This window comes from Sphingobium sp. FG125, assembly GCF_057809795.1.
In genome coordinates this window covers 169,206-266,071 of sequence record NZ_JBMDKQ010000004.1, presented here as the reverse complement: position 1 = coordinate 266,071, position 96,866 = coordinate 169,206, and the positions used below count along the sequence as shown (strand labels likewise).

Here is a 96,866-nt window from a genome sequence, read left to right as displayed (position 1 = left end):
CCGACGGAACGTCAGATCATCACTTTATGCTTGCAACGCGGGAGCCATCCACAGAAGACAGTCCGCATGTTGACAAGCTATCCTACCGATCAGATTTCCGCAAAGGTCGCTTGCGGACGCTCCCCCTACCCCTCTCCCTTGAGGGAGAGGGGTGCGCAGACTTGGCTGCTTGCAGCCTTAGTCGTAGCTGGATGAGGGTGTCACGGCCTCACGCGGACGCGCGCCGCTCGCGTCGATCCCCCTCATCCAACTCCGCCTAGACGACTGCGTCGCCAAGGCTTCATATCCTTCTCCCCCAAGGGGAGAAGGGCGTGTTGCTTCTCGCCGCCATCTTCCGCCCGGCGCACAAAAAAGGGGCCGACTGGGCGGCCCCTTTTGTCTCATCGGCTTTGCGTGCCCTTAGCGGGGCGGCTGGGCGCCTGCTGCGCCTTGCTGTTGCTGCATCATCTGCTGCATCTGCATGATTTCGGCACGCGACTTGAAGTCGTGGAGCGTGACGTCGAAGATCAGGATCGAACCGGCGGGGATTGGCCCTGCGGCCTGATCGCCATAACCAAGCTGCGGCGGAATCCAGAGGCGGTATTTGCCGCCCTTCTTCATCTTTTGCAGGCCTTCGGAGAAGCCGGGGACGACGCCGTCGATCGGCATCGGCGCCTGCGGATTTTCGTCGAACACGGTGCCGTCGAGCAGCGTGCCCTTATAACCCACCAGCGCCACGTCGGCGGCGGTTGGGCTGGGTCCGGTGCCTTCGGTCAGCACCTGATATTGCAGACCCGATGGCGTGGTGATCACGCCGTCAGCGCCGGCATTCTGCGCCATGAAGGTGGACGGCGAGGCTTCAATGCCCTGCTGCCCGGCCCAGGCGAGGCCACCAGCCGCCAGCGCAAGCGCGGCGACACCAATCCAGAGGCGCGTCAAAGACCCCCTGGCGATAGGACGAAGGGGAACGGCCGTTATGGACATGGCGAAGCTTCTCGCAATTATGAGCGGGCAGGCAGCAGGAAAGCGGGACGGCGCGGGCCGCCCCGGCGGCGCTTACTTCGCGCCGTCGCGCTCGGCGCGCTTGCGGTCCATCTTGCGGGCGCGGCGCACGGCAGCGGCCTTCTCACGGGCGCGCTTTTCCGAGGGCTTCTCGTAGTGACGACGCAGCTTCATTTCGCGATACACGCCTTCACGCTGCAGCTTCTTCTTGAGCGCGCGGAGGGCCTGGTCGACATTGTTGTCGCGAACGATGATCTGCATAAGTCCGTCAATCTCCAATCGAAAACGAGCGTTTTGCCGGGATTTTCCAATCCGTCCCGACAGCCCGTCGCAATAGCAAAGCCTGTGAGTCGTCGCAGGTCACCCTACGCCGTGTGGGGCGCGCCCTACCAGCAGAGTCGCGGCAGTTCAACCCCAAAGCCCGCGCTCTGGACTTACGTGCGCGGAAGGTGGATAATATTTGCCACTATATAAGAGAGGATCGCCCATGGCCAGCGCCGCAAAACGCCCCGACATATCCCCCGCCGAATGGGAGGCGCGCCAGCAACTGGCCGCCTGCTACCGCATATTCGACCATATGGGATGGTCCGAACTCATCTATAACCATATCACCGTGCGCGTGCCGGGCGAGGACAGCGCCTTCCTGATCAACCCGTTTGGCCTTGGTTATCATGAGGTGACCGCGTCCAACCTGGTCAAGATCGACATTGACGGCACGGTGCTGGACGGCAGCCCCTATCCGGTCAACCGGGCGGGCTTTGTCCAGCATAGCGTGTTCCACCGCCATTTGCCCGACGCCCATTGCATCATCCATACCCATACGACGGCGGGAGCGGCGGTGAGCGCCTGCGCCGAGGGACTGCGCCCGATCAGCTTCTACGCCGCCGCCTTTGCCGGACGGATCGCCTATCATGAGTTTGAGGGCGTCACGATTCGCGGCGAGGAAGGCGAGCGGTTGATCGCCAATCTGGGCGACAGGCGGGTGATGATGCTGCGCAACCACGGCACGCTGGTGATGGCACAGAGCCTGCCCGAAGCCTTTTTGAAACACTGGATGCTCCAGCGCGCCTGCGAGATTCAGGTGGCAGCAGGCGCGGCGGGGACGCCGGTGGAACTGAGCGCAGACGTGATCGCGGTGCATCAGCGCGATCTGGCCGGGGTGCAATTGCCAGTCGGGCCGGGCGTGCCGGATTTTCAGGCGATGGTGCGGCTGATCGACCGGGTGGACCGGAGCTGGCGGGATTAATCCCCTCCTCCATAGGCTTCAAGGCGGCGGGCAGCTATTCCCCTCATCGGCCAGCCGTCGCACCTCCTGCGCGGCGACCTGGGCCAGCCAGGCGCGGCGTTCGGCCTTGTCGGCATTTTCCTCTGCCAGTTTGCGCGCGGCCTGCGCCTCGTTGCGCTGCTGCACGGCCATGCGGGCATAGGTGAAGGCAGCGATCGACAGGCCGCTCAGCACGACGATGAGCAGGAAGGCGAAGGCACCCAGCGCCGCGGCGATGCGACGGCTGCGGCGCTGGTCGCGGCGATAGAGGCTGGCATAAGGGGTGCCGAGCAGCCCGGCGATCAGCTTGAGCTTGACGATATTGCGGTCATTCTTCTGGAGATCGGGCGCCAGCGGTTCGAGCGGCTGGTTGCGGTCCAGTTCGCCATTGGCGTCCAGGGCAAACAACAACGGCGCGGGAAAACAGTCGGTGGCGGGATCGCCAGGCTTGCCCGCCGCGATCAGCGCGAATACCGGGGCGTCCGGGTTGATCGTCTTGAAGCTGCGAATTTCCTTGTCGACCCAGACCGATCGGGCGGCGCTTGGTGAGCAGATGACGATCAGCGCGTCGGAGCGGGCGAGCGCGCCCTGCAATTTGGGGCCGAGTTCGGCGGCCCCGGCCAGTTCATCCTCATCGCGGAAAATCGGCCGCAACCGGGCGGGGATCGGGCCACGATCGCCCGGCGTGCCGACCAGCGCCTTGGGCACGCGATAATTTTCGATCGCGCGGTGGAGCCAGCGGGCGACCTTCATATCGGCATGGCTGTAGCTGATGAAGGCGGCATAGCGCCCCGCCCCCGCCCCACCGACCAGCGCGGTCAACTGTTTGGCGAGGTCCGCGCCACCGCTCAGCACTGGCTTTCCGACCATGGCGGCAGTATCCACGGGGATGGAGATGATCTTGCTGAAAGGGTTGGACATGAAGCGCAAAATCCTAATCGCAAGCGGGGCGATGATGCTGGCGGCGAGTGGGGCGATGGCGCAGGATGCAGCGCCTGTTGCCAAGGCACCCGCCGACCCCTTCGCGCAGGCGATCGCCGCGCGGCAGGTCGCCGACTTTGCCCGGCGCGAGGGCGATCCCCATGCGATGCTGACCGCTGCGCGGATGCTCAAGCAAGTGCCGATGACCGATGGCGCGACTCCGGCGGAGGGTGACGCGGCCTTTTCGCCCGATGCGCTGTTTGCCGAGGCCAAGGCGCTGGCGCGCGACGACCAGGCGTTGCTGTTGCAGATCCGGCTGGCCCAGTCGGCGGCGGGGCGCGGCGTAACCGCGTCGGCCTTTGGCAAGGGGCTGGTGCGGCGGGTGCAGGATGTCGGCGCGCGCAACGCTTATCGCTTCACTGTGACGGCCAAAGGTGGCGAGCCGCTGCGCATCGGCGCGATCGGCGACATTGGCACCAGCATGTATATCCGCCTGCTCGATGCGTCGGGCAAGCAATTGTGCCTGGACGATAATGCCGATTATGCGCCGGTCTGCGCGGTGACGCCGCGCGCGTCGGGACAATATCGCATCGACATCGGCAACAAGAGCGCGGCCAAGAGCCGGACGGTGATTTTGAGTAATTGAAATCGGCATCGCGTCAGTTGCCGGTATAGAGTTCGCCGATCGACAGGCTGGCCTGCCCCTGCGCCTTGGCCAACAGATCGCGGATCGGCGCGACCAGCCGGGCGGCGGCGCGCTGATTTTCGACCGTGCGCAACAGAACCCGGAAGGCTTCGGGCGGCTGGGGCGTCACCAGGGCTACGACATGGTCCGCGCCATAGGGGGCGATCACCTGACTTTCGAGGACGGGGAGCGACTGGCCGGGCGCAAGGCGACCATCGCCGTCCGATGGCGCGGCGGGGAAGAGGCGCTGGACGGTGCCGTCCGACGCTATGTTGAATACTGTCGCATATTGGGGTGCGGCTACTGACTGAGCGGTCCCCTGCTGCGCCAGCGCCAGCGTGACGGGCGCGCCGGACGGATAGCGCGCGCCATTGTCGAGTGGGCCGACCATCAGCCGGGTGCGCTGTTCCGACAGAAGCGGGCGCAGTGCCTCGATCGCGGCCCATTTGTCGATGACCCCGCGTAGTTGCGGCAGGGTTTTGACATTTTGCGCGACCATATCGCCGGTACGGCGGAGCATGGCGTGACGGACAGTGTCCCAGACGAAATCCGCGCCCTTGCCATCGGTCAGGATGCGCCAGGGATGGTCGCCGGTGACGCTGGCCCGCGCCTTCACATCCGCGACATAGAGGCCGGGCAGCGGCGGCGCGACAGGGGGCGCGGGGGGCGGCGGCACGGTGGCGAACAGCCCCTGCCCTTCGCGGCCCGGCGGGATGATGCTGCTGCTTTCCTGCCGCTGGCCGCTCAACATGCGGACCTGGACATTGAGATAGGTGCCCAGTTCGCCGATGGTCAGCTTGCCATCGCCATCCTGATCCGCCGCCATGCCCGTGCCATCGGCGCGCGGTGTGGTCAGCCCCTGTTCGAACGACCAGGTCAGAAAACCGCGCGTCGGCGCGCCCTCGACCGGCAAGGCATTTTCCCAGGCGACCTGATCGTCACGGGCTGCGCTGATATAGAAGAGGTTGGGCAGATCATCCCGCGTGGCGGTGAGCGCCGCGCCCTCGACCGAGGCCCCCTCTGCCGAAACCAAGGTGCTGGCGAAGCGCGGTGCAGGGCGCGACCCCAGTTCGACATTGCGCCCGCCCAGCGTCAGGCGCGGGGTCATTCCCATGGCGCGCGGATCGACCGAGCGGTGCAATGTGCCGGAATGGCAGGTGTCGGCCATCATCAGCACCTGCACCCCGCGCGGGACATAAAGGGCAAGCCAGGTGTAAAAATCCTTGTCGACGATGAAACGTTCGGCGTCCCTGCTGTCGGGATCGAAGCCGGGCAGCGGCAGGAACTGATCGGTATCGCCGTCGCGCGTCCCCTTGACGCTGGCTTCGGCCAGCGCGCCATGACCGGTATAGTAAAGGAAGATCCAGTCACCCGGTTTGGAACGAAGGCCCAAAGCATGGAGTGCGGTTTCGACTGTAGTGCGACTGACGCCGTCATTACGCAACACTGTGACATCGCTGGCACCCTGGCCGCGAATCACTGTTTCCATGGCCTGGAGGTCATTTTCGGGACCGGCCAGATCCATGATGAGCGAGGAGCGGAACTGCCAGGCACCGACCAGCAGGGCGCGGGTTTCGGCTTTGGCGATCGAAGGAGATGCCAATATTGTGACAAAAGCCGCTAATACTGTTGCCCAGAGTCCACGAAGCCCCTTCGCCACTTGGAATCTCCCGCGCTTTTTTGTTGCCTGTTCAGTTATAACCCCATAATCTCATAATGGTTGGGGGAGCAATAACTATATCATGACTCAGGGTGGAACGATGATAATAGTCAGAAGCTTCTTAGCCATTGCTTCTGCGGGACTTTCGCTGAGCGTGGCGTCCGTTGCGCTGGCGCAGGCCAGCACCCCCGCAACCCCACCGCAGGATCAGCAGGGCCATGCGACCGACGGCGCGGCTGCACGGGGCGTGCGCATCATCGCCCCCGAAGCGCCACCCGCAAACGTTGTTGCGAATGGGCAACAAACCGCTCCAGCCACCAAGCCTCATGCGACCAATGCGATCGCGCCGGTGAAGCTGCGTCCGGCCGATCCCGTCGGGACGCGGCCAGCCCCCGCACCCGCAGTGCTGAAAGCCTGCGACCGGCCGGTGTCCAAGCCCACGCTCCGCTTTGCCGATCCCGCCCGGTTCGACCGCGCGCTTAAAGGTGCGTTGCGGCGGGGCAAGACCGTCGTGGTCGATCTTGATGCGCCCTATCCGGTCGCCAATGAAGCGCCCGCGCCGCTGGGCGCCTGGCTGAACGAGGTTGAGAAGAGCGGCGGCATGGTCACGGTCAGCCCCTATTGCCAGAAGGGGCGCGGTCTTGGCGGCTTCCTAGCCAAGCTGTTCGGCGGCGGCCCTGCCGAACCATATAAGGCCGCGCGCGCCTATGATGCAGTGCTGCATGTCGATGCGGTCGACCAGATCGTCACTCAAGTGGAATTCGCGCCGCGCAAGGCGATGAAATGATCGCGCGCGCTGCTTTGTCTCTAGCGCCCCTGTTCCGCGCCATGGCAGCGCTCGGCCTGCTGGTCGCGCTGCTGGCTGGCGGCGGGGCGGCACAGGCCGCGGACGAACCCCGGCTGGCGCTGGTGATCGTCAATGGCGCCTACCAGTCGTTCGACAGGCTGGCAGCCACCTATGCCGATGGTGACAAGATCACCACCGCGCTCAACGCCACCGGCTTTGTCGATGCTAGCGGCGAGGGGCCGGTGCAGGTGCGCCGCGACCTGTCGCGCGACGCGATGCTGGCCGCGATTGCCGATTTTCGTGCCAAGCTGACCGCTGCCGGACCCAAGGCGTTCGGGATGCTCTATTTTTCCGGCCATGGCGCGGCGCTGGGCAGCTATGGCGACGTCATGCTGCTGCCGGTCGATGCCGGGCGCGACGTGACTGCAGAGACGGCAACGCTGACCCGCGCGGCGCTGACCCGCAACCTGCTGGGTTCGGGCGCAAAAACCATGCTGATCGTGCTGGACATGTGCCGCAACGTGCTGGCCGCGCCGCCGCCATCGCTGGCGCAGATGATCGCCGACCAGACCGGAGTGGAAACCAGCGCAGTGGGCGAGTTGGCCGGGAGCAAGGGGCTGCGCCGCATGGTGCGCGCGCCCGCCGCCGCGATCCGGCCCGATCAGGGCTATCTGGTCGCCTTTTCCACCAGCGCCGACCAGTTCGCCTTTGACGATGGCATTTTTTCCAAGGTGCTGGCCGAAGAAATCCGCCGCCCCCAGCAGAATATCGCCGATGCCTTAAAGCGCGTGTCGGATCGGGTCGCGCTGTCATCAGGCAAGAATTTCCAGAAGCCGACCTTCGACTATGGCCTGCAAGGTGCCCCGCCCTGCTTCATTTCCTGCGACCGGGCGGCGAACGACCGTTTCTATGATTGCGCCAACTGCCCGTGGATGCGCGCCATCCCCGCCGGCACCACGCCGTTCGGGTCGCCCCCATCGGAGCCGGGACGCGGCAGTGACGAGCCGGTGCAGGCCAATGTGCGGATCGAACGGCCCTTTGCGATCGGCGTCTATGAAGTGACGATCGCGGAATGGAATGGCTGCGTGCGGGACAATGCCTGCACGAAGCTGGGCAATTGGGCGAAGGAAAATCCCAACCCGCTGATCCCCGCGACCGACATTAGTTATGAGGATGCGCAGGCGTTTCTGGCCTGGCTGACGGTCAAGTCCGGGCGCACCTATCGCCTGCCGACCGAGGCGGAGTGGGAATATGCCAGCCGGGGCGGTACGCCGAGCGCCTTTCCGTGGGGCGATGACATCAGCCCAAGCCAGGCCAATTATGACCATACCGCCCGCTATCGCGGATCGGATACCGCGCCCTATCGTGGCTATCCCGAAAGCGTGAACGGTTACCCCGCCAACGCCTTTGGTCTTAACCAGATGCAAGGCAATGTGTGGGAATGGACGTCGGGCTGCACCGACCAGTCCTGCCGGACGCGGGTGATCCGTGGGGGATCGTTCGAGAGCGCACCCGATGCGCTGCGATCGGCCAATCGCTTCACCGTTGCGCCATCCAAGCGACGGCAGGATGCGGGGCTGCGTGTCGTACGTGATCTGGACCCGGACGAGATAGTCGGCGCGTCCTGACAATTTTTAATGAGGGGAGGAACCGGACAGGGAAGCCGGTTCCGCAACAGGGGTGAGATGATGAGGAAATATCTGGCGACGGCGGCACTGATGGCGGTTGTGCCGGGGACGGCGCAGGCTTCGGCCTATCTGGCGACGGTGGGCAGTCCTAACAGTCTGCAACATGGCGCGGTGACCACGGCGCTGAACCTTAATGACCTGGACTATGACGATGACCCGGATACGCCCGGTTTCGACATGGAGGGGGATGCCGATACGATCGGCGGCGCGATCAGCTATTGGGGGTCCGCAGGGGTCGAGGGTCAGCGCTACGAACTGCGCTATCAAAAGGCGCTGCGTCCGTTCGAGGGCAGCCGCGCCCGCGTGCTGATCGACCCGGTGCTGAATGTCCTGCACGTCAACAATGGCGCGACCGCGACGATGGGGACGCTGTCCACCGGGATCGAGATACCGGTCCAGCCCAACTGGCTGATCACCCCGCGCATCGCCTATGGCGTGACCGACGCGGGCGCCTTTTTCGGATCGACCAGCAGCGACCTGATCACCGTGTCGGCCAGCAGCCGCTACAAGATCGCACAGGTCGGGCGCGGCGACCTGACGATCGGCAATATGATCGGCTGGTCCACCACCACCAATTGGGGGCTGGGCCGTGACCCGGCCTTCTATCTGAAGGAAAATGTGTTCACCTTCCGCAATGGCGTGGCCTATCAGCTGCCGTTCAAGGGGCGGATGTTCGGCGGGCGGCAGGGATCGCTGCGCGCCAGCTACACCTGGACCAAGCTGACCGACGATCCGCAATCCTATGAAAATGTCCATGAAGCGGCGCTGAGCATCGGTGTCCGTACCCGCGAGGCGGAACAGAAGAGCAAGGCGGAGCAACTGCGCATCGGCCTGATCTACACCCATGGCACGAGCAGCTTTTCGCATGATTTCGACTATGACGCGGTGACGCTGACCATCGGCTATCGCTTCTAAAAGCGGCACATCCAAGGGGAGGAACGGGCGATGACGCATGGGGCCAGAAGCTGGGGTGTTGCGGCATTGCTGGCGCTGTCGGGGGTCGGCCTTTCGGCGTTATCGGCGCAGGAGGCGGACGATCCGCTATTCATGACCGGCGCGCAGCCCGTTTCTCCCGAAGATTATGCGAAACTGCCCAAGCAGGGGCGGTTTCGGGCCTATCTGCCCAAGCGGGTGGACCTGTCCAACGCCTATCCGCCGCCCGGATCGCAGGGACCACAGCCCAATTGCGTCGCCTGGGCCACCACCTATGCCGCGCGCACTTTCCTGAATTTCCGCGACAAGGCGGTGCAGCCCGCCACCCCCGCCGACCAGATGAGTCCGGCCTATGTCTATAACCGGCTGCGCCCGGCCGGATCGCCGTGCAGCGGAACGATCAGCATCGTCCAGGCGCTGACCTTGCTCAAAAATGAGGGGACGGTCAGCCTGGCCGACTTCCCAGACGATATGACCAAATGTGCGATCCCCGCGCCCGAAGCGCTGAAAGCCAAGGCGGGCCATTATCGCCTGCTCGACTGGCGCGCGGTCGACCGCGAGGTGAAGGACGACTGGCGCACGCCGATCATATTGGATGACGTCAAGGGCGCACTGGCACGCGGCGCGCCGGTGATCTTCGCCATGCCGGTGCCTGCCGATTTCAAGGCGCATCGGGGCAATGGCATCTATGCCCGTGCCGACAAGCCGGACAAGGCCAGCTATCACGCCATGGCGATCGTGGGCTATGATGAAGAGCGGCAGGCGCTGCGCATCATGAACAGTTGGGGTCCGATCTGGGGCGACAAGGGCTATGCCTGGATCGACTATGCGACCTTCCGGCTGCTGACCGGGGAAGCCTATTCGCTCGAAGCGCCGGTGACCCCGGCAGCGCCCGGTACGCTGCCGTCTGCGCCCAAGAGCGCGGCGCAGATGGTGAGTGAACAGGCCGCCGCCATGCCGTGCGGCGCCGTCAGCGTGAAGGGCGGCGCGGTATCGGGCTTTTCCGGCGACCTGAACGCGATCGCCGCCTTGCGCGAAGCCGCGTTGAAGGCGGACCCAAGGACCAAGTTCGAGGTGCGTCATTTGCCCTGGCCGCAATGCGAGGCGGCGCTGACGCTCGCTGCACCACTGTCGCGCGCGGGGACGCGGATCGCGGCGCTGACCGAGGCGGGCGCGCCTCGCGAGGGCGATCCGGTGACGATGAAGGAAAATGAGATTTTCGGCGTCAGCGCGACCACCATAGCGGCGCGGCCTTACCTAAGCATCATTTATCTACAGGCCGATGGCAGCGCCGTGGAACTGCATCGCGGCCATCCCGAACCCGATCGCAAGGGCGTGCGGCAGGTGATGATCGGCCTGTCCAAGACCGCGCAACGCTATGCCGTCGCCCCGCCCTTCGGCCCGGAACTGATCGTCGCGCTGGCGTCCGACAAGCCGCTGTTTGGCGATGATGAGGTGGTCAATGGCACCGAACGGCAGTTTCTGACGCGGCTGCGCGCCAAGCTGGTCAGCCATCCCGGTGACGGCGTGTCCGCCGCCTTCGTCCGCCTGCACACCAGCAACTGACACTCGCAGTGACCGGGGCGATGCGCGGGGGCAAGCAGGGCAAGGGACTAAGGCTACCGCCGGTCGCGCCAATCGTGCGGTTCGGGGCGATGGGGGTCGCCTTTCTGCTTGGCACATGGGGCTTTAGCCAAGCCTATGGGCAGGCCGGAATCGCCTCCACCCTGGCGCAGGATGCGTTCCGGTCGCTGCGGCTGATCGTCGGCAATTTCCCGCAGGCGCTGGAGGCGCGCGATTTGCCCGTCGCGCTGCATATCGCGCGCTGGGCGCTGCCGCTGCTGACCTTCTGGTCCACCGTCGCGCTGGCGTGGGAGCAGTTGCGCAATCCCTGGCGGCTGGCGATGATCCGGGCGCGCGGCGACCATCTCGTGATTACAGGCGACGCCGATAGCGGGCTGGCGGCACAGGCGGCGTCCGGCGCACTGGATGAGGGGCGGCGGGTGCTGTTGTGGCCCGACGATCCACGCACTGTTTGGGTCGCAGACGCGATCGAGGCCGGGGCGGCGGAGGTCGAGCAGGCGGAAACAGACTGTAGCGTGCAGGCACTGGCGCTGGACAAGGCGCGGGCGGTGCTGCTGCTGAGCCGGGAGGCGCGGACCAATATCGCGCTGGCCTCTGCCGTTCTGGGGCAAGCGGCGCGGGTGCGTGCCGCTGGCGATCCGCTGGACGTCATATTGCGCGTGGATGATCTCGACCTGCGGCGCAGCGTCGAGCAGCGTTTCGAGCAAGGCGACCGCAAGACCGCGCGGGTGCGGCTGGCGGCGCTGCCCGACATTGCGGCACGGCAACTGGCGCTGGCCCGGCCGATCGACGGTTTTGCCCGTGCGGGACAGGCTGGGCGCGGGGTGCTGGTGATCGGCTTTACCCCGCTGGTCGAACGCTATGTGCTGCGGACGCTGGCGGGCGGCCATTATCGCGACGGGGGCAAGCCGTCCTTCTTCATCCATCTGGCCGATGCGGCGATGGCTGAGGCTGGTTTCCGCGCGCGCAATCCGGGGGCGGACAGCCTGTCGCCTGTGCGCTTTGTCGAGGCGCGGCCTGACCCGGCGGGGATCGGGGCGCTGATTGACCTGCATGTCGCGGCGCAGGGTGAGCCGGTTGCGATCCTGATCGATGCGGGCGGGGATGACCGGGCGCTGGCGATCGCGCTGGCGGTCGATGCGCGCTATCGCGCCGCCGCGCTGGTCGCGCCCCCCATCCATGTGCGGATGGATGGCGGGCATGACGCCCGGCTGGGTGCTGGGATTTTGCCGTTCGGGGCGCTGGCCGATCTGGCCGATCCCGACATGCTGTTGCAGGACCGGCATGACGCGCTGGCCCGGTCGATCCATGATTTCTATCTGGAAGGCCGCTTTGCCGAAGGGGAGCGGATCGGCGTAAGGGCGTCGATGCAGGAATGGGAAAATCTGCCCGAAAGCTTCCGCGACGATAACCGGCTGGTCGCCGACTGCTATCAGTTGAAACTGCGCGACATTGGCGCGCGGCTGGTGGAGGGCAGCGGACCGTCGCTGCTGCTGACGCCCGATGAGCTGGAGGAGTTGTCGCGCGCCGAGCATGATCGCTGGATGGCGGCCAAGCTGGTGCAGGGCTGGACATTCGGGCCGGTGCGCGACGACGCCAAGCGGCTGCATCCCGACATCATTCCCTATGATGATTTGAGCGAGGCGATCAAGGATCTGGACCGGGAGCAGGTGCGGATCATGGCGCGGTTGCTGGGCGCGTCAGGACGAAGGGCATTGCGGGTGCTGCGCATGGCGATCCTGCCGGGTGGCGAGGCCGCGCCGCCCGATCCGGGCGCGCTGCTGGCGGCGCTGGATGTGCATTATCCCGACCGGGTACCGCTGTTTGCGGGCGATCTGGCCGATGGCTGGTCACGGGCGATGATGGGCGCGCTGTATGAGCGGGGGCGGCTGATCCAGTTGAGGCTGACCAGCCATGTCCAGGCGATCATCGACAGGCTGCATGGCAGCGACGCAAGGATGGCGGCGGAACTGGTGCGCGCGGCGGACAGCATTTACGCCACGGCCGATCCGGCGGTCCTGTCGGATGCGCAACTGGTCCTCACGCCGGGTCCGATGGAGGATAATCGCGCCGTGCAACTGGGCAGCGATGGCGCGATTGTCCGGGCGCCATGGGCGCGCTGAGGGGCAGTCGCAAAATCCTTGCCGCGCTGGGGGCCGGGCTGTGGCTGATCGGGCGCGCGGCGCGTGGCATGGCGCGGCGGCTGGTGGCGGGCGACCGGCTGGCGCAGCGGCAACTGGCCGATGGCCTGCCGCTGCATGTGTGGCGACCCTTGCGCACGCTGCTGCCGCTCGCCGCGCTGGCGGGGATGATCGCCGGGATTGGCGCGGCGCGGCTGCTGGCCTTGTATAACGCGCAGATTCCGGTGCAGGCGACATTGGCGCAGACGTTGCTGCGCGACATCGTGCCGTTGCTGGTCGGGCTGTTCGCGTCGGGCAGCGTGTCGGTGGCGCTATCCTCGCGGCTGGGGGCGATGTCGCTCAATCGGGAGATTGACGCGCTGGAGGCGCTGGGGCGCGATCCGGTTGGCCATGCGCTCGGCCCGGCCTTGGTCGCAGTGCTGCTGTCGGTGCCGATCCATATGATGCTGGCCGGGCTGGCTGCGCTGGTCGGTTGCGCCCTGCCGCTGGCGATCATGGCCAATATCGACTGGGCGCAATGGGCGGGCTTTGCCTTTTCCCACGACGCGGCGGGCGCGATGCTGACCGGCATGGGCAAGGTGCTGGTCTATGCACTGATCGCCTTTGGCGTGGGCGGCGCGGTGGGGGCCAAGCCGGTGCGATCGCCCGCCGACATTGGCCGCCGCGCGACCACCGCCTTTACCGCCGGGCTGCTGGGGATTTTTGCCGCGGCGGCGGTGTGGACAGCCTTGGCATGAGCGAGTTGCTGGCCTTTGCGGGCGTCAGTCTGGTGTTGGGCGGCGTGCGGTTGCTGGACCGGATCGACCTGACCATCGCGGCGGGCGAGCGGGTCGCCATCGTAGGCGAGAGCGGATCGGGCAAGGGCTGGCTGTTGCGGTTGGGCGTAGGGCTGGCGGAGCCGGGCAGCGGCACGGTGCGGCTGATGGGGGTTGCCCTGGACGATGCCGATACGGACCAGCGCCGCCTGTTGCGCGCGCGGTGCGGGCTGGCGATGCAGGGCGGGTCGTTGCTGGGCGACCTGAGCGTCGAGGAGAATATGCGGCTGGCGCTGGGCCGCGTCGGCGGGCGTGACGCGCGGGCGGCGCGGCGGATCGACCGGCTGTTGCTGGAATATGGGCTGGAGCAGGCAGCCAGCATCCGCGCCGACATGCTGTCCATCGGTGAGCGGCGACGGGCGGAACTGGCGCGCGCCTTCATGCGTGATCCTGACCTGCTGATTCTGGACGAGCCGTTCGAGGGTGCCTATGCGCGCGGCGCGGCACTGGAGGAGCAAGTGCGGCGGCGGATCGTGCCGCATGGCCGGGCGCTGCTGCTGCTGACGCAGGATGCGGCGCTGGCGGGGCGATTGTGCGAGCGAGTGTGTCGGCTGGAGGCTGGGCGGTTGGTATGACCAACCTCCGTTCGGGCTGAGCGAAGTCGAAGCCCTCCACTGAGCACAGCGAAGTGCCTTCGACTTCGCTCAGGCAAGCCCTTCGACAAGCTCAGGGCGAACGGAGGTAATGAACGTCAACAAGGCGCAGTGCTAACCTTGCCCGACACCGCATCCTCAACAAAGGCCGCGACCGCCTGTTCGATCGCGCCCTGAAACGCCACCGCACGGGTGGTGCCTGCTGCCGAGGCGATCGGCTGGGTGGCGCAATAGCGACCGGTCCACACCGCCTTGCCCTGCGCCACCTGGGTCACGTCGAAGGCGACCACCGCCTGGGCCGCTCCGGCACCGGTCACTTCCTCGAACCGGTCGAGCGTCGCCACAACCCGGCGGTCGGCGGCGAGCGACAGGTCCGGCCCGGTGACAGCGGCAAAGCGGGTGCGTAGCCCGGCGACCAGCGCGCGGGCGAGCATGGTGGCCGGGGGTTCTTCCCAGAACAGCGTCGCGGCCTGGCGGATTTCGCCGGGCGTGGCGGCGTCGACATAGGCGTAGCGCAGTCCGCCGCTCAACCCCCGCGCCTGCACGGGGGCGACCGCCAGCGTCGGCGCAGGCTGGACCGGGCCGGGGGTAAAGCGAGGCGAAACACGCATGGTGACCGGGGCATCGCCCCCTTTCAGCGCGGCACAGCCGGGAAGCGTAAGGAGCAGGAGGATCGAGGCAAAGCGCGTCATTTCTGTCCTCCCGGCGGTGGCGGATCGGCATAGCGCTGGCCCCGGATCGCGAAGGTCGGATCGCCCGCCAGCCTCTCGCTCAAATTGCCAAGGCTGGCGCTGGTGCGTTCCAGATTGGCGCTGGTGGCGATCAGCGAGGCGGAGGCACCTTCGAGGATCATCCGCGCTTCGCTGGCGCTGCCCTTCCCTTCGGCGAGCAGCCCGGCGATGCTGGTCTGGTTCTGCGCGACCATCGCCTGGGTTTCGCGCAATATGCCGTTGAGCGCCGCGATGTCGATCTCCGACGCGCGGCCGGTCGCCTTGCGGACGTGGGAGAGGGTCAGCGCAATATCGCCCTGTCCCGGCGTGAAGCTGCGGTCGAGCTGGGTGCTGAGCGAGTTCAGGGCGGCGAGGGTTTCGGTGGCGTTGCGGGCGACCTGCGCCATGTCGACTGCACTGCCCGATCCGTCGCCCTGCAACATGGTCGCCAGCCGTTGCGCCATGGCGTTGGCAGTGCGGGCGACGGCGGCGGCTTCGCCAATCGCGACCGAGGCGGTCTCGAACAGGTCGGCGGGGCGGCGGCATCCAGCAATGGCGTCGGACGTCGCTGGACCAGCGATGCTGTCGCAGCCATAAGCGCGGCGGGCGGTAGCGCATTGGGCGGTGGCGGTTTCCAGCGCGACCAGTTCGATGCGCGGGGCGGTCAGCGGATTGGCGGCGGCGACGGTGGCGAAGGCGCAGGGCGATGGCCGCCAGTCCTTTGCCACGCCCATATGGACCGCGAAGGTGCGGCTGGCCCCGTCCAGCTCGACCGAGCGGACCTGGCCGATGGGCGCGCCGCGAAAATAGACCTGAACGCCCGGCGAAACGCCTTCGACATCGTCGAGCGTAGTGGCGATGATCCGCTGGCGGAAGAAGGGATCGGGGACCAGCGCCAGTATCGCGACCAGCGCCACGGCGAGGATCGCGGCCCCGACGCCCCATCTGATCTGCGTTGTCGCGTCCGGCGTCATCGGCCCCTCCCCTGCCGGTCACAACAGACCCGCAGGGGTGTCTTGTCAAGCGGGATCAGACACGCCGAAGCCGCCGCCACCGGGGGTTTCGATAATGAAAATATCGCCTGCCTGCATATGGGCGGTGGCGGTGGGGCCAAGCGGTTCGACGTTGCCGTCAGCCCGTTCGATCGCGTTGCGGCCGGGGCTGCCCGGCGCGCCGCCAGCCACGCCGAAGGGCGGGACGATGCGGCGGTTGGAGAGGATGCCGGCGGTCATATCCTCCAGAAAACGGATGCGGCGCAGCGCACCGTCGCCGCCCTTGTGAAAGCCCGGCCCGCCGGAGCCGGGGCGGATCGCAAATTCTTCCAGCAGTACCGGGAAACGGGTTTCGAGGATTTCGGGATCGGTCAGGCGGCTGTTGGTCATGTGGGTCTGCACCACCGGCGCGCCGTCGAAGTCCGGGCCAGCGCCGGAGCCGCCCGCGATCGTCTCATAATATTGGTGGCGGGCATTGCCAAAGGTCAGATTGTTCATCGTCCCCTGCGCCCCGGCCATCACGCCCAAAGCGCCGAACAGCGCGTCGGTGACGACCTGGCTGGTTTCGACATTGCCCGCGACCACGGCGGCAGGGTGGCGGGGACGGAGCATCGAGCCTTTAGGAACGATGATGGTGATCGGCTTCAAACAGCCGTCGTTCATCGGCACCGCCTCGTCGATCAGGGTGCGTATGACGTAAAGGACGGCGGCGCGGACGACCGAGACGGGGGCGTTGAAATTGCCGGGAAGCTGGGCCGACGATCCGGTGAAATCGACGGTGGCGGAACAGGTCGCGTGATCAACCCGGACAGCGACCTGAACAATCGCACCATTATCCATCGCATAGGTGAATTGGCCGTCGGACAGGCGGGTGATGAGGCGGCGGACGGCAGCTTCGGCCTGATCCTCGACATGGGCCATATAGGCGGCGACGGTGGCCGGGCCATAATCGTTGCTTATCCGTAACAGTTCCTGACTGCCGCGCGCGCAGGCGGCGATCTGGGCAGTGAGGTCGGCGACATTCTGGTCGATATTGCGTGCAGGCCATCGTCCCGACGCCAGCAGCGCGCGGATATCGGCTTCGCGGAACGTGCCGCGATCGACCAGCAGCATATTGTCGAGGATGACGCCTTCTTCCTCGACGCTCATGCTGCCCGGCGGCATCGAGCCGGGGGTGATGCCGCCAATATCGGCATGATGGCCGCGCGCCGCGACATAATAGGCAGGCGCGGCGTCTTTATGGACAAACACCGGCATGACGACGGTGACGTCGGGCAGATGGGTGCCGCCATCATAGGGGGCGTTGAGGACGTAGACGTCACCCGACTGCATCCCGCGCCCGTCAATCGGCTGCCCGTCTGCTCCGGTGCCGCGCCGCGCCATGATCGTGCGGATGCTGTCGCCCATGCTGCCCAGATGGACCGGCATATGCGGAGCATTGGCGACAAGATTGCCCGTCGCATCGAACAGCGCGCAGGAAAAATCGAGCCGTTCGCGGATATTGACCGAGGAGGCGCTGTTCTGGAGCGCGGCCCCCATTTCCTCGGCAATTGCCATGAAGAGGCCACCCATGACTTCGAGCCGGACGGGATCGACGGCGCTGGCGTCCCCCGTCTGCGGCGCTGGACGGGGGGTGTGGCGGGTGAGGATCAGATTGCCGATCGCGTCGATCCGGGCGCGCCAGCCCGGTTCCACGGCGGTGGTGGAGACCGGGTCGATGATCAGCGCCGGGCCGTCGATGACGCTGGCGGCGGCCAGACCCGCCCGGTCGTGGACCGGGGCGGTTTCGCCTGCATAGTCGATATGAGCCAGCGGTGGCGCAGGTTGCGCGGCGATGGTGACGATGGCGCTCATCGCTTCGCTGGTGTCGGCAATCGCCTCGACCCGCGCCATGTCGATGAGGATGCGGCCCTGTCCGACAAAACCGAAGCGGGCGCTATGCTGGGTCAGGAAATCGGCGCGCATGGCGTCGATGTCTGCCAGCGGCACGTCGAACAGGCTGTCGGTGCCGTCATAGCGCAGCCGCAGCAGGGTTTCGATCCGGTCGGCCTGCGGCAAATCGGCGCGCGCGTCGGCAGCAAGGGCCGCCAGCGCCTGATCGAGTTGCGCCATATTCTGCGCGTCGAGGGGCAGCGCCAGCGTCCGCTCCCGCACTGCGCGGCGATCAGCCAGGCCCATGCCATAGGCGGATAATACCCCACCTAAAGGATGGATCATTACCCGGTCCATGCCGAGCGCATCAGCGACCAGGCAGGCATGTTGCCCCCCTGCCCCGCCAAAGCTGGCCAGCGTATAGCGCGTCACGTCATGGCCGCGCGCGACCGATATGCGCTTGATCGCGTTGGCCATGCTGGCGACGGCGACGGCGATGAAGCCCTGCGCGGCGTCGCGCGGGGTCAGGATGCGGCCGGTTTCCGCCTGCACCTGCGCGCAGATGGCGGCGATGCGGGTTTGCGCCGCGGCGGGATCGAGCGGCTGGTCGCCATGCGGGCCGAACAGGCTGGGGAAATGATCGGGCTGGATCTTGCCGAGCAGCAGGTTGCAGTCGGTGATGGTGAGCGGCCCGCCGCGCCGGTAGCAGGCCGGTCCCGGCACTGCGCCCGCCGATTCCGGGCCAACGCGGAAACGGCCATCGACGAAGCTACAGATGGAGCCGCCGCCCGCAGCAATGGTGTGGATGCGCATCATCGGCGCGCGCAGGCGGACTCCCGCCACCCGTGCCTCATTGTCGCGCTCATAGCTCCCCGCATAATGCGACACATCGGTCGAAGTGCCGCCCATGTCGAAGCCGATCACTTCGCGGAAACCGGCCTGTTCTGCGGTGCGGGCCAGGCCGACAATGCCGCCCGCCGGGCCGGACAGTATCGCATCCTTGCCCCGGAACAGGCTGCCGTCGATCAGGCCGCCGCTCGACTGCATGAACAGCATGTCGGCCTGATCGCCCAGCGCTTCGCGCAGGCCATCGACATAGGCGCGCAGCACCGGGGAGAGATAGGCGTCGGCCAAAGTCGTGTCGCCACGCCCGATCAGCTTGATCAGCGGCGCGACATCATGGCTGGTCGAAATCTGGGTGAAACCGATATCGGCGGCGATCGCGGCGATCGCCTGTTCATGCGCCGGATAACGATAGCCGTGCATCAGCACGATAGCGATCGCGCGCAAGCCGCTGTCATAGGCCGATTGCAGTGCGGCGCGGGCCGCCTCCTGGTCCAGTGGCGTGAGCACCGTTCCGTCGGCCATCACCCGCTCGTCCATTTCCGCTACTTGGGCATAGAGCGGGTCGGGCAGAATGATATGCCGGGCGAACAGGTCCGGCCGGTCCTGATAGCCGATGCGCAGCGCGTCGCGGAAGCCGCGCGTGATCGCAAGCAGGGTCGGCTCGCCCTTGCGCTCCAGCAGGGCATTGGTCGCGATGGTCGTGCCGATCCGCAACGAACAGGGCGGGATAACGCCCTCCCCCGCCCCGGTCAGCCGCCGTACCGCCTCCACCGCGGCATCAACATAGCGTTCCGGGTCGCTCGACAGTAATTTGGCGGTGTGCAGTCGCCCATCCGGGTCGCGCGCGACCACATCGGTAAAGGTGCCGCCGCGATCGATCCAGAATTGCCAGTCCATGCGCGGGTGATGGCGGGCCGGGCGCGCAATGGCAAGTGCGCGCCCGGCCCCTCTATTGATCAAGATTGTGGACAGGGCGGGATTTAGAACATATCAGGAACAATATGGTCGCCCTTTCCACCCGTCAAAAGCTCGAAATCCTGGCCGATGCGGCCAAATATGATGCGTCCTGCGCCTCGTCCGGCACCAACAAACGCGATTCGCGCGGGGGCAAGGGGATCGGATCGACCGAGGGGATGGGGATTTGCCATGCCTATGCGCCGGACGGGCGCTGCATATCGCTGCTCAAGATATTGCTGACCAACAGCTGCATTTTCGACTGCCATTATTGCATCAACCGCCGGTCGAGCGATGTGCGGCGCGCGCGCTTCACGGTGCACGAGGTCGTCGATCTGACGCTCAGCTTCTACCGCCGCAATTATATCGAGGGACTGTTCCTCTCGTCGGGCATCATCGCTTCGTCCGACTATACGATGGAGCAGATGGTGGCGGTGGCGCGCTGCCTGCGTGAAGAGCATGATTTTCGCGGCTATATCCACCTCAAGACCATTCCCGACGCCGACCCCGAACTGTCGCATCAGGCGGGGCTGTTTGCCGACCGTCTGTCGATCAATGTCGAATTGCCGACACAGGCGGGGCTGGAACGGCTGGCCCCGGAAAAGAATGGCGGGCGGATCGAGGGCGCGATGGCGGGGATGCGGAGCGCGATGGAGGATATGGGTGAGGCGCGGCGCAAATATCGCCATGCGCCGCGCTTTGCCCCCGCCGGCCAATCGACCCAGATGATCGTGGGCGCGGACGATGCCAGCGACAGCGCGATCATCACGCGCGCCAGCAGCCTCTATGACCGGCACCGGTTGCGGCGGGTCTATTATAGCGCTTTTTCGCCGATCCCTTCGCCGAGCGCCGTGCTGCCGCTCAAGCGTCCGCCATTGCTGCGCGAACATCGGCTCTACCAGTCGGACTGGATGATGCGCTTTTACGGCTATGCGGCCGACGAAGTGGCGAGCGCGACCGATCCGCTGACGGGATGCCTGCCGCTCGACATCGACCCCAAGCTGGCCTGGGCGCTGCGGCATCGCGGGATTTTTCCGGTCGATGTAAACCGCGCCCCGCGCGAGATGCTGCTGCGCGTGCCGGGACTGGGGGTGAAGGCAGTCAACCGCATATTGGCCAGTCGCCGCCATCGCCGCTTGCGGCTGGATGATGTGGCGCGGCTGACGACGTCGATCAAGAAGCTGCGCCCATTCCTGATTGCCAGCGACTGGCGACCGCTGCAACTGGCCGACCAGGCCGACCTGCGTCGCCAGATGGTCCCTGCCCCCGCGCAACTCGACCTTTTTTCATGAAAAAGACGCATTTTGCGGTTGATCGCGCGGGTGGTTCGTGAAACTCTTGGGGCTAGGTCATCCAAGGGGGTCAGGGTCTTGGCGGCAATGTTCGACAGTCATGCCATCGGCAGCCGCCGCGTCGGCTACGCAAAGCGCATCAGCACGCATCTGGCGGCCGCGCTTGTCACCTTCTGCCTGTTGCAGATCTTCATCGTCGCCAAGATGGGTGGATCGTTGGTGCTGCATCTGGGCATCATCGTCGCAATCGGCGGCTTTGCCGTGGCGGCGCGCGGGCTGGAGCGGCGCTGGCAGATGCTGGAACGCAGCGACCTTTCGCACAGCGGGCTGGCGCTGCGCTTCCGTCGCGACCTGCTCCAGTTGTGGGTTGCCAGCTTGGTCGGCGCGATGCTGTGGATACCGGTCGCCATCATCTTCCGCTTCCTGTTCGGCTGACACGGACCTAATTGCAGATTCCGTCGTTCTCCTCCCAGCATCTGGAGGAGATATTGCCATGGCCAACGCCACGATTTTCGACCGTCTGAAACAGGATCATGACGCGCATCGCCAGCTGTTCGCCAAAATGGCGGACGCGAAGGATGATGCCGATCGGCTGGAAAAATTGTTCGACCAGTTCAAGGTTGAAGTGACCGCCCACGCCGCGGCGGAGGAAGAAACGCTCTACGCCACCATGTTGGCGCGCCCCGACCTGCGCGAAGATGCGCAGCATAGCGTATCCGAGCATAAGGAAATCGACGATTATCTGGAAGAGCTGGCCGAGTTGAAATTCGACGGCGAAGCGTGGCGCAAGAAATTCGCGAAGATGAAGGAACGCTACCTCCACCATATCGACGAGGAAGAGGAAGAGATGTTCCCCGCCGCCGCGAAGGAATTGACGGCGGATGAGGAAAAGAAACTCGCCGCCACCTTCGCCAAGCGCAAGCCCGCCGAACTGGCCCGCGCCGAGGCCGACAGCTAAGCCCAACATATGATAATCTTGATCCATAATTCTCCTCCCCCTTGAGGAGGATGTCGGGTGGGGGTGTGCTGCCGCCAGCGCAGACGCTCAGCTTCGCCTCGCTCCCCCTCCCCGCCGGGGAGGGGAGATGAGTCACAATCATTGCATGTTGGTATAAACACCTATGTATCGCGCGTCGCTGGCCGCCCCGGATGATTTTGACGGCTGGCGGGCAGCGGCGCGTGGCTTTGCGCTGGCCGGGGTCGATCCTGCCGATATCGTCTGGCAGGTGGGCGATGACGGCGGCGACCTGTTTGCCAGCGATACGCCGCCACCCTTGGCGGCGCAGGCCGCGTTCGCAGTGCCGCGCGCCTTTGTTGATCTGGCCCGAAGAGCGATCCTGCATCGCGATCCGCAGCGTTTTGCCCTGCTTTACGCGCTGCTGGTGCGGCTGCGCGACCGGCCCGGCACGATGGAGGACAAGGCTGATCCGCTGCTGCGCCGGATCGAAGGGCTGGCCAAGGCGGTGCGGCGCGACATCCACAAGATGCGCGCCTTCATCCGCTTCCGCGCGCTGGAGGATCCGGATGGCACGCGCTTTATCGCCTGGTTCGAGCCGGAGCAGCATATCGTGCGGGCCAATGCCGGCTTTTTCGTGCGGCGCTTTGCGACAATGCGCTGGTCGATCCTGACGCCGGAGGCCAGCATCCACTGGGATGGCGAGACGTTGACCGAGGGGCGGGGCGACGCGCCGGGGGATGACCCGGTGGAGGATGTGTGGAAGGGCTATTATGCCGCCATCTTCAATCCCGCACGGCTGAAAGTCGGGGCGATGCTGTCCGAAATGCCCAGGAAATATTGGCGCAATCTGCCCGAAGCGGCGCTGATCCCCGCGCTGGTTGCAGGCGCGCAGGCGCGCGAGGCGGCGATGATCGCCACCGCCCCTACGCCTACGAAACGGCCCGGCAACGCGATGGCCGCCTGGACCGCGCTACGCGAGGAAGCGCGCGGCTGCACCCGCTGCCCGCTCCACGGCCCCGCGACGCAGACGGTGTTTGGGGAAGGGCAGGTCGACGCCCCCCTGCTGTTCATCGGCGAGCAGCCAGGCGATCAGGAGGATCTGGCCGGGCGGCCCTTTGTCGGTCCGGCGGGGCAATTGTTCGACGCGGCGCTGGCCGAAGCCGAGGTGGATCGCGCGCGCGCCTATGTCACCAACGCGGTCAAACATTTCAAATATGAACCGCGCGGCAAACGCCGCATCCACCAGACCCCACAGGCGGGCGAGGTGCAGGCGTGCCGATGGTGGCTGGAACAGGAACTGGCGCTGGTCCGCCCGCGCGTGATCGTGGCGCTGGGCGCAACGGCGGCGCGCGCCCTGCTGGGCAAGGCGGTGGCGATCGGCAAGGTGCGCGGTGCGCCGATCCCGCTGGCGGACGGCGCGGAAGCCTGGATCACGGTACATCCGAGCTATTTGCTGCGGCTGCCCGACGCGACGAAAGCGGCGGAGGAGCGGGCGCGGTTTGTCGAGGAGTTGCGCATGGTGGGGGAGCGGGTGAGGGGATTGGGGTGAAAGGGTTGCATGGGGTGGGAAGCGGACGGGCTGCTTCGCACCGACACCCAGATAAAAGCTGACACTAAATCGCAGTCGTCGCGATTATCCGTGTTGTCGTCGGTTTAAGGCTGCTGCGAGCTGCACCAGAAAAGAAAAATCACCGCCCCTAAGATAAGCCCTAATCTCGCTGCTTTGACAATGGGCCATGACGGCAGAGCGATAGCTACGCCTAAACCAATGCCCCACGCTCCGATGAGCTGTCCCCAGACATGATCGCGAGGATTGGCGGATGTGGCAAATAATGCGCCAAACAGTATTATCGTTAGCGCACATCCCAACCCTTGAGCCGCACGTATCAAACGCTTCCTCCAGAATATCGCTAATTGCGTAAGCTGTTATAGCGCGGTGCTTACCTGCCTATTTCATGTCTGCAAACAAGAACCTTCCAACTAGCAGGATACGTCTGATTCTGGTCGTTTCTGGTCGGATGGCTAAATCTGCGCGAACGGTGCGTGCCTATTTTGACTTTGAAACGTCGGATCGGGTGATTTTTGCTGCTCTTTCCAGTCTCAACGCTTTGATCAAGTAGGTTGCCATGAGGAGGACTATCGGGAGGGGTGATAATAGGATCGAAAGCCAAATCGGCAACAGGGCCGTCCCAATGCAAACCCAGACGAATAGCCCAAATCCAAAGAGGATGCTGGTGGCGATGTTGCGCATCTGGAAGCGTAGCCTTCTGCAAGTCTGACATCTGGCATGCTTTATATGTCTGCAATCCGCAATCCTGCTCAGCGACAAGAACGGCAATTTCTGGTCGTTAGTGGTCGATCCCCCTCTTCCAACTGCGCCTAACCGCACTGTGTGCGGCAAGGCTTCACATCCTTCTCCCCGGCGGGGAGAAGGAAGCGGAGCGCGCGCCTCTACACCAACCCCAGTTTCGCCAGTTCCCCCAGCATCGCGGCGGGCATGGCAGCGGTGGCATCCTCTTCGCCCTCGCCCAGATCGCGCGGCGCGTCCTCTTGCGCCAGATAGCGCCAGCCCTGATGCGCGCGCTTTGGCATGGGATGGACGGGGATGAGGCGGGGTTCGAGGCGGATCCAGTGGCGGCCCTGCCCGGTTTCGGCGAAGCCAAGGATCGGGCTGCGGCCGACGATGCGGTGGCCGTGGATCCAGTAGAGCGAACCGCCCGCCATTTCCTCGACCCGCTTGGGCAGATAGCGGGTGGTCAGCCGCGCTTCATCGGCGTGGCTTTCCAACCAGGCTTTGAGCGTCGCGGGGCTTTCGCTCTGGAAGGCGATCTTGGTGATGTGCAGCGGCATGGCGGCGATCTGGGGACGGCGTGGCCGGGGTTCAACGCAGGAAAAGGGTGGCCAGCCCCAGGAAGCTGAAAAAGCCGAGCGAATCGGTCATCATCGTCACGAATACGGCGGAGGACACGGCCGGATCGACATCATGGCGTTCCAGCGTGATCGGCACCAGCACGCCCGCCAGTCCCGCGACCAGATTATTGGTCAGGATCGCCGCGCCGAACACCAGCGACAGGTCCATCCGCCCGTAAATCACATAGGAGCCAATGCCGATCAGCGTGCCGAGCGTCGCGCCATTGGTGGCGGCGATGCGAAATTCGCGGCCGATCATCCGCGCGGTGTTGGAACTGGTGAGCTGATTGGTGGCGAGCGCGCGCACGACCACGGCCAGCGTCTGCGTCCCCGCATTGCCGCCCATGCCCGACACGATGCCCATCAACGCGGCGAGCATGGCGAACCGTTCGATCGTCCCTTCAAACAGGCCGACGACCGAGGCGGCGAGCATGGCGGTGCCAAGGTTGACGACCAGCCAGGTCAGGCGCGCGCGCACCGTCATCAGGATCGGTTCGTTAATGTCGCCCTCACCCGCGCCCGACAGGCGGAGGATGTCCTCGCCCGCTTCTTGCGAAATGATGTGAACGACGTCATCGACCGTAATCATGCCGACCAGCCGCCCGCTGCCATCGACCACCGCGGCGGAGATGAGCGCATATTTCTGGAAGCGCAACGCGACTTCCTCCTGATCCATGTCGACCGGGATCAACGTCTGTTCGCGCTTCATCAGGTCGGCCATGGCGATAGCGCGCGGGCAGGTGAGAATCCAGCTGAGCTGGCAATAGCCGATCGGCCGATGCTTGGCATCGACGACATAAATTTCCCAGAAATCGGTGGTCAGGTCGCCATGGTCGCGCAGATAGTCGATCACCTGACCCACGGTCATATGTTCGGGCACCGCGACCAGATCGCGCTGCATCAGGCGGCCGGCCGATTCCTCCGGGTAGGACAAAGCGCTTTCGATCGCGGCGCGATCTTCGGGGTCCAGCGCGTCGAGGACGGCCTGCTGATCGGCATCGTCCATATCCTCGATCATGGCGACAGCGTCGTCGGTATCGAGTTCGGACGCGAATTCGGCCACCTGTTCGGGCGCCAGATCGCCGATCAGGTCGTCGCGGACGTAGTCATTGAGTTCGGACAGCACTTCCGCGCCGACCAGATCGCCGAGCGCCGCAGCGACTTCGCCCCGCCGGTCGGCAGGGGTCAGTTCCAGAAGGTCGGCAATGTCGGCGGGGTGCAGCGGCGAGACGAGTTCGCGCGCGCGTTCGGCGTCGCCCTCCTCCACCGCGTCCAGCACGGCGGAGACGAATTCTGGCTTTAGCCGGTCATCCTCATCGTGGCGCGATTCTGCCGCGGCAGCGATCGCTTCGTCTGCGTCATCCCCGTCCAACAGGGGCTGGGCTGTGTCGCCGCGCTCGCTCATGGCGCCCCCTACTGTCCGGTTCCTGTTGCATTGCGATCCTTTCGCCGATGCACAATATAATTGCAATGGCGCAGAGCGACCGGAAGCCCAAAACACGGGCTTCCATCGTGACTTGCAGCCTCTATATGGGGGCATCACTACCCCATTCCCCCAATGAGAGGATTTTTCATGGCTGACGATACCCTGACCCTTAGCCTCGACAGTGGCGGCGACGTCGTCATCAAGCTGCGGCCCGACCTGGCCCCCGGCCATGTCGAGCGCATCACCACGCTGGCCAAGGAGGGCTTTTACGACGGCGTCGTGTTCCACCGCGTCATCCCCGGTTTCATGGCGCAGGGCGGCGACCCGACCGGCACCGGCATGGGCGGATCGAAGCTGCCCGACATCAAGGCCGAATTCAGCCGCGAAAAGCATATCCGAGGCGTCTGCTCGATGGCCCGTTCGTCCAACCCGAACAGCGCGAACAGCCAGTTCTTCATCTGCTTCGACGATGCCACCTTCCTGGACGGCCAGTACACCGTGTGGGGCGAAGTGACGTCGGGCATGGAGCATGTCGACGCCCTGCCCAAGGGCGAGCCGCCGCGCACGCCGGGCAAGATCGTCAAGGCGACCGTCGCCTGATTGGCTGAAAGACTAAACAAATGGCCCGCCTCCAGAGCATGGAGGCGGGCCTTTTCTTTTGGGTGCGATCTTAAAATCCTCCCCTGCAAGGGGAGGGGGACCGTCGGCGTAGCCGATGGTGGAGGGGTGTTGCCCTCTCGATAGGGTAACACCCCTCCGTCTGACCTTCGGCCAGCCACCTCCCCTTAAAGGGGAGGATTTAAGTCGCTAACGCTTCGCCGCCATCCCATCGGTCGCGGAAACGGCCTGCGACGCCTCTGCGCCATTATCGGCTGCATCGACTACCGGCGGCGTGTACGACCCGATCCGCTCGATATGCCAGCGGCGCTGTTCGCCGGTTGAGGCGGGGACGTCGTTGACCCGGCGCAACACGACCTGCCGCAGCGCGTACCAGGGCTTGCCATTGGCGGCGAGGCGTCCGTAAATCTGCACCGGTACGCTGACATAGAGTGAGCCTGCCGCGCCCTCCGGCGCGCTGGGTGCGCCGATATTGGCGTGGATTTCGCTGAACCCCCGGAAGCGCGCGGCGAAATGGGCGTCGTCCTGCTGGCCGATCGCGCCGGTCGAGTTCCACAGATCCTGCGCATCCTCGAAGCGCTTTTCCTCCAGCAGGCCATAATAGCCCTGCACCACCTGCGCCGCGCCCTGCGCGCTATCGGGGTCGATTGCGCCTTCCGCCAGCGGCGTGCGATCGTCGGGCAGGCCGCCGGGCGTTCCCGGTTCCGGCGGGGTCAGCGGCTCCATCACTGCCATCGCTTCGGCGCGGACGTTATTTTCCACCTGCACCGCATTGGCACCATTGGCGAGATTGTCGATCGCGCTCTCCTCCCGCCCGTCGCAGGCCGCGACGAGCAGGAGGGAGAGCAAGACGGTGGCCTGTACCGGGGCCCGCATCAGTCAGGGCGTTCCTGCCGCGAGGCACCGGGCGCGCGCGAACGGACGGCGCGTTCGGACGGGGCCGGACGGGCGCTCCAGTCGCGCTGCGGGCGCGGCTGGCTTGTTTGCGGGCGCGTCTGGGGCTGGCGCAGGCCCGGCTGGGGCGTGGGGCGCACCGCGTCATTGCCGCGCCAGTTGCCGCGACCGCGCGGGGTGCCCGTCCCCTGCGGCGGGCGGGGGCGATTGGTCCAGTTGCCATTCTGGCCATTGCCGGCCTGGCCGTCACGGCCCTGCCAGCGCCCATCTCGACCGTCGCGATCGCGGCCTCGCCACTGGCCGTAATTCCGGTCGTCCCGTCGGTCATCGCGGCGCTCCGCGCGGCGGCCTTCCCAATATCGGCGCTGCCCGTCGTTCCAGCGCTGGCGACGGCCATTGCGGTCATAGACATAATAGCCTGTGCCGGGATAATAAACATTGTCGTGCCAGCCGTTATAGAGGCCGGGCTGATAATAGCCGGTCGGGCCATAATAGCCGTCGCCATAATAGCCACCACCGCCATAGTAACCGGTGCCGACACTCACGCCGCCATAACCATAGCCGTCATCATAGGCGCAGCCGCCCAGTGCGAGCGCGCCTGCCAATCCTATCATGGCCGCAATCCGATGTCGGAAGCCCGTCATCGTCTTTCTCCTCTTCTCCATCTGATCATGGCGTAACGCCCGGCGGTTGAATTGGTTGTGAATGGATTTGGTGGCGGCCGTCCAGCGTTTATCGCAGGTTCAGATAAGCCGGCTCTTGTTCATCGGGGCGACAGAAAGCGTGCTTTTTCCGTCACATAATCGCCTTTTGCCCGATTTTTATGATCTGTTCAGGAAACCTTCGGACAGGGCCGGTCATTTATCCCCCGTCGCCTGAGCCGCTTGCAGCGCTCGTTCGTGCGACCCGGCGGGTCCACACCGTCGCACCAATCCACAACAGAAAAAGGGTCATACCCATGAAGACACTGCTTTTGACGGCAGTTGCTGCCGCGTCCTTTGTTCCTGCCGCCATGGCCCAGGATCAGGCTGGCTCTACCAGTCGCATCGAGCCTTATGTCGGCGTGATGGGCGGCGTGCATAATTTCGACAGCGAAACCGGCAAGGAAGGCATCCCGCCGGTCGGCTATAAGGGCCGTATGGTCGAAGGCGTCGCAGGCGTGAACTATAACGTCGCTGGCCCGCTGGTCGTCGGCGTCGAAGGTGGCGCGTCCAAGGGCGTGTCGGGCGATATCGACTGGGAATATAATGCCGCAGGCCGCGTCGGCGTGAAGGCGGGCAAGGACAGCCTGATCTTCGGCAAGGTCGGTTACAAGTGGGTCAATTTCGACGCACTCGGCCCCAACAGCCGCGATTTCCATGGCACCACCTATGGCGCGGGCGTGGAACTCTCGCCCGCCGACATGGGCGGATCGGCCCAGAGCAGCAACATCCGTTTGCGCGTTCAGGCCGACACGATGGGCAATTTCCGATCGATCCGCCCGATGGCGGGTGTCGTCGCGAAATTCTAAAAGGTTTGGCGGGCTGTAGCGGCCTGCCCCACCGGCCAATCCCCGATCAGGGTCCGCCCTGATCAGGGACTGGGGTCCGGGACGGCGCATTGGACTGCCGCCGTCCCGGATTCCCCGACTAGCCGCTATTACGCAGCGCCGTCGCGATGGCGTTGATCGACAGTTCGATGCCTTCCTTGATGCGCGGATCATCCTCACCCGCGCGGTGGCGCTTCAAAAGTTCGACCTGGAGCAGATTGAGCGGCTCGATATAGGGCAGCCGCAGCCGGATCGAGGTTTCCAGCGTCGGATTCTTCTCCAGCAAACGGCTCTGGCCAGTGGCGGCGAGCAGCCCGTCATGGGTCTGCGCCCAGCCCTCGCGGATGCGACCGAACAGTCGTTCGGCCAGCGCCTGATCCTCCACCAGCGGCAGATAATGGGCCGCGATGCCAAGGTCAGATTTGGCCAGCACCATTTCCAGATTGCCCATCGCGGACTTCAGGAAGGACCAGCTTTGCGCCATATCGGCGAGCAGCGCCTTGTCCTCGAACGCGGCAATCGCATGGCCCACGCCGTACCAGCCGGGCAGCATAACCCGCGCCTGCGCCCAGCTGAACACCCAGGGGATCGCTCGCAAATCCTCGATCGCCGTGCTTTTGGTGCGGCTGGCGGGGCGGGAGCCTATCTTGAGGCCGGAGATTTCTTGAATCGGCGTAAGCTCACGGAAAAATTCCTTGAACCCCTCCGTGCCGTACACCAGGTCGCGATAGGCGTTGAAGGCGTTTTTGGACAGCTCGTCCATCGCGCCTGCAAAGCGCGCGGCGTCTTTGTCCGAAATGCCTTCAGGCTCCAGACTGGCGAGCAGGGTCGCGCTGGTCATCGCCTCCAAATTGGTCATGGCAACGTCGCGCGATCCGAATTTCGCCGCGATCATCTCGCCCTGTTCGGTGATGCGGATGCGACCCTGCACCGTGCCGCGCGGCTGCGCCTGGATCGCAGCGAAGGCGGAGCCACCGCCGCGCCCGACCGCGCCGCCGCGCCCGTGGAACAGCTGCATCGCCGCGCCCGCATCGGCAAAGACCGGCTCCAGCGCCTTGCTCGCCTTGAACAGGCTCCAGGTCGATGTGATGTAGCCGCCATCCTTGTTACTGTCCGAATAGCCGATCATCACTTCCTGATGGCCGCGCTGCTTCACTACGCCGGCAATTTCGGGCAGGCCGAAATAGGCGGACATGATCTGCGGCGCAGCCTCAAGGTCGGCGATGGTTTCGAACAGCGGGATCGACATGATCGACGCCTGCGGCGGGGCGCCATCGACACCGGCGCGCCACAGCCCCGCTTCCTTGAGCAGGATGTTGACCTCCAGCAGGTCCGACACGCTTTCCGCCTTGGAAATGATATAATGGGTGATGCAGGCCGGGCCGTAGATGCGGTGCGCTTCGGCGGCGGCGTGGACGATCGCCAGTTCGGATGCGGTCTCTTCCGAATAATCGGCAAAGCGCGACCCCAGCGGACGGTTGTTCGCCAACTCCCGCCGCAGCAGCGCGATACGGGCATATTCGTCAAGCGCGGCATAGTCCGGCTCAACTCCGGCGACCTTGAGCAGCTCTGCAACAACCCGTTGATGCACATCGCTATTCTGTCGCATGTCCAGCGTGGCGAGATGGAAGCCGAACGTCTCGACAGCGCGGATCAGGCGGCCAAGCGCGCCCCCGCTCGCCAGCGCGCCATTGCCCTCGCTCGCCAGCCCCTGCGCCACGGTGACGAGATCGCGGCGGAAATCGGCTGGGCTGGCATAGGCCCGCCCTTTGAGGCCGGACGGGCGCGGCGGCTGGCCACCGGTCAGCGTCGCATAGGTCGCGGCCAACCGGGCGTAGATGCCCGACAGGGCGCGGCGATAGGGTTCGTCCTGCCGGCTGGGCGACGTGTCGCCGCTGGCGTCGGCAATGTCCAGCACCGCCTGCGGCACATGGGCGAGTTCGGTCGAGAGCGAGAGTTCAGCGCCCAGCGCGTGCAGCGCGTCGAGATAATAGGCCAGCGCCGCCTGCGCCCCGCGCTTGAGCGCGAACTGGAGCTGGGGCGCCTGCACGAACGGATTGCCGTCACGGTCGCCGCCGATCCAACTGCCCACGCGCAGGAAACTTTGCGGACGCGCGCCCAGCACCCGCTCCCACCGGGCATAGAGGGCGGGCAGCACCGGCAGGAAGGTGTCGCGGAAATAGGCGAGGACATTGTCGATCTCATCCGCGACGAACAATTTTTCCCGGCGCAACGGACGAGTCTGCCACAGCAGGGCGATCTGGCGGAAGATCGCCTCGTCCAGATTTTCGCCATCGTCCGTCTCTTCGCGGCCTGCATCCTTGAGCAGCATCAGGTCGGCGATGCGGTTCTTGTGATCGATCATGCTCTTGCGCCGCACCTCGGTCGGGTGGGCGGTGAGGACGGGGACGATCAGGCTGTGCGCCAGCAGGCCCAGCACGGCGTCGCGATCAATGCCATGCGAATCCAGCCGGGCGATGGCCGACGCGACATCGGCCCCCGGTTCGGCCGCTATCCCCTGCCGGTCCTCCGCCAGATTGGCGAGCATCGAGAAAAGCATGAAGCCGCGCACGAAATTGAGCGTGTCGTCGAGGCTGAGCGCATCCAGCCCGGTATCGACAAAATCCGCCCCCTGGATGCCGCGCGCCCGATCGACCGAGGCGGAGCGGATATATTCGGTCTGGCGATAGAGGCTTTCCCCGCCATAGGCCCGGATCACGTCGCCCAGCAGGCGCCCCAGATAGCGGATGTCAGGGTTCTGCGTGATCGCAGGAGCGGATGCGGAGGAGGAGAGAGTCGCCATGGTAACGATGCTGCATTGCAACAGGGAATGGGTCAAGCAGTTCCCATCGCTTTACAGCCATGTTCAGGCCGCCTTGAGCGCCTCGATCAGGCGTCCGAACTCAGCCTGCACCTGTTCGACCCCTTGTCGCACGGCTGCGCCCTGTGCCCGCGTCGTGGCGGCGGCCTGCGCCGAATGACGCAGTGCATCGGAAATCGCATCGACTGCCTGATTGGTTGCACCCGCATCCAGCGCGACCGAACGGGAAACCCGCTGAATATCCTCCACCGAGGCAAGCTGTTGCTGGGCGGAGGATGCGGCCACCCCGATCGCCTCGACCAGACTGGCGAGGACGGTGTCGACCGACCCGACCAGCGCGAACGTCTGCTCCGCGGCCTGCTCTATGCCGTCGGCACGCGCCTGAATTTCACGCGTGGTCTGGGCCGTCTGGGCAGCCAGCGCCTTGACTTCATTGGCGACGATCACGAAGCCGCGTCCCGCTTCCCCGGCGCGGGCCGCCTCGATCGTCGCATTGAGCGCCAGAAGATTGGTCTGGCCGGTAATCTCCGCAATCAGCTTGGTGGCTTCGTTGACGCTGCCAACATGGCGGCGCAGATTATCATTGGCGTAATGCGCAGCGGCGGACTGGCCACTGGCGGTTGCCGCCGATTCGCGGATGTCATAGGCGGTGCCGGTGAAAGCACCGATCGATGCGCTCAGTTCGTCAATGGTCGCGGTAATCGCCTGGGCCGACCCGGCAGTATCGCGTGCACGCGCGGTTACGGTATCGACATGCCGCTGCTGCTCGTCGATCGTGCGCATCGTATCGTCGGCGCTATGTTCAAGCGCGGCGGCTGTTTCGAACAATCGGGCCACCAGCACGGCCATGGATCGTTCCAGCGCCTCCGCTATCACGCGCCCGTTGCGCCGCAATTCTTCCTGATGGCGCCGTTCCTCGGTCGCGACCTGATCGGCGCTGGCGGCCAGTGCCCGACGGGCGGCTTCCGCCTGCACCAGCGCGTCGCTGGCCTGCTGGGCGGCGGTGCGCGCTTCACTTTCCGCATCGCGCGACAGCTGGACCTGCTTGCGCAAAGCACCATGCGCCGCGACCAGCCGCCATGCCAGCCAGCCCGACATGGCGAGGAATGTCAGGATGATGCAGGCCATGGCGGGGATAATCTGGCGCAGCGCCTTGGCCCCTGCCGATGATCGGCGCCATTCCACCTGCCCAAGGACCTGGCCGGTAATATCCTTGACCCGAATCCCGCTTTCGCTGTCCCCGGTGGTGCCGACATTCCATTTCAGCGCCAATTGATTGGTGCGGCTCATATCCGCCAGAAGCGTCGCGTCGATCGGCTTGGTCAATACCAGATAGCGCAAATCCCCGGACGGCAGGCGGGCGACGTCTTTCCATGGCGTGATCGCGCGGACGGCCAGGATCACCGCCTGCCCCTGCAACCGGGCAAAACGCACGATCGCCTGGCGCTCGCCCAGCGCAGCGCGATGGCTCTGCGGCAGCGCCGCCATCACATCATGCAAGACAGGCAGGGCCAGCGCCCGATCCAGCGACTGGCGAGGCGCGCGCCGGGGCAGCTCGCTGCCCGCCGCTGCCCAGACGGTGCGTCCACGGACATCAAGCACATAGGCATCGGCCACTTCAGTAGCGAGGTTGCTTTCGGCCCATTCCCTGTCGAAGCCGCCATAAACATGGTCGACCGCATCGTCCCAGCGCGCCGATGCCATGACGGCATCGGCCAGTGCCGCGCGCTCACGCAGCAACGCGCCATTGACGACGCGATGGAGGTAGGCGTCGGCATTGCTTTCGATCTGGGCGCTGAGCAGGCCAAGGAGGATGGCGGTGCCGATTATGGCCAGCAGGATGACGCCGCCAAGCGGCACCATCGTGTCCCCCAGATTGTTGCTGCCCGCCAGCAATGCACGCCTGCGCAACATATGTCGGGCCTGAAAGAGGAGGGACTTCTTTACCATCTTCTCACGGTTAACGCAGACTGGTTGAAAATTGGTGAGCAAGCTTCTTCTTGCGCCAACCCGGCTCACTGGGCCAAAGGACGAGCGTGACCGCCAGCATCAGCATAGGAACCGACAGCCACGGCAAGGACGTGATGGTCGACGTGGAGGAATTGCTTGCCACCCGGCTGCTCGTCCAGGGCAATTCGGGGTCGGGCAAGTCGCATCTGCTGCGCCGCCTGCTGGAGGAGAGCGCCCCGCTGGTGCAGCAGGTGGTGATCGACCCGGAGGGGGATTTCGTCACGCTGGCCGATAATTATGGCCATGTGGTGATTGACGCGGGCGACTATAATGAGCGCGAGATCGTCAAGATGGCGACGCGGATTCGCGAGCATCGCGCGTCGGTGGTGCTGAGCCTGGAGGCGCTGGAGATTGACGCCCAGATGAAATGCGCCGCGTCTTTCCTGAACGCCCTGTTCGATGCGCCGCGCGACCATTGGTATCCTGCTCTGGTGGTGGTGGACGAGGCGCAGATGTTCGCCCCCGCCGCGGCTGGCGACGTGTCCGACGAGGCGCGCCGGGTGTCGCTGGCGGCGATGACCAATTTGATGTGCCGGGGGCGCAAGCGCGGCTTGGCAGGCGTCATCGCGACGCAGCGGCTGGCGAAGCTGGCCAAGAATGTCGCGGCGGAAGCCTCCAACTTCCTGATGGGGCGCACCTTTCTGGACATCGACATGGCGCGTGCCGCCGACCTGCTGGGCATGGAGCGGCGGCAGGCGGAGCAGATTCGCGATCTGGAGCGCGGGCGTTTTCTGGCGCTGGGTCCGGCGATCTGCCGTCGCCCGGTCGCCGTGAAGATCGGCGCGGTCAAGACCAGCACGCGCGGTGGCACGCACAAGCTGATGGCGCCGCCGGTGACGAGCGGCGAGGATTTTCAGGAATTGCTGTTTGCGCCCGAAGCGTCGGATGCCGCCCCGGTCGCGCCGCCCCGCGCCGATCCCCCACCCCGCGCGGCTGAGGAGATTATCCGCGCACTGGCCGATTCGCCACAGGCCAAGCCCGCCGCGCCCGAACTGGATTTCGGCCAGAATGAGCCGGTGGTGATGGCGGTGCTGGAGGAAATCGTTACCGATCTGGGCGATGCTGCGCCGAGCATATCGACCCTCTATCAGGATTTTGGCGTGCGTTGCCGGATGAAGGGGTTGCGCACCCCGCCGCTCGACCTGCCCGCCTTCCGCAAGCGATTTGCCATGGCGCAGGCGGGGATGATGGATGCCGCCGATGTCCGCTGGGAACCCGCGATGCGGGCCGCCGATCCGTTGCCGGAGGATATGCTGGCCCCCTTCCTGCTGATCGCGCGCGCCGCAATGCAGGGCCACCCCTGCCCCGACGACGCAGCGCTGGCGCGGGCCTACGGCACCAGTTCGCCGGGCCGGGTCCGGCGCCTGATCGACTATATGGAAAAACTGGGCGTCATCGTCGCGCGCACCGATTTTTCGGGCAAGCGCTCCATCGGCGTGCCGGGGCTGGGCCTGTCGACGGCGGTGGCAGAGGGGTGAAATCTAGCTGGATTCGCGGATGACGAGGCGCGGGGCGATGCTGATCGACCCCGCATCCTCCCCGGCGAGGCGACGGAACAACAGGTCGACCAGCTGGCGCGCGCCGGCCTCTATATCCTGCGCCACGGTGGTGAGCGGCGGGCTGGTGAGGCGGGCCATGGGGATGTCGTCAAAGCCGATGATCGACAGGTCGCCCGGCACCGACAGGCCATTGTCGGTTGCGGCGGACAACAGGCTCATCGCCACCACGTCGGACGCGGCGAACAGGCCGTCGGGGCGGTTGCCCGCCGCAAACCAGGCGGCGGCGACCTCCAGACTGGCTTCGGGGGTGATATGGGTATGAACCAGCTCAACCGTGTCGCGCAATTCGGCGGGCAGCGCGGCAACGAAGCCCTGATAGCGGGCGGCAAATTCAGGCACCGCGACATTGCCGAAAAAGGCGAGGCGACGCCGGCCCCGTTCGACCAGATGCTGCGCCGCCAGCGCGCCGCCCGCCCGATTGTCGGTGCCAACGGTGATATGGGCGTTGCGGGCCGATTGTTCGCCCCAGATGACCATCGGCGCATAATGGGCGGCGGAGCGGTCCAGCACTGCGCTCTGGTTCGACTGGCCGATGATGATGACGCCGTCGGTGCGGCCGGTGCGGATGAAGCTGTCGAGCCAGTCGTCGCCCTGCGGCAATACGCGCGAAAGCAGCAGGTCGTAGCCGCGATCGGCCAGCGCATCGGCCAGGAAACCCAGCATCACCATGAAGAAGGGGTCGGACAGATGCTGGCCCCGCTCATGCCCCAGCGGCAGCAGCACGGCGATCGCCCCGCTGCGGCCGAGGCGGAGATTTTGCGCCGCGACGTTCAGCTTGAAGCCGTGCCGGTCGGCCAGCGCCTGTATCCGCTCGCGCGTATCCTTGTTGAGCGCGCCCTTGCCGGTCAGCGCGCGCGATACGGTGGAGACGGAAACGCCGCCTATACGCGCCAGATCGGCAATGCTTTTGACCTGTTCGGGCTTGCTGTCGTCCATCGCATTTAAGACTAGGGCAAAGTTGCGCCGCCGACAACGGCCTGTGGTTCAGGCGGCGCGCGCGCGGGTGCGCACCAGCAAAGTCGCCGCGCCGGCCATCACCATCATGATCCCCGTCATCAGCAGCAGGTTGCGCGGATCGCCGCCCAGCAAAGGCTGGTAGATGAGCGGCACGATCAATGTTTCCAGCAGCATGGGGATGACGATGAACATATTGAAAATGCCCATATAGACCCCGGTGCGTTCGGGCGGGATGGCGTTGGCGAGCAGAACATAGGGGTTGCCCATCATGCTGGCCCAGCCAATGCCGATGCCGATCATCAGCAGGAACAAATACGACGTGTCACGCACCTGCGGAATGGCGAGCATGGCGAGGCCCGACAGGGTGACGGCGATGGCATGGAGATATTGCGCGCCGATGCGGCGGCTGAGCGGCACCATGGCGAAGGCAGCGAGGCAGGCGATGGCGTTGTAGAACGCCCCCGCCTGCCCCGTGAGCAAGACCGCCTGGCGAAAGCCGCTGCTGGCGGGATCGGCGGTGTCGAACAATGATCGGGCCAGCGCGAAGGCAATGAACTGCCAGTAAGCGAACATGGCAAACCACTGGAACAGCATCGACAGGGCCAGCTGGCGCATGGCGGTGGGCATAGCGCGAATGGCGGCGACAAAGTCGCGCAATGCGGTGACGGGGGAGAGAGGCTCGGCCTGCATCCGCGCCACCTCTTGCGGCGGCAGCGGCAGTTCGCGCACGCGCAGCACCGACCAGAGGATGGTGGTGATGGAGATGACCGCCCCCGCGACAAAGGCGATGCGGGTGACCTGCGGGATGCCGTTGGCGTCGATGAGGTCGCCGTCAAAGCCCCACCAGACCAGCAGCGAGGGGGCGAGATAGGAAAGCGTCTGGGCAAGGCCGGTAAAGGCGCTCTGGGTCAGGAAGCCGACCGGACGCTGGCTTTCATCCAGCCGGTCGCTGACATAGGCGCGGTATGGCTCCATCGTGATATTGTTGGCCGCATCCAGCATCCAGAGCAGGCTGGCGGCGAACCAGAGGGTGGGGCTGTAGGGCATCAGCAGCAGGCCGATGCTGCACAATATCGCGCCGATCAGGAAATAGGGGGTGCGGCGGCCCCATTTGCTGACCGTGCGGTCGCTAAGCGCCCCGACGATCGGCTGGACCAGCAGGCCGGTGACCGGGCCTGCCAGCCAGAGCAAAGGCATGGTCGCTTCGTCCGCGCCCAGATAGCGGTAGATCGGTCCCATATTGGCCTGTTGCAGGCCGAAGGAGAATTGGATGCCGAGGAACCCCAGGTTCATTTCGACAATACGCGACAGACGCATCCGCGGTTTGCTCAACGCATTGGCCATCGTCCCGATCCTCTCCCGCACCCCATTATTCGATGGGCGCCAGGGGACTGGATAACAGAAGTCGAGACGATTGCAAACGTTTGCTTACAGCATGTTCTCAGTCGCCTGCGACGCGATCCCGCATCGTCTGGCTGGCGCGGAAGGTCAGGACGCGGCGCGGTTCGATCGGCACTTCCACTCCGGTCTTGGGGTTGCGGCCCATGCGCTGGGTCTTGTCGCGCAGGACGAAGGTGCCGAAGCTGGAAATCTTCACATTCTCGCCGCGTCCGAGCGCGTCGGACATATGATCCAGAATCGATTCGATCAGCGCTGCCGCCTCCGCCCGCGACAGGCCGACATGGCGGTTGACGCTTTCAGCAAGGTCTGCGCGCGTTAAAGTGCCTGTCCCCGTCATTGGATTCCCCATTTCCACCCCATGGACCATCACGGTCGGATGGCCTCCACGGGAATGTGCGGGATTTGCAGGGCTTTGGCAAGTTTCGCTGTGCTTGCGGGATCAGACCCGCAGGACGCAAGCGCCCCAGGTGAAGCCACCGCCCATCGCTTCCAGCACGATCAGGTCACCCGGCTTGATCCGCCCATCGCGCATGGCGCAGTCAAGCGCCAGCGGAACCGACGCCGCCGATGTGTTGGCGTGACGATCGACGGTCACGACGACCCGGTCGGGCGACAGTTTAAGCTTGCGCGCGGTGGCGTCCAGGATGCGGGCATTGGCCTGATGCGGCACCAGCCAGTCAATGTCGCTGTTGGACAGGCCCGCCATGCCCATGACTTCGTTCAGGACCGAGGCGAGGTTGACCACCGCGTGGCGGAACACTTCCTGGCCCTTCATCCGCAGCTTGCCCACGGTCTGGGTCGTCGACGGTCCGCCATCTACATAGAGAAGGCCATTGTGGCGGCCATCGGCATGGAGCTTGCTGGCCAATATGCCCCGCGCGCCGTCTGCGCTTTCCTCTGCGCCCAGCACGACAGCGCCCGCGCCATCGCCGAACAGGACGCAGGTGGTGCGATCCTCCCAGTCGAGGATGCGGCTGAAGGTTTCCGATCCGATCACCAGCGCGCGATGCGCCGCGCCCGAACGGATCATGCTGTCGGCGACGGTGATCGCGTAGAGGAAGCCCGAACATACGGCCGCCACGTCGAAGGCGACGCAATCATTAATGCCGAGCGCTGCCTGCACTTTGGTGGCGGACGCCGGGAAGGTCTGGTCCGGGGTCGCGGTCGCCAGGATGATGAGGTCGATGTCCTGCGCGGCAATACCGGCGGCGTCCAGCGCAGCGCGCGCGGCGTCGGTGGCAAGCGAGGCGGTGGTTTCATCGTCGCCCGCAATATAGCGATTGCGAATACCAGTGCGTTCGACAATCCATTCGTCGCTGGTGTCGACGGTCTGCGCCAGTTCAGCGTTGCTGACCGCGCGGACAGGCAGGGCCGATCCGGTCCCCAGGAGAATCGCACGACGGATCACTTGGCGGGCTGCTCCAGCTTTGACGATGCGGTGAGCGCCTGCACGGCGGCCATGTCAGCCGCGATGCGGCGGGTGATATCTTCTTCCAGCAGGCGCGCGGCGACATGGACCGCATTGGCGATACCCTTGGCGTCGGCGCTGCCATGGCTTTTGACGACCACGCCGTTGAGGCCGAGGAACACCGCGCCATTATGGTTGTTGGGATCGAGGTGATGCTTGAGCAGGTGCATCGCAGGCTTGGAGATCAGGAAGCCGATCTTCGAGCGGATCGAGCTGGTGAAGGCGTTGCGCAGCACGTCGGTGACGAAGCGGGCCGTGCCTTCGATCGTCTTGAGCGCGACATTGCCGGAAAAGCCGTCGCACACGATGACATCGGTATCGCCCCGGCTGATCTTGTCGCCTTCGGTAAAACCGTCAAAGCTCATCGGCAGGGCGTGCGCAGCGCGCAGGATGGCCGCGGCGTCGCGGATTTCATCCGTGCCCTTGAGTTCCTCTGTGCCGATGTTGAGCAGGCGCACGCGGGGCCGTTCCAGGTCAAACGCGATGCGGGCATAGGCAGCCCCCATTACCGCGAACTGGACGAGATTGCGGGCGTCGCATTCCGTGTTCGCGCCCAGATCGAGCATGACCACATCATTGTTGCCGAGCGTGGGCAACAGCGCGGCCAACGCGGGTCGATCAATGCCGGGCATGGTACGGAGCGCCAGCTTGGCCATGGCCATTAGCGCGCCGGTATTGCCGGCAGAAACCGCAGCCCCCGCCTGACCCGATTTCACGGCTGCTATGGCCATGCTCATCGAGCTGCTTTTCTTGCGAATCGCAACGCTGGGCTTGTCGGCACCATCGACGACGGCATCGGCATGAACGACGTCCGACGCCGCGCGCAAATTGGGATGGCTGTCGAGCGCCGCCTTGATGCGGGTTTCGTCGCCGAACAGGGTGAAGCGCAGCCCTTCGTGGCGGTGACGGGCGAGCGCCACACCCGCCATCATCACACGCACGCCTTCATCCCCGCCCATCGCGTCTATGGCGATTCGCGGTTGGCTGGACACCCTAGATCACCCCTTTGCGGAGATCGAAAAGTCGTTACGCCCCGACGGCGACGATTTCGCGGCCATTATAATGGCCACAGGCGCCGCACAGATTGTGGGGGCGCTTGAGTTCACCGCAGTTGGAGCATTCCTGGAATGCTTCGACGCGCAGCGAATCGTGGCTGCGGCGCATACCGCGCTTGGAGGGGGACGTTTTCCTTTTGGGGACAGCCATGTCGGCACCTTGTTCCGTAAATCTATCAGGTTGTGCGAACGGCCAGATCCAACATGAAAGCTGACGCCACAGGCGCCGCAGACCCATGCGGCCCTGGGTGATCGCGAAGCCCTGCGCCTATAGCGCTTTTTGATCGGGGTGCAAGTCCTTCCTTGCCCGCTCCGTCCCGGCAGCTAGGGTGCAGACTATAGAAATGAGGGGAAAACCGATGCTGCTGCCGATCACACTGACCTTCGCTGCGGCCTGCGCACTGCTCAACCTGTGGATCGCGACGCGGTGCGCACGGATTCGCATTTCAGACAGGGTGATGCATGGCGATGCGGGCAATGCGCTACTGGCGCGACGGATGCGGGCGCACGCCAACTATATCGAATATACGCCGATCGTGCTGATCCTGTTCCTGGTCGTGGAACTGGCCGTAGGTGCCTCGCTATGGCTGTGGATCGGGGCGCTGGTCTATATCGTGGCGCGGGTCGCCCATGCGTTCGGCATGGATGCAGACGCCCCTACCGTGTGGCGCGGCGGCGGGGCGATGCTGACCTGGCTGGTGATGGTCGCGATGGCGATCACGGCGCTGACGATCGCCTATACCGCCACGCGCGAGGTGCCTGCGCCACCCGCGCTGGCCGCGCAGGTGTAGAAGCCAACATCCGTTCGGGCTGAGCCTGTCGAAGCCCTGCCCTTTACTTCAAGAAGAGCGACCCTTCGACAAGCTCAGGGTGAACGGAGGGGCGCCAGACGAGGATTAGCCCAGCACCGAATCGGCGACAAAGGGGTTGGTGCGGCGCTCGTGGGCGAAATTGCTCATCTGGCCGTGACCGGGGACGAAGGCCGTGTCGCCGCCCAATGGCCACAGCTTGCCGGTGATCGCGTCGATCAGCTGCTGGTGATTGCCGCGCGGAAAGTCGGTGCGGCCGATCGACCCCTGGAACAGCACGTCGCCGACGATGGCGAGCTTGCTGGGGGCGTGATGGAACACGACATGGCCGGGCGTATGACCGGGGCAATGGAGGACGTCGAGCGTGAGATTGCCGACCGTTACCTGATCGCCATCGACCAGCCAGCGGTCCGGCTCGAAACTTTCGCCCGGCACGCCCCAGCGCTTGCCATCCTCCGCCAGCTTGTCGATCCAGAAACGGTCATCCTCATGCGGCCCCTCGATCGGCACGCCCAAGTCACGGGCTAGTACACCCGCCTGACCGCAATGGTCGATATGGCCATGGGTGACGAGCAGCTTTTCAATGGTCACGCCATGCTGCGCCGCGGCCTGTTTCAACACCGGCAGATCGCCGCCCGGATCGACAAACGCCCCGCGCATGGTGGCCGTGCACCAGAAGAGGGTGCAGTTCTGCTGTAGCGGGGTGACCGGGATCAGCGTGGCCTTAAGCGGGCGGTCTTGCGGGGATGTCGTCATGCGGCCGATGTGGCGGAGCGGCGGGACGGACGCAAGGGGAAGCGAACGCCCCTACCTTCCGTTCGTTTCGAGCGAAGTCGAGAAACATGCACGCGACGTTTCTCGACTTCGCTCGAAACGAACGGGTCTTGGCTAGTTTTCCTCTGCCAGCGCCGCAAACGGCTCGGCCAGGCTGATGCCGTCCAGCACCCGCGCCGTTTCGTCACGCACGCGCAGCATCACCCGGTGCAGGCGACATTCCGATTCGGGCAGGCAGTTGGTGCAGCTTTCATGCGCGAAGCGGCTGGCGCAGGGTGTCAGCGCAAGCGAACCGCGGGTCAGACGGACAATGTCGCCATAGCTGATGTCGACCGGGGCGAGTGCCAGCCAATAACCCCCGTCCCTGCCCCGCTGCGTCGCCACCAAACCTTCGCGCGACAGTTCGGACAGGATCACCGTCAGGAATTTGCCCGGAATATTCTGGCGCGTGGCGATCTCGTTCAGCGGCACCGGTCCCTGACGATAGCGGTCGGCAAGATGCTGGAGCGCGCGGATGGCATAACGGGTCTTTTGGGACAGCATATTGGCGTTATTCGCTCAGGCGATGCGTTTGACAAGTCAAGGCGCGGCTTTCTCCAGCGCGGTGCGCGCTTGGGCGGGGAAATCGGTAAAGACTGCGTCCACCCCCGTCGCCGCCACCACACGGACATAGCCGGCAAAATCGCCCCGGCCCTGCGCGTCGTCGGGGCGCTGATATTGGGCGGGCAGGAAGAAATTTTCCATCCGCAGCGTCCAGATATGCACCTGTAGCCCGGCATCATGCGCCTGCCCTACCAGTGCGGTTGCGCCGTCATCGGCCAACACCCGGCTCGTCGAGGGGCCGATGCCGTCGGCATAGTCCGCGATGGCCCGCAACTCTTCCACGCTCATCATTGCGTCATAGGTCAGGTCAGGCCGGTCGACCGGTCCGCCACTGCTGTCAATCAACTGGATCAGCCGCAGCCGGGTGGCGGCGCGCAGGGCCTGAAGGTTGCTGACCTCGAACGACTGGATAAAGACCGGGTCGGCCTCCGTCAGATAGCCATATTGTTCCAGCAGCGCGAGCATCGGCGCCTGATGCGGCAGGCCGATCCCGGCGAAATAGCTGGGATGCTTGGTTTCGGGATAGATGCCGATACGGCGACCCGCTTCCGCCTCCTTGGCGCGGACCAGCTTCAATATCTCCTCGAACGTCGGGATGAGGTAGAGGTCGTTGAAGCGGGTGTTGGCGGGGCGCAGCAAGGGCAGCCGTTCGCGGGCGCGCAGGGTGCGCAGCTCGGCGAGGGTGAAATCCTCCGTAAACCAGCCGGTGACCGCCGCGCCGTCGATCGTCTTGGTCGCCTTGCGATCGGCAAATTCGGGATGGTCGGCAACATCGGTCGTGCCGCTGATTTCATTTTCATGCCGGGCGACCAGCGCGCCGTCCTTGGTCAGGACCAGATCCGGCTCGATAAAGTCCGCGCCCTCGTCAATCGCGCGCTCATAGGACGCGAGCGTATGTTCGGGCCGTTCGCCGCTGGCCCCGCGATGGGCAATCAACAAGGGTTCGGCCATCGCGATCTCTACCGGCAAAAGGAGGAGCAGGAGCGTCAGGCAGGCGCGGATCAGGCGCCGCCCGATCATGCTATGGCACCTGCCAGCGCATTCTCATAGGTCGTGGCCTTGAAACCGATGATGGTTTCCTTGCCCGTGTCCAGGATCGGCCGCTTGATCATCGACGGGTTGGTCATCATCAGCAGAATGGCCTTGTCCGCATCGATATGCGCCTTATCCCCGGCATCCAGCGCCTTGAAGGTGGTGCCGGAACGGTTGAGGATGGTTTCCCAGCCATGCTCCATCACCCATTCCTCCAGCTTCGCCTTGTCCACGCCCGACACTTTATAGTCGTGAAAGCCGTAGGACACGCGCTCATTATCAAGGAAGTTGCGCGCCTTCTTGATCGTGTCGCAATTTTTGATGCCGTACATCGTAATCATGGCGGCTTACCCTTTGAATGCGGTGACTTCGATTTCGATTTTCATGTTCGGCTTGATCAACCCGGCCACGACGCAGCTGGCGGCGGGGCGGATGGTGCCGAACACCGGCGCGGTCGCCTGACCCAGTTCATCCCAATAGGCAGGGTCGGTGATATAATAAGTGACGCGCACCACGTCGGCAAAGGCAAAGCCCGCTTCGTCCAGTGCCGCGCCAATGACCTTGAGCGCGTTGGTGGCCTGATCGGCAACGCTGTCGGGCATGGTCTTGGTTTCGGGATCAGTGCCGGTGGTGCCGGCGACGAAGCACCAGTCGCCCTGGACGACGGCACGGGAATAGCCGACCTGCGCCTCAAAGGGCGAGCCGGACGAAATAAGCTGGCGGGACATGACGGATTCCTGCTGCAGTGCGAAAGGATCGCGCCCGCCCTTGCCCCCTTGGCCCGATGCTGTCCAGTGGATTCAGCTACGCCCAAGCGGAACGGCGGGCGATGCGGACCGTTGGGACGGGATTGAACCTGTTACAGGAGAGCGTCCATGGCCCACCCTATCCCCGACAATGATATCGACGATAATGCCGAACAGAGCGAAGCGGGAATGCAGGCGCAGGATGTGGCGGACTCCGCACGGACGCGGGCTACCGACCTGAGCGAGGATAGCGAACGCGGCGGACACAGCAATCCGGCGCAGATCATCCCCGATGACGTGCCGGACCTTGTCGACACGATGAATGCCATGAACCGGTCCGGCCGGATCGACATGGACGCCTATGCCGGGGAACCGGCGATGGATGATGAGGATGGGCCGGAAAGCGACGACGACTGAAGCCTTCGATCAGGCGGCCGCGCTGCCGCCGTCCAGCGCGAAATTGATCATGCCGCGCGCCATATGCCCCAGTGCCTGCGCCATCGCATCACCAATGGCAGGGTCCATATCCTGCTGACCCGCTATGGCGCAGGTCATCGCCAGCGCCCAATCGTCGGCCAGGGCGGGGGTGATCGGGAAGGCGCGGTGGAGCGACATGACGCACTGGCCGCGCCCGAACCAGTCGCGCGGGCCACCCAGCCAGCCCGACAGAAAACGGGTCAGGCCATGGCGCACTGGTGCCAGATCGGCGGCATGGAGCGCGCGCAGGTCAGCATAGAGACTGTCCTGTTCGATGAGGTCGTAGAAGCGGTTGACGATCGCCGCAACGACCGGTTCGCCGCCGATACGGACATAGGGGCTGGGCGGCGCGGCGGCGTTCATCGACTGGCTCCATTTCGGATGAAGGAGGGGCCAGCATGACGCGTGGGGACTGCGCGTCATTGATCCGCGTCAAAGCCGATCCTCACCGGATCGGCGAGACGATGGACCGGCTTTAACGCCCTCTTTGGCAATGGCGGCCTATCCTGGCGGCATGGCGAGACAAAGATATGGACGACCGCAACGGCGCAGCGCGGGCTTTAGCGGCCCGGCGCTCATCTACGCGCTGTGCTTGGGGCTGCTGGTTGGCTGGTACGGGCCGGTGTGGATGGAGCGCGGCGCGTGGCCGCCGCTGGAAGTGCCCCGGCAAAGCGCGCCTGCCGATACGCTGTCAGCGGAATTTGGCTTTTGCCACAGCGGCGGCGGGGTCAATTGCGTGGTGGATGGCGACACATTCTGGTTCAGCGGCGAAAAATACCGGATCGCCGATATCGACACGCCCGAAACCCACGGGCCGCGCTGTGCCGCCGAGGGCGCCCTTGGCGCGCGGGCGACGGAGCGGTTGCAGGCGCTGATGAATGAAGGCGCGTTCTCGCTGGAAAGCGGGGACCGCGATACCGACCGTTATGGCCGGGCGCTCAGGGTCGTGACGCGCGGCGGCGAATCGATCGGCGGGATGCTGGTGGCCGAAGGATTGGCGCGCGAATGGGACGGGGCGCGGCGGGGCTGGTGTTAAAAAGGGCGGACGCGCAGCGCCCGCCCCTTCGTTCAACTTAGCGGCAGTTCAGGCTGCCACGGTCGATTTCGCGGCCCAACAGTGCGCCTGCGCCGCCGCCGATCAGGATGCCCGCGACATTGGACTGGCCACGGTCGATCTGGCTGCCGAGCAGGCCACCCAGCGCCGCGCCGACGATCAGGCCGGTGGTGCCGTCCGAACGGCGGCAATAATAGCGATCGTCATAGCCGCGATAGATGCGGGTGCGGCGATCGACGCGGATGGGCTGATAACCGGCGCGATAATAGCGGTCGGGGCGATAGCTGCGGCCATAGCGCGGATCGGGACGGTTCCAGTCATAGCTGTACACCGGGCGGCCGGGCTGGCGGTAGGTGACGCGGCGGTCATCGCGGCGGTCCTGACGCCAGTCACGGCGATCATCCCGGCGGTCGGCGCGACGCTCTTGTCGATCATCGCGGCGGTCCGCTCGGCGATCCTGGCGGTCATCCCGACGGTCCGCCTTGCGGTCTTGGCGATCATCGCGCCGTTCGCGATTGTCGCGGCCCGGCTGGGCGAAGGCGGGCGTGGCCGCAAGCCCGGTCAGCGTCATCGCGCCGAGCGACAGGGCGGCAATGGCCTGTCTGAAAGTGAATGTCATGGGCGGGGTCCTTCGCTTGGGTGCAGTCTTAAATGTCAGAACCACCGACGATAAAGGATGTTGCATGAACGATACAAAACCGCCCGTTCATCGTGGAGCAGGATGAGGCGGGGCGGGATGGCGGCGAAATCGCCACAAGCCGAATCTGTACGGTGAAATTGCGTGATACCCGGATCGTTCAGGCACCCGACAGTCTGGCTGTCAGCCCTGATCCTGATAGGCCATCTGGAGTATCCCCCAGTGCCGCCCCTTCACATGGATCGACGCGATCACCTGTTTCAGCAGGATGACGTCGCCGGACGCGGTCAGGCGGCGATAGGCCTTGATGCAGAAGGGCTGGGTGGTGCGACATTGTTCGCGCGTGTCGGGAAAATCGAAGATCAGCCCCTGGCGCGAATATTCCGCATTCCATGGGTCATCGCCAGGCCGCTGGGGATGGGCGCGTTCGGGCATGGCGACCGCGCCAAAGGCGTTGCGGTCGGTAAAGGTCATGCCGAACAGGCCGGTGAAGGCGCGGGCCTTGTCCTGCTGCGCGCGCGCGGCGGGCAGCATCACATCCTGCACGGGGTGGCTATATTGTTGCGGATTGGTGCCGGGAATCGGTGTGGGATAGTCGCTGAACAGCGCCGCTTCGCTGATCTGCCCGCTGTCGATTGCCTGCTCGATCGCGCGGCTGACGATCTCGGCCGATTCCAGACTGAAACTGATATAGGGCGAATCAGGGATCGCGACCCCGCTTTCGGCCAGATATTGCAGCAGCATGTTGGTATCTTCGCTGGCGGTCGATATGCGGCCCGACAGGCGTTGCAGCCCGCCCGCATTGTCCGCCGAGGTACTGGCGAGCGCAGCCAGGCCGGAGCGGATTTCGCCCGCCGACCCTACGATCGACGCGATCCGTTCGGCCACGCCCTCGCTATTGCTCGACAAGTCGACCATCAGGGAACCCAGCCGTTCGACCAGCGCCTCTATGTTGCGCGTGTCGGATTGGGCGGTACGCGCGGTCTGCGCGCCGCGGTTGATGCTGTCGAGCATCCCGCCCGCCTCGCCGGTCAGCGCCGCGATCGACTGTTCGATCGTGTGGGTCGCAGCGCCCGTTTCCTGCGCCAGTTTCTTCACTTCGGCTGCGACGACGGCAAAGCCGCGCCCGGCATCGCCCGCGCGCGCCGCCTCGATCGTGGCGTTGAGCGCGAGCAAATTGGTCTGGCTGGCAATGCCGCTGATCACATTGGTGACATGGGCGACGGTCTTGAGCGCTTCGCCAAAGCCGTCCAGCCGATCATGGATGCGGCTGACCTGATCGATCAGGTCGACAAACACATGGTTGGCGGCGGACAATTGCCGGCCTGAATCGTCGATGATGGAGCGGGCGGCAATCGCCTTGGCGCGCGCGTCCTGCCCGGCATTCGCCACGCTTTCGCCATCGTGCGACAATTGCGTTGCCGCGCCGCTGATCGCCTCGATCGTGCGCGCCTGCTGTGTCACCCGGTCGGCCAGTTCGCTGATGTCGGCCTGTAAATCGAGCGTACGGATGCCCAGGTCGCCCGACAATTTGGCTACCTTCATCACCGCTCTTGCAACGGTTTCGGATTTTGCTTCGCTACCCACAGGCAAGAGGGCTAATCCAACATGGTAAAGGAAAGATTAGCGATGCGTCAGAGCGATCCGGCCAGCGCCAGCACCACGCCCGTCACGACCAGCAGCAGCCCGATCGCCTCGCTGCGCTGCATCTGCTCCTTCAGATAAAAATGCGCAAAACCCATGGTGAAGGCCACCTCGACCTGGCCGACAATCCGCACCAGCGCGACCGGCGCCGTGGCAAAGCCGGTGAACCAGCAGGCCGACCCAAGGGCCGAGAGCATCCCGACCTGTCCCGATACCCGCCAGGTAGCAAAAACGCGCCGCATCTCGCCGGGTTCTCGCGCCATCAGCCAGCCGCCCTGCATGACGGTCTGAAGCGCGACCGTCACCGCCAGCACGACCAGCGCCGCCAGTATCGGATCGCCGGTTTCCACCTGCTGCGTCGCGCGGCGGATGCCGATCGCGGTCAGCGCGAAGAAGAAGCCTGACGCTATGCCGCACAGGGCGGCGGGCTGGCCCAGCGCGCGGACGAAATCCATCGCGCCCATGCGCTTGCCCCCGGTCGATAACAACATCACCCCCACAACGCCGCAGCCGATCCCGGCCCAGGCGAGCGGCGACAAGCGCTCGCCCATGAGCAGGAAGGACAGGAGAGCGCCCTGCACCGCTTCGGTCTTGGAATAAGCAGTGCCGACGACGAAATTGCGATGGCCGAACGCCAGGATCAGCAGGTTGGTAGCGATGATCTGCGCCAGTCCGCCGCCGATACAGAAGAGCAGGAACAACGGCCCGATGGCAGGGAGGGTCGCGGGATTGGCCAGCCAATACCCGCCCAGCAGCAGCAGTGCGAACGGCACGCCATACAGGTAGCGCACCAGCCCCGCCGCATTGAGCGACAGGCTCTGACTCACACGTCGCTGGACGGCGGTGCGCCACGCCTGCACGCCGCCTGCCATCAGCGTCGCGGGCAACCAGATCGGGGAGCTGATCATCGCGCCGCTATAGCCCCCTGCGTCTGCCCGTCACCCCATCATCACCAGCATGGTGAAGAACAGCGCCAGCGCGAGGCAGGCGAACATATAGAGCAAGGGCAGCCGCCACAGCGCGCCAAGGCGTGACAGGCTGTAGGCGTCCTTCATCTGCCGATACATATGCCAGGCGGCGTAGAGCAGCAGCGCGGTCGTCACCAGTCCAGCGGTGACATGCAGCGCCGACAACAGCATCGACAGCGAAAAGAGCAAAGACATGAAGGCGATCGAATAGGTCACATAGATCGCATGATCATACATTTTGAAGCGGCGGCTGAACGGGAAGAGCAGCCATACGAACGGCATGGAAAACAGGATCAGCGCCCAGGAGAATTTATAGGCATTGGCCTTGAGCTTGTAATAGGCCAGTTCCGGGTCTTTCGCCGCCGCGCTGACGACCTCCCCCACCGTGGCGGCAACCCCGCCGTTCATGCCTTCACCGCGCAACGTCTCGGTCATGTTGGCGGCGAGTGAAATGCCCTTTCGCTCCTCGCGCGCCTCGGCCAGATTTTCGCTCAGCGCCGCGCGCCGCGCCGGAGTCAGGCCGGGGTCGTTCAACTGCGTCTCGATCTTCGCAATCTGCGCGTCTGCCTTGGCCTCTTCGGCGCGCAATTCGGCGATCGCGCCATCGTCCATCTGCACCATCTTGCCCGCACTCGCGCCATGGCCGCTGGTCAGCGAGAAAATGGCGTACATCAGGAAAGCGGTGAACAGGAATAGGGCAAAGGGCGACACGAACTTCGCGCGCTCGCCATGGATATAGCGCCGCGTCAGCTTGCCCGGCCGCAGCGCCAGTTCGGGCAGCGTCCTGAATATCTTGCCCTCGAAATGCAGCACACCATGGGCCAGATCATGGCCGATTGCGCTGAAACTGCGATGGACATGCGCCGCCTGCCCGCATTGCGCGCAATAGGCTCCGACGAGTGTCGCGCCACAATTGAGGCAAGCGCCATGGCCTTCATGCTCTGACTCGCCATGACCTGGCTCGCCATGTCCTGGTTCAACCGCGCGCGCGATCATGGCTCCGGTGATGGCGTCTCCCGCCGCGTCGATTTCCCCCGTCATGGCGGGCAGAATAACAGCGGTGTATGACGCTTGCCAGACAGTTGTTTGCGCTCAGCTGGGTTTGACGCCCGGAAGGCTGTGGCGCACCCAATCGCGCCCCATCGTCCAGTTCGCCTCCAACCGCACCAGCGGATTGGGGGCGCACCAGATTTCGCCGCTGTCGGACAGGCCCGTCACCCAGATCAGATTATGTTCCTGCCCATAATCGATGACGGCTACGGCATAGCCCTTCCCCTTGCCCTCCACTTGGACGGGCAAGGGAGGGTCGAGTTGGGTGAAGGACATGGGACTGTCTCCGGGGATAAGGATGCGGAGACAATGCCGGGTAGAGGCCGGGGTTCCGGCAGCTTGATGCAGGTTGGTGCGATTACCTAATCCTCCCCAAGCTTGTTTGGGGAGGATCATTCCGTCACACGCCCTCCAACAAACCTTCGCGCTTGATCTTCTCCTGCCAGACCAGGGGAGCAAGGTGGTGTACATTCTGGCCTTCGCTATCGACCGCGACGGTCACCGGCATGTCAGCCACGTCGAACTCGTAGATCGCTTCCATGCCCAGATCCTCAAAGCCCACGACCTTGGCCCCCTTGATCGCGCGCGCGACCAGATAGGCGGCACCACCGACCGCCATCAGATAGGCGCTCTTATGCTTGGCGATGGCTTTGGTTGCAGCCACACCGCGTTCCGCCTTGCCGACGCAACCCAGCAGGCCCTGTTCCAGCATCATGTCCATGAAGCTGTCCATACGGGTGGCGGTGGTGGGCCCTGCGGGACCGACCACTTCGTCGCCGACCGGATCGACCGGGCCGACATAATAGATGACGCGGCCCTTGAAATCGACCGGCAGACTCTCGCCCCGGCTCAGCATATCCTTGATCCGCTTGTGCGCGGCGTCGCGGCCGGTCAGCATCTTGCCGTTCAGCAGCAGCCGGTCGCCATGTTTCCAGCTTTGCACGACTTCAGGGGTCAGCGTGTTGAGATCGACCCGGATCGCCTCCTTGCTCGGCGTCCAGTTGACGTCGGGCCATTCGGACAGCTTGGGCGCTTCCAGATAGGCTGGACCTGATCCGTCGAGCGTAAAATGCGCGTGGCGCGTTGCCGCGCAATTGGGGATCATCGCCACGGGCTTGCCCGCCGCATGGCAGGGATAGTCGTAAATCTTGACGTCGAGGATGGTGGACAGGCCGCCCAGACCCTGCGCGCCGATGCCCAGCGCGTTGACCTTGTCGAAAATCTCGACCCGCATCTTCTCAATCTCGGTCTGCGGCCCGCGCGCCTTGAGTTCCCCCATGTCGATCGCGTCCATCAGGCTTTCCTTGGCCAGCGCCACCGCCTTTTCCGCGGTGCCGCCGATGCCGATGCCCAACATGCCGGGCGGGCACCAGCCCGCGCCCATTTGCGGGATCATGTCCAACACCCAGTCAACGATCGAATCGCTGGGGTTCATCATCTTGAACTTGGTCTTGTTTTCCGATCCGCCGCCCTTGGCCGCGACGTCGATGACCACCTTGTTGCCCGGCACCATTTCGACCGACAGAACGCAGGGGGTATTGTCCTTGGTATTCTGGCGACTGAACGCCGGATCGCGCAGGATCGAGGCGCGCAGGCGGTTTTCGGGGTTGAGGTAAGCGCGGCGCACGCCTTCGTCGATCACATCCTGCATGGACCGGCTATTATCGTCCAGCCGGCATTCCATGCCCCATTTGACGAACACATTGACGATGCCGGTGTCCTGGCAGATCGGGCGATGCCCCTCCGCGCACATGCGGCTGTTGGTCAGGATCTGGGCGATGGCGTCCTTGGCCGCCGGGCTTTGTTCCGCCTCATAGGCTTTGCCCAGCGCGCGGATATAATCCATCGGGTGATAATAGCTGATGAACTGAAGCGCGTCGGCGACGCTCTCTATCAGGTCGGCGGTCTTGATGAGCGTCATCTTACCCAAATCCCTTATGTCTGCGGCCCGGCCCTGCACGGCGGGTTCCTGCACGGGCAGCGGCTAGTGGCGAATCGCGCGCCTGTCCAGAGAGGCGCGGCTTAGAGGCTGTCTCGAAATGCGCGGAAGAGCGCATTTCGGTTGCCGCACCAGCCCTCACCCCCACCCGACCTCCCATTCAGGATACACTCTGTGGGAGGTCGGGTGGGGGTGTGGGCCGGTGCGGATGCGCCGGAGGCGCATTTCGAGACAAACTCTTACCCGCCCGCAAAGGGGAACATCTGCCACCACGGTTCCTTCTCCGCCAGCACCCGCGCAAAGCTGGGTCGCGCCACCAGCCGGGCGAGATAGGCCGCAAGGCGCGGATGATCGCTGCCAATCGGCACGGCCTTGTCGGCATAGAAGAGCGCGGGGGCCGCCGCGCAATCGGCCAGGGTGAAATTCTCCCCCACCGCCCATCCATGCGTGCCGATCCGCGGCTCCAGCAGATCATAGGCCTTGGCGATCAGCGCGCGCGCCTGCTCTACGCCATAAGGATCGCGCGAATCGGCCGGGCGCAGCCGGTCGGCGACGATCGCCTGCATCGGGGTCATCACATAATTGTCGAACAGCCGGTCCATCATCCGCACCTGCAACGCTGTGTCTGGATTGAGCGGAATCGGCCGGAACGTTCCCGGCTCATGGGTCGCAAGATATTCAATGATGATGCTGGCTTCGGCAACCACCATGTCGCGGGTCGAATCGCGCAGCAGCGGAAACTTGCCGATCGGCCACAGCGCCAGCCATTCCTGCGCGACGCCTTCCTGCTCCATCATTCGGGGCGTGAAGGGCGTGCCATTTTCGTAAAAGGCGATCAGCACCTTCCAGCAATAGGAAGAGAGCGGGTGATAATAGAGAATCATCGGTCGGCCTTTGCGTCTGGTGAACGGGGCGGGCGGTGGTGGCTGGATCGCCATCATAGCGCTTTTTGGACGCGGCACGCATTTGCGTGGCAAGGCAAAATTATTTTTTATTCGCCTCTCCCCCTCTTGTCTTTTGGGGGAGTGAGGGAAGTCCATGCGTCGCTGCGTTGCAACGGGCAAAAACAGCGACGAAAGGAATCGGAACAGCGACGAGCTGAGTCCCTAAACCGTCATTTACCCTCTTGCGTCCAAAACAGGCTATGGCACTATCTGTGGTATCGGGTAAACGGGGGTCACCCAACAGATTGTGATTGTGTCGCTGGACCCATTTTCAGCGCAAGGGGGATTTTGTCCCTGCAATCGCGTCAGTTGGTCCCATTTCCGCCCCGTCGCGATACGGTTTCTGCTATGGTTCCCGGCTTACGCCGAACCAGCTTGACCGAATCGAACGGAACAGGAACATTCGGGGGCGTATATGGATTTTCGTGATAGCGGACAGGGTGGAACAAACGACGTGGCGACTGTGATGGATGATGTGATGGACCGGGTGAGCGGACAGCCTGCCGCGCCGACCAAGGCGGAGCCTTTATCCTCGTCCGCCGTGCAGGAACGGCGCTTCGACGTTGTGACCGATCCGTCGCGCGACGCACTGCTGACCGAGTTTGGCAAGGATACGCTGAACGACCGCTATCTGCTGCCCGGCGAAAGCTATCAGGATCTGTTTGCCCGCGTCGCAGCGGCCTATGCCGATGATCAGGGCCATGCCCAGCGCGTCTATGACTATATTTCGCGCCTCTGGTTCATGCCAGCCACCCCGGTCCTGTCCAACGGCGGCACCGGGCGCGGCCTGCCGATCAGCTGCTATTTGAACAGCGTGGACGACAGCCTGGAAGGCATCGTCAACACCTGGAACGAGAATGTCTGGCTGGCTTCGCGCGGCGGCGGCATCGGCACCTATTGGGGCAGCGTGCGCGGCATTGGCGAGCCGGTTGGCCTCAACGGCAAGACGTCGGGCATCATCCCGTTCGTCCGCGTCATGGATTCGCTAACGCTGGCGATCAGCCAGGGCAGCCTGCGCCGTGGCTCTGCCGCCTGCTATCTCGACGTGTCGCACCCGGAGATTGAGGAGTTCCTCGAAATCCGCAAGCCATCGGGTGACTTCAACCGCAAGGCGCTGAACCTGCATCATGGCGTGCTGCTGACCGACGAATTTATGGAAGCGGTGCGCGACGGCAGCGATTTCCATCTGCGCAGCCCCAAGGATCAGTCGATCCGCGGCACCGTCAACGCCCGCGCCCTGTTCCAGAAGCTGGTCGAAACCCGCCTGGCCACCGGCGAACCCTATATCGTGTTCAATGACACGGTGAACCGGATGATGCCCAAGCATCACCGCGATCTGGGGCTGAAGGTCTCGACCTCCAACCTCTGTTCCGAAATCACTTTGCCGACGGGTCGCGACCATCTCGGCAATGACCGCACCGCCGTGTGCTGCCTTTCCTCGATGAACCTGGAAACATGGGACGAGTGGAAGGACGAGAAGCTGTTTGCCGAGGACATCATGCGCTTCCTCGACAATGTGTTGCAGGACTATATCGACCGCGCCCCGCCCGAAATGGCGCGCGCCAAATATAGCGCCAGCCGCGAACGTTCGGTCGGGCTTGGCGTAATGGGCTTCCACAGCTTCCTTCAGGCGCGCGGCATCCCGTTCGAGGGGGCGATGGCCAAGTCGTGGAACCTGCGCATGTTCAAGCATATCAAGGGGCAGGTCGATGAAGCCTCGATGCAGCTGGCGATCGAGCGTGGCCCCTGCCCGGACGCTGCCGATCAGGGCGTGATGGAGCGTTTCTCCTGCAAGATGGCGATCGCGCCGACCGCGTCCATCTCCATCATCTGCGGCGGCACGTCGGCCTGCATCGAGCCGATCCCGGCGAACATCTATACCCACAAGACGTTGTCGGGCAGCTTCTCGATCAAAAATCCGTACCTTGAAAAGCTGCTGGTCGAAAAGGCGAAGGATTCAACCAACGTCTGGAATTCGATCCTGGAGCATGGCGGCAGCGTCCAGCATCTCGACTTCCTGAGCCAGGAAGAAAAGGACACGTTCAAGACCAGCTTCGAGATCGACCAGCGCTGGCTGCTCGAACTGGCCGCGGACCGCACCCCCTATATCGATCAGGCACAGTCGCTCAACCTGTTCATCCCCGCCGACGTGGAAAAATGGGACCTGCTCATGCTCCACTTCCGCGCCTGGGAACTCGGTATAAAGTCGCTTTATTATCTGCGCTCCAAGAGCGTGCAGCGCGCCGGTTTCGCCGGTGGCGTGGAAGCCGACAACACGATCGACGCGCCCAAGTTCGAGATTGGCGAGACCACGGACTATGACGAGTGTTTGGCCTGTCAGTGATGTAATTCCCTCTCCTTTCAGGAGAGGCAGGGAGCCGCGCAGCGGCGGAAGGGTGAGGATGATGACGAGCCGACGCCATTATGAGGGTCTCCCCTCAGGCGCGGTCATCCGCGCCCGCTCCCTTCGCCGCAACGCCACCGACGCCGAAAAGCGCCTGTGGTCGGCCCTGCGCGAAAAGCTGCCGGCCGTGAAATTCCGTCGTCAGGTGCCACATGGTCCCTATGTCGCGGATTTTCTCTGCTTCGGCGCGCACCTGATCGTGGAAGTCGATGGCGCAACCCATGCGGAACGCACCGAACAGGACGCGCGACGCACCCGCTATTTTGAAGCGCAGGGCTATCACGTCCTGCGTTTCTGGAACCATGATGTGATGGGCAATATCGACGGTGTCCTGACCCAGATTTCCCTCTCCCTGCGGGAGAGGGAAGGAGGCGCGCAGCGCCGGGAGGGTGAGGGCGATACGCCAATCCATCGAACGCCCTCACCCTCCCACGCCTGACGGCGCGGGCCCCTCCCTCTCCCGATGGGAGAGGGGTGATCGACATTCTCGGAGTAACCCCCATGTCCCTTCTCAAAGCCTCCAAAGTCTACAAGCCGTTCGAATATCCATGGGCCTATGAGTTCTGGAAGCGGCAGCAGCAGCTGCACTGGCTGCCCGAAGAAGTGCCTTTGGGGGAGGATTGCCGTGACTGGGCGCAGAAACTGTCCGATCATGAGCGCAACCTGCTGACGCAGATTTTCCGCTTCTTCACTCAGGCCGACGTGGAAGTGCAGGATTGCTACCACGAAAAATATGGCCGCGTGTTCAAGCCGACCGAGGTCAAGATGATGCTGACCGCGTTCAGCAACATGGAGACCGTCCATATCGCGGCCTACAGCCACCTGCTCGACACGATCGGGATGCCCGAAAGCGAATATTCGGCCTTCCTCCAATATAAGGAGATGAAGGACAAGCACGACTATCTGCAACAATTTGGCGTCGATACGGACGAGGATATCGCCCGCACCCTCGCGATGTTCGGCGGCTTTACCGAGGGCTTGCAGCTGTTTGCCAGCTTTGCGATGCTGATGAACTTCCCGCGCTTCAACAAGATGAAGGGCATGGGGCAGATCGTCACCTGGTCGATCCGCGACGAGACGCTGCATTGCGAGGGCATCATCAAGCTGTTCCACGCCTTCTGCGCCGAACGCCAGTGCCTGACCCCGGCGGTCAAGGACGACATCATGGACATGTGCCAGAAAACCGTCCGCATCGAGGACGCCTTTGTCGATCTCGTGTTCGAAATGGGTCCGGTTCCCGGCATGACGCCCAAGGACATCAAAAAATATGTCCGCTACATCGCCGACTGGCGGCTGGGCCAGCTGGGCCTGAAACCCATCTATATGATCGACGAGCATCCGCTGCCCTGGCTGGCCCCGATGCTGAATGGCGTCGAACATGCCAATTTCTTTGAAACCCGCGCGACCGAATATTCCAAGGGTGCGACGCGAGGCCAGTGGAACGAGGTCTGGGACGCCTTCGACCGCCGCAAGACCCGCGCGGCACCCGCCAACGCGGACGACGCCACCGACCCCGACATGTTCAAGGCGGCGGGCATCGCGGCGGAGTGATTGCCAAATTCGTGAAGGGCATCGGGGTGACATTGCTGTTTGCAATGGTTGCCCTGTGCCTTGCTGTGACGATTGTGCCGCCCTTCCTGGACCGCATCTATTATGAAGGGCCAGGAAGCCGCCATTATGATGGCGCGCATTTCTTCAATCCCGATGGCGTGATTGATGTGCCGGCGCCGCCGGGGACGAGTCGGCAGGGCTTTATCGCCCGCTGGCTGCTGGGGCATGACGACCGGCCGCCATGGCCCGACGCGATCGCGGTCAAGCCCGCCCGCCCTGCGCCTTTTGCCGCGCCGCGCGGGATGGTGGCGACCTGGGTGGGCCACGCCACGGTGCTGGTGCAGGCGGCGGGCATCAATATCTTGACCGACCCGATCTGGTCGGACCATGCCAGTCCCCTGCCCCCCTTCGGCCCCAAGCGGGTCGCGCAGCCGGGCATCCGCTTCGACGATCTGCCCAAGATCGACCTGATCGTGCTGAGCCATAATCATTACGACCATATGGACCTGCCGACGCTGAAACGACTGTGGGACCGCGACCGGCCCAGGATCGTCACCAGCCTGGGCAATGACACAATATTGAAGGCGCATGGCATCCCGTCGACCGCGCTCGACTGGGGCCAGTCGGTCAGCGGTGCGGCGCTCAATGGCCTCGCCCCGCAGGCGGTGATCCAGTGCGGCAATTACGAACATTGCCCCGACTATCGCGTCCATGTGACCCGCAACCATCATTGGGGCAGCCGCTGGGGGGCGGATCGCAACCGGGCGCTCTGGTCGAGCTTTTTGATCGAAACGCGCGCGGGCAATATCTTCTTTGCCGGCGACACCGGCGCGGGCGACATGGGCTGGCCCTATGAGGCCGCGCGCTTTGGCCCGATCCGGCTGGCACTGATCCCGATCGGCGCCTTCCGTTTCTGGAAGGGGCAGATGGCGTCGGACGCGCATATCGGCCCGCAACAGGCGGTGGAAGTGTTCAAACGGCTGGGCGCATCGACCGCGATCCCGATCCATTGGGGGACGTTCCGCCTGTCCTACGAACAATGGAATACGCCGCCCCGGATGCTGGACCTGTTCCTGGCGTGCGAAGGCATAGAGCGCCAGCGCTTCGCCCCGCTGCGGATCGGCCAGTCGCTGATGGTGCCGGGCTATTCCGCCGTGCCGCGGGGTAAAGGCCGATGCGACCGGCGCGCGATCAAGGCGCTGGAATAGCCCCCCGCATCAGCCCTTGGGACAATCCCTCACCCGCTTGCCGGTGAGGTCATAGGTCGCGCGCAGCACTGCGCCGCCCCCTTCCGATTGGGTCATGGTTTCGCCCAGCGTCAGCGTGCCGGCGGTATAATTGCCCTCCACCGCAATCTCCGACGTACCCTTGCCCGCCGTGCAGGCCAAAGTCGCGATCAGGCGGCCCTTGCGCGCCATCTTGTCCTTATAAGTGCAGTCGGTGCCATCTTTGCCCGCCAAAGCGGCGGCGTCCGGCATCCCTTCGGCATCGACGGTGAGGCAGATCTTGTCCTCGCTCACCTGTTTGAGCGCCGCCTGATATTGGGCGGGGGTGACGGTAGGGGTGTTGTAACCGGTGGTCTTGCGGGTCAGCACCCACTCGCCCGCCTGCATCAGGATCGGCGCTTCCTCCGCCTGCGGCGCGGGGGCCGGTTCGCTACAGCCGCTAACGGCCAAAATCGTTACAAGCGGCATCATCGCAAGCGGAATCGCCGCCAGCACGGTCTTTTGCATATCCTCTCCCCCGTTCTCTTAATCGGAACGGGGGCAAGGCTCTACCCGTCGCGGCCAAAGCGCAAGCGGAAATGCGTGGGGATTATTCCGCCGTGGTGCAGTTCGGCCCGATCCACTTGCCTTCGGATCGCGCCTTCATCGCCATGGCCGCGCCGTTAGGGCCGCCTGCCATCTTCATGTCCATGTCCATCGCATAGGCCTCTCCGCCATAGGTGCCGGACATCGCCGCGGTCATCGTGCCGCCATCCGCCTTGCACGACACTTGCCCCTTCACCGTGCCGCCGCTGACGGCAAAGCCCTGATAGCTACAGTCCTTATTCTCCTGACCGGAAAACATCTCGCCGCTGGGATTGGCCGCTTCTTCGGGGGTGACGCAATATTTGAGCGAAGTCTGGCTCATCATGCTCTTCATCTGGTCCTTCATGCCAGCAGGCGCTCCCGGCATATTGGACAGGTCGATATCCTGCACGGTGAAGCGCCCTTCCCACTGGCCCGGCTTCAACTGCACCTTGTCGACCGCCGCCTTGACCTCCGCCTTGGTCATGGAACCGGTGGCGGTGCCATTGGCTGGAGCGTCGTCGGGCTTGTCACCACAGGCGGCGAGCAACAGCGTCATCGTGGCGGCAGCAAGTGTAGCTCTGATCATCGCTTATCCCCTCATCGCGTCGGCACATGCTGGGCCGTGGACAAGAGAGCATATCAAGCCCGTGCGACATTGCAAAATTGACGCCGATATGGATGGGATTGGGCTAATTGTTCTTGATTTGTTCTTTTCATTATGATAGCTCGTCTCCCGCAAATCGGGAGATGCGCACATGCCGGGGAACGAGTTGAGCCGACAGCCAGAACTGACAGCCTTCAACCTGTATCTGCGCACGGGCAGGCGAACTGACTTACCCCCGCCCGTGCAGGTCGAAGTGAAATTCAACCCGTGGCATGATGAAAAGGACGGGCGGTTCACCTTTGCCGGGCAAGGCCGCTATTTTCCGCGCGGTGGTAATACTCGCCCAAAGACCATGGAAGCAGCGGCGGGCGGACAGGTGCGGCGACCGGATCGGTCCGATAGCGATGGCGTGCCGGATCGCCGCCACCTGCGCGCCGATCATCCCGGCAACCATTCGACCCATATCGTGCAACCGGGCGATACGCTCACGCGCATTGCCGCGCGGCGCAAAGGACTGACGGCGCGCGATCTGGCATGGCTAAACCAGCATCCGATCGACCGGCCACTGAGAATCGGCCAGCAGATCAAACTGCCGCATCAGGCCTATCTGGATGCCGGACGTGCGGCCAAGAACAAGTTTCTGGCGCTCGCCTATTATATGGACACGCATGGCGGAAAATTGCCGCCCGACCCGGCCAATCCACCGTCGCTGGAAAGCCAGATCCTCGACACGAACTGGCGCAAGGAGACGAAAAATGGCTATGATTTCCATATTGATGTCATTGCGCGACCGAGGAAAATCTTCGCCAACCTTTCAGATGGTCCAAAAGCATCCCGATCGCGCCGTAACCAGGCAAGCGCGGGCAAACCTGATCGCCTTGCAAGCGACGATGGCGGCCATTTTATCGCCGCTCGCTTCAACGGTCCCAGCGAGAGCTTCAACCATTTCGCCCAAGACGCCAACTTCAACCGGGGCGCCTATCGTGCCATGGAAGATAGCTGGGCAAGGGATTTGCAGGCAGGACGAAATGTGCTTGTTGAGATCACCCCAAAATATGCTGGAACCTCAAAACGGCCAAACAGCGTCCACGTCATCTGGTACGTCGATGGCCAAAAGAATTTTCACAATTTCCCCAATCAAGCGAAAGGTCGATCCGATGGCGAAAGATAAATTCGACATCTTGGGTCCACTCATGGACGAGATCGGACAGGAACTAGTTACAATCGTCGGGGGAGAGCCAAATGGCATATTTCTCTACGTCGAGATCGGAGACATGTGGGTTGGGCCAAGCATATTCAAGGATGAGGGGGATGTGGTTCGCTATCATGATTCCGACAGTGAGGTTCTTTCCGACCTTCTGTTTGAAGCTTGGTATGCCGAACCCGAAGGACCGAATATGCGGTGGTCGGTCATGGAATATGTTATAAATGATGGAAAATTCGACGCGACTTTCAAATATCCCGAAGAGGTCAATGTCGATGTCGTCGATCCAGAGCGCCGCCGCACAGCCCTGCGCGCCCGTTTCGGCGACAAGCCCGTCGTCTATCCGCCTCCACCCAAGGGCGCGTTTGAGTTGAAACCCTGACGTCAATTGCGTCCTGACCCAAAGATCCCATATTGCCCCCATGGCCATCCATATCCGCACCACGCTCGACGAGCCCGATACCGACGCCCATTTCGTGCCGCACCGGCCCGCGCGGCCGGACAAGAGCGAGGGAGGGCGGCCCTTCACGCTGGTGAGCGATTATGAGCCGTCGGGCGACCAGCGCACCGCGATCCCCGAATTGGTGGAACAGGCGCTGGCGGGTGAGCGCGATCAGGTGCTGCTGGGCGTCACTGGATCGGGCAAGACCTTCACCATGGCCAAGGTGATCGAGGCGTTACAACGCCCGGCGCTGATCCTGGCCCCCAACAAGATTCTCGCGGCGCAGCTTTATGGCGAATTCAAAAGCTTCTTCCCCAACAATGCGGTCGAATATTTCGTCAGCTATTATGACTATTACCAGCCCGAAGCCTATGTCGCGCGGTCCGACACCTATATCGAGAAGGAAAGCAGCGTAAACGAAAGCATCGACCGGATGCGCCACTCGGCGACGCGGTCCTTGCTGGAACGGGACGATGTCATCATCGTCGCGTCGGTAAGCTGTATCTACGGCATCGGATCGGTCGAGACTTATTCGGCGATGACCTTCTCGATGAAGAAGGGCGGGATCGAGGATCAGCGCGAGATCATTCGCAAGCTGGTCGCGCTTCAGTATAAGCGCAACGATGCGGGCTTTGCGCGCGGCAATTTCCGGGTGAAGGGCGACAATCTAGAGATTTTCCCGTCCCACTATGAGGATACCGCCTGGCGCATATCCTTCTTCGGCAACGAGATTGAAGCGATTGTCGAATTCGATCCGCTGTCGGGACGCAAGGTCGCCAGCCTCGACTATGTGAAGGTTTTTCCCAACAGCCACCATGTCACCCCCGGCCCGACCCTCAAGCAGGCGATGGAGGCGATCCGGTTTGAACTCACCGAGCGGCTCAAGGAACTGGAGGCGGAGGGCAAGCTGCTGGAGGCGCAACGGCTGGAGCAGCGGACCAATTTCGACCTGGAGATGATCGCCGCGACCGGCAGTTGCGCGGGGATCGAAAATTACAGCCGTTTCCTCACGGGCCGCCTGCCAGGTGAACCCCCGCCGACTTTGTTTGAATATCTGCCCGAAAATGCGCTGCTGTTCGTCGATGAAAGCCACCAGACCGTGCCGCAGATCGGCGCGATGGCGCGCGGCGATCACCGGCGCAAGATCACGCTCGCCGAATATGGTTTCCGCCTGCCCAGCTGCATCGACAACCGCCCGCTACGCTTCAACGAATGGGACGCAATGCGACCGCAGACGGTCAGCGTCTCCGCTACGCCCGGCAAATGGGAGATGGAGCAGACCGGCGGCGTATTCAGCGAACAGGTGATCCGCCCCACCGGCCTCATTGACCCGCCGGTCGAAATCAAGCCGGTCGAGGATCAGGTGGACGACCTGATCAACGAATGTCGCAAGGTCACCGCTAACGGCTATCGCACGCTCGTCACCACACTGACCAAGCGGATGGCGGAGGATCTGACCGAGTTCATGCATGAGGCGGGGATCAAGGTCCGCTACATGCACAGCGACGTCGAGACTCTTGAACGGATTGAATTAATCCGGGATCTTCGGCTCGGCGTCTATGACGTGCTGATCGGCATCAACCTGTTGCGCGAGGGGCTGGACATTCCCGAATGCGGGCTGGTCGCGATTCTCGACGCTGACAAAGAAGGCTTTTTGCGCTCCGAAACCTCGCTCATTCAGACGATCGGTCGCGCCGCGCGCAACGTGGACGGGCGGGTGATCCTCTATGCCGACCGGATCACAGGCTCGATGGAGCGTGCGCTCAACGAAACCGGGCGCAGGCGCGAGAAACAGGAAGCCTATAACCGCGAACATGGCATCACCCCGACCACGATCAAGCGCAACATCGGCGACATCATCGCCCATGTGTCCAACAGGGACAGCGTGCTGGTCGAGACGGGCGACGCCGACCGGCCCCACATGGTCGGCCACAATCTGCGCGCCTATATCGAGGATCTGGAAAAGAAGATGCGCGCGGCGGCGGCTGACCTGGAGTTTGAAGAAGCCGGGCGGATCAGGGACGAAATCCGCAAGCTGGAAGCCGAGGAACTGGGCCTGCCGCACGAACAGCAGGTCGCGGCTCCTCGCGGGCGCGCGACGGAGGGCAAGCCGGGGACGCGGAAATTGCGATACGGAAAAACGCAGAAGAAATTTGGGCGGTAAGAAGGCCGCTTCTACTTTGGTCGTTCGTTTCGAGCGAAGTCGAGAAACCCTGTGCATCGGTTTCTCGACTGCGCTCGAAACGAACGGATGTGGTGTGTTATCGCACCCTCTAAACCACCGCTGGATAATCCCGCGCCGCCCTCTACATAGCGCCTATGCCCCCTGACATGCCCACATCCGCGCCTTTGCCCCCTGTCTGGGCGACGCTCCGCCGGTTCCTGCCCTATTTGTGGCCCGCCGATGCGCCCGCACTGCGCCGCCGCGTAGTCGTCGCAATGTTGTGCGTACTGGCGGCCAAGATCATCAGCCTGGCCATGCCCTTTGCGTACAAGGCCGCGATCGACCGGATGGTGCCGGGGATGGAGCGGGCCGCCAGCCTGGCCATCGCGCTGGTCGCGGTCTATGCGGGCGCGCGCTTTGGCAGCGTGTTGTTCGACAATCTGCGCAATGCGGTGTTCGAGCGGGTCGGGCAGGAGGCCGGGCGGCGGCTGGCCGACGATGTGTTCGTCCACCTCCACCGCCTGTCGCTGCGCTTCCATCTCGACCGGCGCACTGGCGCTGTCACCAAGATTGTCGAGCGCGGCACCAAGAGCATCGACACGATGCTCTATTTCCTGCTGTTCAACATCGCCCCCACCGTGCTGGAGCTGGTCGCGGTCTGCGCCATCTTCTACGTCAAGTTCGGCCTGTGGATGGTCGCGGTCACTTTAGTCATGGTGGGCCTCTATATCTGGTTCACCCGCACCGTGACCGAATGGCGCAACCAGTTGCGCCGCGACATGGTGGACATGGACACCAATGCGGTCGCCCATGCGGTCGACAGCCTGCTGAATTTCGAGACGGTCAAATATTTCGGCGCGGAAGCGCGCGAGGCGAAACGTTACGGCACATCGATGCGGCGTTATGCGCAGGCGGCGGTCAAGAGCGAGAATAGCCTGGCCTGGCTCAATATCGGCCAGTCGCTGATCACCAACCTGATGATGGCGGGCGCGATGGGCTATACCGTGTGGGGATGGAGCCGGGGCCAGTTCACCACCGGCGACGTGGTGCTGGTCAATACACTGCTCGCCCAGCTGTTCCGGCCATTGGACCTGCTCGGCATGGTCTATCGCACGATCCGGCAGGGGCTGATCGACATGGAGGCGATGTACAAGCTGATGGACACGCCGCAGGAGATTGCCGATGCGGACGGTGCGCCTGCCCTTGTCCCGTCCGGCGGCGAAGTGCGGTTCGATCATGTGCGCTTTGGTTATGATCCCGAACGCGAGATTTTGCACGATATCAGCTTCACCGTCCCGGCAGGACGGACGCTGGCGATCGTCGGGCCGTCCGGCGCGGGCAAGTCCACCATCGCGCGCATCCTGTTCCGCTTCTACGATATTCAGGGAGGCCAAGTCAGCATCGACGGGCAGGATATCGCCAGCGTGACGCAGGCATCGCTGCGCGCGGCGATCGGCATCGTGCCGCAGGACATGGTGCTGTTCAACGACACGGTCGGCTATAATATCGGCTATGGCCGCGAAGGCGCGAGCCAGGCGGAGATCGAAGCCGCTGCAAAAGCCGCGTCGATCCACGACTTCATCCTGAGCCTGCCCAAGGGGTATGACACCCGCGTTGGCGAGCGTGGCCTCAAACTGTCAGGCGGAGAAAAGCAACGGGTGGCGATTGCGCGGACGCTGCTGAAGGACCCGCCAGTGCTGGTGCTGGACGAAGCGACCAGCGCGCTCGACAGTCGCACCGAAAATGAGATTCAGGACGTGCTGCGCAACATTGCGCGCAAGCGCACCACCCTGATCGTCGCGCACCGCCTGTCTACTGTCGTCGATGCGGACGAGATCATCGTGCTGGACCAGGGCCGCATTGTCGAACGCGGCCGCCACGCCGATCTGGTGCGCGCCGACGGGCTATATGCGGTGATGTGGAACCGTCAGGCCGCCGAGCGGGAGGATATGCCGGTCGAGCCGGGAATCGGCGATGTGTTTGAAGTGGTGCGGAAATAGACCATTTTCCGTTCGTTTCGAGCGAAGTCGAGAAACCTGTGCGCAAGGTTTCTCGACTTCGCTCGAAACGAACGGAGGTAGGTGGTCCCCCGCCCTCAATCCACAAAATTCGCCGCCACCTCCGGCGGCACGCGCAAGATCCGGCCCGTACCCTTGTCCACGATCGCCCAGGTGGATCTGGCCATGACCTTCACCTTGCCGTCGGGACCGGTGAACTCGATCAGCCGGTCGAAGCGCGCGCCGCGTGGGCCATCGGGTATCCAGGTGCGCGCCGTCACCGTCTCGCCCTCCGCCACATTGCCGCGATAGTCGATTTCGTGGCGGGTCACGACCCAGACATAGGCATCGACATGCGCCGGGTCGGCATCATGGGTCCAATGCTCGGTCGCGACCTGCTCCATCCACTGGACCCAGACCGCGTTGTTGACATGGCCGAGTATGTCGATGTCGGCGGGTTGGGCGGTGATGCGTGTGGCGTAGGCGGCGGGCATTATCCTATCCTCCGTTCGGGCTGAGCGAAGTCGAAGCCTCCCACAGAGCGAAGCGAAGTGCCTTCACTACGTTCAGGCGAACCCTTCGACAGGCTCAGGGCGAACGGTTCCCTCACGCTCCAGCCATCCCCATTTGCCAGAGAATGAACGCAAATTCCTCCGCGCTTTCGTGCAGGCTCTCGAACCGCCCCGACTTGCCACCATGGCCCGCGCCCATATTGGTCTTGAGCAGCAGGATATTGTCATCCGTCTTGGTCGCACGCAGCTTGGCGACCCATTTGGCAGGCTCCCAATAGGTCACGCGCGGGTCGTTGAGGCCCGCCGTTACCATCAGCGGCGGATAATCCTGCGCCTTCACATTGGCATAAGGGTCATAGGCCAGAATGGTCTCAAACGCGGCCTTATCGTCTATCGGATTACCCCATTCGGGCCATTCGCCCGGCGTCAGCGGCAGGGTTTCGTCCAGCATGGTGTTGAGCACATCGACGAACGGCACATGCGCCACCACTGCGCCCCACAGGTCGGGATCGCTATTGATCACCGCTCCCATCAGTTCGCCCCCGGCCGATCCGCCCGAAATGCTGATCCGCCCCTTGCTCGTATAGCCAAGGTCAATCAGCCCCTTGGCCACATCGACAAAGTCGGTGAAGGTATTATTGCGTTTGTCCAGCTTGCCGTCGAGATACCATTGCTGGCCGAGGTCATCGCCGCCGCGAATATGGGCGATGGCGAAGGCAAAACCGCGGTCGAGCAGCGACAGCCGCCCGGTCGAAAAACCCGGCTCCATCGCCATGCCATAGGCACCATAGCCATAGAGGTGCAGCGGCGCGCCGCCGTCGCGCGGCAGGTCGGCGGGATAGACGATCGACACCGGAATCTGCGTGCCGTCGCGCGCCGGGATCATCAGCCGCTCGGTCGCATAGCGGCTCGCGTCATAGCCTGAAGGGATTTCCTGCACCTTGAGCAACTCGAACCGTTCTTCGGCCATATGATAGTCGAAAATGGTGTCGGGCGTGACCATCGATTCATAGCCGATGCGCAGCACCGTCACATCATATTCGGGATTATCGTCCAGCGACGCGGAATAGCTCGCCTCCGGGAACGGCAGTCGTTTTGGCGTATGCGTCGCATAATCGCGCAGTTCGATCTGGTCCAGACCGTCCAGCCGTCCTTCGGTGACGTAGAAATGTTTGAACAGGGTGAAATCGGTCAGGTAGAAATGGGCGTCAGGCGCAATCACTTCGGTCCACTGGTCCGGCGCATCCAGCGTCGCCTTCACCAGCCGGAAATTGGGGTGGGTGTCGTTGGTCTTGATATAGAGCGTGCCGTCATGCTCATCGACATCATATTCGCGCCCAGCCTGCCGCGCGGCCACCAGCAGAGGCGGCGCTGTGGGATTATCGGCGGGGATCAGCCAGGCTTCTGTCGTCACATGATCGCCGGTCGCAATGACGATCCATTTTTCCGATGAGGTGAGGCCGATCGAGACGCGGAACCCCTCATCATCCTCATGGAACAGCTCGACGTCGGACTCGACGCCCTGCCCCAGCCAGTGCAGCCGCGCATTGTCGGTGCGCCAATTTTCATTGGCCAGGCCATAGAGCAGCCCCTTGCTGTCGGACGTCCACACCAAAGATGACAGCGTGTCGGGGATCGATTCCGGCAAAATCTCGCCGGTGAACAGATCCTTGATCCGCGCCTCGAACCGTTCCGACCCGTCATTGTCGATCGCATAGGCAAGGTAGCGTCCATCCGGGCTGACCGACATGGCGCCCAGCCGGAAATAGTCATGCCCCTGCGCCAGCGCCGGTTCGTCCAGGATCAGCTGATCCGGCCCGCCAGCCACCGGCTTGCGATACCATTTGCGATATTGCGCGCCCGTCTCGAACGCGCGCCAGTAGATATAGTCGCCATCCTTTTGGGGCACGGAACTGTCATCTTCCTTGATGCGGCCCTTCATCTCGGCAAACAGCGCGTCGGTCAGCCCCTTGTGCGGGGCCATCGCGGCCTCGAAGAAAGCGTTTTCTTGGCCCAGATAGGCCAGCACGTCCGCATCCTTGACGTCCGGGTAACCCGGATCGCGCAGCCAGGCATAGTCGTCCGTCACGGTGATGCCATGATGGGTGATGCTGTGCGGCCTGGCCAGCGCGATTGGAGCGGCAACGGGCGGCGGGGTGTTTGCGGTCATTCACTATCCATTTGCAAGGAGCAAGGCGGGCGCTGGCATATGCGCTACAGCCTGCTTATGTTGTTGTCATTATGGCCTGCGCAAGGGGCCGATACGCAAGGAAGTATGAATGTCCACCTATCAAGACCGTCTCAACGCGCTGCGCGACCAGCTTGCGCGCGACCGGCTGGACGGTTTCGTCGTGCCGCTGACCGACGAGCATATGAGCGAATATGTCGGCGCCTATGCCCAGCGCCTAGCCTGGCTGACCGGGTTTCAGGGTTCCGCGGGCAGCGCCGTGGTGCTGCCGGAGCAGGCGGCGATCTTCGTCGATGGGCGCTACACATTGCAGGTACGCGAGCAGGTCGATGGCGCGCTGTGGCAATATGAAAGCGTACCGCAAACCTCCATCGCGGCCTGGCTGAAAGCCTATGCCCCGGCGGGCGGGCGGATCGGCTATGATCCCTGGCTCCACACCCGTTCCTGGGTGGAGCAGGCCAGCGCCGCGCTGGCGGAAAAGGGCGCCGTCTTGGTCGCTGTCGACACAAACCCGATCGACCTGGTCTGGCCTGACCGCCCTGCCCCCAGCGACGCCCGGCTGGTCGTGCATGACGACCGTTTTGCCGGGCAGAGCGCGGCGGAAAAGCGGCAGGGGATGGCCGACTGGCTGGTCGAGAAAAAAGCCGACGCCGCGGTGCTGTCCGCGCTGGATTCGATCGCCTGGACCTTCAATATCCGCGGTAAGGATGTGGACCGGACGCCAGTGGCGCTGGCCTATGCCATCGTCCATGCTGATGCGACCGCCGACCTTTATGTCGCGCCCGAAAAAATGGACGAGGCGGTCGCCAAGCATCTGGGCAACGCCGTGCGCGTGCATGATCGCGCCGCCTTTGCCGATGCGTTGGCCGGTTTTGCGGGCAAGAGCGTGGTGGCCGATCCCGAACGGGCGGTAGCCGCGATTTTCGAGGCGCTCGACAATGGCGGCGCGACCGTGCTGCCGCTGCGCGACCCCGCGATCCTGCCCAAGGCGATCAAGAATGAGGTCGAGATTGCCGGACATAAATCGGCGCAGGCCCGCGACGGCGCGGCATTGAGCCGCTTTCTGCATTGGGTGTCGGTGGAAGCGCCCAAGGGCGGCCAGACCGAAATGACCGCCGCCGACCGGCTGGAGGCGTTCCGCAAGGAGACCGGCCTGCTGGAGGATCTGTCCTTCGACACGATCAGCGGTGCCGGGCCGAATGGCGCGGTGGTGCATTACCGGGTCGAGGAAAAGACCAACCGCCCGATCGAAACCGGCACCCTCTATCTCGTCGATTCGGGCGGCCAGTATCGCGACGGCACGACCGACGTGACCCGCACGCTGGCGATCGGTACGCCCACGCGCGAGATGCAGGAGCGGTTCACGCTGGTGCTGAAGGGCCATATCGCACTGGCGCGCGCGGTGTTTCCGATCGGGACGCGCGGTGGCCAGCTCGATATATTGGCGCGACAGTTCCTCTGGGCACAGGGGCTGGATTATGCCCATGGCACCGGCCATGGCGTCGGCAGCTTCCTGTCGGTGCATGAAGGACCGCAGCGGATCGCGACATTTGGCGGCGGCGACGAGCCGTTGCAGGCGGGCATGATCCTGTCCAACGAGCCGGGCTATTACAAGACCGGCGAATATGGCATCCGCATCGAAAATTTGGTGCTGGTGGAAGAACGCGCCGTGCCGGGCGCGGAAAAGCCGATGCTGGGCTTTGAAACGCTGACCTTTGCTCCGATCGACCGTCATCTGATCGCGCTCGATCTGCTGAGCGCCGACGAGCGGGCATGGGTCGACGCCTATCATGCCAAGGTGCGGTCGGTCGTGGGGCCGCAGTTGGATGGCGACGCAAAGGCGTGGCTGGAAAGCGCCTGCGCGCCGCTTTAATCTTTCGGACTGTGGGGCGCAGGCGCGGGCGGCACGACCTCCCGTGCCTGCGCCTTGCGGCGGCGCAGATTATTGCGCAGCGCCTGCGCCAGCCGCGCCTTGCGATCATCCTGTTCGCTTGTCATGGCATGGCCTTAAGCAAAATGTGGCATCGGCTGCAACCCGCCTTGACAAGGGCGGCGCACGCAGCCATAGGCCCGGCTCCGCAGGCCGAACAGGTCCGTGGACATGAAATAGTGCTGCCGTAGCTCAGTGGTAGAGCGCATCCTTGGTAAGGCTGAGGTCGTGAGTTCAATCCTCACCGGCAGCACCATTTCTCCCCCCGACATATTCGCGAATGTAACCGCCCTACGGGGCTATGTGCGCCGACAGGCGGGCGGCGGCGCGCTCGATTCGGCGATCAGCAACGGCAGATCGACCTGCATCAGCGTAGCGGTGGGCCGTTTGGCGATGATGTCGAACAGACAGCGCGCGGCCATCTGCGCCATATCGCCCATCGGTCGCTGTACTGTCGTCAGCGCCGGGACGATCATCCTGGCCAACAGGCTGCCATCAAATCCTATGACGGTCAGGTCGCGCGGCACCATCAGGCCGCGCGAGGCGGCCACCTTGATGACACCGGCGGCCATGATGTCATTGGCCGCAAAGATGGCGGTAGGCATCGGATCGATCGACAGCAGCCGCTCCGCCGCCGTCACGCCCGATTCAAAGCTGTAATCACCAGCCGCCTCTCCCACCAGCGTTCCGCCCGCAATGGTCAGAGCAGACAGAAAACCCGCTCGCCGCTCCTGCGCCGATAACGTGGCCGACGGACCTGACACATGAGCGACGCGCCTGTGGCCCAGCGCGACGATATGCTCCGCCACCCGCGCGGCCGCACCGCGCTCGTCGGACACCAGCATGGCGTCGAATCCGGCAAGACTGACAGACGAAAGCGCCACCGCCGGGATGCCGACGTCCTGAAGTGCATAGGCCAGGCCCGGCACACCCGATACCGGGGCCAGGATGATGACGCCATCGACGCGGGAGCGCCGGACGAAATCCAGCACATCCTCGATCGATCCATCCTCGCCCGTAGGCGTTGCATGGGCGATGACCTCATAGCCCTGCGCGGTCGCTTCGTTCGCCAGACCGCGCTGCACCTCGCCCAACACCAGCACATTCCTGTCATTATGGATCATGCCAATCAGATAGGATCGCCCGGTCGCCAGCCCCCGCGCCCGCGCACTGGGCCGGAAACCGAGCGCCTCGATCGCGCCCAGGATCGTCGCGCGGGTCTCCGCATTGACCTTGGGCGACCCGTTGATGACGCGGGACACGGTGCGAATGGAGACATGCGCCCGCGCGGCCACGTCCGCGATCGTGACATCGGCCCCGATCGCCCAATTCCCCTGCTTTGTCATGCAGCAGCCATAGCCGGTCTGCCGACGCAGGCAAGATCAGGCTGGCTGTTGCAGGAGCAAGTATGGTCAGTGGGTAAAACTGATACCGATCCACAGGGTGCGCGGCGTACCCAGGTCCATCGATCCGCCCGCATTGCGGGTGACGACCGCCTTGTCGAACAGATTTTCGCCGCGTGCTACCAATGTCGCGCCATGGCCCAATGGCAGCCGCGCGATGGCATCGACCGTCAGCGCGTCTGGGAGGACGTCGCTTTGCAGATCATCCTCATATTGTTTGGCGACATAGCGCAGCGTGGTGGACAGGGTCGGTCCCTGCGCCGGGCTGTAGGCGATCGTCGCGCTGGCGGCATGGCGCGGGCTTTGTGCCGGGGTCATGCCGTTGAAAGCAGCGCCAGGGGCGCGAACGCGGCTATGGCTATAGGCGTAGGAGGCCGACAGGCGCAGGTCGCCCAGCGCCGCCGCTGCGGTCAGTTCGATCCCCTTGGCGACGATGCGATCGACATTTTGACGCTTGCGCGTGTTCGCGACCAAAGGATCGGTTACATTGGCGATGGCATCGCCCAGCTGGTTGTAGAAGGCGGTGGCGGACAAGGTGACACCGGGTGCCGGGGTCAGGTCAATCCCCCCCTCCACGCCTTTGAGCTTTTCCGGGGTCAGCGCAGCATTGGCGTCGGTTCGGATAGGAAATACCACGAACGGTCGATAGAGTTCATTGAGCGTCGGCAAGCGGAAGCCGCTATAGGCCGCTCCGCGTACCGCAATGGCATCGCTTGCCTTGTAGAGTACGCCGATCCGGCCCGACACCTCCCAGTCCGACCGATCGGCAAAGGCGCTATTGGTCGCCGCGCCGGTGGTGGCGCTCACCTGCCGGTAAAAGCCGTTGCGGATCGACCAGCGATCGGCGCGCACTCCGCCGGTCAGGACCAGTTTACCGATCGTCCAGTCATCCTCGACAAAGACGCCACTGGTCAGCTCTTCGCCCCCCGCATGGCGGCGGAAGGTGGCCGGGTTGCTGGCGATATTGGCGTCAAACGCATCCTCGAACATATCGCCGGTGGCAAAGCGGGTATCGACGCCGATGCGCAGCAAGTGATTGCCGCCAACCGGCGGGCGCAGTTCGATCTTGCCGCCAAGCCCGGTGGAAGGCGTGTTGCGCTGGTCGAGCGACTTGCGGAAGGTCGAGGCCGACATGACGATGTTGGAGAAGTTACGTGCCTGCACATAGGCAAGGGCATCGACCTGCCACGGACCGCGATTGATATAGCGGATGCTGGCGTCCTGCCCCCGGCTCATACTGTCCGCGCCCGCAAATCGCAGCGTGCGGTCATCCTGAAACAGGGTCGCGCGAAATTGCAGTTCGGCGGTGGCGGAAATGGGCGCGACCGCGCGCAAATTGGTGGACCAGCCATCATAGGCGGCAGGCACGGTCGCGCCGACCCGCTGGCTCTTGGGTGTCGTCTGGAACCCGTCGCCCCGGTCCCATCGGCCCGACAGTGACACATAGCCGCTGCCAAGGTCCGGGGTCAGGCTGGCGGACAATTCGGTCGAATTGCGGCTGCCGTAAAAGCCGCTCGCACTAAAGGTCGGCAACTGGTCGCGCGTCGCACTGGCCAGTTCGATGGTGCCAGCCACCGCCCCCGCGCCGAATGCGCCGATGCCGCCGCCCCGCGTCACCCGGACGACCGACAGCCGCTCAGGCACCAGCGCGCTGAACGGGATATAGCCGAAAAAGGGATCGGCCATCGGCACCCCGTCCAGCAACACCAGTGTCCGGCTCGACGCGTTGCCGCCCAGCGCGCGCAGGGTCGCGCCCTGGGCCGACGGGTTGGCGGAACGGCTGTCGGATCGGCGGAACTGCTGGAAGCCCGTGACATCGCCCAGCACGCTTTCGATCCGGCCCGATGCGCTGTCCTGCAACCGGGCGCGCTCGATCACCACTGATCCATAGGCCGGGGTGCCGGGCGGCAGCGACAGGCCTGCACCGGTGACGATGATGGACGGCGTGTCACCCGCATCGTCCGGCGCCTGAGCCAGTACGGCTGTGGGAATGGACAAGAGCAAGGCGGGCAGGACGATAATTTTCATGGCGATCCCCTCATGCGCCCCTCTCTTTTTTTTTCATCGTATTTGCAAATAGAAAGGGGCCGCACCTTTCTAAGATGCAGCCCCCGCCCTGTGACATTGTTCCTTGGGTCGATCAGACGGTCAGAAGAACAGGATCGCCCCCGCCGCCAGCGCGTCCGAGCTGGCCTTGTTGTCATTATGCGCTTTCGACGTCGTGTGGACATATTCGCCCAGCAGTGTGACCCAGCTGTTCAGGCCATAGCGCAGCTGCCCAACCCAGCTGCCATTCTTGTCCACCAGCAGCGGATTGGCGAGCGCATCGGCGGCATTGGCATAGTCGAGATGGCTTTCGCCATAGCTGCCTCCGACCGAGATTTTGCCGAACGTCGCCAGCCCCTGAAGATAGAAGCCATGGCTGTCGCGCCGGTTGCCAAGGCCGTCCGTATCGAACAGGTTGAGCGCTGTCGTGCCCAGGCCCGACGCATCATAATAGGTGCCAACCACCGTGATCGGCCCCAACGTGACCTTCGCACCCGCGTCCCAGCCCCAGCCGGTATAGTCCGGCCCGGCGATCACATTATGCTTCTGGCTGATCCCCGACAGCCACAGCCGCGTCGCGACATCGCCCAGCTTGCCATCATAGACGAATTTGGCCTGGAAGCCGGGCTGCTTGTTCGATTCAGCTGGCCCCGTCAGGGAAGAAAGCGGCTCGAAAATGCCGATGCTGGCGGTGAAGCCATTGAAACTGGGCGTCGTATAAGTGATCTGCGGCTGGAAATCGGTATAGATATAACCGGTGCCGATGCGCCCCAGCGTCGTGTTGGATGGCGCGACATTGCCCGCGGGTGTGCCTGACGACAGCAAAGTGATGTCATTGAGGATCGCTTCTGACCCGAACAGGCCGATGTCGCGACCGATCTTTACCTCGCCAAAGCCCGCCCGGCCAAAGGTCAGATAGGTTTGGCGAAAATCGATCCCGGCGGTCTGGAGCGCACGGGGATTGCCGGGGCCGTTGGCACCGCCTGCCGCTGCATAATTGACCGAGTTGATGCCCGGATACATGCCGAAATGTGCGCCGACATCCCAGCCTGCCTGTGTCGTCATCGCCTCCACTTTCAGGAAGCCGGGCAGCAGCCCGTTGCGGACCGCCGAACTATTGCCGCCGACCGTCGCCACGCCGCCGACGACCATGTTGGTGGCGCTGGGTGCCTCGCCATTGTCATGGACGTAGAAGCCATTGACCGAGCCGGAAAATTTGAGCGTCACGTCGCCCATTTGCAGACCCACGCCGCTGTCGGCCATGCGAACGAGCGGCTTGCCGCCCGACGCATCTGGGGTGACCGGCGGTGCCTGCGCGGCCTCGGCGCTCTGGCCCTTCAGCAGATCCTGATATTCCTCATCGGTCAGGATGCCCTTTTCATGCAGGCGCTTGAGCAGATCGGCGGTGGTGCCGGCCATGGCCGGCGCAGCGGTGGCGGCGAGCAGCAGCGCACCCGCCGCGCTCATCAGGCGCAACGTCCTTTTCATATCATCCTCCCGTTCGTGACGCCGGTTTCCCCCCGGCTGAAACAGGAGAGTGGCGCGCCCGGACGGACGGGAAAATTGGACTTAGGTTCTCATCCCTTCGGACAGGACAAGCGCGTCGCCTAAGGTCGCGATCAGTGGCTGATCAGACCGACGATCCGCACCAGTTGCGATTCCCGGCGGCACCCGGTCTTGTCGTAGATGCTGCGCAGCTGCACCTTCAACGTCTCTGCCGACACGGATCGTGCCGCCGCAATGTCGGCGCGGGACTGGCCCGCCGCCAGCCGGATGGCGATGTCCGCTTCGGCCGGTGTCAGGCTGAATGTCCGCATCAGCAGCTGGACATGACGATCGCTTGGCGCACCGACCCGCGCGATCACGATGGCGCGCGGCGCGAAGGGCAGCGACCATGGGCGGCTGGGCAGTGGATATATTTCAAGCATGATCCCAACGCCCCCGGCGTCGTCGCCCAGCGCGACCGGATCAGCCGCGCGGCCGGGCGGGTCGATCACGGTGCGGACGGCGCGGGTGATGGCGCGGCTTTCGTCCGCCCGTTCGCTTGCCAGCCAGCCGTCGCTCACCCTGATACGGCTGGTCGTCAGCAGCGCTTCGGCGCGCGGGGTCATGCCCCCGACCCGGCCCGTCGCGTCGAGCAGCCAGCAGGCCCGGTCCATCGCCTCGAACGTGCCCGACAGCAGCGAAAAGCCCTGCTGCTCGATCGCGCGCTGGAGCCGCACGGCGGTGCGGGCGTGGCCCGCAATCTCGCCGAACAGGTCACGCTGTTCCTGCGTCGTGCGTCCGTCCTTGCTGTCGCGCAGCAGCGCCAGCCCGATCATCCCTTCCCGTCCGGCCAGCAGGCGGGTCTGGCAGCCGTCGAAAATGTCGAAATCGGCGCATAAGTCTAGATAGTCGTCCGACCGCAATGACTGGCGGGCGACGTCATAATGGGCTTCGTGGACGATCGGGGGATTATTCGCCAGCCCGTCGGCGGCGACGCGGAAATTCAGGTCGGGCTGGGACTGGTCGATCGCGGCGGTCTTGGCGATGATGCTGTCATCAATGTCGCTGATCCAGTTGAAGCCGCTGGCACCGGGACCAAAGCCGATCAACTGGCCATGACGCGAGCCCGTAGCATTAGCCATGGCCCTGATCGCCCCGTCCCAATTTTGCGGATCAAGCGCGGCGGACAGAAACAAGTCCGCCCATTTATCCCCATCCGTGGCGTATGACGCCATCCCCAAAACCCCCACAGTCCCATGGGTATCCGTTGCGCAATATGCCGGTGAAGTCAAATAAACGGCGAGAATAATGTCTGATAATTCTTGGCGATATTGATTTGGATTAATCCAAATCAGGCCGCCTGCGCCAGTGCCTCTTCCCGCACGGCACAGAACATCCGGCAGGGGGGAATATTACGCCATTCCAGTTCATCGCTGACCCGCCCGAACACCGGGTCCAGCAAGCGGCGGACATAGCGCGAATATTGATAGACCAGAAACGCCCCGCCTGGCCGCAATGCGGCGCGTGTCTCGGCGCAGATCGCCGCTCCCACGCCATCTGGCAGCGTCGAAAAGGGAATGCCCGACAAGATATAGTCGGCCTGGGGCTGCCCCGCTTCCCGAATGAAACGGCGTACATCAGATGCCGATCCATGCACGACCTTGAGCCGGGGATCGTCGAACTGCGCCTCCAGATAGGCGACGAAATCCAGGTTCAGGTCAATCGCCAGCAGGGTGGCGTCAGGATGCAGCCGGTCGAGGATCGCCTGGGTGAAAGTGCCCACCCCCGGTCCATATTCGACGAACAGCCGCGTATTGTGCCAATCGACCTGATCCAGCATCCTGTCCACCAGCGCGGCGGACGAGGGGATGACCGAACCGATCATACCGGGATGCTTGACGAACTGGCGGAAAAACATGCCCCATTGCCGGAAGAACCGGCCCGTACCCGCCTTGCCGCCCGTTATGTTTTTCTTTTTCAAGGGTATGGAGGCCATCACTATCCGTCTGTCTATTGTCGTGGTCGGGCGTCGCAAATATCGGCGCGACTGGCAAGCCGCTTTGCGCGTGCATGACAAGGAACGCGCAGACGGCAGATGGTTTCCTTTGCCGCCTGCCAGCGCCCTATTCCTGATCCCGCTCCCGCCCGCGCAACATGCCCGGCGCGACGAAGCCGATCGGATCGACCTGCATCGCCTTCTGCTTCAGCGTTGCCTGGATCTTTTCATATTCATGCTCCATTTCCGGCGTCACCGACGCGCGGGTTTCCTCCAGCGCTGCCTCGAAATGCGCCATCGTCACCTTGTCCACCGACAGCGACTGGCGCAGCGCGAACAGGCCAGCGCGGCGCGCCAGATCCTCCAGATCCGCGCCGGTAAAGCGCTCCGTCCGCTCTGCCAATGATGCCAGATCGACATCGTCGGCCAGCGGCATCTTGCCCGTATGGATCGACAGGATGCGCTGACGCCCCGCCTGATCGGGCACCGGCACATAGATCAGCTCATCGAACCGCCCCGGCCGCAGCAAAGCGGGATCGACCAAAGTGGGTCGGTTGGTCGCCCCGATGACGACCACTGATTGCAGTTCCTCCAGCCCGTCCATCTCCGCCAATATGGTGTTCACCACCCGCTCGGTCACCTGCGGTTCGCCCATGCCATTGCCGCGCGCGGGGACCAGGCTATCCAGTTCGTCGATGAAGATGACGGTCGGCGCAACCTGCCGTGCGCGGGCGAACAGCCGGGCAATCTGCTGCTCGCTCTCGCCATACCATTTGGACAGCAGGTCGCTTGATTTGGTCGCGATGAAATTGGCCTGCGCCTCCCGCGCCACCGCCTTGGCCAGCAAGGTCTTGCCGGTGCCGGGCGGGCCATAGAGCAGGAAGCCCTTGGCCGGGCGGATGCCGATGCGACGGAAGGCGTCGGGGTCTTTCAGCGGCAGTTCGACGCCTTCTTTCAGCCGCATCTGCGCCTCGTCCAGCCCGCCAATATCGGACCAGCCGATATTGGGTGCCTGCACCATCACTTCGCGCATCGCCGATGGCTGAACCCGCTTGATCGCCGCCATGAAATCGTCGCGCGTAACCGACAATTCCTCCAGCACGTCGGGCGGAATCGTGCCATCCTCCAGATTGAGGCGCGGCATGAAGCGGCGCACCGTCTCGATCGCGGCCTCGCGGGTGAGGGCGGCCAAGTCTGCGCCAACGAAGCCATAGGTCATACGCGCCAGTTCCGACAGGTCGACCGTGTCGCCCAGCGGCATTCCGCGCGTATGGATACCCAATATCTCGCGCCGTCCGCGCTCGTCGGGGACGCCGACGACAATCTCCCGGTCGAAGCGACCAGGACGCCGCAGCGCCTCGTCAATCGCTTCGGGGCGGTTGGTGGCCGCGATCACCACCAGATTGGTGCGTGGCTCCAGCCCGTCCATCAGCGTCAGCAATTGCGCGACCAGCCGCTTTTCCGTCTCGCCGGTCACCTGCCCCCGTTTGGGCGCAATCGAATCAATCTCGTCGATGAACAGGATCGACGGCGCAGCCTTGGCCGCTGCCTCGAATATCTCGCGCAGCTGTTTTTCGGATTCGCCATAGGCCGACCCGACAATTTCCGGCCCGTTGATCAGGAAGAATTCAGCCTCCGATTCATTGGCGACGGCGCGCGCCAGTCGGGTCTTGCCCGTCCCCGGCGGGCCATGGAGCATCACCCCGCGCGGCGGATCGACGCCGAGCCGCTGGAACAGTTCGGGATAGCGCAGCGGCAGCTCGACCATCTCGCGCAACTGGTCGATCGTGTCGGCCATGCCGCCGACATCGTCATAGGTCACGTCCGCGCGGCGCGCTTCCTTCGGCTCCTCATATTCGGGGCGCAGCTCGACTTCGGTCTCGGCGTCGATATGGACGATGCCCTTCGGGATGGTCGACACGACCACCAGCCGGATTTCCTGCAAGGCATAGGCCGGCGCGGCGAGCATCTGGCGCAGCTGGGGCGGCATGTCGCCGGGCGGCACCTGCTGCTGACCCGCGGTTGCGACGACATCGCCCGCAGTCAATGGCCGCTGGAAGAATACCCGCTTCAACGCTTCGGGATGGCCCTGAAGCCGCAGATTATTTTGTGCAGGTGCGAACACGACCCGCTGCGCGGCGCGGGACTCCAATTTGTCGATATGCACGAAGTCGCCGGAGCCGACCCCGGCATTGGCGCGCTGCAACCCGTCCAGGCGCAGCACGTCCAGCCCTTCATCCTCCTTATAGGGGCGCACCACCCGCGCGGCGGTCGATCGCTTGCCGACGATCTCGATCACATCGCCTTCGGCCAGGTTCAACTCCGCCATGACCGCCAGGGGCAACCGCGCCAGCCCGCGCCCAGCATCTTCCGGCCGCGCATTGGCGACCTGAATCCGCCGTCCCGTGCTGTCCTCTTGCGCCATAATGCTGTCCTGTCCTTGTCGCTTCCGTAACGAGATAGGAAACGCCAGAGCCAGAAAAAGGGGGCAGGCGCGAAACGAATGGCACAAAAAAAGGGCCGACCCAAAGGCCAGCCCGGAAAGTTTTAGGAGAGGATGCCTGAAAGGCATCCCCTATGTGCAGCGCGGCAGGCTTTATTGCAAGTGCGAAAAGAAAAGAGGAGTTGCAGAAAATGCATCTTGCCATTTTGCGGATTTTCCTGCTCAGTGCGGTCAGGATGCTTGGGACCGGCTGGCTCTGCGATCGACAAAAAGACATGATGCGACGCAGCGCACCGGCTTCGGATTAGTGAATATAGATGCGCAGACTGCCGCCACTTACGGCCCTGGAGGCCTTTGTTCAGGTAGCCCGCCTTGGCTCGGTCAAGGCGGCGGCAGAGGAACTCGCGCTCTCGACTCCGGCGCTCAGCAGGCGCGTTCAGGCGCTCGAACGCTTCATCGGTCGCCCCCTGTTCGACCGCAAGCATCAGGCGCTGGAAATCAATGTCGAGGGGCAGAGACTGCTCGACGATATCGCCCCGGCCCTCGATTCCCTCGCCCAGGCACTGGAAAATATCCAGAGCGGCGGCAATCAACTGCGCTTGCGGCTGGCGGTGATGCCACTGTTCGCAACCCAACAGCTGTTCCCCCATCTGGGCGCGCTGCGGGCGCTGCACCCGCAACTGCATATCGACATCGAAACCACACCCCATGCCGTCGCACGGCTTGGCGAAGGGCTGGATGCCGCGATCGTGCTGGCCAAGGATATCGACGCGGCGCTCTATGCCCATGAGTTGGACCATGATGAAGTCTATGTCATCGGCGCGCGCTCTCTACTCGAATCGCCCAATGCGCTAAACTCGCCGGGGGAACTGGCCCAGCATACCGTGCTGCTCCACCGCGATATGGCGCTGGCGTTCGACGCATGGAAGGAAGCGGTCGGCCTGCCCGACCTGCAACCGCTGGCGATCGACAATTATGATTCGGGCCAGTTAATGCTGGAAGCCGCAGCCCAAGGGCTGGGCGTAGCCTTCATGCACGCCAGCCATTTCAAGGAAGCGGCCGATAACCGGCTGGCCCGCCTATTCCCGATCCCGGTCGAAAGCCCCTATCGCTATTATTTCGTCTGCCGTCCGCGGGCGCTCCAGACCCGCGCCGTGCGCATCTTCCGCGACTGGCTGGTAACGGCTGATATTTGAGAATGGGCTTTGCCCATTCGTGCCGCACCGGCCCGCACAGATTTTTCTCTGTCTTGGCTCTTAACCTTGTTTCGCGACCGCCGTTATAGCCAACATGACTGGGGCCATTTCACCTTCCGCTAGCCCGCAACATGGGCTGACCGACCGACTGGCACGATGGGCGAAAGGCCTGTCGGGCAAGCCTGATGAGGAGGCGACCGCGGAAGATCAGCGCCCCCGTCCCGGCTCCGCATCCAGCCGCGAAGTGAACCGCCGCCGCCAACTCTATGGCGAGATTGGCGACTTTCTGTTCGCCCATGATCTGGACCTGACGCCCATCAATTTCAGCGTCGCGCTCGACTATCTGACCGGTGCGAATATCGGCGTGGAAAAGGCGATCAAGGCCGTGCTGATGGAGCGCGGCAAGATCACCAACGGCTGGATAGAATCAGTCGCCGCCGATCAGCGGGTCGATGAAGTCACGCCCGATTCGCTGGCCACGATGCTGGACAAGGTCGAGGAAAATCTGACCCAGTTTACCGGCCTGATGCACGAATCGCGTAATTCGGCGAAGGATTATGGCGCAGCCTTGCAGGAGCAGGCCAAGGGGCTGGCCGAGGGTAGCGATGCCGAACCCGTGCTGGCGCGTCTGGTGGGCCTGACCCGCTCGATGGTCGAAAAGACCCGGCTGGTCGAAACCCAGTTGCGCGACAATCAGAAGCAGACGCAGGCGCTCAAATCCAGCCTGGAAAATGCCCGGCGCGCTGCCGAACATGACCATCTGACCGGCCTGCCCAACCGCCGCGCTTTTGAAGGCGTGTTGCGGGAGGAAGTAAAGCTGGCACAGGATAATGGCGAGACGCTGTCAGTAGCTTTTTGCGACATTGACCATTTCAAGCATGTCAACGACACCCATGGCCATGACACGGGCGACCGGGTGCTGAAATTCGTCGCCGGGCTGCTCGCCAAAGTGTCCGACGACCATTGCCATGTTGCCCGCCATGGCGGGGAGGAATTTGTCATGCTGTTCCGGGGCAAGACCGCCGCTGAAGCGTGCGAAGCCGTAGACGCCGTGCGTGAGGACTTGGCCACCCGCAGCCTCGTCAACCGCACCAATGGCGAACGGATGGAACGGATCAGCTTTTCCGCCGGCGTTGCCAATGTGCTGGCCTATGACGACCCGCGCACCGCGCTCAAGGCCGCCGACCGCGCCCTCTATCTGGCCAAGGAACATGGCCGCAACCGGGTCTATCTGGCGGCGGAAACCGACTGAGAAGGCGCGCTTTAGGGTCCCTTAAAAATCCGGCTTCTCATAATGTGGCGGCGGGGTGATCACCTCCATCCGTTCCGACAATAGAGGCCGGAAGGACGGGCGCGATTTGAACCCCGCATACCAGCGCCGCACCGGCTCATGCCCCTGCCAGTCGATGCCGCCAAGATAATCGGCCACTGACAGATGCGCCGCCGCGGCAATATCGGCAAGGCTCAGCGTGCCGCCCGCCATCCAGCTGCGATGGTCGAGCAGATAGTCCATATAATCCATATGCACATTCGCCCGCTTCATCGCCTCGCGCAGGATGCGGGCGTCGGGCGGGGCGCGCTCGATCAGGCGTTTCTTCATCCGCTCGTGCAGCAGCGGGCCAACCACATCGCCATAGAAATTCTGGTCGAAAAAGGCGGTCAGCCGCCGCACTTCTGCCCGGCCCGCCGCCGTGCCGGAGATGAGCGGGAATTTCTCCACCGTCTCCTCGAAATATTCGCAGATCGCCTGGCTGTCGATCAGGGTGATGCCCTTGCCCTCCTCCACCATCACCGGCGTGGTGCCGGCCGGGTTCAGATCGAGAAATTCGTCGCGCATCGCCCAGGGCGATTCGCGCACCAGATCATAGCCGACACCCTTCTCCCCCAGCAGCAGGCGGACCTTGCGAGAGAAAGGGCAGAGCGGAAATTGATAGAGAAGCCACATAGGCGATTCCTGTTAGGCGTGCCTGGGCGCGGGGGGAAGCGGCAAAATGCGGAACGGTCGATCAAGAGCTTCGGTCATATCGACCAAAAGGATGATGATAAACGGCATGAACAGCGCTTCCGGTCGTCGCGTCTGGACGGTAGAAGGCCAGTCAAACAACGGTTTCGTTTCGGAAAGGATGCGCGATGTCTGATGATTTCTTCCCGGTGCCGGAGGATTGGGCAAAAAATGCGCTGATGGACCGTGCCGCCCGCGCCGCCGACTATGCCCGCTCGATCGATGATGCGGACGCCTATTGGCTGGAACGGGCGCAGCGTCTCGACTGGATCACCCCCCCCACCCGCGCGAATGAAAGCAGCTTTGCGGAGGCGGATTTTGGCGTCAAATGGTTTGCCGACGGCGTGCTGAACGTCAGCGCCAACTGCATCGACCGCCATCTGGCGACACGCGGAGACCAGACCGCGATCATCTGGGAACCCGATTCGCCTGACGCCCAACCGCGCCGTTACAGCTACGCTCAGGTGCATGAAGAAGTCTGCCGCTTCGCCAATGTGCTGAAAGCCGCGGGCGCGCGCAAAGGCGACCGCATCACCCTCTATCTGCCGATGATCCCCGAAGCCGCCTTCGCTCTGCTCGCCTGCGCGCGGATCGGCGCGGTCCACAGCGTCGTGTTCGGCGGCTTTTCCCCCGAAGCGCTGGCTGGCCGCATCATCGATTGCGATTCCACGCTGGTGGTGACCGCCGACGAAGGCCGTCGCGCGGGCAAGGCGGTGCCGCTCAAGGCCAATGTCGATGCTGCGCTGAGGGACTGCCCCAGCGTCAAGACGGTGATCGTCGTGCAGGCGACCGGCGGCGCGGTAACCATGGCACCGGGTCGCGACCTGTGGTTGCACGAGGAAGCGGCCAAAGTCTCCCCCGACTGCCCGCCCGAACCGATGAATGCGGAGGATCCGCTGTTCATCCTCTACACGTCGGGATCGACCGGCAAGCCCAAGGGCGTGCTGCACACGACCGGCGGCTATCTGCTCTGGGCGTCGCTGACGCACGAACTCTGCTTCGACTATCGACCCGGCGACGTCTACTGGTGCGCCGCCGACATTGGCTGGGTCACCGGCCACAGCTATATCGTCTATGGCCCGCTGGCGAACGGCGCGACGACGTTGATGTATGAAGGCGTGCCCAATTACCCGACGCCCGCCCGTATCTGGGAAGTGGTCGACCGGCATCAGGTCCAGACGATCTTCACCGCCCCTACGGCGCTGCGCGCGCTGATGAAGGAGGGTGACACATTCGTCCATTCCACCAGCCGTGCGTCGCTGCGCCTGCTCGGCACCGTCGGTGAGCCGATCAACCCGGAAGCCTGGCGCTGGTATCACAGCGTCGTGGGCGAAGGGCGCTGCCCAATCATCGACACCTGGTGGCAGACCGAAACCGGCGCGGCGATGATCGCGCCAACGCCGGGCGCGACCGACCTCAAGCCCGGCTCCGCCACCCTGCCGATGCCCGGCGTGGTGCCACAGATTGTGGACGCCGAGGGTGTTGTGCTGGACGGCGCGACCGAGGGCAATCTCGTCATCGCGCAATGCTGGCCGGGTCAGATGCGCACCGTGTGGGGCGATCATGACCGCTTCTTCCAGACCTATTTCACCACCTTCCCCGGCAAATATACCACTGGCGACGGCGCGCGCCGCGACGCGGACGGCTATTACTGGATCACCGGACGCGTTGATGACGTCATCAACGTGTCGGGCCACCGCATGGGCACGGCGGAAGTCGAAAGCGCGCTGGTGCTGCATGAGAGCGTCGCCGAAGCCGCCGTCGTCGGCTTCCCCCACGACATCAAGGGTCAGGGTATCTATGCCTATGTGACGCTCAACGCGCATGAAGAGCCAAGTGACGAGTTGCGCAAAACGCTGGTCAAATGGGTCCGCACCGAAATCGGACCGATCGCCACCCCGGACGCCATCCAGTTCGCGCCGGGCCTGCCCAAGACCCGGTCGGGCAAGATCATGCGCCGTATCCTCCGTAAAATTGCGGAGGGCGAAGTATCGGCGCAGGCGTTAGGGGATACCAGTACGCTGGCCGATCCGTCAGTAGTCGACAATCTGGTCGCGAACCGGCAGGGTTGACGCATAAGCTCAAGGAGTTGCCATGGACCGCTATACCTCTGTCGCACGCGCCCTGCACTGGATCATGGCGGTCCTGATCATAGTCAATCTGGTCCTTGGCATCGGCCATGACGCCCTGCCCAAGGACTGGGCGGTGATGCCGGTCCACAAGTCGCTGGGCCTGACGGTGCTGGCGCTCACGCTGGCGCGACTGGCCTGGCGGCTGGGCCACCGCCCGCCGCCACTCCCGGCCGCCATGCCCGGCTGGGAGAAAGCGGCGGCGCACGCCACCCATTTCGTGTTTTACGCCTTCATGATCCTGGTGCCACTGACCGGCTGGATCATGACATCGGCCGGCACGCGCCCGCTCAACTGGTTCTTCCTGTTCGACGTGCCGAAATTCGCGGTGACGAAGGGCGATATTCTGGTCGATATCTCCGGCGAGGGGCATGAGATCATGGGCTTCGCCTGGGCCGCGCTGATCATCCTCCACATCGCCGCTGCGCTCCGCCATCATATCGTGCTGAAGGACAATGTGCTGCGGCGGATGCTGTGAGTTGAAATTCAGGAGCGTTCAAATTATACGGTTTTAGGCAAAAGGCACGTTTTCTCCTTCGTTACAGAACCCCCGTCATTGCCGTGGCGGGGGTTCATTCGTTCAGGAGGCGAGTTGCCGCCCGCCTCCTGCCCGTCGCACACCTTATTTGGAGCGCAAAACCTCCACGATCTTGAGGATCAAGGTCGCCAGGAGGTACGCTTCAATGAAAGACATTTTCTACTCCGTTCGTTAAGCGACAAGAATGCCGCTCGAACGAGGTAGCCATATTACGCTAGTGACCCCACCGGGTGGCAAGGTAGCAGCGCCTGCTACCGTCAGACCCTAAACCATCTCGCCCGTCAGCAACCGTGGCAGCGCGCCTGACTGCCCGCGCGCCTCTGCCATGAACCGCCCCTTGAGCAGCGAGGTCCGTTGCACCGCCGCCAGCCCCGCGCGGCGCGCCAAGGCCGGCAAACGCCCCGGCACGTCGAACAGCCGCACCAGCCCATCCATCGCCACGCTGACCGACAGCGAATCCAGACTGCGCCAGCGCTGATAGCGCGCCAGCAATTGCGCATCGCCCGGATCAAGGCCCAGCCTCTTGCCCTCCACCAGCACCTCGACCAGCGCGGCGACATCGCGAAAGCCCAGGTTCAAGCCCTGCCCGGCAATCGGGTGGATCGCATGGGCGCTGTCGCCGACCAGCGCCAGCCGCGTATCGGTGATCCGCGCAGCATGGTGAAAGCCCAAGGGGTAGGAGGATCGTGGCCCGGCCAGACTAATCTCGCCCAGAAAACCACCAATCCGCTTCTGCGCTTCGGCCAGCCAGGCGCGCTCGGACAATTTGAGCATCGCGGGCGCCTGTTCCGTTGGCACCGTCCATACGATCGCCGATCGCGTGCCGGGCAGCATCGGCAGCAGCGCGAAGGGACCGCCGACATAGAAAATCTCATAGGCGGTGTTGGCGTGCGGCACTTCATGGTCGATCGCGCTGACCATGGCGGTATGCTTATATTGCCAGCGCGTCGTGCGGATGCCTGCTGCTTCGCGCGTGGGGCTGTTGCGCCCCTCCGCCGCGACCAACAGCGCGCCCCGGATCGTCGCCCCGCTCGCCAGCGTCAGCGTCACGCCATCGGGGTTGCGATCGACATGGACAGCGCGGTCAGGCTGGAAGCGGGTGAGATTGCTCGCCGCCGCCGCCTGCGCCAGCGCGATGCGCAGGTCGCGATTGGGGATCATCGTCCCCATGACGCCATCGTCGGCGTCCGGCACGAAATCGAGCGCCCCCGGCTCCAGCCCGTCGCTCACCCAGATGCGGTCGATCGGGCAGCCCTTCCCTTCCAGAAAGGGCGCGACCCCGATGGCCGATAGCATCGCGAAGCTGGTCGAGCTGATCGCCGACACGCGGCCATCAAAGCCGGTGGCAGTGGTATCCACCGGATCGGCGGGGTCGATCACGGCACAGCGCACGCCATGGCCGGAAAGGGCGATGCCAAGGGTCAGACCGACAAGGCCGCCACCCAATATCACGACGTCGAAGCGTTCCATGCGGGACTATCTAGGCGGTCGAGCGCCGATTGGGAAGCGGTGGTGCGCGCCCTACACCCGAAAGGACAGGGTGGGTCGCTAAACCAAACTCCGTTCGGGCTGAGCGAAGTCGAAGTGGCTTCGCTCCGCTCAGCAGACCCCTTCGACTTCGCTCAGGGCGAACGGAGGTTGGTGAAATCCCGTTAAACCGTCCGCACCCAGCCTGCCGGATCGGCCACCGTCCCGCGCTGAATGCCGGTCAGTTCCGCCCGCAGCGCTTCAGTGACGATGCCGCCGTCGCCATTGCCGATGGTGAAGTCGCCATCCACGCTCTTGACCGTGCCGATCGCGGTGACGACTGCCGCCGTGCCGCAGGCAAAGGCTTCGCGCAGCTTGCCGCTGGCCGCATCGGCGCGCCACTGCACAAAGCTGTACGGCTCTTCGCGCACATCATGCCCCTTGGCGCGCGCCAGCGTTATGATCGAATTGCGGGTAATGCCGGGCAGGATCGTGCCCCCCAGCGGGGGCGTGACGATCGACCCGTCGTCCATGACGAAAAAGACGTTCATGCCGCCCAGTTCCTCGACCCACTTATTTTCCGCCGCATCCAGAAACACGACCTGGTCGCAACCATGGCCGATCGCTTCCTTCTGCGCGACCAGCGACGCGGCATAATTGCCACCGCATTTGGCCGCGCCGGTGCCGCCGCGCGCCGCGCGGGTGAAATGTTCGGATACCCACAAAGTCACCGCCTTCTTGCCGCCCTTGAAATAGGCACCGGCTGGTGAGGCGATGACGCAGAAAATATATTCGTTGGACGGGCGCACACCCAGGAAGGTCTCGCTCGCGAACAGGAAGGGACGCAGATAGAGGCTGCCCTCCCCGCCCGGAATCCAGTCGGCGTCGATCTGCACCAGCGCCTCAACCGCCTCCAGAAATATGTCCTGCGGCAGTGCGGGCATCGCCATGCGCTCGGCCGATTCGGCGAAACGACGGGCATTTTCCTCCGGGCGGAACATGGCGATGCTGCCATCTTCCAGCCGGTACGCTTTCATCCCTTCAAAGATTTCCTGCGCATAATGCAGCACCGCACAGGCCGGGTCGATCTGGAACGGCTCACGCGGGCCGACAGCATGGCTGTGCCAGCCCTGCCCTTCGGTGTAGCGTATCGTCACCATATGATCGGTAAAAATGCGCCCGAAGCCGGGGTCCGCCAGCAATACCGCACGCTCGTCCGCCGACACAGCCTTGTGGCTTGGGGTGACGGTAAAGCGCGATGTCTGCTCGACGTCCATAGTGTCTCTCCTTGGGTTGGACGGCGTGCCTATGTCACAAATAGATGCGCAAAACAACGTCAACTATGCTGACCCATCAGGCCATTGTGCCGATGCTGGCCTCTTGGCGCTCCCCTGTCCGCCCGCTATCGCCTGCCAATGCACTTTTTTTCCGACAATGCGACCCCGGTTTGCCCGCAAGTGATGGCGGCGATGGCAGCGGCAGACCACGCCGACCATGGCTATGATGGCGACCAATGGAGCGCCCAGTTGGACGGGGCTTTCTCCGCCCTGTTCGACACGCAAGTCCGGGCGCTGTGGATCGCCACCGGTACGGCGGCCAACAGCATCGCGCTGGCGACGCTCTGCCCGCCCTATGGCGGTGTGATCTGCCATGAGGAAGCCCATATCGTCGTTGACGAATGTGGCGCGCCCGGCTTCTTCACCCATGGCGCCAGCCTGATGACGCTGCCGGGCGACGGCGCAAAGCTCACCCCCGAAGCGGTCAGCGCGCGACTGGCGACGGTCCGCCCCGACGTGCATCAGGTGCCAGCCCGCGCGATCAGCATCACCAACGCCACCGAATATGGCCGCGTCTATACCCCCGATGAAGTCGCTGCACTGGGCAACATCACCCGCTCCCATGGCCTCGGCTTCCACATGGACGGCGCGCGCTTTGCCAATGCGGTGGCGCATCTGGGCTGCGCGCCCGCCGATCTGACATGGCGCGCGGGTGTCGATGCGCTCAGCTTTGGCTGCGTCAAAAATGGCGGCATGATCGGCGAAGCCTTGTTATTCTTCGGGCCGCAGGCTGACACGCGCGCCGCCGAAGCCGTCCGTTTGCGTAAACGGTCGGGGCATCTTTTCTCCAAGGGCCGCTATCTCGCCGCGCAGATACTCGCGATGGTCGAGGATGATCTGTGGCTCACGAACGCCCGCGCTGCCAACGCCGCCGCGCAGGCATTGGCGCAGCCCGTGCCGGATCGCCTGCTCCACCGCGTGGAGGCGAACGAACTGTTCGTCCGCCTGACCGCGCAAGAGGCCGCAACGCTGCGCGCCCAAGGCTTCGATTTCTATGACTGGGGCGAAGGGGCCGCACGGCTGGTCACCAACTGGTCGCAGGACGCCGCCAGCGTCGCGCCGCTCGCCGCCGCGCTATCAGCGCTCGACCATGGCTGAATCCGACACAAAGGGTGGCATCCTCTTCCCCTTCATCCTCGTCACGCTGATCTGGAGTTCAACCTGGATCGTCATTCGCGACCAGATTGGCAGCGTCCCGGCCAGCTGGTCCGTCTGTTATCGCTTCGCGCTGGCGGGGGTGGCCATGGCTGTCTTTTGCCGGATGCGCGGCGTGTCGTTGCGGATTGGCCGCGCGGGGCTGATCTTCGCCGCGCTGCTGGGGACGGCGCAATTCGTCCTCAACTTCAACTTCGTCTATCGCGCCGAACTCACCCTGACATCGGGCGTCGTCGCGGTGATCTATGCCATGCTGCTGATCCCCAACTCCATCCTGTCCTTCCTGATCTTTCGCCAGCCGGTCAGCCGCACCTTCATTGTCGGGTCGACGGTCGCGATGACCGGCATCGCGTTGATGCTGACCCATGAATATCGCGCCGCCGGCATCGCGCCGGGTGACGTGCTGATGGGTGTCGGCTTCGCCGTCGCTGGACTATTGAGCGCGTCTGCCGCCAATGTCATGCAGGGGATGGAGATTGCCCGCCGCCTGCCGATGATAGCCGTGCTGGCCTGGGCGATGCTGATCGGCGCAGCGGTGGACGCGGCCTATGCACTCGCCACGGTCGGCCCGCCGGTGGCCGAATGGCGCGCGGGTTATTGGCTGGGCGTCGCCTGGCTGGGGCTGGCCGGATCAGTCGTCACCTTCCCGCTCTATTTCCGCCTGATCCAGCGCATGGGCGCGGGCCGCGCCGCCTATACCAGCGTCCTCATCCCGATCATCGCGATGCTGATTTCGACGCTGGCGGAGGGTTATCGCTGGACTGGCCTGGCTGCTGGAGGCGCCTTGCTGGCGATCGCAGGCATGGCGATCGCACTGCGGGCGAAGGCGGGTTAACTTCCCCCGCCCTCGCGTCGGTTCAGCCGCGCAACACGCCGCCCAGCTTCTGCGCCGCCTTCACGATCGCCGCGCTGATCGCGTCCAGCTCCTCCTGGGTAAAGCTCTTCTCGCCGGGCTGGAGCGTGACTTCGATGGCGAGTGACTTGCTGCCTTCATCCACGCCCGGCCCGGTAAAGACATCGAACAGGCGCGCATCGACAATCGCCTTCTTGTCCGCGCCCTTGACCGCCCGGACCAGCGCATCGGCCTCAACGGCGTCAGCCACGACAAAGGCGAAATCGCGCTTCACCGCCTGCAAGGCGGGCGGCGCATAGGGCGCGCGCATGAAGCCGGTCTTGCGCTTGCCCGGTATCGCGTCGAGGAAAATCTCGCCCGCGACCACCGTGCCGCTCAACCCGAACTGCTTGGCCAGGCCCGGATGCAGCACGCCATATTCGGCCAGCACCACCTTTGGCCCCAGTCGCAACGTCCCCGATTGGCCAGGATGATAGGCTGCCGACGCCTCCCCGAAACTCTGGAGATTGGCGACCGGCGCGCCCGCCGCCGCCAGCAGCGCCATGATGTCGGCCTTGGCATCATAGGCGGTGAAGGGCTGCGCCTTGCCATCCTGCCAGCTGCGCGGCTGCTTCTCGCCCGCCAGCACGAAGCCGACAGTTGCCCGCTCGCCCTGCTTGAAATAGCGCCGCCCCAGCTCGAACAGCCGCACCGACGCAGCGCCGCGATCCATGTTGCGACGGCTGGCCGACAGCAGGCCGGGCAGCAGCGAAGGCCGCATGACCTTCAAATCCTCCGAAATCGGATTGGCCAGCACCCACTGCCCCCCGCCCACAGACGCAGCTTCCTTTTCCGACAGGAAAGACCAGTTGATTGCCTCGGCAAGGCCCCGCGCCGCTGCCGTCCGGCGCACCCGGCGCTCGACCAGCTGCTCCGGCGTCGCGGTCGGACGGGCAACGCCCGGCATACGCGGCAGCGGGGTGGAGGGTACATGCTCCAGCCCGACGATCCGCACGATCTCCTCGACGATATCGGGCCAGCCATCAACGTCGCGCCGCCAGCTTGGCACAGTGATCGACCAGGTACCCGGCACGATCACCGGCACCCCATCCTCATAATCGGTGCGGTTTTCCTGCCCGCCCACGACAAAGCCCAGACTTTCGAGGATGCGTTTCTGCTCGTCCGCCGCCACATAGACGCCCGCCAGCGTCAGGCACTGGTCGGGTGTATAGTCCACGATCTTGGGCGTCACCGGCGGCGCACCCGCGCGGGTCGCCTCGCTGGGCGTGCCACCGCACAAATGCGTCACCAGGCTGGTCGCGATCGACAGGCCGTCGTCCAGAAACGCCGGATCGACCCCACGCTCGAACCGCCCGCGCGCATCCGAGGTCAGGGTCAGCTTCTGCCCAGTCATCGCAATCCGTTCGGGCGTAAAGTAAGCGCATTCGATCAAAACGTCGGTCGTGCCGTCCTGCGCGCCGGAATGTTCGCCGCCCATGATGCCGCCAATGTCATGCACCGCTTCGTCGTCGGCGATGACGGTCATCGTCTCGTCAACCGCATAGGTCTTGCCGTTGAGCGCGACGACCTGTTCGCCCGGCTTGCCCTTGCGCGCCACCAGCCCACCCTTGAGGCTCGCCATGTCATAGACATGCAGCGGACGGCCGAGGTCGATCATGATATAGTTAGTGATGTCGACCAACGTGCTGATCGGCTTCTGCCCGATCGCCTTCAGGCGCTTGGCCATCCATTCGGGCGACTGGCCGTTGGTGACGCCGCGCACGGTGCGCGCAAAGAAGGCCGGGCAGCCTTCGGGATCGTCGGTCCGCACGTCCGGTCCCGGACCCACGCCCGCAATTGCCGGCACGATGATCGCGTTCAGCGTCCCCAGCCCCGCCGCCGCCAGATCGCGCGCAATGCCGCGCACGCCCATGCAGTCCTGCCGGTTGGGCGTGATCGACACGTCGATGACCGGATCGTTCAGCCCAGCCCAGTCGGCATAGACCTGCCCCACGGGCGCATTTTCGCTCAGTTCGATGATGCCGTCATGATCGTCACCCAGCTCCAGCTCGCGGGTGGAACACATCATGCCATTGGATTCGACGCCGCGAATGGCAGTCTTTTTCAGCACCATGCCATTGGCGGGCACCACCGCGCCTTCCGTCCCGAACACGCCGACCAGTCCGGCCCGCGCATTGGGTGCGCCGCACACGACCTGAAGCGGCGCGTCGTCGCCATGGTCGACGGTCAGTATCTGCAACTTGTCCGCCTGCGGGTGACGCTCGGCGGTCAAGACCTTGGCGATCTTGAAGCCACCCAGCTTCTCCGCCGGATTCTCGACCCCCTCGACCTCCAGCCCGATGGCGTTGAGCGTCTTGAGGATAGTGGGCAAATCCGCATCGGTCGCCAGATGCGTCTTGAGCCAGCTCAGGGTGAACTTCATGCGCCCACTCCCCCGCTCAGCGTCGGCACGTCCAGCGCCGAAAAACCATAATGTTTGAGCCAGCGCAGATCGCCGTCGAAGAAGGCCCGCAAGTCGTTCATCCCATATTTTAGCATGGCGAGCCTGTCGACTCCCGTGCCAAAGGCAAAGCCCTGCCATTCATCCGGGTCGAGGCCACATGCCTCGATCACCCGCCGGTTGACCATGCCGCTGCCCAGCACTTCCAGCCAGCCGCCAGCCGCCGCATCGCCGTCCCCGCCGATCACCCGCTGGCCATTCACCAGCGTATAACCGACATCGACCTCGACAGAGGGTTCGGTGAAGGGGAAGTAGCTGGGGCGCAGCCGCAGGACGATATCCTCGCGCTCGAAAAAGGCCTTGAGGAAGGTCTCCAGCGTCCATTTGAGATGGCCTAGCGTGATCCCCTTGTCGATCACCAGCCCTTCGATCTGGTGGAACATCGGCGTGTGGGTCGCATCACTGTCACTACGATAGACGCGGCCCGGCGCAATGATGCGGATCGGCGGCGGCGTCGTCATCATCGTGCGGATCTGCACCGGCGATGTGTGGGTGCGCAGCAGCATCCGCTTCTGCCCTTCCTCGTCGGGGAAGTAGAATGTGTCGTGCATCGCCCGCGCCGGGTGCGTCTCAGGAATATTGAGCGCAGTGAAATTATGCCAGTCGTCCTCAATCTCCGGCCCGGTCGCGACCGAAAAGCCAAGGTCCGCGAAGATTTCCGCCAATTCGTCCATCACCTGGCTGACCGGGTGGACGCTGCCCTGCGGTCCCAAATCGGCGGGCAGGGTCATGTCGATCTTCTCAGACGCCAGCCGCGCGTCGAGCACCGCCTGCTCCAGCGCCGCCTTCTTGGCGGTGATGGCGGCGGTCACGGACTCGCGCAGATCCTGAATCGGCGGGCCTTTTTCCAGCCGTTCGTCCGGCGACATGCCGCCCAGCGTCTTGAGCAGGCCGGTAATGACCCCGTTCTTGCCGAGCGCGCCAACGCGCAACGCTTCGACTGCGTCCGGCGTGTCCGCGGCGGCGATGTCGGCAATCAGCCCGGCCTTCAATGCGCTAATGTCTGTCATCTACTGTCATTCCTGAAGAGCGGAAACATAGGCGCGCCTTAGCGAGGCGCGCCGTGCAAGGGAAGGCTTACGCCCGCGCGCCCAGCAAAGCGCCGCCAAAGCCGATGAACATCACGCCGGTCGCCCGGTTGAACAGGCGCTGGCGGTTCACCGGTGCCAACCAGCGGGCCAGTTTGATTCCGCCCAGGGCATAAGCAGCCTGCCAGCCCAACTCGATCACCACAAAACTGATCACCAGGATCGCTAGCTGCATTCCGAACGGACGGCTGGGGTCGATGAACTGCGAAAACAGCGCGGCGGCAAAGATGATCAGCTTGGGGTTGGACAGGCCGGTCAGGTAGAGCGCGCGGTCCGAACGCCTGGACGCCACGCCATCAACCCCGCCGACCGGCGCGCGCCAAGCCTTGATCCCCAACCAGACCAGATAGGCAACGCCCGCATAGCGCAGCACATCGAACAGGCGCGGCGAGGCCTTGAGCAACGCCCCCAGCCCCAGCGCCGATGCGATCAGGCACAGCAGCACCGCACTCATCAACCCGGCCATCGTCGCCAGCGCGCGGCGCGGGCCATGGGCGATGCTCTGCGTCATCACATGCAGCATGTTCGGCCCCGGCGTGGCGGAGATCAGGAACACGGCGGTCACATAAAGCCACCAGAGATGCAGCGACATGGGGTTGGTCCTTATACAATAGCCCGTTCGGGCTGAGCGAAGTCGAAGCCTTCCACTGAGCGCAGCGAAGTGCCTTCGCCATGCTCAGGCGAACCCTTCGACTTCGCTCAGGGTGAACGGAGTATTGGCAACAAACAAAAAGGGCGCCGGAAGCATCTGCCCCGGCGCCCTTTTGACGATCTTGCGACCGACCGGCCTTATGCTGCGGGCAGCGCAGCCTTGGCCTGGGCGATGATGGCGCTGAACGCCTCGCCTTCGTGCATCGCAATGTCGGCCAGAACCTTGCGGTCCAGCTGCACACCGGCCAGCTTGAGGCCATGCATGAATTGCGAATAGGTCAGGCCTTCAGCGCGGACACCCGCGTTGATGCGCTGGATCCACAGGCCACGGAAGCTGCGCTTCTTGACCTTGCGATCGCGATAAGCGTACTGGCCGGCCTTTTCGACCGCCTGACGGGCGACGCGGATGGTATTCTTGCGACGGCCATAATAGCCCTTCGCCTGTACCAGAAGCCGCTTATGCTTGGCGCGGGTGGTTACACCCCGTTTGACGCGTGCCATTGTCCCTTACTCCTTACTTGAGGCCGTAGGGCGCCCAGAGGCGGACGTGAGCCACGTCGGCATCGGACAGCACGGAAGTACCACGGTTCTGGCGAATATATTTGGCGTTGTGGCTGATCAGACGGTGACGCTTGCCAGCGACGCCGTGCTTGACCTTGCCGGAAGCGGTGAACTTGAAGCGCTTCTTCACACCGCTCTTGGTCTTGAGCTTGGGCATTTTCGTCTCCTTTGCGTAGCGCGACGATTACAGACAGCCCCGGCAGCCCTAGTTAGCCGGGCGGTCCCACTGAATATCGCGAAGGGCGCGCATAGGCGGGTGGGCAGGGAAAGGCAAGCGATTTGGGGGTGTATCAATGCGAATGGTTATGACCCGCCGCGCTCGCCATCGCCTCCAGCACATCCTCCAGCCTTGCCGGATCGCCCAGCGCCAGCACATGGCCGTCGCTGTCGGCAGTCAGCGGCTCGCCGTGCCAGTCGCACATCAGCCCGCCAGCGCCCTCGACCACCGGCACCAGTGCGGCGAAATCATAGGATTGCAGCCCCGATTCGATCACGATGTCGAGGAAGCCCGACGCAACCAGGCCGTAATTATAGCAATCCCCGCCATAGACAGGTCCCTGACGCGGCGATCCGCCGGAGACCGCCGCGACCAGCGCCATATAAGGCGGCACGTCGCCATCATCGAACAGATGCGGGCTGGTCGTCGCAATACCTGCGCCCTCGATCGCGCGACAGGCGCGGGTGCGGATCGGCTGGCCATTGAAGGTCGTCGGTTGCCCCGCCATCCCGGCCCAGCGTTCTTTGGCGATCGGCTGGTCGATGATCCCGATGGTCGGCCACCCCCCTTGCGTCAGCGCGATCAGCGTGCCGAAAATCGGCCGCCCGGCAATGAAGCTGCGCGTGCCATCGATCGGATCGAGTATCCACACCCGTTCGGCATCCTCGCGCACCGATCCATATTCCTCGCCAATGATGCCGTCGCCCGGACGCTCTTTTTCCAATATCGCGCGGATCGCGGCCTCCGCCGCGCGATCAGCTTCCGTCACCGGCGATTTGTCCGCCTTATATTCCATGTCATAGCGGGCACGGAAAAAAGGGCGGATCGCCGCGCCAGCGGCGTCGGCAAGGCGGTTGGCAAGGGCCAGATCATCGCGGGTGGTCATCCGCTTCGCCTAGCGGCTGCGCGGCGTTTACGCTAGACTGCGCCTCTATGGAGAAGGAGGGAAAAATGCCCGGTTCGCCTGTAATCCCATGCCTGCGCTATGCCGACGCCCCTGCCGCGATCGACTTTCTGTGCGACGCCTTCGGTTTCGTGCGCCACGCTGTCTATGCCGATGATGCCGACCCGACCATCATCCACCATGCCCAACTTGTGCTGGGTGCGGGCATGATCATGCTGGGCAGCGTGCAGGATATGGCCAGCGAATCGCTCTACACCTGGTCCACCGCGCGCGACCTGGGCGGGGTCACCGGGTGCGTCTATGTCGTGGTGGCCGACGTCGATGCCCATTGCCTCCACGCCCGCAATGAAGGCGCGGTGGTGGTCGATGAGCCACGCGACAATGACGGCTATCCAGGGCGCGGCTACAGCGCGCTAGACCCGGAAGGCAATGTCTGGAGCTTTGGCAGCTACGATCCCTGGGCTGCTTAAGCCTTCGGCAACCTCGCCGCGCTAGTCTTGCGGGCTGGATGACGGGAGCAGGCGCATGGCGCTAGTTGGCTGGTTTTTGAGTTTTGTCGCCCTGTTTTCGGGCCTTGCGCTGCGGCAGGACATGCCGGTCGGTGGCGCTGTCACCCTGTCCAACCTGCTGATCGCGCTGGCGGTGCTGGCCTGCCCCATGGTCTGGCGGGGCAAGCCGCTCGGCATATCGCGCGGCCAGCGTGTCGTGGCCGCGCTGATCATGATCCTGTCCGTGCCGCTGGTGCTGCTACCTGCCGGGTAGCGCGCCAATGCCGCCACCGGTGCACCGTCACGACAAGAACCGCGCCGATCGCCACAGCATCGAACAGCCCGAGATGCGATCCTGAAAATGGTGTGTTGCGCCAGATATTGGGGAACACCGTGCCGACCGCCCGAATGACGATCCCTGGGCCGAGAAGTACCATCGCGACGATTTCATAGGCTTGGATCAGTATCGGTCGGCGCTCGTCAGGCAGAGGGACGCGCACATGCTTTGCCAGACGTATTTCCATCGCCTGCTTGGCGCGATCCGTGAGCCACCAATGAACGGCGAGCAGCGCGAGGGGAGGGCCTGCCAGAACAACCATGCTCGTAACATAGCCACCA

89 protein-coding genes and 1 tRNA gene (1 of these 90 only partly in view) are annotated in these 96,866 nt (G+C 64.1%); 37 read left to right on the top strand and 53 right to left on the bottom strand.

Annotation, left to right across the window (positions count from 1 at the left end):
- Positions 1 to 399: 399 nt before the first annotated feature.
- Positions 400 to 963 (bottom strand): FKBP-type peptidyl-prolyl cis-trans isomerase, encoded by a 564-nt coding sequence (locus tag ACODSR_RS05970; protein WP_489074607.1) that lies wholly within the window; start codon positions 961 to 963, stop codon positions 400 to 402.
- Between the two features lie 72 nt (positions 964 to 1,035).
- Positions 1,036 to 1,242: a 30S ribosomal protein S21 gene (rpsU, locus tag ACODSR_RS05965; RefSeq protein ID WP_006957190.1), complete on the bottom strand. Its 207-nt coding sequence runs from the start codon at positions 1,240 to 1,242 to the stop codon at positions 1,036 to 1,038.
- 226 nt (positions 1,243 to 1,468) lie between these two features.
- Here rpsU and ACODSR_RS05960 point away from each other — a divergent pair, with 226 nt between their 5' ends.
- On the top strand, positions 1,469 to 2,227 hold the full coding sequence (locus ACODSR_RS05960; protein ID WP_489074605.1) for a class II aldolase/adducin family protein: 759 nt from the start codon (positions 1,469 to 1,471) through the stop codon (positions 2,225 to 2,227).
- Between the two features lie 18 nt (positions 2,228 to 2,245).
- On the opposite strand, the gene ACODSR_RS05955 is transcribed toward ACODSR_RS05960, so the two are convergent.
- Positions 2,246 to 3,166 (bottom strand): toll/interleukin-1 receptor domain-containing protein, encoded by a 921-nt coding sequence (locus ACODSR_RS05955; protein WP_489074603.1) that lies wholly within the window; start codon positions 3,164 to 3,166, stop codon positions 2,246 to 2,248.
- Here ACODSR_RS05955 and ACODSR_RS05950 point away from each other — a divergent pair.
- Positions 3,165 to 3,812 carry a hypothetical protein gene (locus tag ACODSR_RS05950; protein WP_489074601.1) on the top strand — a complete coding sequence of 216 codons (648 nt, stop codon included), beginning with the start codon at positions 3,165 to 3,167 and terminating at the stop codon, positions 3,810 to 3,812. The two genes, ACODSR_RS05955 and ACODSR_RS05950, sit on opposite strands and share 2 nt — an antisense overlap.
- A gap of 13 nt (positions 3,813 to 3,825) precedes the next feature.
- Here the strand turns inward: ACODSR_RS05950 and ACODSR_RS05945 are convergent, their stop codons facing one another.
- Entirely contained in the window at positions 3,826 to 5,454 is a 1,629-nt protein-coding gene (locus ACODSR_RS05945) for a caspase family protein (protein WP_489074599.1), read from the bottom strand.
- 157 nt (positions 5,455 to 5,611) lie between these two features.
- Between ACODSR_RS05945 and ACODSR_RS05940 the strand changes: the two genes are divergently transcribed.
- Genes ACODSR_RS05940 through ACODSR_RS05910 form a run of 7 tightly spaced genes read left to right on the top strand, consistent with a single transcriptional unit; the run spans position 5,612 to position 14,034 of the window.
- Positions 5,612 to 6,298 (top strand): hypothetical protein, encoded by a 687-nt coding sequence (locus ACODSR_RS05940; protein WP_489074597.1) that lies wholly within the window; start codon positions 5,612 to 5,614, stop codon positions 6,296 to 6,298.
- On the top strand, positions 6,295 to 7,926 hold the full coding sequence (locus ACODSR_RS05935; RefSeq protein ID WP_489074595.1) for an SUMF1/EgtB/PvdO family nonheme iron enzyme: 1,632 nt from the start codon (positions 6,295 to 6,297) through the stop codon (positions 7,924 to 7,926). Before ACODSR_RS05940 ends, ACODSR_RS05935 begins: the two co-directional genes overlap by 4 nt.
- Positions 7,927 to 7,986: 60 nt before the next feature.
- On the top strand, positions 7,987 to 8,901 hold the full coding sequence (locus ACODSR_RS05930) for a hypothetical protein (RefSeq protein WP_489074593.1): 915 nt from the start codon (positions 7,987 to 7,989) through the stop codon (positions 8,899 to 8,901).
- A 30-nt stretch (positions 8,902 to 8,931) separates the two neighbouring features.
- Positions 8,932 to 10,485 (top strand): C1 family peptidase, encoded by a 1,554-nt coding sequence (locus tag ACODSR_RS05925; protein WP_489074591.1) that lies wholly within the window; start codon positions 8,932 to 8,934, stop codon positions 10,483 to 10,485.
- Positions 10,486 to 10,493: 8 nt separating this feature from the next.
- Entirely contained in the window at positions 10,494 to 12,626 is a 2,133-nt protein-coding gene (locus ACODSR_RS05920; protein WP_489074589.1) for a RyR domain-containing protein, read from the top strand.
- Positions 12,614 to 13,381, top strand: coding sequence for an ABC transporter permease (locus ACODSR_RS05915; RefSeq protein WP_489074587.1), 768 nt, complete (start codon positions 12,614 to 12,616; stop codon positions 13,379 to 13,381). Before ACODSR_RS05920 ends, ACODSR_RS05915 begins: the two co-directional genes overlap by 13 nt.
- Positions 13,378 to 14,034: an ATP-binding cassette domain-containing protein gene (locus ACODSR_RS05910; RefSeq protein WP_489074585.1), complete on the top strand. Its 657-nt coding sequence runs from the start codon at positions 13,378 to 13,380 to the stop codon at positions 14,032 to 14,034. Before ACODSR_RS05915 ends, ACODSR_RS05910 begins: the two co-directional genes overlap by 4 nt.
- A gap of 116 nt (positions 14,035 to 14,150) precedes the next feature.
- On the opposite strand, the gene ACODSR_RS05905 is transcribed toward ACODSR_RS05910, so the two are convergent.
- The 3 genes from ACODSR_RS05905 to ACODSR_RS05895 are packed head-to-tail and all read right to left on the bottom strand — an operon-like array spanning position 14,151 to position 19,369.
- Complete coding sequence (locus tag ACODSR_RS05905; RefSeq protein WP_489074583.1) at positions 14,151 to 14,744, bottom strand: ABC-type transport auxiliary lipoprotein family protein; 594 nt, start codon at positions 14,742 to 14,744, stop codon at positions 14,151 to 14,153.
- On the bottom strand, positions 14,741 to 15,736 hold the full coding sequence (locus ACODSR_RS05900) for an MlaD family protein (protein ID WP_489074581.1): 996 nt from the start codon (positions 15,734 to 15,736) through the stop codon (positions 14,741 to 14,743). Before ACODSR_RS05900 ends, ACODSR_RS05905 begins: the two co-directional genes overlap by 4 nt.
- Positions 15,737 to 15,781: 45 nt before the next feature.
- Entirely contained in the window at positions 15,782 to 19,369 is a 3,588-nt protein-coding gene (locus ACODSR_RS05895; protein ID WP_489074579.1) for a hydantoinase B/oxoprolinase family protein, read from the bottom strand.
- Between the two features lie 104 nt (positions 19,370 to 19,473).
- Here ACODSR_RS05895 and ACODSR_RS05890 point away from each other — a divergent pair, with 104 nt between their 5' ends.
- The 4 genes from ACODSR_RS05890 to ACODSR_RS05875 all read left to right on the top strand — a co-directional run bounded on the left by ACODSR_RS05890 (position 19,474) and on the right by ACODSR_RS05875 (position 23,225).
- Complete coding sequence (locus ACODSR_RS05890) at positions 19,474 to 20,718, top strand: putative DNA modification/repair radical SAM protein (protein ID WP_489074577.1); 1,245 nt, start codon at positions 19,474 to 19,476, stop codon at positions 20,716 to 20,718.
- 87 nt (positions 20,719 to 20,805) lie between these two features.
- Positions 20,806 to 21,153: a hypothetical protein gene (locus ACODSR_RS05885; RefSeq protein WP_489074575.1), complete on the top strand. Its 348-nt coding sequence runs from the start codon at positions 20,806 to 20,808 to the stop codon at positions 21,151 to 21,153.
- A 58-nt stretch (positions 21,154 to 21,211) separates the two neighbouring features.
- A complete protein-coding gene (locus ACODSR_RS05880; protein WP_489074573.1) occupies positions 21,212 to 21,676 on the top strand; it encodes a hemerythrin domain-containing protein in 465 nt (154 codons plus the stop codon).
- Positions 21,677 to 21,839: 163 nt separating this feature from the next.
- Positions 21,840 to 23,225: a UdgX family uracil-DNA binding protein gene (locus ACODSR_RS05875; protein ID WP_489074571.1), complete on the top strand. Its 1,386-nt coding sequence runs from the start codon at positions 21,840 to 21,842 to the stop codon at positions 23,223 to 23,225.
- A 902-nt stretch (positions 23,226 to 24,127) separates the two neighbouring features.
- On the opposite strand, the gene ACODSR_RS05870 is transcribed toward ACODSR_RS05875, so the two are convergent.
- Positions 24,128 to 24,526 (bottom strand): DUF1489 family protein, encoded by a 399-nt coding sequence (locus ACODSR_RS05870; RefSeq protein WP_489074569.1) that lies wholly within the window; start codon positions 24,524 to 24,526, stop codon positions 24,128 to 24,130.
- Between the two features lie 31 nt (positions 24,527 to 24,557).
- Complete coding sequence (gene mgtE, locus ACODSR_RS05865; protein ID WP_489074567.1) at positions 24,558 to 25,991, bottom strand: magnesium transporter; 1,434 nt, start codon at positions 25,989 to 25,991, stop codon at positions 24,558 to 24,560.
- Between the two features lie 168 nt (positions 25,992 to 26,159).
- Here mgtE and ACODSR_RS05860 point away from each other — a divergent pair, with 168 nt between their 5' ends.
- Entirely contained in the window at positions 26,160 to 26,612 is a 453-nt protein-coding gene (locus ACODSR_RS05860) for a peptidylprolyl isomerase (RefSeq protein ID WP_489074565.1), read from the top strand.
- A gap of 207 nt (positions 26,613 to 26,819) precedes the next feature.
- On the opposite strand, the gene ACODSR_RS05855 is transcribed toward ACODSR_RS05860, so the two are convergent.
- Entirely contained in the window at positions 26,820 to 27,506 is a 687-nt protein-coding gene (locus ACODSR_RS05855) for a hypothetical protein (RefSeq protein WP_489074563.1), read from the bottom strand.
- A complete protein-coding gene (locus ACODSR_RS05850) occupies positions 27,506 to 28,168 on the bottom strand; it encodes a peptidase (RefSeq protein WP_489074561.1) in 663 nt (220 codons plus the stop codon). Before ACODSR_RS05850 ends, ACODSR_RS05855 begins: the two co-directional genes overlap by 1 nt.
- Before the next feature lie 314 nt (positions 28,169 to 28,482).
- Here ACODSR_RS05850 and ACODSR_RS05845 point away from each other — a divergent pair, with 314 nt between their 5' ends.
- Complete coding sequence (locus ACODSR_RS05845; protein ID WP_489074559.1) at positions 28,483 to 29,034, top strand: outer membrane protein; 552 nt, start codon at positions 28,483 to 28,485, stop codon at positions 29,032 to 29,034.
- A gap of 118 nt (positions 29,035 to 29,152) precedes the next feature.
- On the opposite strand, the gene ppc is transcribed toward ACODSR_RS05845, so the two are convergent.
- Both ppc and ACODSR_RS05835 read right to left on the bottom strand, forming a co-directional pair.
- Positions 29,153 to 31,855, bottom strand: a complete 2,703-nt coding sequence (gene ppc / locus ACODSR_RS05840; protein WP_489074642.1) for a phosphoenolpyruvate carboxylase — start codon at positions 31,853 to 31,855, stop codon at positions 29,153 to 29,155.
- Between the two features lie 63 nt (positions 31,856 to 31,918).
- The gene (locus ACODSR_RS05835; RefSeq protein WP_489074557.1) at positions 31,919 to 33,787 is read right to left on the bottom strand and encodes a methyl-accepting chemotaxis protein; all 1,869 of its coding nucleotides are present in this window, start codon (positions 33,785 to 33,787) and stop codon (positions 31,919 to 31,921) included.
- Positions 33,788 to 33,909: 122 nt separating this feature from the next.
- Here ACODSR_RS05835 and ACODSR_RS05830 point away from each other — a divergent pair, with 122 nt between their 5' ends.
- Positions 33,910 to 35,361: a helicase HerA domain-containing protein gene (locus tag ACODSR_RS05830; RefSeq protein WP_489074555.1), complete on the top strand. Its 1,452-nt coding sequence runs from the start codon at positions 33,910 to 33,912 to the stop codon at positions 35,359 to 35,361.
- Positions 35,362 to 35,364: 3 nt separating this feature from the next.
- Here the strand turns inward: ACODSR_RS05830 and ACODSR_RS05825 are convergent, their stop codons facing one another.
- The 6 genes from ACODSR_RS05825 to rpmF all read right to left on the bottom strand — a co-directional run bounded on the left by ACODSR_RS05825 (position 35,365) and on the right by rpmF (position 40,474).
- A complete protein-coding gene (locus ACODSR_RS05825) occupies positions 35,365 to 36,378 on the bottom strand; it encodes a LacI family DNA-binding transcriptional regulator (RefSeq protein ID WP_489074553.1) in 1,014 nt (337 codons plus the stop codon).
- 48 nt (positions 36,379 to 36,426) lie between these two features.
- Complete coding sequence (locus ACODSR_RS05820; RefSeq protein ID WP_489074551.1) at positions 36,427 to 37,716, bottom strand: MFS transporter; 1,290 nt, start codon at positions 37,714 to 37,716, stop codon at positions 36,427 to 36,429.
- 124 nt (positions 37,717 to 37,840) lie between these two features.
- Complete coding sequence (gene ihfA / locus ACODSR_RS05815; protein WP_006957683.1) at positions 37,841 to 38,137, bottom strand: integration host factor subunit alpha; 297 nt, start codon at positions 38,135 to 38,137, stop codon at positions 37,841 to 37,843.
- A gap of 102 nt (positions 38,138 to 38,239) precedes the next feature.
- Positions 38,240 to 39,208, bottom strand: coding sequence for a beta-ketoacyl-ACP synthase III (locus ACODSR_RS05810; RefSeq protein WP_489074549.1), 969 nt, complete (start codon positions 39,206 to 39,208; stop codon positions 38,240 to 38,242).
- A complete protein-coding gene (gene plsX, locus ACODSR_RS05805) occupies positions 39,205 to 40,227 on the bottom strand; it encodes a phosphate acyltransferase PlsX (RefSeq protein WP_489074640.1) in 1,023 nt (340 codons plus the stop codon). Before plsX ends, ACODSR_RS05810 begins: the two co-directional genes overlap by 4 nt.
- Before the next feature lie 67 nt (positions 40,228 to 40,294).
- On the bottom strand, positions 40,295 to 40,474 hold the full coding sequence (gene rpmF / locus ACODSR_RS05800) for a 50S ribosomal protein L32 (protein WP_006957677.1): 180 nt from the start codon (positions 40,472 to 40,474) through the stop codon (positions 40,295 to 40,297).
- Between the two features lie 208 nt (positions 40,475 to 40,682).
- Between rpmF and ACODSR_RS05795 the strand changes: the two genes are divergently transcribed.
- Positions 40,683 to 41,114: an MAPEG family protein gene (locus ACODSR_RS05795; RefSeq protein WP_489074547.1), complete on the top strand. Its 432-nt coding sequence runs from the start codon at positions 40,683 to 40,685 to the stop codon at positions 41,112 to 41,114.
- A 105-nt stretch (positions 41,115 to 41,219) separates the two neighbouring features.
- Here the strand turns inward: ACODSR_RS05795 and ACODSR_RS05790 are convergent, their stop codons facing one another.
- The 5 genes from ACODSR_RS05790 to ACODSR_RS05770 all read right to left on the bottom strand — a co-directional run bounded on the left by ACODSR_RS05790 (position 41,220) and on the right by ACODSR_RS05770 (position 44,269).
- Positions 41,220 to 41,888 (bottom strand): MBL fold metallo-hydrolase, encoded by a 669-nt coding sequence (locus ACODSR_RS05790; protein ID WP_217674349.1) that lies wholly within the window; start codon positions 41,886 to 41,888, stop codon positions 41,220 to 41,222.
- Between the two features lie 132 nt (positions 41,889 to 42,020).
- Positions 42,021 to 42,449, bottom strand: a complete 429-nt coding sequence (locus ACODSR_RS05785) for an RrF2 family transcriptional regulator (protein WP_489074545.1) — start codon at positions 42,447 to 42,449, stop codon at positions 42,021 to 42,023.
- 36 nt (positions 42,450 to 42,485) lie between these two features.
- Entirely contained in the window at positions 42,486 to 43,529 is a 1,044-nt protein-coding gene (locus ACODSR_RS05780; RefSeq protein ID WP_489074544.1) for a glycerophosphodiester phosphodiesterase, read from the bottom strand.
- The gene (locus ACODSR_RS05775; protein ID WP_489074543.1) at positions 43,526 to 43,882 is read right to left on the bottom strand and encodes an ArsC family reductase; all 357 of its coding nucleotides are present in this window, start codon (positions 43,880 to 43,882) and stop codon (positions 43,526 to 43,528) included. Before ACODSR_RS05775 ends, ACODSR_RS05780 begins: the two co-directional genes overlap by 4 nt.
- A gap of 6 nt (positions 43,883 to 43,888) precedes the next feature.
- Positions 43,889 to 44,269, bottom strand: coding sequence for a RidA family protein (locus ACODSR_RS05770; RefSeq protein ID WP_489074541.1), 381 nt, complete (start codon positions 44,267 to 44,269; stop codon positions 43,889 to 43,891).
- A gap of 147 nt (positions 44,270 to 44,416) precedes the next feature.
- On the opposite strand from ACODSR_RS05770, the gene ACODSR_RS05765 reads away from it, so the two are divergent.
- Entirely contained in the window at positions 44,417 to 44,704 is a 288-nt protein-coding gene (locus ACODSR_RS05765) for a hypothetical protein (protein WP_489074539.1), read from the top strand.
- 9 nt (positions 44,705 to 44,713) lie between these two features.
- Here the strand turns inward: ACODSR_RS05765 and ACODSR_RS05760 are convergent, their stop codons facing one another.
- Positions 44,714 to 45,127, bottom strand: coding sequence for a globin domain-containing protein (locus ACODSR_RS05760; RefSeq protein ID WP_489074537.1), 414 nt, complete (start codon positions 45,125 to 45,127; stop codon positions 44,714 to 44,716).
- 58 nt (positions 45,128 to 45,185) lie between these two features.
- On the opposite strand from ACODSR_RS05760, the gene ACODSR_RS05755 reads away from it, so the two are divergent.
- Positions 45,186 to 45,800: a thermonuclease family protein gene (locus ACODSR_RS05755; RefSeq protein WP_489074638.1), complete on the top strand. Its 615-nt coding sequence runs from the start codon at positions 45,186 to 45,188 to the stop codon at positions 45,798 to 45,800.
- A gap of 37 nt (positions 45,801 to 45,837) precedes the next feature.
- On the opposite strand, the gene ACODSR_RS05750 is transcribed toward ACODSR_RS05755, so the two are convergent.
- The 7 genes from ACODSR_RS05750 to ACODSR_RS05720 form a co-directional block, all read right to left on the bottom strand.
- A complete protein-coding gene (locus ACODSR_RS05750) occupies positions 45,838 to 46,437 on the bottom strand; it encodes a glycine zipper 2TM domain-containing protein (RefSeq protein WP_489074535.1) in 600 nt (199 codons plus the stop codon).
- A 201-nt stretch (positions 46,438 to 46,638) separates the two neighbouring features.
- Positions 46,639 to 48,000, bottom strand: coding sequence for a methyl-accepting chemotaxis protein (locus ACODSR_RS05745; RefSeq protein ID WP_489074534.1), 1,362 nt, complete (start codon positions 47,998 to 48,000; stop codon positions 46,639 to 46,641).
- 89 nt (positions 48,001 to 48,089) lie between these two features.
- On the bottom strand, positions 48,090 to 49,007 hold the full coding sequence (locus tag ACODSR_RS05740) for an EamA family transporter (protein ID WP_489074532.1): 918 nt from the start codon (positions 49,005 to 49,007) through the stop codon (positions 48,090 to 48,092).
- A 30-nt stretch (positions 49,008 to 49,037) separates the two neighbouring features.
- Positions 49,038 to 50,108: a DUF3667 domain-containing protein gene (locus ACODSR_RS05735; RefSeq protein WP_489074530.1), complete on the bottom strand. Its 1,071-nt coding sequence runs from the start codon at positions 50,106 to 50,108 to the stop codon at positions 49,038 to 49,040.
- Between the two features lie 51 nt (positions 50,109 to 50,159).
- Entirely contained in the window at positions 50,160 to 50,393 is a 234-nt protein-coding gene (locus tag ACODSR_RS05730; protein WP_489074528.1) for a hypothetical protein, read from the bottom strand.
- Positions 50,394 to 50,517: 124 nt separating this feature from the next.
- Positions 50,518 to 52,038, bottom strand: a complete 1,521-nt coding sequence (locus tag ACODSR_RS05725; RefSeq protein ID WP_489074526.1) for a fumarate hydratase — start codon at positions 52,036 to 52,038, stop codon at positions 50,518 to 50,520.
- A gap of 257 nt (positions 52,039 to 52,295) precedes the next feature.
- Positions 52,296 to 52,940, bottom strand: a complete 645-nt coding sequence (locus tag ACODSR_RS05720; protein WP_489074524.1) for a glutathione S-transferase family protein — start codon at positions 52,938 to 52,940, stop codon at positions 52,296 to 52,298.
- A gap of 526 nt (positions 52,941 to 53,466) precedes the next feature.
- Between ACODSR_RS05720 and ACODSR_RS05715 the strand changes: the two genes are divergently transcribed.
- From ACODSR_RS05715 to ACODSR_RS05700, 4 genes are all read left to right on the top strand, one after another.
- Complete coding sequence (locus ACODSR_RS05715) at positions 53,467 to 55,344, top strand: ribonucleoside-diphosphate reductase subunit alpha (RefSeq protein ID WP_489074636.1); 1,878 nt, start codon at positions 53,467 to 53,469, stop codon at positions 55,342 to 55,344.
- A gap of 58 nt (positions 55,345 to 55,402) precedes the next feature.
- A complete protein-coding gene (locus ACODSR_RS05710) occupies positions 55,403 to 55,843 on the top strand; it encodes an endonuclease domain-containing protein (RefSeq protein WP_489074522.1) in 441 nt (146 codons plus the stop codon).
- A 62-nt stretch (positions 55,844 to 55,905) separates the two neighbouring features.
- Complete coding sequence (locus tag ACODSR_RS05705; RefSeq protein ID WP_294138058.1) at positions 55,906 to 56,955, top strand: ribonucleotide-diphosphate reductase subunit beta; 1,050 nt, start codon at positions 55,906 to 55,908, stop codon at positions 56,953 to 56,955.
- 44 nt (positions 56,956 to 56,999) lie between these two features.
- Positions 57,000 to 58,163, top strand: coding sequence for an MBL fold metallo-hydrolase (locus ACODSR_RS05700; protein WP_489074634.1), 1,164 nt, complete (start codon positions 57,000 to 57,002; stop codon positions 58,161 to 58,163).
- A 9-nt stretch (positions 58,164 to 58,172) separates the two neighbouring features.
- Here ACODSR_RS05700 and ACODSR_RS05695 read toward each other — a convergent pair whose 3' ends face one another.
- The gene (locus tag ACODSR_RS05695; protein ID WP_489074520.1) at positions 58,173 to 58,688 is read right to left on the bottom strand and encodes a DUF3617 domain-containing protein; all 516 of its coding nucleotides are present in this window, start codon (positions 58,686 to 58,688) and stop codon (positions 58,173 to 58,175) included.
- A gap of 82 nt (positions 58,689 to 58,770) precedes the next feature.
- Positions 58,771 to 59,334 (bottom strand): DUF3617 domain-containing protein, encoded by a 564-nt coding sequence (locus ACODSR_RS05690; RefSeq protein ID WP_489074518.1) that lies wholly within the window; start codon positions 59,332 to 59,334, stop codon positions 58,771 to 58,773.
- Positions 59,335 to 59,518: 184 nt separating this feature from the next.
- On the opposite strand from ACODSR_RS05690, the gene ACODSR_RS05685 reads away from it, so the two are divergent.
- The 4 genes from ACODSR_RS05685 (at position 59,519) to ACODSR_RS05670 (ending at position 65,162) form a co-directional block, all read left to right on the top strand.
- Positions 59,519 to 60,523, top strand: coding sequence for a LysM peptidoglycan-binding domain-containing protein (locus tag ACODSR_RS05685; RefSeq protein ID WP_489074516.1), 1,005 nt, complete (start codon positions 59,519 to 59,521; stop codon positions 60,521 to 60,523).
- Positions 60,510 to 60,938, top strand: a complete 429-nt coding sequence (locus tag ACODSR_RS05680; protein ID WP_489074514.1) for a hypothetical protein — start codon at positions 60,510 to 60,512, stop codon at positions 60,936 to 60,938. Before ACODSR_RS05685 ends, ACODSR_RS05680 begins: the two co-directional genes overlap by 14 nt.
- A 40-nt stretch (positions 60,939 to 60,978) precedes the next feature.
- Entirely contained in the window at positions 60,979 to 63,162 is a 2,184-nt protein-coding gene (gene uvrB, locus ACODSR_RS05675; protein WP_489074512.1) for an excinuclease ABC subunit UvrB, read from the top strand.
- 155 nt (positions 63,163 to 63,317) lie between these two features.
- Positions 63,318 to 65,162, top strand: coding sequence for an ABCB family ABC transporter ATP-binding protein/permease (locus ACODSR_RS05670; protein ID WP_489074510.1), 1,845 nt, complete (start codon positions 63,318 to 63,320; stop codon positions 65,160 to 65,162).
- Positions 65,163 to 65,257: 95 nt separating this feature from the next.
- On the opposite strand, the gene ACODSR_RS05665 is transcribed toward ACODSR_RS05670, so the two are convergent.
- Entirely contained in the window at positions 65,258 to 65,653 is a 396-nt protein-coding gene (locus ACODSR_RS05665) for an acyl-CoA thioesterase (RefSeq protein WP_489074508.1), read from the bottom strand.
- 112 nt (positions 65,654 to 65,765) lie between these two features.
- Positions 65,766 to 67,841 (bottom strand): S9 family peptidase, encoded by a 2,076-nt coding sequence (locus tag ACODSR_RS05660; RefSeq protein WP_489074506.1) that lies wholly within the window; start codon positions 67,839 to 67,841, stop codon positions 65,766 to 65,768.
- A 109-nt stretch (positions 67,842 to 67,950) separates the two neighbouring features.
- On the opposite strand from ACODSR_RS05660, the gene ACODSR_RS05655 reads away from it, so the two are divergent.
- Positions 67,951 to 69,732, top strand: a complete 1,782-nt coding sequence (locus tag ACODSR_RS05655; RefSeq protein WP_489074504.1) for an aminopeptidase P family protein — start codon at positions 67,951 to 67,953, stop codon at positions 69,730 to 69,732.
- Here the strand turns inward: ACODSR_RS05655 and ACODSR_RS05650 are convergent.
- Complete coding sequence (locus ACODSR_RS05650; protein ID WP_489074502.1) at positions 69,729 to 69,857, bottom strand: hypothetical protein; 129 nt, start codon at positions 69,855 to 69,857, stop codon at positions 69,729 to 69,731. The genes ACODSR_RS05655 and ACODSR_RS05650 overlap by 4 nt on opposite strands.
- A gap of 113 nt (positions 69,858 to 69,970) precedes the next feature.
- Between ACODSR_RS05650 and ACODSR_RS05645 the strand changes: the two genes are divergently transcribed.
- Positions 69,971 to 70,045 (top strand) — tRNA-Thr (locus ACODSR_RS05645).
- Positions 70,046 to 70,088: 43 nt separating this feature from the next.
- Here ACODSR_RS05645 and ACODSR_RS05640 read toward each other — a convergent pair.
- The 6 genes from ACODSR_RS05640 to ACODSR_RS05615 all read right to left on the bottom strand — a co-directional run bounded on the left by ACODSR_RS05640 (position 70,089) and on the right by ACODSR_RS05615 (position 79,144).
- Positions 70,089 to 71,135 (bottom strand): LacI family DNA-binding transcriptional regulator, encoded by a 1,047-nt coding sequence (locus ACODSR_RS05640; RefSeq protein ID WP_489074501.1) that lies wholly within the window; start codon positions 71,133 to 71,135, stop codon positions 70,089 to 70,091.
- A gap of 66 nt (positions 71,136 to 71,201) precedes the next feature.
- Positions 71,202 to 73,220, bottom strand: a complete 2,019-nt coding sequence (locus tag ACODSR_RS05635; protein WP_489074499.1) for a TonB-dependent receptor — start codon at positions 73,218 to 73,220, stop codon at positions 71,202 to 71,204.
- 120 nt (positions 73,221 to 73,340) lie between these two features.
- Positions 73,341 to 74,726, bottom strand: coding sequence for a porin (locus ACODSR_RS05630; protein WP_489074497.1), 1,386 nt, complete (start codon positions 74,724 to 74,726; stop codon positions 73,341 to 73,343).
- A 131-nt stretch (positions 74,727 to 74,857) separates the two neighbouring features.
- Positions 74,858 to 75,958, bottom strand: a complete 1,101-nt coding sequence (locus tag ACODSR_RS05625) for a helix-turn-helix transcriptional regulator (protein WP_489074495.1) — start codon at positions 75,956 to 75,958, stop codon at positions 74,858 to 74,860.
- A 116-nt stretch (positions 75,959 to 76,074) separates the two neighbouring features.
- On the bottom strand, positions 76,075 to 76,719 hold the full coding sequence (locus tag ACODSR_RS05620; RefSeq protein WP_489074493.1) for a class I SAM-dependent methyltransferase: 645 nt from the start codon (positions 76,717 to 76,719) through the stop codon (positions 76,075 to 76,077).
- A 127-nt stretch (positions 76,720 to 76,846) separates the two neighbouring features.
- Positions 76,847 to 79,144, bottom strand: coding sequence for a CDC48 family AAA ATPase (locus ACODSR_RS05615; protein ID WP_489074491.1), 2,298 nt, complete (start codon positions 79,142 to 79,144; stop codon positions 76,847 to 76,849).
- 335 nt (positions 79,145 to 79,479) lie between these two features.
- On the opposite strand from ACODSR_RS05615, the gene ACODSR_RS05610 reads away from it, so the two are divergent.
- The gene (locus ACODSR_RS05610; RefSeq protein WP_489074489.1) at positions 79,480 to 80,358 is read left to right on the top strand and encodes a LysR substrate-binding domain-containing protein; all 879 of its coding nucleotides are present in this window, start codon (positions 79,480 to 79,482) and stop codon (positions 80,356 to 80,358) included.
- Positions 80,359 to 80,452: 94 nt separating this feature from the next.
- Entirely contained in the window at positions 80,453 to 81,610 is a 1,158-nt protein-coding gene (locus tag ACODSR_RS05605; protein WP_489074487.1) for a GGDEF domain-containing protein, read from the top strand.
- 21 nt (positions 81,611 to 81,631) lie between these two features.
- On the opposite strand, the gene ACODSR_RS05600 is transcribed toward ACODSR_RS05605, so the two are convergent.
- Positions 81,632 to 82,303: a glutathione S-transferase family protein gene (locus ACODSR_RS05600; RefSeq protein ID WP_489074485.1), complete on the bottom strand. Its 672-nt coding sequence runs from the start codon at positions 82,301 to 82,303 to the stop codon at positions 81,632 to 81,634.
- Between the two features lie 185 nt (positions 82,304 to 82,488).
- Here ACODSR_RS05600 and acs point away from each other — a divergent pair, with 185 nt between their 5' ends.
- Both acs and ACODSR_RS05590 read left to right on the top strand, forming a co-directional pair.
- The gene (acs, locus tag ACODSR_RS05595) at positions 82,489 to 84,432 is read left to right on the top strand and encodes an acetate--CoA ligase (protein ID WP_489074483.1); all 1,944 of its coding nucleotides are present in this window, start codon (positions 82,489 to 82,491) and stop codon (positions 84,430 to 84,432) included.
- Positions 84,433 to 84,454: 22 nt separating this feature from the next.
- On the top strand, positions 84,455 to 84,967 hold the full coding sequence (locus ACODSR_RS05590) for a cytochrome b (RefSeq protein WP_489074481.1): 513 nt from the start codon (positions 84,455 to 84,457) through the stop codon (positions 84,965 to 84,967).
- A 324-nt stretch (positions 84,968 to 85,291) separates the two neighbouring features.
- Here the strand turns inward: ACODSR_RS05590 and ACODSR_RS05585 are convergent, their stop codons facing one another.
- Together ACODSR_RS05585 and ACODSR_RS05580 are read right to left on the bottom strand one after the other, a co-directional pair.
- Positions 85,292 to 86,497, bottom strand: a complete 1,206-nt coding sequence (locus ACODSR_RS05585) for an FAD-dependent monooxygenase (RefSeq protein WP_489074479.1) — start codon at positions 86,495 to 86,497, stop codon at positions 85,292 to 85,294.
- A 182-nt stretch (positions 86,498 to 86,679) separates the two neighbouring features.
- A complete protein-coding gene (locus tag ACODSR_RS05580; RefSeq protein WP_489074477.1) occupies positions 86,680 to 87,771 on the bottom strand; it encodes a branched-chain amino acid aminotransferase in 1,092 nt (363 codons plus the stop codon).
- A gap of 138 nt (positions 87,772 to 87,909) precedes the next feature.
- Between ACODSR_RS05580 and ACODSR_RS05575 the strand changes: the two genes are divergently transcribed.
- Both ACODSR_RS05575 and ACODSR_RS05570 read left to right on the top strand, forming a co-directional pair.
- Positions 87,910 to 88,929, top strand: coding sequence for a threonine aldolase family protein (locus ACODSR_RS05575; protein WP_489074475.1), 1,020 nt, complete (start codon positions 87,910 to 87,912; stop codon positions 88,927 to 88,929).
- Positions 88,922 to 89,821 carry a DMT family transporter gene (locus tag ACODSR_RS05570; RefSeq protein ID WP_489074473.1) on the top strand — a complete coding sequence of 300 codons (900 nt, stop codon included), beginning with the start codon at positions 88,922 to 88,924 and terminating at the stop codon, positions 89,819 to 89,821. Before ACODSR_RS05575 ends, ACODSR_RS05570 begins: the two co-directional genes overlap by 8 nt.
- Positions 89,822 to 89,843: 22 nt before the next feature.
- Here ACODSR_RS05570 and pheT read toward each other — a convergent pair whose 3' ends face one another.
- The 6 genes from pheT to hisN all read right to left on the bottom strand — a co-directional run bounded on the left by pheT (position 89,844) and on the right by hisN (position 95,742).
- The gene (pheT, locus tag ACODSR_RS05565; RefSeq protein ID WP_489074471.1) at positions 89,844 to 92,261 is read right to left on the bottom strand and encodes a phenylalanine--tRNA ligase subunit beta; all 2,418 of its coding nucleotides are present in this window, start codon (positions 92,259 to 92,261) and stop codon (positions 89,844 to 89,846) included.
- The gene (gene pheS, locus ACODSR_RS05560) at positions 92,258 to 93,349 is read right to left on the bottom strand and encodes a phenylalanine--tRNA ligase subunit alpha (RefSeq protein ID WP_489074469.1); all 1,092 of its coding nucleotides are present in this window, start codon (positions 93,347 to 93,349) and stop codon (positions 92,258 to 92,260) included. Before pheS ends, pheT begins: the two co-directional genes overlap by 4 nt.
- 67 nt (positions 93,350 to 93,416) lie before the next feature.
- Positions 93,417 to 94,019, bottom strand: coding sequence for a LysE family translocator (locus ACODSR_RS05555; RefSeq protein WP_489074467.1), 603 nt, complete (start codon positions 94,017 to 94,019; stop codon positions 93,417 to 93,419).
- 197 nt (positions 94,020 to 94,216) lie between these two features.
- Complete coding sequence (gene rplT, locus ACODSR_RS05550) at positions 94,217 to 94,579, bottom strand: 50S ribosomal protein L20 (protein WP_006952270.1); 363 nt, start codon at positions 94,577 to 94,579, stop codon at positions 94,217 to 94,219.
- A gap of 13 nt (positions 94,580 to 94,592) precedes the next feature.
- Positions 94,593 to 94,796 carry a 50S ribosomal protein L35 gene (gene rpmI, locus ACODSR_RS05545; RefSeq protein ID WP_004208916.1) on the bottom strand — a complete coding sequence of 68 codons (204 nt, stop codon included), beginning with the start codon at positions 94,794 to 94,796 and terminating at the stop codon, positions 94,593 to 94,595.
- Positions 94,797 to 94,929: 133 nt separating this feature from the next.
- Entirely contained in the window at positions 94,930 to 95,742 is an 813-nt protein-coding gene (hisN, locus tag ACODSR_RS05540) for a histidinol-phosphatase (protein WP_489074465.1), read from the bottom strand.
- 65 nt (positions 95,743 to 95,807) lie between these two features.
- Here hisN and ACODSR_RS05535 point away from each other — a divergent pair, with 65 nt between their 5' ends.
- Together ACODSR_RS05535 and ACODSR_RS05530 are read left to right on the top strand one after the other, a co-directional pair.
- Positions 95,808 to 96,230: a VOC family protein gene (locus ACODSR_RS05535; RefSeq protein ID WP_489074463.1), complete on the top strand. Its 423-nt coding sequence runs from the start codon at positions 95,808 to 95,810 to the stop codon at positions 96,228 to 96,230.
- Between the two features lie 55 nt (positions 96,231 to 96,285).
- Complete coding sequence (locus tag ACODSR_RS05530; protein ID WP_489074461.1) at positions 96,286 to 96,522, top strand: hypothetical protein; 237 nt, start codon at positions 96,286 to 96,288, stop codon at positions 96,520 to 96,522.
- Here ACODSR_RS05530 and ACODSR_RS05525 read toward each other — a convergent pair.
- Positions 96,479 to 96,866, bottom strand: the 3' portion of a protein-coding gene (locus tag ACODSR_RS05525) for a hypothetical protein (RefSeq protein ID WP_489074459.1). It continues 296 nt past the right edge of the window; the window shows 388 of its 684 coding nt (coding positions 297-684); its start codon lies off the right edge, out of view; it ends in the stop codon at positions 96,479 to 96,481. The genes ACODSR_RS05530 and ACODSR_RS05525 overlap by 44 nt on opposite strands.

What these genes read in the sequence shown, in the direction of transcription:
- ACODSR_RS05970 (WP_489074607.1), bottom strand. Translation starts at nt 963, where the DNA reads ATGTCCATAACGGCCGTTCCCCTTCGTCCTATCGCCAGGGGGTCTTTG.
- rpsU (WP_006957190.1), bottom strand. Translation starts at nt 1,242, where the DNA reads ATGCAGATCATCGTTCGCGACAACAATGTCGACCAGGCCCTCCGCGCG.
- ACODSR_RS05960 (WP_489074605.1), top strand. Translation starts at nt 1,469, where the DNA reads ATGGCCAGCGCCGCAAAACGCCCCGACATATCCCCCGCCGAATGGGAG.
- ACODSR_RS05950 (WP_489074601.1), top strand. Translation starts at nt 3,165, where the DNA reads ATGAAGCGCAAAATCCTAATCGCAAGCGGGGCGATGATGCTGGCGGCG.
- ACODSR_RS05955 (WP_489074603.1), bottom strand. Translation starts at nt 3,166, where the DNA reads ATGTCCAACCCTTTCAGCAAGATCATCTCCATCCCCGTGGATACTGCC.
- ACODSR_RS05940 (WP_489074597.1), top strand. Translation starts at nt 5,612, where the DNA reads ATGATAATAGTCAGAAGCTTCTTAGCCATTGCTTCTGCGGGACTTTCG.
- ACODSR_RS05935 (WP_489074595.1), top strand. Translation starts at nt 6,295, where the DNA reads ATGATCGCGCGCGCTGCTTTGTCTCTAGCGCCCCTGTTCCGCGCCATG.
- ACODSR_RS05930 (WP_489074593.1), top strand. Translation starts at nt 7,987, where the DNA reads ATGAGGAAATATCTGGCGACGGCGGCACTGATGGCGGTTGTGCCGGGG.
- ACODSR_RS05925 (WP_489074591.1), top strand. Translation starts at nt 8,932, where the DNA reads ATGACGCATGGGGCCAGAAGCTGGGGTGTTGCGGCATTGCTGGCGCTG.
- ACODSR_RS05915 (WP_489074587.1), top strand. Translation starts at nt 12,614, where the DNA reads ATGGGCGCGCTGAGGGGCAGTCGCAAAATCCTTGCCGCGCTGGGGGCC.
- ACODSR_RS05910 (WP_489074585.1), top strand. Translation starts at nt 13,378, where the DNA reads ATGAGCGAGTTGCTGGCCTTTGCGGGCGTCAGTCTGGTGTTGGGCGGC.
- ACODSR_RS05905 (WP_489074583.1), bottom strand. Translation starts at nt 14,744, where the DNA reads ATGACGCGCTTTGCCTCGATCCTCCTGCTCCTTACGCTTCCCGGCTGT.
- ACODSR_RS05900 (WP_489074581.1), bottom strand. Translation starts at nt 15,736, where the DNA reads ATGACGCCGGACGCGACAACGCAGATCAGATGGGGCGTCGGGGCCGCG.
- ACODSR_RS05895 (WP_489074579.1), bottom strand. Translation starts at nt 19,369, where the DNA reads ATGGACTGGCAATTCTGGATCGATCGCGGCGGCACCTTTACCGATGTG.
- ACODSR_RS05890 (WP_489074577.1), top strand. Translation starts at nt 19,474, where the DNA reads ATGGTCGCCCTTTCCACCCGTCAAAAGCTCGAAATCCTGGCCGATGCG.
- ACODSR_RS05885 (WP_489074575.1), top strand. Translation starts at nt 20,806, where the DNA reads ATGTTCGACAGTCATGCCATCGGCAGCCGCCGCGTCGGCTACGCAAAG.
- ACODSR_RS05880 (WP_489074573.1), top strand. Translation starts at nt 21,212, where the DNA reads ATGGCCAACGCCACGATTTTCGACCGTCTGAAACAGGATCATGACGCG.
- ACODSR_RS05875 (WP_489074571.1), top strand. Translation starts at nt 21,840, where the DNA reads ATGTATCGCGCGTCGCTGGCCGCCCCGGATGATTTTGACGGCTGGCGG.
- ACODSR_RS05870 (WP_489074569.1), bottom strand. Translation starts at nt 24,526, where the DNA reads ATGCCGCTGCACATCACCAAGATCGCCTTCCAGAGCGAAAGCCCCGCG.
- mgtE (WP_489074567.1), bottom strand. Translation starts at nt 25,991, where the DNA reads ATGAGCGAGCGCGGCGACACAGCCCAGCCCCTGTTGGACGGGGATGAC.
- ACODSR_RS05860 (WP_489074565.1), top strand. Translation starts at nt 26,160, where the DNA reads ATGGCTGACGATACCCTGACCCTTAGCCTCGACAGTGGCGGCGACGTC.
- ACODSR_RS05855 (WP_489074563.1), bottom strand. Translation starts at nt 27,506, where the DNA reads ATGCGGGCCCCGGTACAGGCCACCGTCTTGCTCTCCCTCCTGCTCGTC.
- ACODSR_RS05850 (WP_489074561.1), bottom strand. Translation starts at nt 28,168, where the DNA reads ATGACGGGCTTCCGACATCGGATTGCGGCCATGATAGGATTGGCAGGC.
- ACODSR_RS05845 (WP_489074559.1), top strand. Translation starts at nt 28,483, where the DNA reads ATGAAGACACTGCTTTTGACGGCAGTTGCTGCCGCGTCCTTTGTTCCT.
- ppc (WP_489074642.1), bottom strand. Translation starts at nt 31,855, where the DNA reads ATGGCGACTCTCTCCTCCTCCGCATCCGCTCCTGCGATCACGCAGAAC.
- ACODSR_RS05835 (WP_489074557.1), bottom strand. Translation starts at nt 33,787, where the DNA reads ATGTTGCGCAGGCGTGCATTGCTGGCGGGCAGCAACAATCTGGGGGAC.
- ACODSR_RS05825 (WP_489074553.1), bottom strand. Translation starts at nt 36,378, where the DNA reads ATGGACGACAGCAAGCCCGAACAGGTCAAAAGCATTGCCGATCTGGCG.
- ACODSR_RS05820 (WP_489074551.1), bottom strand. Translation starts at nt 37,716, where the DNA reads ATGCGTCTGTCGCGTATTGTCGAAATGAACCTGGGGTTCCTCGGCATC.
- ihfA (WP_006957683.1), bottom strand. Translation starts at nt 38,137, where the DNA reads ATGACGGGGACAGGCACTTTAACGCGCGCAGACCTTGCTGAAAGCGTC.
- plsX (WP_489074640.1), bottom strand. Translation starts at nt 40,227, where the DNA reads ATGGGCGGGGATGAAGGCGTGCGTGTGATGATGGCGGGTGTGGCGCTC.
- rpmF (WP_006957677.1), bottom strand. Translation starts at nt 40,474, where the DNA reads ATGGCTGTCCCCAAAAGGAAAACGTCCCCCTCCAAGCGCGGTATGCGC.
- ACODSR_RS05795 (WP_489074547.1), top strand. Translation starts at nt 40,683, where the DNA reads ATGCTGCTGCCGATCACACTGACCTTCGCTGCGGCCTGCGCACTGCTC.
- ACODSR_RS05790 (WP_217674349.1), bottom strand. Translation starts at nt 41,888, where the DNA reads ATGACGACATCCCCGCAAGACCGCCCGCTTAAGGCCACGCTGATCCCG.
- ACODSR_RS05785 (WP_489074545.1), bottom strand. Translation starts at nt 42,449, where the DNA reads ATGCTGTCCCAAAAGACCCGTTATGCCATCCGCGCGCTCCAGCATCTT.
- ACODSR_RS05780 (WP_489074544.1), bottom strand. Translation starts at nt 43,529, where the DNA reads ATGATCGGGCGGCGCCTGATCCGCGCCTGCCTGACGCTCCTGCTCCTC.
- ACODSR_RS05775 (WP_489074543.1), bottom strand. Translation starts at nt 43,882, where the DNA reads ATGATTACGATGTACGGCATCAAAAATTGCGACACGATCAAGAAGGCG.
- ACODSR_RS05770 (WP_489074541.1), bottom strand. Translation starts at nt 44,269, where the DNA reads ATGTCCCGCCAGCTTATTTCGTCCGGCTCGCCCTTTGAGGCGCAGGTC.
- ACODSR_RS05765 (WP_489074539.1), top strand. Translation starts at nt 44,417, where the DNA reads ATGGCCCACCCTATCCCCGACAATGATATCGACGATAATGCCGAACAG.
- ACODSR_RS05760 (WP_489074537.1), bottom strand. Translation starts at nt 45,127, where the DNA reads ATGAACGCCGCCGCGCCGCCCAGCCCCTATGTCCGTATCGGCGGCGAA.
- ACODSR_RS05750 (WP_489074535.1), bottom strand. Translation starts at nt 46,437, where the DNA reads ATGACATTCACTTTCAGACAGGCCATTGCCGCCCTGTCGCTCGGCGCG.
- ACODSR_RS05745 (WP_489074534.1), bottom strand. Translation starts at nt 48,000, where the DNA reads ATGAAGGTAGCCAAATTGTCGGGCGACCTGGGCATCCGTACGCTCGAT.
- ACODSR_RS05740 (WP_489074532.1), bottom strand. Translation starts at nt 49,007, where the DNA reads ATGATCAGCTCCCCGATCTGGTTGCCCGCGACGCTGATGGCAGGCGGC.
- ACODSR_RS05735 (WP_489074530.1), bottom strand. Translation starts at nt 50,108, where the DNA reads ATGACGGGGGAAATCGACGCGGCGGGAGACGCCATCACCGGAGCCATG.
- ACODSR_RS05730 (WP_489074528.1), bottom strand. Translation starts at nt 50,393, where the DNA reads ATGTCCTTCACCCAACTCGACCCTCCCTTGCCCGTCCAAGTGGAGGGC.
- ACODSR_RS05725 (WP_489074526.1), bottom strand. Translation starts at nt 52,038, where the DNA reads ATGACGCTCATCAAGACCGCCGACCTGATAGAGAGCGTCGCCGACGCG.
- ACODSR_RS05720 (WP_489074524.1), bottom strand. Translation starts at nt 52,940, where the DNA reads ATGATTCTCTATTATCACCCGCTCTCTTCCTATTGCTGGAAGGTGCTG.
- ACODSR_RS05715 (WP_489074636.1), top strand. Translation starts at nt 53,467, where the DNA reads ATGGATGATGTGATGGACCGGGTGAGCGGACAGCCTGCCGCGCCGACC.
- ACODSR_RS05710 (WP_489074522.1), top strand. Translation starts at nt 55,403, where the DNA reads ATGATGACGAGCCGACGCCATTATGAGGGTCTCCCCTCAGGCGCGGTC.
- ACODSR_RS05705 (WP_294138058.1), top strand. Translation starts at nt 55,906, where the DNA reads ATGTCCCTTCTCAAAGCCTCCAAAGTCTACAAGCCGTTCGAATATCCA.
- ACODSR_RS05700 (WP_489074634.1), top strand. Translation starts at nt 57,000, where the DNA reads ATGGTTGCCCTGTGCCTTGCTGTGACGATTGTGCCGCCCTTCCTGGAC.
- ACODSR_RS05695 (WP_489074520.1), bottom strand. Translation starts at nt 58,688, where the DNA reads ATGCAAAAGACCGTGCTGGCGGCGATTCCGCTTGCGATGATGCCGCTT.
- ACODSR_RS05690 (WP_489074518.1), bottom strand. Translation starts at nt 59,334, where the DNA reads ATGATCAGAGCTACACTTGCTGCCGCCACGATGACGCTGTTGCTCGCC.
- ACODSR_RS05680 (WP_489074514.1), top strand. Translation starts at nt 60,510, where the DNA reads ATGGCGAAAGATAAATTCGACATCTTGGGTCCACTCATGGACGAGATC.
- uvrB (WP_489074512.1), top strand. Translation starts at nt 60,979, where the DNA reads ATGGCCATCCATATCCGCACCACGCTCGACGAGCCCGATACCGACGCC.
- ACODSR_RS05670 (WP_489074510.1), top strand. Translation starts at nt 63,318, where the DNA reads ATGCCCCCTGACATGCCCACATCCGCGCCTTTGCCCCCTGTCTGGGCG.
- ACODSR_RS05665 (WP_489074508.1), bottom strand. Translation starts at nt 65,653, where the DNA reads ATGCCCGCCGCCTACGCCACACGCATCACCGCCCAACCCGCCGACATC.
- ACODSR_RS05660 (WP_489074506.1), bottom strand. Translation starts at nt 67,841, where the DNA reads ATGACCGCAAACACCCCGCCGCCCGTTGCCGCTCCAATCGCGCTGGCC.
- ACODSR_RS05655 (WP_489074504.1), top strand. Translation starts at nt 67,951, where the DNA reads ATGTCCACCTATCAAGACCGTCTCAACGCGCTGCGCGACCAGCTTGCG.
- ACODSR_RS05650 (WP_489074502.1), bottom strand. Translation starts at nt 69,857, where the DNA reads ATGACAAGCGAACAGGATGATCGCAAGGCGCGGCTGGCGCAGGCGCTG.
- ACODSR_RS05640 (WP_489074501.1), bottom strand. Translation starts at nt 71,135, where the DNA reads ATGACAAAGCAGGGGAATTGGGCGATCGGGGCCGATGTCACGATCGCG.
- ACODSR_RS05635 (WP_489074499.1), bottom strand. Translation starts at nt 73,220, where the DNA reads ATGAAAATTATCGTCCTGCCCGCCTTGCTCTTGTCCATTCCCACAGCC.
- ACODSR_RS05630 (WP_489074497.1), bottom strand. Translation starts at nt 74,726, where the DNA reads ATGAAAAGGACGTTGCGCCTGATGAGCGCGGCGGGTGCGCTGCTGCTC.
- ACODSR_RS05625 (WP_489074495.1), bottom strand. Translation starts at nt 75,958, where the DNA reads ATGGCGTCATACGCCACGGATGGGGATAAATGGGCGGACTTGTTTCTG.
- ACODSR_RS05620 (WP_489074493.1), bottom strand. Translation starts at nt 76,719, where the DNA reads ATGGCCTCCATACCCTTGAAAAAGAAAAACATAACGGGCGGCAAGGCG.
- ACODSR_RS05615 (WP_489074491.1), bottom strand. Translation starts at nt 79,144, where the DNA reads ATGGCGCAAGAGGACAGCACGGGACGGCGGATTCAGGTCGCCAATGCG.
- ACODSR_RS05610 (WP_489074489.1), top strand. Translation starts at nt 79,480, where the DNA reads ATGCGCAGACTGCCGCCACTTACGGCCCTGGAGGCCTTTGTTCAGGTA.
- ACODSR_RS05605 (WP_489074487.1), top strand. Translation starts at nt 80,453, where the DNA reads ATGACTGGGGCCATTTCACCTTCCGCTAGCCCGCAACATGGGCTGACC.
- ACODSR_RS05600 (WP_489074485.1), bottom strand. Translation starts at nt 82,303, where the DNA reads ATGTGGCTTCTCTATCAATTTCCGCTCTGCCCTTTCTCTCGCAAGGTC.
- acs (WP_489074483.1), top strand. Translation starts at nt 82,489, where the DNA reads ATGTCTGATGATTTCTTCCCGGTGCCGGAGGATTGGGCAAAAAATGCG.
- ACODSR_RS05590 (WP_489074481.1), top strand. Translation starts at nt 84,455, where the DNA reads ATGGACCGCTATACCTCTGTCGCACGCGCCCTGCACTGGATCATGGCG.
- ACODSR_RS05585 (WP_489074479.1), bottom strand. Translation starts at nt 86,497, where the DNA reads ATGGAACGCTTCGACGTCGTGATATTGGGTGGCGGCCTTGTCGGTCTG.
- ACODSR_RS05580 (WP_489074477.1), bottom strand. Translation starts at nt 87,771, where the DNA reads ATGGACGTCGAGCAGACATCGCGCTTTACCGTCACCCCAAGCCACAAG.
- ACODSR_RS05575 (WP_489074475.1), top strand. Translation starts at nt 87,910, where the DNA reads ATGCACTTTTTTTCCGACAATGCGACCCCGGTTTGCCCGCAAGTGATG.
- ACODSR_RS05570 (WP_489074473.1), top strand. Translation starts at nt 88,922, where the DNA reads ATGGCTGAATCCGACACAAAGGGTGGCATCCTCTTCCCCTTCATCCTC.
- pheT (WP_489074471.1), bottom strand. Translation starts at nt 92,261, where the DNA reads ATGAAGTTCACCCTGAGCTGGCTCAAGACGCATCTGGCGACCGATGCG.
- pheS (WP_489074469.1), bottom strand. Translation starts at nt 93,349, where the DNA reads ATGACAGACATTAGCGCATTGAAGGCCGGGCTGATTGCCGACATCGCC.
- ACODSR_RS05555 (WP_489074467.1), bottom strand. Translation starts at nt 94,019, where the DNA reads ATGTCGCTGCATCTCTGGTGGCTTTATGTGACCGCCGTGTTCCTGATC.
- rplT (WP_006952270.1), bottom strand. Translation starts at nt 94,579, where the DNA reads ATGGCACGCGTCAAACGGGGTGTAACCACCCGCGCCAAGCATAAGCGG.
- rpmI (WP_004208916.1), bottom strand. Translation starts at nt 94,796, where the DNA reads ATGCCCAAGCTCAAGACCAAGAGCGGTGTGAAGAAGCGCTTCAAGTTC.
- hisN (WP_489074465.1), bottom strand. Translation starts at nt 95,742, where the DNA reads ATGACCACCCGCGATGATCTGGCCCTTGCCAACCGCCTTGCCGACGCC.
- ACODSR_RS05535 (WP_489074463.1), top strand. Translation starts at nt 95,808, where the DNA reads ATGCCCGGTTCGCCTGTAATCCCATGCCTGCGCTATGCCGACGCCCCT.
- ACODSR_RS05530 (WP_489074461.1), top strand. Translation starts at nt 96,286, where the DNA reads ATGGCGCTAGTTGGCTGGTTTTTGAGTTTTGTCGCCCTGTTTTCGGGC.